Source organism: Sulfurimonas sp. (assembly GCF_028694605.1).
In the GTDB taxonomy this organism is placed as follows: domain Bacteria; phylum Campylobacterota; class Campylobacteria; order Campylobacterales; family Sulfurimonadaceae; genus Sulfurimonas.
Genome location: NZ_JAQVKP010000003.1, coordinates 1 through 115,343, shown reverse-complemented (window position 1 = coordinate 115,343; position 115,343 = coordinate 1). Strand labels below are relative to the sequence as shown.

General features: G+C 41.0%; 101 protein-coding genes and 1 pseudogene (1 of these 102 running past the window's edge). 88 read left to right on the top strand and 14 right to left on the bottom strand.

Going from position 1 to position 115,343, the window contains the following annotated elements; all coding sequences use genetic code 11:
- The 4 genes in view from PHY84_RS03025 to PHY84_RS03010 are tightly spaced (at most 52 nt apart) and all read left to right on the top strand, a layout consistent with a single transcriptional unit that may run on beyond the window.
- A protein-coding gene (locus PHY84_RS03025) for a peptidase U32 family protein (RefSeq protein WP_299857602.1) crosses the window boundary here: on the top strand, positions 1-622 show its 3' portion. 671 nt of this gene lie to the left of the window's left edge; 622 of the gene's 1,293 nt are visible here — the last part of the coding sequence; the start codon falls outside the window, past its left edge; it ends in the stop codon at positions 620-622.
- A 48-nt stretch (positions 623-670) separates the two neighbouring features.
- The gene (gene purE, locus PHY84_RS03020; RefSeq protein WP_299857600.1) at positions 671-1,165 is read left to right on the top strand and encodes a 5-(carboxyamino)imidazole ribonucleotide mutase; all 495 of its coding nucleotides are present in this window, start codon (positions 671-673) and stop codon (positions 1,163-1,165) included.
- A gap of 52 nt (positions 1,166-1,217) precedes the next feature.
- Positions 1,218-1,691, top strand: coding sequence for a DUF3972 domain-containing protein (locus tag PHY84_RS03015; RefSeq protein WP_299857598.1), 474 nt, complete (start codon positions 1,218-1,220; stop codon positions 1,689-1,691).
- Positions 1,692-1,705: 14 nt separating this feature from the next.
- A complete protein-coding gene (locus PHY84_RS03010; protein WP_299857596.1) occupies positions 1,706-2,563 on the top strand; it encodes an ARMT1-like domain-containing protein in 858 nt (285 codons plus the stop codon).
- Here the strand turns inward: PHY84_RS03010 and PHY84_RS03005 are convergent, their stop codons facing one another.
- Both PHY84_RS03005 and PHY84_RS03000 read right to left on the bottom strand, forming a co-directional pair.
- Complete coding sequence (locus tag PHY84_RS03005; protein WP_299857594.1) at positions 2,564-3,010, bottom strand: DsrE family protein; 447 nt, start codon at positions 3,008-3,010, stop codon at positions 2,564-2,566. It abuts the gene before it with no gap.
- Between the two features lies 1 nt (position 3,011).
- On the bottom strand, positions 3,012-3,542 hold the full coding sequence (locus PHY84_RS03000; protein WP_299857592.1) for a carboxymuconolactone decarboxylase family protein: 531 nt from the start codon (positions 3,540-3,542) through the stop codon (positions 3,012-3,014).
- A gap of 107 nt (positions 3,543-3,649) precedes the next feature.
- Here PHY84_RS03000 and glyQ point away from each other — a divergent pair, with 107 nt between their 5' ends.
- The 20 genes from glyQ to PHY84_RS02900 all read left to right on the top strand — a co-directional run bounded on the left by glyQ (position 3,650) and on the right by PHY84_RS02900 (position 36,274).
- On the top strand, positions 3,650-4,531 hold the full coding sequence (gene glyQ / locus PHY84_RS02995; protein WP_299857590.1) for a glycine--tRNA ligase subunit alpha: 882 nt from the start codon (positions 3,650-3,652) through the stop codon (positions 4,529-4,531).
- An 81-nt stretch (positions 4,532-4,612) separates the two neighbouring features.
- Positions 4,613-5,923 carry a DNA (cytosine-5-)-methyltransferase gene (gene dcm / locus PHY84_RS02990; protein WP_299857588.1) on the top strand — a complete coding sequence of 437 codons (1,311 nt, stop codon included), beginning with the start codon at positions 4,613-4,615 and terminating at the stop codon, positions 5,921-5,923.
- 5 nt (positions 5,924-5,928) lie between these two features.
- Positions 5,929-6,588, top strand: coding sequence for a BglII/BstYI family type II restriction endonuclease (locus tag PHY84_RS02985; RefSeq protein WP_299857586.1), 660 nt, complete (start codon positions 5,929-5,931; stop codon positions 6,586-6,588).
- A complete protein-coding gene (locus tag PHY84_RS02980) occupies positions 6,585-8,822 on the top strand; it encodes an AAA family ATPase (protein WP_299857584.1) in 2,238 nt (745 codons plus the stop codon). Before PHY84_RS02985 ends, PHY84_RS02980 begins: the two co-directional genes overlap by 4 nt.
- Before the next feature lie 109 nt (positions 8,823-8,931).
- Complete coding sequence (locus PHY84_RS02975) at positions 8,932-11,079, top strand: TolC family outer membrane protein (RefSeq protein ID WP_299857582.1); 2,148 nt, start codon at positions 8,932-8,934, stop codon at positions 11,077-11,079.
- Entirely contained in the window at positions 11,072-13,216 is a 2,145-nt protein-coding gene (locus tag PHY84_RS02970) for a type I secretion system permease/ATPase (RefSeq protein ID WP_299857579.1), read from the top strand. Before PHY84_RS02975 ends, PHY84_RS02970 begins: the two co-directional genes overlap by 8 nt.
- Complete coding sequence (locus tag PHY84_RS02965) at positions 13,213-14,556, top strand: HlyD family type I secretion periplasmic adaptor subunit (RefSeq protein WP_299857577.1); 1,344 nt, start codon at positions 13,213-13,215, stop codon at positions 14,554-14,556. The genes PHY84_RS02970 and PHY84_RS02965 overlap by 4 nt, the downstream gene beginning before the upstream one ends.
- The gene (locus PHY84_RS02960; RefSeq protein WP_299857574.1) at positions 14,557-15,174 is read left to right on the top strand and encodes a response regulator transcription factor; all 618 of its coding nucleotides are present in this window, start codon (positions 14,557-14,559) and stop codon (positions 15,172-15,174) included. It begins immediately after the preceding gene.
- Positions 15,167-15,937 carry a hypothetical protein gene (locus tag PHY84_RS02955; protein WP_299857572.1) on the top strand — a complete coding sequence of 257 codons (771 nt, stop codon included), beginning with the start codon at positions 15,167-15,169 and terminating at the stop codon, positions 15,935-15,937. Before PHY84_RS02960 ends, PHY84_RS02955 begins: the two co-directional genes overlap by 8 nt.
- A 96-nt stretch (positions 15,938-16,033) precedes the next feature.
- Complete coding sequence (locus PHY84_RS02950) at positions 16,034-28,354, top strand: Ig-like domain-containing protein (RefSeq protein ID WP_299857570.1); 12,321 nt, start codon at positions 16,034-16,036, stop codon at positions 28,352-28,354.
- Positions 28,351-28,908, top strand: coding sequence for a transglutaminase-like cysteine peptidase (locus PHY84_RS02945; RefSeq protein WP_299857568.1), 558 nt, complete (start codon positions 28,351-28,353; stop codon positions 28,906-28,908). The genes PHY84_RS02950 and PHY84_RS02945 overlap by 4 nt, the downstream gene beginning before the upstream one ends.
- Positions 28,909-28,983: 75 nt before the next feature.
- Positions 28,984-29,856: a TIGR01777 family oxidoreductase gene (locus PHY84_RS02940; protein ID WP_299857566.1), complete on the top strand. Its 873-nt coding sequence runs from the start codon at positions 28,984-28,986 to the stop codon at positions 29,854-29,856.
- A 10-nt stretch (positions 29,857-29,866) separates the two neighbouring features.
- Positions 29,867-30,439, top strand: coding sequence for an AmmeMemoRadiSam system protein A (amrA, locus tag PHY84_RS02935; RefSeq protein WP_299857564.1), 573 nt, complete (start codon positions 29,867-29,869; stop codon positions 30,437-30,439).
- A gap of 11 nt (positions 30,440-30,450) precedes the next feature.
- On the top strand, positions 30,451-31,236 hold the full coding sequence (gene amrB, locus PHY84_RS02930; RefSeq protein WP_299857562.1) for an AmmeMemoRadiSam system protein B: 786 nt from the start codon (positions 30,451-30,453) through the stop codon (positions 31,234-31,236).
- Positions 31,233-31,544, top strand: coding sequence for a cupin domain-containing protein (locus PHY84_RS02925; protein ID WP_299857560.1), 312 nt, complete (start codon positions 31,233-31,235; stop codon positions 31,542-31,544). Before amrB ends, PHY84_RS02925 begins: the two co-directional genes overlap by 4 nt.
- 41 nt (positions 31,545-31,585) lie before the next feature.
- Complete coding sequence (locus PHY84_RS02920; RefSeq protein ID WP_299857558.1) at positions 31,586-32,614, top strand: DUF475 domain-containing protein; 1,029 nt, start codon at positions 31,586-31,588, stop codon at positions 32,612-32,614.
- Positions 32,615-32,728: 114 nt separating this feature from the next.
- Complete coding sequence (locus tag PHY84_RS02915; RefSeq protein WP_299857556.1) at positions 32,729-33,805, top strand: CNNM domain-containing protein; 1,077 nt, start codon at positions 32,729-32,731, stop codon at positions 33,803-33,805.
- 10 nt (positions 33,806-33,815) lie between these two features.
- On the top strand, positions 33,816-34,679 hold the full coding sequence (gene aguB, locus PHY84_RS02910; RefSeq protein WP_299857555.1) for an N-carbamoylputrescine amidase: 864 nt from the start codon (positions 33,816-33,818) through the stop codon (positions 34,677-34,679).
- A gap of 268 nt (positions 34,680-34,947) precedes the next feature.
- Positions 34,948-35,403: a DUF2780 domain-containing protein gene (locus PHY84_RS02905; RefSeq protein ID WP_299857554.1), complete on the top strand. Its 456-nt coding sequence runs from the start codon at positions 34,948-34,950 to the stop codon at positions 35,401-35,403.
- A gap of 70 nt (positions 35,404-35,473) precedes the next feature.
- Positions 35,474-36,274 carry a J domain-containing protein gene (locus tag PHY84_RS02900; RefSeq protein ID WP_299857552.1) on the top strand — a complete coding sequence of 267 codons (801 nt, stop codon included), beginning with the start codon at positions 35,474-35,476 and terminating at the stop codon, positions 36,272-36,274.
- 15 nt (positions 36,275-36,289) lie between these two features.
- Here PHY84_RS02900 and PHY84_RS02895 read toward each other — a convergent pair whose 3' ends face one another.
- Positions 36,290-37,219 carry a DUF234 domain-containing protein gene (locus PHY84_RS02895; protein ID WP_299857550.1) on the bottom strand — a complete coding sequence of 310 codons (930 nt, stop codon included), beginning with the start codon at positions 37,217-37,219 and terminating at the stop codon, positions 36,290-36,292.
- A 130-nt stretch (positions 37,220-37,349) separates the two neighbouring features.
- On the opposite strand from PHY84_RS02895, the gene PHY84_RS02890 reads away from it, so the two are divergent.
- The 8 genes from PHY84_RS02890 (at position 37,350) to PHY84_RS02855 (ending at position 45,227) form a co-directional block, all read left to right on the top strand.
- Positions 37,350-37,820, top strand: coding sequence for a hypothetical protein (locus PHY84_RS02890; protein WP_299857548.1), 471 nt, complete (start codon positions 37,350-37,352; stop codon positions 37,818-37,820).
- The gene (nfo, locus tag PHY84_RS02885) at positions 37,813-38,664 is read left to right on the top strand and encodes a deoxyribonuclease IV (protein ID WP_299857546.1); all 852 of its coding nucleotides are present in this window, start codon (positions 37,813-37,815) and stop codon (positions 38,662-38,664) included. The genes PHY84_RS02890 and nfo overlap by 8 nt, the downstream gene beginning before the upstream one ends.
- A 47-nt stretch (positions 38,665-38,711) precedes the next feature.
- Positions 38,712-39,920, top strand: coding sequence for an outer membrane protein transport protein (locus tag PHY84_RS02880; protein WP_299857544.1), 1,209 nt, complete (start codon positions 38,712-38,714; stop codon positions 39,918-39,920).
- An 8-nt stretch (positions 39,921-39,928) separates the two neighbouring features.
- A complete protein-coding gene (locus PHY84_RS02875; RefSeq protein ID WP_299857542.1) occupies positions 39,929-41,665 on the top strand; it encodes an ATP-binding protein in 1,737 nt (578 codons plus the stop codon).
- A gap of 109 nt (positions 41,666-41,774) precedes the next feature.
- Positions 41,775-43,643, top strand: a complete 1,869-nt coding sequence (locus PHY84_RS02870) for a diguanylate cyclase (RefSeq protein ID WP_299857540.1) — start codon at positions 41,775-41,777, stop codon at positions 43,641-43,643.
- Positions 43,585-44,016, top strand: a complete 432-nt coding sequence (locus PHY84_RS02865) for a CbiX/SirB N-terminal domain-containing protein (RefSeq protein ID WP_299857538.1) — start codon at positions 43,585-43,587, stop codon at positions 44,014-44,016. Before PHY84_RS02870 ends, PHY84_RS02865 begins: the two co-directional genes overlap by 59 nt.
- Positions 44,013-44,456: a nucleoside deaminase gene (locus tag PHY84_RS02860; RefSeq protein WP_299857536.1), complete on the top strand. Its 444-nt coding sequence runs from the start codon at positions 44,013-44,015 to the stop codon at positions 44,454-44,456. The genes PHY84_RS02865 and PHY84_RS02860 overlap by 4 nt, the downstream gene beginning before the upstream one ends.
- Positions 44,457-44,567: 111 nt before the next feature.
- Positions 44,568-45,227 carry a response regulator gene (locus tag PHY84_RS02855; protein ID WP_299857534.1) on the top strand — a complete coding sequence of 220 codons (660 nt, stop codon included), beginning with the start codon at positions 44,568-44,570 and terminating at the stop codon, positions 45,225-45,227.
- Here the strand turns inward: PHY84_RS02855 and PHY84_RS02850 are convergent.
- Positions 45,224-46,981, bottom strand: a complete 1,758-nt coding sequence (locus tag PHY84_RS02850; RefSeq protein WP_299857532.1) for a 7TM diverse intracellular signaling domain-containing protein — start codon at positions 46,979-46,981, stop codon at positions 45,224-45,226. The two genes, PHY84_RS02855 and PHY84_RS02850, sit on opposite strands and share 4 nt — an antisense overlap.
- A 111-nt stretch (positions 46,982-47,092) precedes the next feature.
- Between PHY84_RS02850 and PHY84_RS02845 the strand changes: the two genes are divergently transcribed.
- From PHY84_RS02845 to PHY84_RS02710, 28 genes and pseudogenes are all read left to right on the top strand, one after another.
- Complete coding sequence (locus PHY84_RS02845; protein WP_299857530.1) at positions 47,093-49,075, top strand: autotransporter domain-containing protein; 1,983 nt, start codon at positions 47,093-47,095, stop codon at positions 49,073-49,075.
- A 61-nt stretch (positions 49,076-49,136) separates the two neighbouring features.
- Positions 49,137-49,571: a hypothetical protein gene (locus PHY84_RS02840; protein ID WP_299857528.1), complete on the top strand. Its 435-nt coding sequence runs from the start codon at positions 49,137-49,139 to the stop codon at positions 49,569-49,571.
- Entirely contained in the window at positions 49,556-51,166 is a 1,611-nt protein-coding gene (locus PHY84_RS02835) for a hypothetical protein (protein ID WP_299857526.1), read from the top strand. The genes PHY84_RS02840 and PHY84_RS02835 overlap by 16 nt, the downstream gene beginning before the upstream one ends.
- A 38-nt stretch (positions 51,167-51,204) precedes the next feature.
- Entirely contained in the window at positions 51,205-53,394 is a 2,190-nt protein-coding gene (locus tag PHY84_RS02830; protein WP_299857524.1) for a hypothetical protein, read from the top strand.
- Between the two features lie 11 nt (positions 53,395-53,405).
- Positions 53,406-53,963 carry a YqiA/YcfP family alpha/beta fold hydrolase gene (locus PHY84_RS02825; RefSeq protein ID WP_299857522.1) on the top strand — a complete coding sequence of 186 codons (558 nt, stop codon included), beginning with the start codon at positions 53,406-53,408 and terminating at the stop codon, positions 53,961-53,963.
- Between the two features lie 107 nt (positions 53,964-54,070).
- Positions 54,071-54,346, top strand: a complete 276-nt coding sequence (locus tag PHY84_RS02820) for a type II toxin-antitoxin system Phd/YefM family antitoxin (RefSeq protein WP_299857521.1) — start codon at positions 54,071-54,073, stop codon at positions 54,344-54,346.
- Entirely contained in the window at positions 54,347-54,637 is a 291-nt protein-coding gene (locus tag PHY84_RS02815) for a hypothetical protein (protein ID WP_299857519.1), read from the top strand.
- Between the two features lie 379 nt (positions 54,638-55,016).
- Positions 55,017-55,196, top strand: a complete 180-nt coding sequence (locus tag PHY84_RS02810) for a hypothetical protein (protein WP_299857517.1) — start codon at positions 55,017-55,019, stop codon at positions 55,194-55,196.
- 9 nt (positions 55,197-55,205) lie between these two features.
- The gene (locus PHY84_RS02805; RefSeq protein ID WP_299857515.1) at positions 55,206-56,921 is read left to right on the top strand and encodes a lysophospholipid acyltransferase family protein; all 1,716 of its coding nucleotides are present in this window, start codon (positions 55,206-55,208) and stop codon (positions 56,919-56,921) included.
- A gap of 245 nt (positions 56,922-57,166) precedes the next feature.
- The gene (locus tag PHY84_RS02800) at positions 57,167-57,556 is read left to right on the top strand and encodes an NAD(P)H-quinone oxidoreductase subunit 3 (protein ID WP_299857513.1); all 390 of its coding nucleotides are present in this window, start codon (positions 57,167-57,169) and stop codon (positions 57,554-57,556) included.
- Positions 57,538-58,047 (top strand): NADH-quinone oxidoreductase subunit B, encoded by a 510-nt coding sequence (locus PHY84_RS02795; RefSeq protein ID WP_299857511.1) that lies wholly within the window; start codon positions 57,538-57,540, stop codon positions 58,045-58,047. Before PHY84_RS02800 ends, PHY84_RS02795 begins: the two co-directional genes overlap by 19 nt.
- Entirely contained in the window at positions 58,047-58,853 is an 807-nt protein-coding gene (locus tag PHY84_RS02790; RefSeq protein ID WP_299857509.1) for an NADH-quinone oxidoreductase subunit C, read from the top strand. The genes PHY84_RS02795 and PHY84_RS02790 overlap by 1 nt, the downstream gene beginning before the upstream one ends.
- An 8-nt stretch (positions 58,854-58,861) precedes the next feature.
- Positions 58,862-60,100, top strand: coding sequence for an NADH dehydrogenase (quinone) subunit D (gene nuoD / locus PHY84_RS02785; protein ID WP_299857507.1), 1,239 nt, complete (start codon positions 58,862-58,864; stop codon positions 60,098-60,100).
- On the top strand, positions 60,100-60,321 hold the full coding sequence (locus tag PHY84_RS02780; RefSeq protein ID WP_299857505.1) for an NADH-ubiquinone oxidoreductase subunit E family protein: 222 nt from the start codon (positions 60,100-60,102) through the stop codon (positions 60,319-60,321). Before nuoD ends, PHY84_RS02780 begins: the two co-directional genes overlap by 1 nt.
- Positions 60,322-60,334: 13 nt before the next feature.
- The gene (locus tag PHY84_RS02775) at positions 60,335-62,368 is read left to right on the top strand and encodes an FAD-dependent oxidoreductase (RefSeq protein ID WP_299857503.1); all 2,034 of its coding nucleotides are present in this window, start codon (positions 60,335-60,337) and stop codon (positions 62,366-62,368) included.
- Between the two features lie 12 nt (positions 62,369-62,380).
- Entirely contained in the window at positions 62,381-64,624 is a 2,244-nt protein-coding gene (locus PHY84_RS02770; RefSeq protein WP_299857501.1) for an NADH-quinone oxidoreductase subunit G, read from the top strand.
- Positions 64,624-67,110, top strand: a complete 2,487-nt coding sequence (locus PHY84_RS02765) for an NADH-quinone oxidoreductase subunit G (protein ID WP_299857499.1) — start codon at positions 64,624-64,626, stop codon at positions 67,108-67,110. Before PHY84_RS02770 ends, PHY84_RS02765 begins: the two co-directional genes overlap by 1 nt.
- A gap of 3 nt (positions 67,111-67,113) precedes the next feature.
- Entirely contained in the window at positions 67,114-68,100 is a 987-nt protein-coding gene (gene nuoH / locus PHY84_RS02760; RefSeq protein WP_299857497.1) for an NADH-quinone oxidoreductase subunit NuoH, read from the top strand.
- A gap of 9 nt (positions 68,101-68,109) precedes the next feature.
- On the top strand, positions 68,110-68,745 hold the full coding sequence (gene nuoI / locus PHY84_RS02755; RefSeq protein WP_299857495.1) for an NADH-quinone oxidoreductase subunit NuoI: 636 nt from the start codon (positions 68,110-68,112) through the stop codon (positions 68,743-68,745).
- Between the two features lie 11 nt (positions 68,746-68,756).
- Positions 68,757-69,335 carry an NADH-quinone oxidoreductase subunit J gene (locus PHY84_RS02750; RefSeq protein WP_299857493.1) on the top strand — a complete coding sequence of 193 codons (579 nt, stop codon included), beginning with the start codon at positions 68,757-68,759 and terminating at the stop codon, positions 69,333-69,335.
- Positions 69,332-69,640: an NADH-quinone oxidoreductase subunit NuoK gene (gene nuoK, locus PHY84_RS02745; protein WP_299857491.1), complete on the top strand. Its 309-nt coding sequence runs from the start codon at positions 69,332-69,334 to the stop codon at positions 69,638-69,640. The genes PHY84_RS02750 and nuoK overlap by 4 nt, the downstream gene beginning before the upstream one ends.
- Positions 69,641-69,643: 3 nt before the next feature.
- Entirely contained in the window at positions 69,644-71,566 is a 1,923-nt protein-coding gene (nuoL, locus tag PHY84_RS02740; protein WP_299857489.1) for an NADH-quinone oxidoreductase subunit L, read from the top strand.
- 3 nt (positions 71,567-71,569) lie between these two features.
- Positions 71,570-73,123: an NADH-quinone oxidoreductase subunit M gene (locus tag PHY84_RS02735; RefSeq protein ID WP_299857487.1), complete on the top strand. Its 1,554-nt coding sequence runs from the start codon at positions 71,570-71,572 to the stop codon at positions 73,121-73,123.
- Complete coding sequence (nuoN, locus tag PHY84_RS02730; protein ID WP_299857485.1) at positions 73,123-74,631, top strand: NADH-quinone oxidoreductase subunit NuoN; 1,509 nt, start codon at positions 73,123-73,125, stop codon at positions 74,629-74,631. The genes PHY84_RS02735 and nuoN overlap by 1 nt, the downstream gene beginning before the upstream one ends.
- 34 nt (positions 74,632-74,665) lie before the next feature.
- Entirely contained in the window at positions 74,666-77,035 is a 2,370-nt protein-coding gene (locus PHY84_RS02725; protein ID WP_299857483.1) for a flagellar protein, read from the top strand.
- A 113-nt stretch (positions 77,036-77,148) separates the two neighbouring features.
- Entirely contained in the window at positions 77,149-77,457 is a 309-nt protein-coding gene (locus tag PHY84_RS02720; protein WP_299857481.1) for a metalloregulator ArsR/SmtB family transcription factor, read from the top strand.
- Entirely contained in the window at positions 77,454-78,716 is a 1,263-nt protein-coding gene (locus PHY84_RS02715) for an arsenic transporter (protein WP_299857479.1), read from the top strand. Before PHY84_RS02720 ends, PHY84_RS02715 begins: the two co-directional genes overlap by 4 nt.
- A pseudogene (locus tag PHY84_RS02710) lies at positions 78,713-79,105 on the top strand (arsenate reductase ArsC); the annotation flags it as partial. The gene PHY84_RS02715 and the pseudogene PHY84_RS02710, both read left to right, overlap by 4 nt.
- Before the next feature lie 264 nt (positions 79,106-79,369).
- Here PHY84_RS02710 and PHY84_RS02705 read toward each other — a convergent pair.
- The 6 genes from PHY84_RS02705 to PHY84_RS02680 are packed head-to-tail and all read right to left on the bottom strand — an operon-like array spanning position 79,370 to position 86,173.
- Positions 79,370-80,509 (bottom strand): L,D-transpeptidase, encoded by a 1,140-nt coding sequence (locus PHY84_RS02705; protein WP_299857477.1) that lies wholly within the window; start codon positions 80,507-80,509, stop codon positions 79,370-79,372.
- A gap of 6 nt (positions 80,510-80,515) precedes the next feature.
- A complete protein-coding gene (gene miaA, locus PHY84_RS02700; protein WP_299857475.1) occupies positions 80,516-81,409 on the bottom strand; it encodes a tRNA (adenosine(37)-N6)-dimethylallyltransferase MiaA in 894 nt (297 codons plus the stop codon).
- A gap of 12 nt (positions 81,410-81,421) precedes the next feature.
- On the bottom strand, positions 81,422-82,108 hold the full coding sequence (locus PHY84_RS02695) for a phosphatase PAP2 family protein (RefSeq protein ID WP_299857473.1): 687 nt from the start codon (positions 82,106-82,108) through the stop codon (positions 81,422-81,424).
- On the bottom strand, positions 82,098-84,026 hold the full coding sequence (locus PHY84_RS02690; protein WP_299857470.1) for an LTA synthase family protein: 1,929 nt from the start codon (positions 84,024-84,026) through the stop codon (positions 82,098-82,100). Before PHY84_RS02690 ends, PHY84_RS02695 begins: the two co-directional genes overlap by 11 nt.
- A gap of 58 nt (positions 84,027-84,084) precedes the next feature.
- A complete protein-coding gene (locus tag PHY84_RS02685) occupies positions 84,085-85,503 on the bottom strand; it encodes an ATP-binding protein (RefSeq protein ID WP_299857468.1) in 1,419 nt (472 codons plus the stop codon).
- The gene (locus tag PHY84_RS02680) at positions 85,496-86,173 is read right to left on the bottom strand and encodes a response regulator transcription factor (RefSeq protein ID WP_299857466.1); all 678 of its coding nucleotides are present in this window, start codon (positions 86,171-86,173) and stop codon (positions 85,496-85,498) included. Before PHY84_RS02680 ends, PHY84_RS02685 begins: the two co-directional genes overlap by 8 nt.
- A 248-nt stretch (positions 86,174-86,421) precedes the next feature.
- Here PHY84_RS02680 and mqnP point away from each other — a divergent pair, with 248 nt between their 5' ends.
- The 14 genes from mqnP to PHY84_RS02610 all read left to right on the top strand — a co-directional run bounded on the left by mqnP (position 86,422) and on the right by PHY84_RS02610 (position 99,828).
- Positions 86,422-87,282: a menaquinone biosynthesis prenyltransferase MqnP gene (gene mqnP, locus PHY84_RS02675; RefSeq protein ID WP_299857464.1), complete on the top strand. Its 861-nt coding sequence runs from the start codon at positions 86,422-86,424 to the stop codon at positions 87,280-87,282.
- Complete coding sequence (locus tag PHY84_RS02670) at positions 87,279-87,800, top strand: hypothetical protein (RefSeq protein ID WP_299857462.1); 522 nt, start codon at positions 87,279-87,281, stop codon at positions 87,798-87,800. Before mqnP ends, PHY84_RS02670 begins: the two co-directional genes overlap by 4 nt.
- Positions 87,797-88,315, top strand: a complete 519-nt coding sequence (locus PHY84_RS02665) for a hypothetical protein (RefSeq protein ID WP_299857460.1) — start codon at positions 87,797-87,799, stop codon at positions 88,313-88,315. The genes PHY84_RS02670 and PHY84_RS02665 overlap by 4 nt, the downstream gene beginning before the upstream one ends.
- Positions 88,316-88,321: 6 nt before the next feature.
- Positions 88,322-89,485, top strand: coding sequence for an FtsW/RodA/SpoVE family cell cycle protein (locus PHY84_RS02660; RefSeq protein WP_299857458.1), 1,164 nt, complete (start codon positions 88,322-88,324; stop codon positions 89,483-89,485).
- Positions 89,486-89,489: 4 nt separating this feature from the next.
- Complete coding sequence (murG, locus tag PHY84_RS02655; RefSeq protein ID WP_299857456.1) at positions 89,490-90,500, top strand: undecaprenyldiphospho-muramoylpentapeptide beta-N-acetylglucosaminyltransferase; 1,011 nt, start codon at positions 89,490-89,492, stop codon at positions 90,498-90,500.
- On the top strand, positions 90,493-91,098 hold the full coding sequence (locus PHY84_RS02650; protein ID WP_299857453.1) for a DedA family protein: 606 nt from the start codon (positions 90,493-90,495) through the stop codon (positions 91,096-91,098). Before murG ends, PHY84_RS02650 begins: the two co-directional genes overlap by 8 nt.
- Before the next feature lies 1 nt (position 91,099).
- Positions 91,100-91,684, top strand: a complete 585-nt coding sequence (locus PHY84_RS02645) for a cytochrome b/b6 domain-containing protein (protein WP_299857451.1) — start codon at positions 91,100-91,102, stop codon at positions 91,682-91,684.
- Between the two features lie 3 nt (positions 91,685-91,687).
- Positions 91,688-92,158: a thioredoxin-dependent thiol peroxidase gene (gene bcp / locus PHY84_RS02640; protein ID WP_299857449.1), complete on the top strand. Its 471-nt coding sequence runs from the start codon at positions 91,688-91,690 to the stop codon at positions 92,156-92,158.
- A gap of 241 nt (positions 92,159-92,399) precedes the next feature.
- Positions 92,400-92,813 carry a FixH family protein gene (locus tag PHY84_RS02635; RefSeq protein WP_299857447.1) on the top strand — a complete coding sequence of 138 codons (414 nt, stop codon included), beginning with the start codon at positions 92,400-92,402 and terminating at the stop codon, positions 92,811-92,813.
- A gap of 9 nt (positions 92,814-92,822) precedes the next feature.
- A complete protein-coding gene (locus tag PHY84_RS02630; protein ID WP_299857445.1) occupies positions 92,823-94,001 on the top strand; it encodes a TolC family protein in 1,179 nt (392 codons plus the stop codon).
- On the top strand, positions 94,001-94,963 hold the full coding sequence (locus PHY84_RS02625) for an HlyD family efflux transporter periplasmic adaptor subunit (protein WP_299857443.1): 963 nt from the start codon (positions 94,001-94,003) through the stop codon (positions 94,961-94,963). The genes PHY84_RS02630 and PHY84_RS02625 overlap by 1 nt, the downstream gene beginning before the upstream one ends.
- Positions 94,964-94,967: 4 nt before the next feature.
- Positions 94,968-98,015 carry a CusA/CzcA family heavy metal efflux RND transporter gene (locus tag PHY84_RS02620; RefSeq protein ID WP_299857441.1) on the top strand — a complete coding sequence of 1,016 codons (3,048 nt, stop codon included), beginning with the start codon at positions 94,968-94,970 and terminating at the stop codon, positions 98,013-98,015.
- 12 nt (positions 98,016-98,027) lie between these two features.
- A complete protein-coding gene (locus PHY84_RS02615) occupies positions 98,028-98,684 on the top strand; it encodes a response regulator transcription factor (protein ID WP_299857438.1) in 657 nt (218 codons plus the stop codon).
- A gap of 127 nt (positions 98,685-98,811) precedes the next feature.
- On the top strand, positions 98,812-99,828 hold the full coding sequence (locus PHY84_RS02610) for a HAMP domain-containing sensor histidine kinase (protein ID WP_299857436.1): 1,017 nt from the start codon (positions 98,812-98,814) through the stop codon (positions 99,826-99,828).
- 9 nt (positions 99,829-99,837) lie between these two features.
- Here the strand turns inward: PHY84_RS02610 and PHY84_RS02605 are convergent, their stop codons facing one another.
- Positions 99,838-101,358, bottom strand: a complete 1,521-nt coding sequence (locus tag PHY84_RS02605; RefSeq protein WP_299857434.1) for a DUF3373 family protein — start codon at positions 101,356-101,358, stop codon at positions 99,838-99,840.
- A gap of 296 nt (positions 101,359-101,654) precedes the next feature.
- Here PHY84_RS02605 and rpsB point away from each other — a divergent pair, with 296 nt between their 5' ends.
- The 8 genes from rpsB (at position 101,655) to argS (ending at position 108,862) form a co-directional block, all read left to right on the top strand.
- Entirely contained in the window at positions 101,655-102,437 is a 783-nt protein-coding gene (gene rpsB, locus PHY84_RS02600) for a 30S ribosomal protein S2 (RefSeq protein WP_299857432.1), read from the top strand.
- A 2-nt stretch (positions 102,438-102,439) separates the two neighbouring features.
- Positions 102,440-103,495 (top strand): translation elongation factor Ts, encoded by a 1,056-nt coding sequence (tsf, locus tag PHY84_RS02595; RefSeq protein WP_299857430.1) that lies wholly within the window; start codon positions 102,440-102,442, stop codon positions 103,493-103,495.
- 73 nt (positions 103,496-103,568) lie between these two features.
- Positions 103,569-104,213: an ABC transporter ATP-binding protein gene (locus PHY84_RS02590; RefSeq protein WP_299857428.1), complete on the top strand. Its 645-nt coding sequence runs from the start codon at positions 103,569-103,571 to the stop codon at positions 104,211-104,213.
- A gap of 18 nt (positions 104,214-104,231) precedes the next feature.
- Positions 104,232-104,996 (top strand): flagellar biosynthetic protein FliR, encoded by a 765-nt coding sequence (gene fliR / locus PHY84_RS02585; protein WP_299857426.1) that lies wholly within the window; start codon positions 104,232-104,234, stop codon positions 104,994-104,996.
- Positions 104,997-105,042: 46 nt separating this feature from the next.
- Positions 105,043-106,332: a hypothetical protein gene (locus PHY84_RS02580; protein WP_299857424.1), complete on the top strand. Its 1,290-nt coding sequence runs from the start codon at positions 105,043-105,045 to the stop codon at positions 106,330-106,332.
- A complete protein-coding gene (gene gmk / locus PHY84_RS02575; protein ID WP_299857422.1) occupies positions 106,332-106,955 on the top strand; it encodes a guanylate kinase in 624 nt (207 codons plus the stop codon). The genes PHY84_RS02580 and gmk overlap by 1 nt, the downstream gene beginning before the upstream one ends.
- Positions 106,956-107,014: 59 nt before the next feature.
- Entirely contained in the window at positions 107,015-107,263 is a 249-nt protein-coding gene (locus tag PHY84_RS02570) for a twin-arginine translocase TatA/TatE family subunit (RefSeq protein ID WP_299857420.1), read from the top strand.
- Positions 107,264-107,266: 3 nt separating this feature from the next.
- The gene (argS, locus tag PHY84_RS02565) at positions 107,267-108,862 is read left to right on the top strand and encodes an arginine--tRNA ligase (protein ID WP_299857418.1); all 1,596 of its coding nucleotides are present in this window, start codon (positions 107,267-107,269) and stop codon (positions 108,860-108,862) included.
- Here the strand turns inward: argS and PHY84_RS02560 are convergent, their stop codons facing one another.
- A complete protein-coding gene (locus PHY84_RS02560; protein ID WP_299857416.1) occupies positions 108,863-109,498 on the bottom strand; it encodes a L,D-transpeptidase family protein in 636 nt (211 codons plus the stop codon).
- Between the two features lie 122 nt (positions 109,499-109,620).
- Here PHY84_RS02560 and PHY84_RS02555 point away from each other — a divergent pair, with 122 nt between their 5' ends.
- Both PHY84_RS02555 and PHY84_RS02550 read left to right on the top strand, forming a co-directional pair.
- Positions 109,621-110,244: an acyl-CoA acyltransferase gene (locus PHY84_RS02555; protein WP_299857414.1), complete on the top strand. Its 624-nt coding sequence runs from the start codon at positions 109,621-109,623 to the stop codon at positions 110,242-110,244.
- A gap of 34 nt (positions 110,245-110,278) precedes the next feature.
- Positions 110,279-111,619, top strand: a complete 1,341-nt coding sequence (locus tag PHY84_RS02550) for a Na+/H+ antiporter NhaC family protein (protein ID WP_299857411.1) — start codon at positions 110,279-110,281, stop codon at positions 111,617-111,619.
- Between the two features lie 19 nt (positions 111,620-111,638).
- Here PHY84_RS02550 and PHY84_RS02545 read toward each other — a convergent pair whose 3' ends face one another.
- Together PHY84_RS02545 and PHY84_RS02540 are read right to left on the bottom strand one after the other, a co-directional pair.
- Positions 111,639-112,382 (bottom strand): 3'-5' exonuclease, encoded by a 744-nt coding sequence (locus PHY84_RS02545; RefSeq protein WP_299857409.1) that lies wholly within the window; start codon positions 112,380-112,382, stop codon positions 111,639-111,641.
- A gap of 14 nt (positions 112,383-112,396) precedes the next feature.
- Positions 112,397-112,774, bottom strand: coding sequence for a hypothetical protein (locus PHY84_RS02540; protein WP_299857407.1), 378 nt, complete (start codon positions 112,772-112,774; stop codon positions 112,397-112,399).
- Between the two features lie 89 nt (positions 112,775-112,863).
- Here PHY84_RS02540 and PHY84_RS02535 point away from each other — a divergent pair, with 89 nt between their 5' ends.
- The 4 genes from PHY84_RS02535 (at position 112,864) to PHY84_RS02520 (ending at position 115,262) form a co-directional block, all read left to right on the top strand.
- The gene (locus PHY84_RS02535) at positions 112,864-113,526 is read left to right on the top strand and encodes a peptidoglycan recognition family protein (RefSeq protein ID WP_299857405.1); all 663 of its coding nucleotides are present in this window, start codon (positions 112,864-112,866) and stop codon (positions 113,524-113,526) included.
- Positions 113,523-114,656 carry a DUF819 family protein gene (locus tag PHY84_RS02530; RefSeq protein ID WP_299857403.1) on the top strand — a complete coding sequence of 378 codons (1,134 nt, stop codon included), beginning with the start codon at positions 113,523-113,525 and terminating at the stop codon, positions 114,654-114,656. The genes PHY84_RS02535 and PHY84_RS02530 overlap by 4 nt, the downstream gene beginning before the upstream one ends.
- A gap of 80 nt (positions 114,657-114,736) precedes the next feature.
- Entirely contained in the window at positions 114,737-115,024 is a 288-nt protein-coding gene (locus tag PHY84_RS02525; RefSeq protein ID WP_299857401.1) for a type II toxin-antitoxin system Phd/YefM family antitoxin, read from the top strand.
- A complete protein-coding gene (locus PHY84_RS02520) occupies positions 115,014-115,262 on the top strand; it encodes a hypothetical protein (RefSeq protein ID WP_299857399.1) in 249 nt (82 codons plus the stop codon). The genes PHY84_RS02525 and PHY84_RS02520 overlap by 11 nt, the downstream gene beginning before the upstream one ends.
- Positions 115,263-115,343 lie beyond the last annotated feature (81 nt).

Below are 115,343 nucleotides of genomic sequence, written 5' to 3'. Positions count from 1 at the left end.
AACCTACATCATGAACTCAAAGGATCTCAATCTCGCTTCGCATATAAAAGAGATTTTAGAGACGGGTGCCGTTGATTCTATCAAAGTTGAAGGTCGTACGAAAACAGCTTACTACGCCGCAGTTACGGCAAAAGCTTATAGGATGGCGATAGATGACTACTACAACGGCGTAAACGATGTAGAGAAGTATCAGTATGAACTAAATTCTTTGCAAAATCGCGGTTATACGGATGCTTATCTTATCTCAAGACCTTTTGAGAAACATGATACTCAAAGCCTTGACTTTACGATGCAGCTTGGAACGCATCAGGTAAGCGGTCAGGTTGAAGAAAACGGGGAGTATTTTTTATGTAAATATAAAACCCTGCCCAATGATGAACTTGAAATCGTCGCTCCGCTTGGCTCACGCATAGAGATTGTAGATAACGAGATAGGCACAACCTATGAGAGAGACGGTAGAACCTATCTGAAATTAAAGCAGTTGGTAGCACAAAACAAGAAGATTTGGGATGAGGTACATAGCGGCAATTTAAACCCTATAAAACTTCCAACAAAACTCCCGCCGTACACCTTTTTGAGGATTCCTTCGCATCCGGATATGGGAACGTATCCAAAAGCCTAAATTTAACAAGCTATGCTATAATCGCCCATCAAAAAAAAGGAAGAAGAGATGAAATTTGTTTCGATTGTAATAGGAAGCAGAAGTGATTATGAGATTATGAAATCTTGTTCAGATACGCTAGAGGCGTTTGGCGTTCAGTATGAAATGATTATCTCTTCGGCGCATCGTTCACCTGAGAGAACAAAAGAGTATATTGTAAAAGCAGAGAAAAAAGGTGCACAGGTTTTCATCGCGGCTGCCGGTATGGCTGCTCACTTGGCAGGTGTTTTATCTTCTAAAACGGTAAAACCTATTATCGGCGTGCCTATGAGTGCTTCGGCTTTAAGTGGGATAGATGCTCTTTTATCAACCGTTCAAATGCCCGCAGGAATGCCTGTTGCTACGGTAGCCATAGGAAAAGCAGGGGCGATTAACTCGGCGTATTTGGCTATGCAGATACTGGCTCTTGAGAATGAAGAACTGGCTGTGAAGCTTAAAGAAGACCGTATCGCCAAGGCGAAAAAAGTTGAGATGGACTCAATGGAGATAGAGACAATACTATAAACGTTGGTTAAGCAGAAACTAATATTAGATAATCAAACAAAGAGGCTGGCGCATGAAGTGGATGAGTGATGAAGAGTATATGGAACTAACCGGACTGGATATATCTGCTATTGACGATTTGGCAGACAGAGGAAAACTTACTCTAAAAGTAGAAGACGGTGTAAGGTATATTGACCCATCCAAAGGAACCAGAGAAGTCGTTCCTGCCCAACTTAGAGAACTCTCTGCGCATAACACGAAAGAGATGTTGGTGCAGCCCCATTTTGTGGAAAAAACCATAGGCACTATCATTAATCTTCATGAGAAAGTGCTTGATGCAAAGGATGAGACACTTAAAGCGGTACGCGTTGAAAATGAGTTCTTAAGAGAGGCTCTTGCCTCTTTGCAGGAACTTTATGATGAAGATAGAAAAACCATCCACACGCTTCAAGAGCAGCTAAAACTCTCACAACAAGAGGTAGAGTTTATGAGAAGAAAATATAAACTGATGTGGAACAAAGCCATAGATGAACATACTGATAAATAGCAGATATTTATAGTATGACGATTGACGAAGCTTGTGTCAGCTGTATTATAAATCAGAGTGTTAAGGTAGCAAATGCCATTCATGCTTCTGAGTTGCTCTCTTGGGAGTTAACCTCTGCCGTCACGAAGATGAGTGAAACATTTTCTTACAATGATGCTCCGCCTGAAATCGCCTCTTATGTTTATGAAGAGATGGCACGTATCGCACATAAAACAGACCTTTATGACGAAGTAAAAGAGCTTTCTACAAAAAAAGCTCTCTCTTTTGTGCCGCTACTTAAAAAAGAACTCTCAAACTCTGCGGACAAACTCTTGACTGCCACAAAAATTGCGGTTGCGGGAAATGTTATAGATTTGGCAGCAGAGGTGGAGTTTGATCTGCAAGAGGAGCTTGACAAGATATTTTATACCGAGTTTGCCCATGACGATTTTGCTCTGCTAAAGGAGAAACTTTCTGTCGCAAAGAGCGTTTTGGTTATCGGCGACAATGTGGGAGAACATATTTTTGACTATATTTTTTTAGAAACGGCAAGGGAATTTTCTCCCGATGCACAATACTTCTACATGGTAAGAGGCAATCCAATCATAAACGATGTCACGCTCAAAGAGGCAACGGAAGCGGGTTTCGATAAGATTTGCGAAGTAGTTGACAGCGGTGTAAATACTCCCGGTTTTACCTACAATAGAGCAAACGCCTACGCAAAAGAGATTTTTGATAAAGCAGATTTGGTTATAAGCAAAGGGATGGGCAACTATGAGTGCATGAGCCCGTCTCACAGAAGCGGCATCTGTTTTTTACTCAAAGTAAAATGCGGGGTTGTCGCCGCCTCTTTAAAAAAAGAGGTCGGCGATATCGTTTGCAAAATAGTCTAGTTATTCAAACACCATCAGCGCGTAGCCGTTGTTTTGGTAAGAGATAGTCTCTAAAAAGCTGTTTGGAGATATTTTGACGGATGAGAGCACATCTTCTTTTGGAATCGTGTTGGCGTTAAGGCTCATAGCGCAAACAGTAATCTCCACCCCTCTTTTTGCCAGTTTTTGAAGCTGTTTATGAGATAGCTCTGCCGATTTGAGACTGTTTTCATCCACATATATTTCGTCATAATTTTTTGAGACTATCGGAGCGCAACCGCCATGGATGGTCATGGCAAATTTCGCGCTATCACCCTTTTGCTCAATCATATCTATAGTTCTTTCCACAAGCACCATACGGCTTGCGATGTAGGAGATGTCCTTTGCGTTACAGTTAAAAACTGCTTTGTACTCTTGGGCTAGGGTAGAAGTGATGAGTGCCATAAAGAGCAGAAAAAAGCGCTTCATGCTACTGTCCAAGTCCAAAAACGTTTGAGAGTGTGTTAATGTAGTTGAAGTAGCCTGTGATAGCCACTGCTTCTAAAACCTGCACATCGCTGTATCCTAACGCTTTAATGGCATCAATATCTTCTTTTAGTATTTTATAGTTGTCTTTTTGCGCAGCTCTTAAACAGAAGTTTAGCAGTGCTTTCTCTTTGGCATCTACATTCATGGCATCTACGCCTTGTAAGATATTTTCTATTTTTTCATCTGATAGCCCAAGCATTTTAGCTATGCTTTTGTGAACATCTACGCACATTTTGCATCCGTTTTCTTTTGAGACCAAAAGTGCAATAGCCTCTTTTATGTCGTATGAGAGCGTTGTTTCGTCAAGTAAATACTTTTGCACCATTGTATCGGTTGCAAAATAGATTTTTTCATCTACGGCCATAAGTTTAAAAATTTCGCCTAGTGTTCCGGTTTTTTCTAAAATCGGACGTGCCTTTTCTTGAATCGCAGGAGCCATCTCTTCAAATGTCGGTAGTTTTATATGTGCCATATATTTCCTTTAGTTTTTTTGTATTATAGAGTTTGATTCTTATTTTTGCTTGAGAGGATAAAGTTTTGCTTTGATATAATTGTGAAATTTTTTAAAGAGGCAATTTTATGATAACTTTTAGTCAAATGTTACTAAAACTACAAGAATTTTGGATGAATCAGGGGTGTAACATCGTTCAGCCATACGACATCCCTGCGGGGGCGGGAACATTTCATCCTGCTACGTTTCTCCGTTCACTTGATTCAACTCCATGGTCGGTTGCTTATGTGGCACCATCTCGCCGCCCCACAGACGGAAGATACGGAGAGAATCCAAACCGTCTTGGGAGCTACTACCAGTTTCAAGCCCTCATAAAACCGTCTCCTGACAACATTCAAGAACTTTACCTAAAGTCGTTGGAGTACCTTGGGCTTGATGTAAAAAACCATGATATCCGATTTGTAGAAGATAACTGGGAGTCTCCGACGCTCGGAGCTTGGGGACTTGGCTGGGAAGTTTGGTTAAATGGCATGGAAGTAACACAGTTTACATATTTTCAACAAGTAGGCGGCATAGAGTGCAATCCAGTCGCGGTTGAGATAACCTACGGAACGGAGCGACTTGCGATGTATCTGCAAGGTGTGGACACTGTTTTTGACATAGTTTGGGGCGAAAATGAGCACGGCAAAACGCTTTACCGCGATGTTCACAAAGAGGCAGAAATAGAGTTTTCAAAATATAACTTTGAAGTAGCAGATACAGCTATGCTCTTTGCCGAGTTTAACGCAAAAAGCGATGAGTGCCTAAGAACACTAGAAGCAGGTCTTCCTCTTCCTGCTTATGACCTATGTATGATGGCAGCCGGAACTTTCAATGTCCTAGACGCTAGAAAAGCAATCAGCCAAACGGAGAGACAAAACTATATACTAAAAATCCGTGAACTTTCACGTGGGTGTGCAGAACTTTATAAGGCTCAAGAGGAAGAGAGAAACAAGAGGGTTAAGGGGTAAAATATGACAATTTGTCATATTTTTTATAAAATTAAATATTTTTAGTTACTATAAAACCTAATTTCATTTAGGAGAAATAGTATGAAACTGCCAAATTTATTTACATACAACTACAAAGATGAGTTAAATATTAATATGCAAATATCACAATTATTATCCATTAGGACTATTGAACTGTTTGCAGGAGTTGGTGGTTTTAGACTAGGTTTAGAAAAAGCTGGTTTAAAAAACAAATTTTATAGAGTAGTTTGGAGTAACCAGTGGGAGCCTTCTACAAAAACTCAACATGCTTCTGATGTATATTGCGCTAGGTTTGGGTATGAAAATCACTCAAATGAAGATATTTCTACAGTTGATGTAGCGGATATTCCTGAGCATGACCTGCTTGTAGGGGGGTTCCCATGTCAAGATTATTCTGTTGCAAGTACTCTAAAAAATTCACATGGTATCATCGGAAAAAAAGGTGTTCTTTGGTGGGAAATTTACAGAATTTTAGAGCAAAAAAAAGAAAAAGCACCTAAATATTTAATGCTTGAAAATGTAGATAGACTTTTAAAATCCCCTGCTTCTCAGAGAGGCAGAGATTTTGCAATTATATTATCGTCTTTAAATTCTCTGGGTTATGGTGTTGAATGGAGAGTTATAAATGCAAGTGACTATGGTATGCCGCAAAGAAGACGAAGAATTTTTATTATGGCTTATAAAAATGGGACAAATCTACATCTAAATTTAAAACAAAAAATGCCTCAAGAAATTCTCAATAAAGATGGTATCTTTGCTAAAACATTTCCTATTAAAACGGTTTATAAAGAAGATATTGTCTCTTTTGAGTTAACAAATGATTTGGTTGATATTACAAATAATTTCAATAAAAACAGTCCAAAAAAAAATAGTTTTTATGAGACTGGGTATATGATAGATGGAGTGTTTTATACAGCTACATGTAAGGCTGAGCATCAAGGCGATTTTAGTGCTCTTGGTGATTTTTTACAAGATGCAAAAGATGTGCCAAAAGAGTTTTATATAAGCGATGAAGAACTTGAAAAATGGAAATATCACAAAAACGCAAAATCAATCGAGAGAGTAAATAAAACAACAGGGCACAAATATCTTTATAGTGAAGGTGGCATGTCTTTTCCTGATTGCCTTAAAAAGCCATCCAGAACGATTATAACCGGTGAAGGTGGGGCGAGTGCCTCGCGTTTTAAGCATGTCGTTTGTGTTGATGGAAGATATAGAAGACTAACACCTATTGAATTAGAGAGATTAAATATGTTTCCCGATAATCATACGACAGGTGTAAGTGATACAAAAAGAGCTTTTTTGATGGGCAATGCTTTGGTTGTTGGGATTGTTGAGAGACTTGGAAAGCAACTATTAGAAGAGGTATAAGAAAAATGAATATAAAAACTTTCTCATATAGATATTCTCAAGAGGTTTTGGAGCACCCATGCTGCAAAGAAGCCCTGAAAGAAATTACGGATATATGTTCCAAATGTCCATTACCGATTTATAAAAACAAATCTGCATCACAGCCAAAACTTGATGTTGTTCAGCAGATAATAAATACTTATTTTAAGATTGCATTTGAAAACAGCAACTGGGAGTCAGAACCACTTGTCACACCGGATAATAATGATGATTCACTAAGAGGTGATTTTAGAAAATCATTTAAGAAGAAAGTATCAAAAGATAATCGTGAAAATATAACATTACAAGTCGAAGTTGAGATGGGAAATATTGCAAGTTCATATAGAAATTATTTTAAATTTCAATTATCATATAGCTACAAACTTGCTGATATTGCAATACTAATCCTACCATGCGATAATTTAAGCAAGAGAATTGATAGCGGTGTAGCTTCATTTGAAAAAACTGTTAGAGAAATACCATCGGCGGATTTGTCGATAACAGTTCCTATTTTGGTTATTGGTTTAGATGATTCAAATGTTGAAGAAATTGATATTTCAAAGATAACAAATGATATGGAAGTTGTTAAAGGCTCAAAAAATAATTATAAAAAAAGACATGTTGATTTAGTAAAAAGCATTATATGAACGAAACCCTCATAGGTCAAATCGACAAAATCCTCTTTGAAGAAGAGGCTTTTTTTATAGCAGTTCTAAAGAGCGGTGAAAAAATTAGCGGTTCTTACTTTGAGAGCGCGGTCTCACATCTAAAAGATAGTGCTGTTACGCTTAGAGGGTATTGGGAAGAGCATAAAAAGTATGGCAAGACATTTAAGTTTGAGTATATAAAAGTAAATCAAAATGAGCTTTTTTTCTTTCTCAATAAAATCATAAAAGGGTTTACCAAAAAGCTGACAGCCGAGCTTATAGAACATTTCGGTAATGAACAACTTATTGAGATTTTGGATAACGACATAGAAAAACTGCTTGAGTTTAGCGGGATAAAAGAGAAGCGGCTAAAAAAGATACAGGCTTCATGGAAAAAGTTTCGTTCTATGCGTAAAATCGGAGAGTTTTTGAGTCCCTATGATGTAACTCCTGCACTCTTAACTACCATTGCAACGGCGATGCGTGATGTCGAAGAGCCGTGTGAGAAGATAAAAAATAATCCCTACATTTTAACTTCCATAAATCACATAGGTTTTAAGAGAGCCGATGAGCTAGCCCTTAAGATGGGAGTAAAAAAAGACGATGAAAACCGTATAAGTTCGGCTATGGACTATGTACTAATCAACTATTGCGAAGCGCAGGGCAACTCTTGTGTAGCAAAAGAGATACTTTTTTGTGAGCTTGACGAACTGCTCACTTTTAGTGATAAAAATCATCTTTACGAGGCAACTCTAATTGAGAGAGTAAGTGAGGGCAGTATAGTTTTGATGAAAAATAACCGTCTCTCACCATCGCGTCTTTATGATGCGGAGAAGTTTTTGCATGATGATTTTAAGAGGAGAGCTAAGTTAGACAGCGGGGGATTTGTAAAAAATCTCGATGAGTTTTTAAAAGAGAATGAATTTCAACTCGGCGAGCAGCAAAAAGAGGCGGTGCAGAAGATAAATGACGGTGCATCACTGCTCTTTTTGGTCGGATATGCGGGAACCGGAAAAAGCACGACATCAAGAACTATTCTCAACCTTTTAAACACGAAATATGATAAAAAAGAGATTATTACCTGCGCACTCAGCGGTATAGCTTCACAGCGTATCGCCGATACTACGGGCTATGAGAGTGCGACTATCCAATCACTGTTGGTTAAGTTTGAAGATAGAGACGATTTTCCTTACTCCGTTGTTTTGATAGATGAAGCATCTATGATAAATTCTTCTCTTTTTGCAAGACTGGTTTCAAAAATCAGCAAAAATGCCGTCTTGATAATTGTCGGGGATGATGCGCAGCTTCCTCCAATCGGTGCGGGAAATATTCTTAGCGATGTTTTGACGCTTCAGCTCGCACCCATAGTAAAACTTACAAAAATTTACAGGCAGAGCGAAGATAAGGCTATAACTCTCATCGCAAATGATATACGAAAAGGCACGGTGCCGGAGTATAAAAAAGAGTATGAAGATTTTGAGTTTATAGATATTTCCATGCAAAACTATTATGCTATAAAAAACCAACTCTCCCACAAAGAGCTTCAAGAGCTAAGAGAGGAGAATTCGGTACAGATAGTTACCGAGATTGCACACAAGGTCATAGAGTCGATTCAAAAAGCCAGATACAGGCTAAACAACAAGCTTATAAAAGAGTATCTAAACTATTTTCAGGTCATTACCCCCATGAAAGGCGGCACTTTGGGGGCAGCCAACTTAAACATAGTTTTGCAGGAATACTTTAATCCAAACCCTAAAAAGTGTGTAAAAAAGGGCGGTGTTGAGTTTCGGCTGATGGATAAAGTGGTGCATACCAAAAATGAAAATATGACCTCTTGGAGCGGCGATGGGTACAAAAACGGCGAAGATGCGGCACAGAGACGTATATTTAACGGTATGAGCGGGCTTCTTTTTAAGATAGAAGAGGATGATGAACAGGCTTTTGTTTTTTACCCGAACGAGGATGTCGTAGTTGTTTATGAGTATGAGGAGCTGCGTAGCCATCTTATGCTCTCCTACGCGCTAACCATCCATAAAGTCCAAGGGATGGAGTATGATATCGTCGTTATTCCCATGAGCTTTTCACACTTTGTCATGCACAACACAAAGCTTATCTATACAGCAGTTACAAGAGCAAAACATCGCTGTATAGTCATCGGCGAGAGCACGGCTTTTGAGAGTGCATGCAGAAAACTTGAAGTGACCGCAAGAGATACGGTGCTTTTAGAACTATAACCGATTTTAACATAAAAAATTTTAAAAAATATAAGTTAAAATTTATATTAAAGAGGTACAATTAGGCGACATTTTAAGAAAATATTTATTAATGTGGAGTAAAAGGATAGTGAAGCGTAAATACCCAATCATTTTTTTTAGCCTGCTACTCGGCAATTTTTCTTTTTTATATGCCGCTACTCTTGAGTTTTCTCTGCAAGAAGTCCTCAAAACAAATCCTTCCATTATTACGAAACGAAAAGAGCTTAATGTTGCGCAGCATGAACTTGAACTAGCCAAGTCAGGCTATTATCCGACGCTTAATGTTCAGGGGTCTTACGGAGTAGAACAGGCGCAATCCCAACTGACTCAATATGAAAAAAAAGATTGGAGTACATGGAATACCGGCGCAACGTTAACACAAAATCTCTTTAGCGGTTTTGCAACGGATTATGATGTTAAAACAAAAAAGTACAAAGTAAAAGCCAGAGAATTTGCTCTTCAAGAACAAGCAAACGACTTGGCGCTTACAACTATAAAAAGCTATCTTGACCTTATCCGTTCTTATGAGCTGCTTTTGGTAGATATAGAAAATGTAAAACTTCACGAAAAATTTTTTAATGATGTTAGGGCAAGAACCAAGGGCGGCGGCGGGCGGATTTCTGATTTTATGGAAGTATCCGCAAAACTGGCGTTGGCATCTTCAAATCTTCTTGCGCAAGACAATAACTATCAAGATATATTGGCAAATTTTCATAAAGTGTTGGGGCGGTATGAAGAGGGAAAAAATCTTGTATGCCCTAGCGAGGTAAAGGATTTGCCATCCACGCTGGATATTTCGCTAGAGGAAGCGTTGAAGTCAAATCCATCTATTTTGGTAAGCCGTTATGAGATAGAAGCCGCCAAAACGGCGATGCGATTGGAGTATAGTGAATATATGCCAAGCATTGATGCGGCTATGAAAACAAATACATCGGAAAATGCAAGCGGAATGGGCGGGAAAAATGAATCTTATTCAGCACTTTTAACGCTCTCGTGGAATCTTTACAATGGCGGTGCCAGCGATGTAAAAGTAAAAAAGGCAATTTCAGAGATTGAGATTGCTACCGAAAAGCTCCATACGATTCAGCGTGAAGTAATGGAAAATATGGGATTGTCGTACAATGCCTATGTAAGCCTTAAGCGTCAAAAAGAGTTTTTGGCTATCTATGAAGAGGTAAGCTCACAGAAAAAACAGTATTACTTAGAAGAGTTTGATTTGGGGCGACGCACTCTCATTGACATCTTGGATACGGAAGATGAGTATATTACCGCAAAACGCAAATCAATCCAAAACAAGTATGATTTGCTTTATGCCCAGTACCGTATTTTGGATGCCAAAGGAACTCTTTTGTCCCATTTCAATATCGATATCGCAGGCAGTTTAAAGCGAGAGTATAACTATAAGAGCGAAAATGTTGAACAAGACCATGTCACTGCTATCTGTCAAAACAGCAGCGATATAGCATTTGGCGTATATGGTTGTGAGTCAATTCCCAAGTATGCAAGCTATGAGTTTTTAAAACTAAATTTGGCAATAGATTTAAATAAAAGCACAGAGCCAAACAGTACAGACGTACTTCATAGCACTCATGAAGCGTCCGTAACACCGCCGTCTGAACCGACACCTCCTCTAAAGCAGCCGCCTGAGAGTATCTCTGCTTGTGAGAATCATCCAAAATATACTCAAGCTATGGAGTATTTGCAAAATAATGTATCTCACGATAAAGCATTTGAACTCTTGACGCAGGCGGCAGAGGAAGGCAATGTTAAGTCACAGTTTGTGCTGGCTAGAATGTACAATCAAGGCAGCGGCGTAGCTATTGACAAAAATAAAGCGGCGTATTGGTATATAAAATCAGCAGAGGCAGGATATACACCGTCTTACTTGATAGTTTGGAGTTATTATCGGGACGGAAGATGCGGTATCCAAAAAGATGCGCTAAAGGCTGAGCATTGGCGCAAAAAAGCCGTTGAAGCACGCAAAAGCGGTTTGGAGTTTGAATCAGACGCATGCGCCGCTGTTGTACAGTTGCCGGAAATCCCTTCAGCCGTACAAAAAAAGAGAGTTCCTATGGACGCTTCTTTTAAAGTGGAGCCGTTGGAACAGCGCTTGCGTGAGCTTGGAATTTCATTGGAAAGAGAGATATTGACCACTGAGAAATCTAAGATACTTGACATGCCGATTCCGCAAGTGGATGGAACAATCGAATCAGATACAAGGATAAATAATGATTGAAAACAATGACATTGATCCATTGCTGAGGTGTTTGGTACTTTATACCGAACTCTATCATATACCGCACAGTGCCGAGTCGCTAATCGCTGGACTTCCAATCCAAAATGGACAAAAATCGCCTGAACTTTTTTCGCCTGAGAGTTCAAAGGGGCTTTTTTCCCGTGCAGCCAGAAAAGCCGGATTGAGTTCTCGTATAGTTAAAAAAGATTTGCAAGAGATTTCGCCGCTTGTACTGCCTGCTATTTTAGTTCTTAGCGGTAAGAGCGCATGTATTCTTGAAGCATTCAGCAAAGACAAAAAACAGGCAAAGATTATTTTACCCGAAGCCGGCGGCGGGGAGTCATGGGTCTCAATCGAAGAGCTTGAGGGCGAGTATCTCGGATATGCGTTTTACTTAAAAAAAGAGTATAAAGTTGAAGCTCTTGAGAAAAAAAGCGACGAACACACAACAGGACATTGGTTTTGGGGAACAATGTGGATGTCACGATATATCTACCGTGATGTTATTTTGGCTTCGCTTATCATCAATATCGCACTGGTTGCAAGCCCTTTGTTTACGATGAATGTATATGACCGTGTTATCCCCAATGATGCACTGGAAACCATGTGGGTGCTAGCCAGCGGGATAATGCTTGTTTATGTTCTTGATATGATAATGAAGTTTACGAGAAGCTATTATCTTGAGATAGCGGCAAAAAAAAGTGATGTTATCATCTCTTCGATTTTATTTGAAAAAGTTTTGGATATTCGCATGAAAGCAAAACCAAAATCTGTAGGTTCGTTTGCCAATAATCTAAGAGAATTTGATGCCGTGCGTAGTTTTATCTCATCCGGGACATTGGTTGCATTAATAGACCTTCCTTTTTTAATCATATTTTTATTTGTCGTTTGGATGCTTGGGGGATGGATTGTCGCTATACCGACTATCCTCGGCGCTATGATTTTGCTATATACGCTAGCGATTAAAAATCCGCTTCAGCAGTCAATAAAACTGACACAAAAAGCAGCTTCAAATAAAAATAGCGTTTTGGTTGAGAGTTTGATGAATCTTGAAACCATTAAAACAATGGGAGCAAACGGGCAGTCGCAATGGAACTGGGAAGAGGCAAATGGGTATATTGCCGATGTGGGGTTAAAATCCAAACTTTTGAGCGCATCTATTCCTACGGTAACAAATTTTTTAATTCAGATGACAACGGTTCTGATGATTATCGCAGGTGTTTATATGATTCAGGAAAAAACTTTGACGATGGGGGCGCTAATAGCGGCTGTTATGCTCTCTTCCCGTGCGATGTCGCCTCTTGGTCAGGTGGCTTCGATGATTTCAAATTATGAAAATGTTAAAAGTTCTTATGCTTCATTGAGTGAAATCATGCAGTTGCCAAGCGAGCATCCTAATGATAAAGAATTTTTAAAACGAGTAAATTTGAATGGTGATATCGAATTTAAAAACGTAACGTTTAAATATCCTGATGAGGATAAATATACACTGCAAAATGTAAGCTTTAAAATTAGGCAGGGCGAGAGAGTCGGAATTGTAGGCAGAATCGGATCTGGAAAAACAACCGTTGAAAAATTGATGATGGGATTGTACGAGATAGATGAGGGGTCAATAATGGTTGACGGTATTGATATTTACCAAATTGATCCGGTGGATTTGAGAAAAAATATAAGTTATGTTCCTCAGGATATATCGCTTATGAAGGGAACAGTTCGTGAAAATATCATCTTCAGGGAGCCGTCTGCGGATGAGAGGATGATTTTTAAGGCGGCACGCATCAGCGGTGCGGAAGAGTTTATCAATCGCCATCCAAGGGGATTTGATATGAATGTCGGCGAGCGAGGAGAGGGTATCTCAGGCGGGCAGCGTCAAAGTATCGCAATTGCCAGAGCGATTGTCGCCGATGCCCCTATTATGATTTTTGATGAACCTACAAGTATGATGGACAGTATAAGCGAAGAAAAAATCAAGAAAAACCTTACGGAAATCTTTGAGAACAAAACCATAATCGTTGTTACACATAAGACTTCATTGCTTGATTTGGTAGATCGTCTTCTTGTTTTTGAAAACGGTAAAATTATTGCGGACGGTCCTAAAAAAGAGATAATGGAAAAATTATCAAAGGGTCGCTCATGAAACGTAAAAATATTTTTTCAAACAGTGTTGAAGATCTTGACTATATGTCGAGTTTTAATAGAGCCGCTAAGAAAACGACTACAAGAGGATCTCGTATCTTCGTTTGGTCGATTAGCGCCTTAGTGCTTGGAACAATCGTTTGGATGCATTTGGCAGAGATTGACGAAATTACAAAAGGAGAGGGCAAAGTTATCCCGTCCATGCATCTTCAGGTAGTTCAAAATCTTGAAGGCGGAATCGTTAAAGAGCTGATGGTCCGTGAGGGAGACAGCGTCAAAAAAGGAGATATACTGCTTCAGCTGAGCGATATCAAGGCGGTGAGTGATTTTAAGGAGAATCATCTGCAATACAAATCGCTAAAGGCAAAATTATATCGCCTTGAAGCCGAATCCAATGCGCAGGATTTTGTTGTAGATGCATCCAAAAAAGAGGAAGTTTCTGAATTTTTTGCGCATGAACTGTCTATTTTTTTGAGCAACAAAACACAGCTGGTTAACAAAATAAAAATTTTAAATGAGCAGCTCAACCAAAAAATAAATGAGTATGACAGTGCAAAATCAAAAATGGAGTTGTTGGAAGAAAATAAAAATTTGATTTTGAAAGAAGAGCAAATTTCCAAAGAGCTTTTAGGACGGGGAGTTGAGGCAAAGGTTGATTTTTTGAAGCTTCAACGTGAAAGAAATGAGATTGAACGCCAAATTGACGATGTGAAAAATTCCATCCCAAGAACTCGCTTTGCAATCAACGAGCTTAAAGGCAAAATGCAGCAAGAGAAGATTGACTACCAAACAAAAGCAAAGCAGGAGTTTAGCGAGGCGGTTGCGGAGATTGAGCGTTTAAAAGCAGGAGCGCTCCCGCTTCAAGATCAGGTGACCAGGACAAAACTTGAAGCCCCTGTTAACGGTATCGTGAAGCAGCTTTTTGTCAATACTGTCGGAGGGGTTATACGCCCCGGTATGGATATTTTGGAAATTGTTCCAAGCGATGCAAGTTTGCTTGTTGAAACAAAGATCAAACCTTCGGATATCGCATTTATTCATCAAGGGCAAAAGGCGATTGTTAAGTTTAGCGCATACGATTTTTCGATTTATGGCGGCATGACCGGAGAGGTATATCAGATTAGCTCAGATACCATTGTGGACCAGCAAAAACAAGAGAGTTATTACATCGTAAAGGTTAGGATAAATCAACATGACGATATAAACCAGCGACTCTCAAATGTTGATATTATTCCCGGTATGACGGCGGCGGTCGATATCATTACGGGAAGAAAAACCATACTGCAATATTTGCTAAAACCAATCATCAAAGCCAAACAAAATGCATTGACGGAAAAATAGATGATACATATAAATGTTATTAGCAGTTCAAAAACATTTGAGAAACAGCTGACCTCTAAACTATTGCCGCTGGGCTATAAAGTAAGTCAATTTGACGCAAACAAAACAGAGGATGGCAGTAATAATTTTTTTATTATTGATTTGGATTCAGCAGATATGAACTATGGCGAGTTAGCATTTTTTGTTCAGGAGTATCCGCATTCTACCTTTATGGGTATGAGTGCGTTGCCCCGTTTTAATCAAGGGGTTCAGGTTTTAAAAAGCGGCATGAAGGGGTATCTGAATAGTTTTACAAATCAGTTAAATCTTGAACATGCAATCAAAACAGTGCTTGGCGGAGGTGTATGGATAGATCCAGGGGTTGTGCAAGAAATCATTGCAAATATAAGCCTGAAAAAAACAGCCCAAAACTCTCTTGATGAAGAAGATCCTCTAAGTGCCAGAGAAATGCAGGTGGCGCATTATGTTTCATGCGGTTTGTCTAATTTGGAGATAGCTAAGCAGTTAGAAATAACAGAGCGTACGGTAAAAGCACATATTTTGGCATGTTATCAAAAGCTCGGGGTGCATGACCGTGTGGGTCTTGTTTTATGGGTGAAAGGGAGAGAGAATGCATAATACATTCAACGGTAAATTAAACGACCTTATTCAAACCGCACAGAAATATTTGTCCGAAACATATGACATGGAAGTAAAACTACAGAGCAATGTTACGCTTTTGATGATTCGCAGCTTTGATGATATCGTTACTACATGCAAAGAGGAAATCAGCGATGCGGACGAAAAGCATGTCGCTTTTATTTTAAAAACACTATGTTCTATAGACGTAAACAATTTGAACAAAAAAGAGCTGTTTGAACAGGTAGAGCGGTTTTTGTCCAGATATATCAACCCTGTTTCAAAAAATAGGGATGATTTTTTTGCTGTAAATGAAAAAAATATAATTTCAATGATAAATCTTAAACAAAACTGCATAGAAGCGCTAAAGATGATAAATTCCGAATGTAATTATCTTCGTAATAAGAACTTAGGAAGAATGAGATTTGCTGCGGAGATTGACAAATATAATGCTCTGGCAGCTAGGCTTGAAAATATACAAAATTTACTGGAAAAAAGAATTGAGTATGATGCGGACAAGATACTTGATAGTATAGTCGAAAATTTCTATATAATCTATATATTTCTAGTGGCTTTATACCGTTATACCCAATACAACAGCGCAGTTATTGATTATGTGATTATCCTTTCTCTTGTTGACAGGATGCTTTATATAGTAGATCCCTTGTTGCAAAGCAGGGCACTCAAAAGCAAGTATCTTCTTTACTATCATGTGGTTTTTGAGCTAAAAGAGTTACGCCTGCTTCTTCTTAGCCAGCTTTAATATTCCTTCTGGGTCACCTCTATTTTGTCCGATTGGACAATATCTTTTTAGTCTCCTTTTTATTATAATTTTTTACTTTAAGATAAGGGGTCTTTTATGTCAAAGCTAATGGGGACAGTAACAAAAATAACAGGTGAATATCTTGTAAAATCGGCAGATGGAACCATCAAGATACTTGCAGTGGGAAGCAATGTTTTTGAAGACGATATCATTGTCGGAAACAGCGGTATAGAGCTTGAACTCGCACTTGCAAACGGCGATATCCTCGAACTTGCCGGCAATCAAATTGCCAGATTGGGTGAAAGCGTAGGTTCTAAAGATGTTGTTGATGCGATACATACGCAAATTGATGTAGATGATTTTTTTGCGGGATTGGATCAAAATCTTTTTTACCTTGAAAATTATGATGACACACCGACTGCATCTGTCTCCTTGGATAAATACTCTCTTGGTTCAACGGTAGATCGCACTGGGGAAGAGACAGATGTCTGGGCTCAAATCGCGCCTCATGAAGCGAGTATAACGCCTGATGAGTTGTCCGGGGTCACAACAGAAGATATCATGGTAGATACAATTGCAGAGGCAGGAACCGTGACAATCTCCGCAATTGCCGGAGATGATATCATAAGCGCAGCTGAATCAGGAGCACAAACAATCACAATTAGCGGAACGGCGATAGGCGGGGATATATCTGAGGGCGACATTGTAATGGTTGTAGTAAATGGAACCAGCTATACAACCACAGTTCAAGCAGACGGAGCGTTTTTGGTTGAAGTTGCAACATCTGATTTGGTTGCAGACAACTCCGTGTCGGTATCGGTAGCTTCGGCAGACAATGCAGGAAACAGCGTAACTTCTGAAGCTTCAAGGGATATTACGGTCGATTTGAGTGCAGAGGCAGGAGCAGTGGTTGTAGATCCAATTACGGCTGATGACATAATTAACGCCACCGAAGCCGACTCAAGCGTAAATGTAACAGGAACTGCCCTTGGCGGAGATATCAAAGCAGGCGATGTGGTTACAACCTCAATCAACGGCACTGCTTACACTACGACCCTAAAGAATGACGGAACATTCACATTTGCGAATGTGGCAGGAGCCGATCTTGTAGCTGATACGGATTTTACGGTAAGCGTAGTAAGCTTTGACGCAGTCGGCAATACTGTTACTTCAATCGGCGATTCAACTCATGCAGTTGACACAACAACAACCGTAACAGCCAACCTCTCAGACACGTCAGATTCGGCAGGAGCAGGAACAGCCGGAACAACAACCGATAACCTAACAAACGACAACACCCCAACGATTGAGGGAGTAGGAGAAGCAGGCTCTGCCATAACGGTTTTAATAGGCGGACAGACACTGACAACCACAGTAGCAGATAACGGGAGTTGGAGCGTAACCGCATCCGCTCTTGCCGATGGAAACTATACAGCCGCCATCACAGCTGTTGATAAAGCAGGCAACTCCGCAACCACAACCCAAACACTAAGCGTTGACACAACAACAAACGTAACAGTCGATTTGGCAGATGTATCCGATTCGGCAGGAGCAGGAACAGCCGGAACAACAACCGATAACATCACCAAAGACAACACCCCAACCATCACGGGAAGCGGAGAAGCAGGTTCAAGCGTTGTTATCACGGACGCAGGCGGCAACCAAGTAGGCACGGCTATCGTCGGGGCAGACGGAACATACTCCATCACAACCTCAGCTCTCCCAGACGGTACTCAAACTCTCACGATAACAGCTGCCGACATAGCCGGAAATGTCGCAACTGCTACACAAACACTAACTATAGATACTAAGATAGCTACCCCAACAATCACACTTGAAGCTGCTGATGCAAACAGTGACGGAATTTATAATAAAGCTGAGCTTGGAAACGATGGAACCGTAAAAGCTACAATAAGCGTAGTCGGTTCAAGCGTTGGCGATACACTAACTTACACTGTAAACGGAACTTCAACTTCCGTAACACTTACAGCCAGTGACATCGCAAATGGTGTATCTGTAGATGTGGCTCCAAACGCAGGCGTAACTGCAATACTATCTGATGTGGCAGGAAACAGCTCATCAACTGCAAGCGCAACTGCTCTTGATGCAGACATATCTGCTACCGCAGGAACGGTTAGTGTTAACCCGATTACAGCTGATGGTGTTATCAATGCCGCTGAGTCCAATTCAACAATCACTGTAAGCGGAAGCGCAATCGGCGGAGATATTAAAGCAGGAGACAGCGTATCGACAGAAATTAATGGTACGGCATATACAACAACCATAGGAGCTGACGGAACATTTAGCTTTAGTGTAGCCGGAGACGACCTTGCGAATGATACGAACTTTACCGTAAGCGTAGTTTCAACAGATACGGCCGGCAACAGTGTCACTTCAACCGTTGATTCGGTCCATAGCGTGGATTTGGTTGCAAATACGTTTATCCAAGGCGATATATTGACAGTGCAAGACAATGACCATGCAACACCTTATGGCAGAGGAGATAGTAGCGACATTGCTACGGGCAACTTCTTTACCGGCCATATCAGTGTGACTAAAAACGGAGTTACAACCACATATGAAAATGGCTCACATGTTGATGGCAGTGCCGATATTGTAGGCATTAGATGGTCGCAGCAGTTTGAAACTAACTATACCGCCGGAAACTCGGTAGAAGGTGCAAATATTTTTGATGCAAACGGAGAGTACTCACGCATTACAGACCAAGGGACGATTACCGTTAAGCAAAACGGCGACTGGATATTCACTCCCGGAGATTTTGAATATGCTCAGTCTGACTGGCAGTATGGTTTTGACCAATTCCATGTAGATGTAAAAATGGCCGATAGTGCAGGAAATATAACTGACTGGATAAGCCAAAAGATATTTATCAATCATGAGGCAGATACTATAGCCGATACAAATAGTGTAGCAGAAGATGCCATTTCGGTAACCGGTAATGTACTTGCAAATGATTCCGACGCCAACAACTCTACCGGCAAATACGGGCAGCTTGCAAACGACGGACAAGTGTTAAGTGTAGCAAATGCGGGTACTTATGACGGTCAATATGGAACACTTACTCTAAATAGCGATGGAAGCTATACATATACGCCAAACAATGCAAACCCTGCTATCCAAGCGTTAGGTGTCGGCGAGAGCGTAAGCGAAACATTTAGCTACACGGTTTCTGACGGTGAGGGCGGAATTTCTACAAGTACGCTGACGCTATCTGTAAATGGCACAAATGACGCACCGGTAGCTGTAGATGATGCCGGAGCGGGTGTAAATATCGTTGGATTAGAAGACACATCAATAACTATTGCCAAATCAAAACTCCTAGCCAACGATACGGATGTAGATGGAGATACATTAACAATCACAAGCGTGCAAGATGCTACTCACGGTACGGTGTCTCTAGTAGATGGCAATGTAGTATTTGCTCCGGAAGCAAACTATAACGGAGCTGTGACATTTGCTTATACCATAAGTGACGGTCAAGGCGGAACGGATACGGCTACGGTAACTCTTAATATTACGCCTGATGGCTACACTCTGGCACCAACGGCAGACATAACAGCTGCAAGCGACACCGGCTTATCTAACTCTGACAATATCACAAAAGACAACACGCCGACAATCACGGGTACTACGGAAAACGGAGCGACGGTAACCATAAAAGATGCAAACGGAAATATTGTAGGAACCGGCACGGCTGATAGCAGCGGCAACTACTCTATCACAACCTCGGCATTGGCTGAGGGTACGCAAAAACTTACCGTTACGGCTACAGACGCAGCAGGAAATATAGCATTTACGGAACAAACGATAATTGTGGATACACTGACGGCTATTACGGCAGACCTAGACGCCGCAAGCGACTCAGGAAAATCAAACAGCGATAATATCACCAACGATACTACACCTACTATCAATGGAGTTGGCGAAGCCGGTTCTGTGGTAACTATCAAAGACGGCAATACCGTGGTGGGAAGCGGAGTTGTGGCGGCTGATGGTACTTACTCCATTACAACAACGGTACTAGGCAACGGTACCCATAACCTAACGGTAACTGCAACCGATACGGCAGGCAACTCTGCAACAGCTACCCAATCGATAACGGTTGACACGACTGTATCTACAAATGTTGACCTTATAGCAGCAAGCGACAGCGGTATCAGCTCTACCGATAATCTAACAAATGATACAACCCCGACATTTACCGGCATAGCTCCGGCAGATACGGCTCAAGTAGAGATATTTGTTGATGGGGTGTCAAAAGGATTGGCAACCGTAACAAATGGACAATGGAGCTTTACTTCTAGTGTGCTTAGCGATGGAACTCATAATATAGCAGCGACTATTACTGATACAGCCGGAAATACAAACACCCAAAATCTGCTATTTAAAACAGATACAACAACAAATGCACTCAATGATACAAATACAATCGGCGAGGACGGAACTGCCATAACGGGTAGCCTTTTTGCAAATGACGGTACGCAGGGAAGCTTTACAAACGACGTCCATACTTTAAATACGCTAACAACGGGTGTCGGGCAGTATGGAAATCTGGTCGTAAATCAAAACGGTTCATACACATATGCCGTAGATACCGTAAAAACCCAGTTCTTAGCAGCCGGCGAGAGTACAACCGATACATTTACATATACAGCCAAAGATGATGCAGGAAATATAACAAACAGTGCAACGCTAACTATAACCATAACCGGTACAAACGATGCTCCGATAGCCAAAGCAGACACTATAGAGGGCGTACACCTAGAAGACAATGCCGTAGTTATCAATGTTGGCGATTTGCTTGCAAATGATACGGATGTGGACACAAACCATGATTTACTGTCTATACAGAGTGTTCAAAGTGCCACAAACGGAACAGTTGTACTAAACAATGACGGTACTATAACATTTACACCTACTGCAAATTATAGCGGGGCAGCTAGTTTTACATATACCGTTTCGGATGGCAAAGGCGGAACTTCTTCTGCAACAGCTAGTTTCAATATTACTCCGGTTACAGATGCGGTTAGTATTAATGCTACCGATTTAAGGGTATCTACAAATGAAGATGTAACTGTAAATATTACCGATACAATAAAAAATAATGTGACATTTGGGGATTTTGACGGAAGCGAAACACATACCATCACACTTGGAAATCTTGGTAATAGTGTCGTTTTGGTAAATGGTGTGGCTCAAGCGGCTAATGCTAGCGGTTTAGTTTCCATAAATATTCCAAGCTCGGCGGCAGCGGCATCTTACCCTACTATACAGCTAAAACCATACAGCAATTCAGATGTTGATTTAAGTGATATAACAGTAAAAGCATCTTCTCAAGACGGAAGCGGAAATACGGTAGAGTCCGCAAATTTTACAATAGATTTGAATGTAAAAGCAGTAGCGGACGGAACAAATATAAGCGTTAGCGGAATCTCTACGGTTGAAGATACGGCAAAAACACTAAATATAGGTATATCACTAAAAGATGGTGATAGCAGTGAAGTATATGATGCTATCTCCATAAAGTCTATACCGGTTGGCGCTTCTATACAAGATGCAAACGGAGTGACACTTTTCACATCTGAAACAGGCTCTACCACATATACATTGACAAACAGTATGAGTGCCGCTGATTTCCAAAACTTCGTAAAAGGTTTGAAAATACTCCCTGCTTCCAACTCAAGTGCGGACTTTACACTTACGGTAGAAACAACAACAAAAGAACTCTCCGGTGATGTTGCAGCAGGCGGTGAAACAAAAATCGATACCAAAAACATGACTATTACCGTAACGCCGGACGCAACTGACTCTACCATCACAAATGAAAATGTAAGCGGAACCGAGGACAGATACTTTAGCCTAAATCTTGGAACAGTTATGGGCGATGGCAGCGAATCTATAAGTAATTATAAGATTACCTCTTTGCCTGTCGGCAGCCACATAAAATATGCTTCGGTGGACGTGGTCATAACTTCAACCACACAAAGCGTAAGTGTTCCTACCGATTCGATAAGTTCCGTAGAGTTCAAACCGCCTTACAATTTTAGCGGAAGCCTTGCATTTAAACTAAGCGCCACCGTTAATGATAAAGAGGGTTCTGAAAATGCGGTTGCCAAGAACATTAGTAAAGATTTGAGCGTAAGTGTAGAAGCAGATGCGGATACTCCTGTATTGAGCGTAAAAACAGCTTCGGGAGATGAAGATACAAAAATAGAACTTGATATAAAATCTTCCCTTACGGATGTTGACGGCAGCGAGACTTTGAGTATTACTATTGAGGGTATCCCCGATGGAGCAAAACTATTTAACGGCAATACAGAGCTAAACGTGGTCGGCGGCAAGTGTGTGGTCGGCGGCTCCGAGCTAAACAATCTATATATCCAACCGCCTTTAAATAGTGATGCCGATTTTGACCTAAATATAAGTGCAACTTCAACAGAGTCAAGCAACTTAGATACGGCGACTGCTTCACAAACACTAAAAGTAGTCGTAAATGCAACGGCGGATACGGTAGTGGCGAGTGCAAGCGCATCTGGGGATGAGGACAGCTGGATAACCCTTGACTTAAAAGCAAATCTTAACGATGCAGACGGCAGTGAACATCTGTACGGAGTTATAGAAAGCATTCCTACAAGCGCTCAAATCCGTTTGCTGGATAGTGACGGCAATGTTGTGAATGATATGAGCGGTATGAGCCTCTCAAAATTATCAGACTCCGCTACTGACTGGAAACTGGATGAAACGCTTATGCAAAATATAAGCGAGGGTTCATATAAACTGCAAATATTGCCGAGCCAAAATTTTAGCGGCGAGATATCGCTAAACTTTAAAGCAATTTCACTGGAAAACAGCGGCGATACAGAAATTGTAAATATTCCTTTTAATGTAAATGTTGCAGGTATAGTTGAGGATTATGCTACTTCACAAAGCATCACGAGTACGGAAGACACATGGACAAATCTAAATCTTCCTATGGGCGGGGCAGAGACAAGCGAAAGTATTCAAGAGGGAAGTGTCAAGCTAACTATACCAAATGGCATAAGCTACAGTTTTGACGGCGGAGCGACATCATATACAAGCAGCGGAAGCGAAATAACTCTAAGCAATGCACAAGCTAACGCAATAATGATAAAAGCCCCTGAAAATTCAAATGTAGATTTTGGCGGTATAATATTTAAAAGAGTGATTGTCGATAGTGAAACTACAAATTTGGATGGGAATGCAGAAGTTACTACAAAAGAGATTACTACAAGTATCAGTGTAGATATGAAAGGTGTGGCTGACGGTGTAAGCGGGTTTGAGGCTAATGATGTGAGTATAACAAGCGGTTCAGCTAAGTGGTCTAACAATCTTGTAATAAATGGAGATGCTGAATCAGGCGAAAAATACTGGATAACCGATAGTGGGGATTTAGTTATTACGACGAGAAAAACCTATGAAGATGCGGATGGAGATAGAACCGGCAATATATTCTTAGGCAGAGGAACTACGGTAGCTCACCAAGATATTGATATTTCAAATGTAGAGGGCAATGAGTTTAAGCTCAATGCCGATTTTGCAGGATACAACAACGATAACGATACGGGTGAGTTAAAAGTTGTATTTAAAGATGCAAACGGAAATGTTTTAGGTGAATTTTCAACCGGAGCCATGACGGCAGATATAGGCTTTAATGCAATCGATACTCTCAGCGGCACCATTCCAGACGGTGCAACTACTGCGACAATAGTAATGTCACAAGTTTTAACGGGTGGAACTTATGCCAATGGAGAGTTTGACAATATCTCGTTTGTAGTCGGTAGTAGCGGCGGTTATACCGTTACCACAACAACGACCACAACCACAACGACTGAAGTTATCGACAACAGTAATCTCCCATCAGGTGTGTCGTACGATTCGGCAACCGGCAAATATTATCAAACTACTACAACGGCTTTTGTTGAAGCTGATACCAATGGTGCAACGCAGGCAACCGGCTTTACGGCTACCAAAACATTTAACACTCATGATGGTTCAGACTTCACCGGTACCGATAATGCAGATTATGTCAAATACAATCAAACCCAAAAAAGCTCTGCTGATGTAACACTGGGAGCAGGTGATGATAAAATGTACTTTGGTGAACACTCTTCCGGCAACAATACTTTGGGTGCAGGTGACGACCAAGTGTATGCAAGACAACTAACCAAAGGAACGGTAGATTTAGGTGAAGGAAACGACCATATTTATGGTAACGAGCATTTTGATTCAACGGCGAAAATCTACGGCGGCGCAGGCGATGACCATATTCAAACCCGTCAAATGAACAAAGGTATGGTTGACGCCGGCGACGGCAACGATACCTTCATCTCAGGTGAACATTTTAGCGGAACGATTTACATGGGAAGCGGCAATGACTATGCACAAACCGGACAAGCCATAACAGGACATATCTATGGCGGAACAGGCTATGACACAATTAAATTTGGTGATGTCAATGTCAAAAACAACTGGAACAGCCTCAAAGGGTATGTGCATGATTTTGAAAAAGTAATTTTCGCAGATGGTTCAACTTATGATTTGGATGCAAATAGCAACTTAGTTGCAAGCGGTACCAATGACGCACTCAAAACCGGTGAAACCACTACCAGTGAAATGAGTGATACATCTAGTTTGCCAACAACAACGATTCTTGAAACGACTACCGTCTCTGAAACAGTAGTCGTTGATGTTGTTTCTGCACCACTCTCGTCTGTTATCACTCAAGGCACTATGCTTGATAACGATACCAGCGAGTCTCGTTACTATATAATCGAAAATGATTCCACTGTTACAAACAACACATCTTGGGTTGTACAAGGCGGTATAAGCGTAGGTAACGGTATATGGTTGGTGAAAGAGGCTGATTTTGGGGATGCTAAGATAAATATCACTTCATTAAACGGAGACGGCAGCCTAAATCTTCAAGCAAGAGCCGTGACGATAGAAAATGACGGAGACTATAAAGTAGGCGATATAGATACATTTGCCATAAACTATAACCAAAACGGTACTCCTATCGCCGATGGAACGGGCAGCGGCACTTCCACCATAGCGGATGGTTTGGACTTGTCATTGCAGGTGGGTGTAGGAAGTGTATCTGAAGACGGCAACGGATTTGCTCTAAACATATCAGGCGCACAAGAGGGACACTCTTACGCAGTTATTTTTGATGCCTCAAGCGTTACAAACGGAACAATGGTTTCATCAAACGCATACAGACTGCCTGATGGAAAATATGTAACTACCGACATCTCAAGCATAAAAATAGTTCCAAACGATGACTATAGCGGAGACGTAACCGTACAAAATCTAACCATACTGGATACGGACAATTCAAGCGGCGGTGTTGTAAATGTCTCGCCTTCGCCTTGGAGTATAACTATTGATTCCAAGGTTGATGATTCTGTGATAGAGGGTATCTCATCAACGGAGACCGACGAAGGCGAAGTTATAAATCTAAATCTAAACATACACTCCTCAGACACAGACGGAAGCGAGAAAGTGGCGGGCAATATAGATATCACTCCTTCAGAAGGTTGGACGCTTAGATATTCCGATGGAAGCGAGATAAGCCAAAATGAGGGTGTATATAGTGTCGATAGTGCCAAACTCTCATCTCTTCAAGCACTTCCGCCTGCAAATGTTCACGGTGAGTTTGCATTTAAAGCCAGTTATGTGTGGAGTGACGGCAGCGTACAAAAAACAGTCACAAACCAAGAGTTTAAAGTGTCGCTTGCATCACAGGCGGACGATATAAATATTTCACTTACGCCGCAAGATGCTCATATGGCCGAAAACCAAAAAGTTTCTCTGGGACTTAATGTCATGCAAGAAGATAGCGACGGAAGCGAGATAGCATCCGTTGTTATCAGCGGGGTGCCGCTCGGTGCGACACTTGTGGATGCAAACGGAGCGTTATGCGGTGCCATAAGAGAGGTAAATGCAGATGAAACTACAACTTGGGTGCTTACAAAAACGCAGGCGCAAAATGCTCATATACAGCCTGATGAGGGATGGAGCGGAAACATAGAGTTAAGCGTCAAAGCTTATAACTATGACTTGGCAACCGCCCAGATTAGCCAAAGCGAGGCCCACTCATTTAGCGTAGTTGTTGACCCCGTAGCAAGTGAAGCAACCGTTTCAGCTCTTGATGCCACCGTGACAGAGACAGGCACAAGTGACGGTGCGGCAGTCTCTACGCCGATTAATGTAGGGCTTAGCGATACCGACGGCAGCGAATCTATAAGTGTTGTTTTGAAAAATGTTCCTGAAGGCGGAGCGTTTAACATGGGACATGCAGGAGAGCAAGTCGGTACTTGGGTCATAGATACGCCAAGATTGCAGCCGACTGATTTGTTGAGTTTGAAATTTACGGCTCCGGCACATGCGAGCGGTGATTTTGCCATAGGTGTAGAAGTTAAAACCATAGATTCAAACGGCGATACTTCCACGCAAGCATATACAGATACTCTTGATGTCAAGATAATAGCAACAGCCGATGAAGCCGCACTCAACACAAGCCAAAACACAGCAGATAGCACAAGGGGCGATGCCGGTGTTGCTATACCGCTCAAAATATCGGCGGCACTTGTAGATACAGACGGCAGCGAAAATATGAAAATAGTCATAGACACAGGCGGCAAAGGGACGTTAAGTGCGGGAGTTAACAATGGTGATGGCACATGGACGCTGCTAGGCAATCAGCTTGAGGGATTGACGATTACACCGAAGGCTACGGCAGACTTTGATGTTAAAGTAAAAGTTATAACAACAGAATCAAGCAACGCAAGCCAAGCCGTTACGGAAGAGCAAACTATTTCAATATTCTCAGGTGCCAACAATGAAACATTAGACGGAACATCCGGTGGCGATACTATAAACGGGTATTCGGGCAACGATACGATTAACGGCGGTGCGGGTAACGATACAATCAACGGCGGAAGCGGAAATGATACGGCACTCTTTAGCGGCAACAGAAGCGACTATACTATTTCTTACGATAAAGCCACACAAACATTTACGGTAGTGGGTGCTGATGGTACGGATACCGTAAAAAATGTAGAAAATTTCAAATTTATGGACGGTACATACGCAGTTACAGACGATGGTTTGACATCTACACCTACCTACTCCGTGTTTGCAGAGAGTGACAGCGGAGCAGTCGGTGACAACATCACTAATGACACAACCCCAACTATCATAGGCACTGCCGAAGCAGGAGCCAAAGTTGAGATTACAGAGGTTGTTAACACTCAAGCCGTAGTCGTGGGCAGTGGTTTTGCGGATAAAGACGGTAAATATTCGATTACTGTTTCTGAATTAATAGGCAGCGAGGATGGTGTAAATCATACCTTAACCATTGTGGCAACCGATATAGCCGGCAATAAATCTACTACGACACAAACCGTGACTATAGACACCGCAACCGCTACCCCAACTATCGGTGATATAGCAAATATAAACGGTGTATTGACCATCGGCGGAACGGCAGAGGCAAACAGTATCGTGACGGTTTTCAACGATACCCAAGCCGTAGCGACGGTAAGTGCCGATGCAAGCGGCAAATGGTCTTTTGCCGATACAAACGGCGTATTTGCCGTCGCAAGCGATGCGGATGCAAAAACATTTAACATCACGGCTACTGCTACCGATGTTTCCGGCAATGTCTCTCAAGCTTCAAGCGGTGTCAGCGTCATAATTGACGGTAATGATACTACAGCGCAAGTTATAAGAGGAACCGATGCTAACGACACTATATTCGGCGGAAGCGGAAATGATACGATTGATGCAGGAAGCGGTGATGATTATATAGTCGGAGGTGCAGGTAACGATACTATTGACGGCGGAAACGAAGATGATACGGCGGTGTTTAGCGGAGCATCCGGCGAATATACCATCACGAGAAACGACAACGGCAGCTTTACCGTCGCAGATACGGTTGAGGGCAGAGATGCAACCGATACTGTTTTGAATGTGGAAAGTTTTAAATTTGCAAATAATGAAACATACACATCAGACGATTTGCCTATCACGCCGGTTGCTAATCAAACTCAGACAGAAACAGAAGAATCAAGTGAATCTGTTCGTCTTGATGGTTTGGCAGAGATGGTAATCGAAGCACAAAGCAACGAACCGGATGCTCAAAGTTCTGATTTGGAGAATGTGCCGCTTAGTTCCATCTTTACGCTTGATTCAGAAGCGGCAACAACCGTTTTTGCCCAAGAGACGACATTGCTTGCCGATATTGAGGTAGAGGTGACCATGACAGAAATGACAACAGGAGCAGAACAAGAGACACAGGAGTTGTATGTCGATAACAGCGCTCAAGATACAATCGTTCAAATCGAAATCGATCAAAACGCGGGAATGGCATGAGATTTTTAGTCGTATGGATTTTTCTCTTTTTGACGCTTGTATCGGCGCAAGAAGAGAGCATCGCCGAAAAACGCTGGAGCGATTATCGCCGTTTTATGGAAAAAACAGCACTCTTGTCCAAGCAGGTACAGCTTGAGGAAATCAATGGCTATTTTAACCAAATCGTAAATGAACTTGATTCTCTTAACTGGGGTGAAGAAGATTACTGGAGTACTCCTAAAGAGTTTATCATACGAGGAAAAGGGGATTGCGAAGATTTTGTTATCGCAAAATATTTTGCTCTCAAAGAGCTTGGATTTGATGCTTCACAAATGATGATTATTATCGTCAAAGTAGATAACTTGCAAGAGTTGCATGCCGTACTGGGGGTCAAAAATCAATCCGGAGAAATTTTGATACTAGACAACCTTAGCTGGAAAATTCTCCCTATCACAAAAAGACGTGATTTGAAAATTGTAAAATGGGTGAATGAATCCTCTCTTAAGGCACAAGACCAAAGATTGGAAACTATCAAATTTTTGGGTGTTATTCAAAAAATAAAAAATGAGCGTTAGTTTGCAATTCAAACCTAAGTCTTATTTTATGATGCCGGATTTATAATCTTGCTAAACATCTTTGAGGAGTATGATATGGCATCCGGAAACAGACTTAAAATTGCTATTTGCGGGAAGAGCGGTTTGGTAGGTTCAAAACTAGAGAAACTGTTTGCTTCGCAACATAATGAAGTTATCGGTATAAAAATACGTGAAGATACATCTGCTTTTGATGTTGCAAAACAGATTGAAAAGTGCGATATTTTGATAAATCTCAGCGGGACTACGATACTCGCACCGTGGAGTGACAGCTACAAAAAGAAGCTATACGGCAGCCGCATCGATACAACAAAAAAATTAGTAGATGCGGTAATGATTTGCAAAGAGAAACCCAAACTTTTTTTAAGTGCCTCTGCCGTTGGAATTTATGACTCTGTTCATGCACATAGTGAGAGCTCTGAGAATGTTGCAAATGATTTTTTATCCAAGCTTTGCATGGACTGGGAAGCCGAGGCAAGAAAAGCCGAAGAGTTTGGAGTAAGAACGGTTACGATGCGCTTTGGCGTTATCTTGGCAAAAGAGGGCGGTGCGATGGATAAGATACTCCCGCCTTTTAAAATGGGAGTGGGAGGAGAGCTTGGAAGCGGAAAACAGATGGTGTCGTGGATACATATTGAGGATTTGCTAAGAGCCGTTTTGTTTATAATAAAAACGCCTGATATAAGCGGAGCTGTCAATTTTACAGCCCCATATCCGCTTTCAAACAGTGAGCAGACTAAAATCTTAGGTAAAGTTTTACACCGTCCTGCTTTTCTTAGAGTTCCGGCTTTTGCAATTAAGCTTATTTTTGGAGAGGGTGCTACGGTTGTACTTGACTCAAAAGAGGTCTATCCGTCCAAGCTTGCTGAACACGGATTTGTTTTTGAGTATGAAAAATTTGAAGATGCACTAAAAGAGATAGTGCGCTAAAGGAGAGAAGATGCTTGACCCAGTTTTGCTGCAAATCGCAAAAACTGCGATACTTGAGAGGTTTCATACGTTTTATAAGATAGACAAAGAGGCTCTTTATAAAGCTTACCCGTTTTTAGAGAAGCAAGGCGCTGCATTTGTGACGCTAAAGTATGACGACCATTTGCGGGGCTGCATCGGTTCTCTTATGGCGCACAGAACACTGCTGGATGATGTTGTCTCTAACGCACGCTCAGCGGCGTTTCAAGACCCTAGATTTCATCCTCTGCATGAGAGGGAGTTGTCAAATATCTCTGTTGAAGTCTCTGTTTTAAGCGAACCCGAGCTTTTGGAGTATGATGATTTTGATGATTTGCTCCAAAAGGTTGTACCGGACATTGATGGGCTTATCTTAAGTCACAAAGGGCATCAGGGAACATTTTTGCCTCAGGTATGGGAAGAACTGAAATCGCCAAAAGAGTTTTTGGAGCATCTCAGCATGAAAGCGGGTTTAAGTCCTCTCATTTTTGAAGAGCATCCCTCTATCTACAGATACCGTGTAGAGGCGATAGAAGATAGTTTTGATGCTATTGAAGCACTGTAAGGGAGAAACCTATGAGACGAGAGACGAGTGTAAGCGGTTCATTCTATCCATCAAGAGCGGTAGAGTTGGAGCGATATTTTGAACATTTTAGTGCAGTATATGATGAAGCGGCTGTTTTGCCGGATGTCAAAAGCAGGGCGGTGATTGTGCCGCATGCGGGGTATATCTATTCAGGCTATACCGCAAATATCGCCTACAGAGTTTTGCAAAAAAGCGGTATTAAAACTTTTGTTGTCATTGGTCCTTCGCATAGAGTTGCTTATGATGGGATTAGTCTATGTGATTTTAGTTCTTACGACACTCCGTTTGCTCCCATATCCGCAGCAACAAAGCTTGCACAGAGCCTTAAAGAGAAGTTTTCTCTTCTCTGCTATCTTCAAGCGCATGCAGAACACAGCACGGAGGTGCAGTTCCCTTTTATAAAATATTATATGGAAGATGCCTCAATCGTCGAACTTGTTTACTCTCATATAGAGCCGCACGCACTCTCTGAAATTATCGATTTTCTCTTAAGCAAAGAAGATGTCGGCGTTGTCATAAGTACAGATTTAAGCCATTTTTACACACTTCAAGAGGCAAAGAAACTAGATGCCGTCTGTGTCGAAGCAATACAAAATGTGGATGCCGGTTTGCTTCAAAAAGGTTGCGAAGCGTGCGGACACATAGGAGTGGAAGCGATGCTTCTAAGCGCTAAAAAACTTGGCTTGCGTCCTCATATCCTTGATTATAGAACAAGTGCAGACGCAAGTGACGATATAAGCAGAGTTGTGGGCTATGTGAGTGCCTGTTTTGTATGAACAATATCTTCAAAAATATTCCGACACCGCTTCCCGATGAACTTTTTGAGGAAATTGTCGCTGCGCACGGCATGAAGATAGAGCGCATCATCTCGTATGGACACACAACACCCAAAAACGAATGGTACGACCAAAACAGAGATGAGTGGGTGATGGTGCTTAAAGGCGAAGCGCTCCTCTCTTTTTTTGACGGGGATGATGTGAGGATGAAAGAGGGAGACTACATAACCATCCCCGCACATCAAAAACATCGTGTTTCATGGACAAAACCCGATGAAGAGACGATTTGGCTTGCAGTGCATTACTAAATCAAGGTAGAATTGCAAAATTATTTGTCTTAGGAGACTGTTTGAAGCATTTTAGATTCTCTTTTCTTTTTACTTTTGTTGCTCTTCTTATCGCCGCATGGTGGGGTTATAAACTCGGAGGGTTGGCAAATGCGCTTAACCTTGTTATGATTGCCGTGATTTTGGCTCTCATGGAGGTATCGCTCTCTTTTGACAATGCGGTTGTAAACGCCTCCATCCTAAAAACATGGGATGAGTACTGGAAAAAGCTATTTTTGACTGTCGGTATCTTGGTAGCGGTCTTTGGGATGAGACTTTTATTCCCTCTTGTTATCGTCGGACAAACTGCCGATATGTCTCTTTTGGAAGTTTGGAATCTTGCACTTGACAACCCATCCGAATACTCAAACAAACTCATAGCCCACCATGCAGAGATTTCCGCTTTTGGCGGGATGTTTTTACTCCTTGTTTTTCTCAACTTTATGCTTGATGATGAGAAAAGCATCCACTGGTTTGAGGTTATTGAAGAAAAACTGGGACTTTTGGGCAAGATAGAAGCTATCTCTATCTTTATCTCTTTGGTTGTCCTGCTCTCTTTTAGCTCTTTTGTGGATGAAGCGCATAAACTTGCCGTTCTTGTGGCAGGACTTTGGGGAATTGTTATCTATGTCGGTGTCGATATTATCGGGTATATTTTAGAAAAAGAGGAGAATGATGCCCCTGTCGCCGATGTTGTTAAAAAAGGGAGTATCGGCGGCTTCTTGTACCTTGAAGTTTTAGATGCTTCTTTCTCGTTTGACGGTGTTATCGGTGCATTTGCTATAACAAAAGATATCGTTATCATCATGATAGGACTTGGTATCGGAGCGATGTTTGTGAGATCTTTGACTATCTATCTTGTCGAAAAAGAGACGCTGGATTCCTACATCTACCTCGAACACGGCGCACACTACGCTATCGGTATTCTTGCTTTCATTATGCTATTTGGCATGAAGTTTCATATCCCTGAGATATTTACTGGACTTATCGGTATCGCATTTATAGCCCTATCGCTATATTCGTCACTCAAGCATAAAAAGGCTGCCGCTTGAAACCAAGCGGTAATTTAATTATGCTATAATCTTACTCCAAAAAATCCAAAGGAAATTTCTAATGACCAAAAGCGACCCGGAGTCGTGTAGCTCTTTTTTCATAGGCGCAGTTCTATGACACTTCTGTTTACCTACCTAGCTATAGCGCTTGCTATATCATTTTTATGTTCTGTTTTAGAAGCGGTTCTACTCTCCAGTACCAACTCCTATATAGAGAGTTTATCCAAAGACCACAGTGAAGATATTGTAAGTAGGCTCAAAAAATTAAAAGCAGATATCGACATACCTATATCATCGATTTTGACTTTGAACACTTTTGCACATACAATGGGTGCGGCAGGGGTTGGTGCTCAGGCACAAATCCTCTTTGGTGAAGAGTGGCAGAGTGCCATAGCGTTTGTTGTAACGCTTCTGATTTTGTATGTCTCCGAAATCATTCCTAAAACCATAGGTGCACTCTATTGGAAGCAGCTTCTTATTCCTTCTGCACATATCATATCGGTTGTAGTGGTTATAAGTACTCCTTTTAACTGGGTGTCGGCGTTCATTACCAATGTGATATCGAAAAACAAAAAACATCAAAGCAGTTTTTCGCGAGATGAGATTATGGCTGTTGTTGCTATGGGCGAAAAAGAGGGGACTATTCTTACAAAAGAGAGTGATCTTATAGAAAATCTCTTAAAGCTCAAAAATATCAAAGCAAAAGATATTATGACTCCAAGAAGCGTTGTTTTTGCGCTGAGCGCATCGACAACCATCGAAGAGGCGGTAGAAGACGACAGGATGTATATCCACTCTCGCATCCCTATATTTGGAGAGACGCTTGATGATGTTGTGGGTGTTGTTTTTAACCAGCGCATCCTTGAAGAGAGCAACGAGGATAATGATAAAATCACTTTAGAGAGTATTTCTCATGAAGTTCATATGGTTTCTGAAAACCTTCCTGTTCCAAACCTCATAGATATGTTTGTCAAGAAAAAAACGCATCTTTTTATAGTTTTTGACAGTTACGGACAGACTTCGGGCGTTGTAACGCTTGAAGATGCGATAGAGACGCTTTTGGGTGTGGAGATAGTCGATGAGATGGATGAGATAGAAGATATGCAGGTTTTTGCAAAAGACAGAAGCAAGCAGTTTCAAGATCGTATGCGTGTTGAGAGAAAAAAACTTGAAAAGGCAAAATTAGCATAAAGGGGCAAATGTGGTAAAAGTAAGTGCGATTCAGATGCAGATGAGCCAAAACAAGAGCGCAAATGTAGCAAAAGCCGAAGCAATGGTGCGAGAGGCGGCACGTGGCGGTGCGCAGATTATCCTTTTGCCGGAACTGTTTGAGGGGCACTACTTTTGCAAAGATATGGACAAAAAATACTTTGAATGGGCAGCACCGCTAGAGGGAAATCATCTTGTATCGCATTTTAGCGCACTTGCAAAAGAGCTTAAAGCGGTTATTCTTATCAGCTACTTTGAGAAGAGCGATGAGGGATATTTTAACTCTCTTGTTGTTGCGGATGCGGACGGAAGCGTGATGGACAACTACCGCAAAACGCATATTCCCGATGGTCCGGGGTATGAGGAGAAGTTCTACTTCAAGCCGGGCAATACGGGCTTTAAAATTTATGATACTGCTTATGCAAAGATAGGTGTAGGCATCTGTTGGGATCAGTGGTTTTGTGAGACGGCAAGAGCTTTGACGCTTATGGGTGCGGAGATTATTTTTTATCCGACTGCAATCGGAAGCGAGCCTGAAATCCATCTTGACTCAAAAGAGCATTGGCAAAGAGTGCAGATGGGTCATGCCGCAACAAACACCGTTCCCGTTGTCGTTGCAAACCGCATCGGCGAAGAGAGAGGCGAAACTTGTACGCTGAACTTTTACGGTTCATCGTTTATCACAGACTACACGGGTGCAAAAATCGCTGAAGCTTCAAGAGATAAAGAAGAGATACTTTTTGCCGATTTTGATATCGAAGAAAACCAAAAGCAGAGACACTACTGGGGACTTATAAGAGACAGACAGCCGTGGGCGTATGCAGAGGTTTGTAAACAACATTACGGGCACCTCTAAAAAACTCTAGCCGTCTTCAGAGGGAATCAAAAAAGATGAGAGGACGCAAAATCTTTTTTGAGCCTTAGCCAACGCTAAGGCGATAAAAAGTTTTGCGGCATATCGCTTTTTTGAACCCTCCCGTAGGGCGATAGAGCCAAGCCCACACTCTGCGTTGCCTCTTTTTGCCTTAGCCTTAGCTAGGGCTGCAAAGAGCCGCCTTGATTGTGAACTTGGCTCTATCGCTGAAGACGGCTAGAGTTTTTAGAGGTGCCCTTAAAGGATAGTCATGAAAAAGATAGTAGTAACAGGATTTTTAGCACTTAGTTTAGCGGTACAGGTATCGGCTTTGGATGTCGGCAGCGCACTAAATGCGGCAGTACAGGGAGCGACAAAAACTACAACAATGCAAAGCAACGAACTCATAACTTCTCTTGCGTCTTTGGGTGTTACACCGACACAGGCAGCGGGCGGAAGTGCAGTGCTTTTGAGCAATGCAAGACAGAAGATGGAGCTGGCGGATTACAACAAGCTTCTCAAAGACGCTCCGGCGTTGGATCAAGTGCTTGATAAGGGTTACGCAACTTCTACAATCGCATCAAAAACCGCTACCACACAAGAACAGTTTAGGGTGCTTGGGATGGACGCTTCTATGATTGCTCCTTTTAAGGGTGCTATTTTGAACTATGCAAAAACAAAAACATCTCCTGCTCTTGTGGATGCTTTAGCAGCGGCAATGCAGTAGTCATTATTTCTGTTTTTTTGGAACTCTATTTGCTTTAAAAAGCAAAATCATTCCAAAAGGGTCAGAATAGATGAAGATTGTTTTGCGTAATAATCTTATCCTTATCACAACGGATTTTGATACACTCAGTACTCTGTGGATGAGGGAGTTTTTGCATCATCATACACGTGGTATGCTTTTTTTACCAAAAGCGGTGTTGGTTTTTAGAAATGAGACGCTTGCTGATGTAAGAAAAGAGTTTTTAAAGCAGCTTAGTGAGTATCATGCCGCAAAACATGACTTTTCTCATGAATTTTTCCTGCGTTCCATGCTCAAATACGGAAATCAGCCTATCAAGATAGAACTTGACAAACTCCAAGCCCCGGAAACCATCAACGTAAATCTTTATGCTTATGACAAATATACAGTTTTGATGACGCTTGACCGCCCAAACTCATGGGTTGTAAATTACCTTCGCTCACAGCTTGAAGTTTATGTGCAAAAAGGAACGGATGTCTCTTTAGTGCTTGATGTCTCTGACTATAGGGCAAAAGAGAGATTAAACAGAGCACTCAATAAACGCAACATCCTGCACTACCAAATCAACTATACTTATGATAACCGTTTTGTAAGCAAGCTTTATAGCGACCTTGCACACTACAGCTTTGGCAACCTCTGTAAAGATGAAGAAGAGCGAGAGCGCAACTACTTCTATACGGTTTTAGAATGCCCTGTCGGTGCCAGTCAAGATACATTGCGACAGAACTATAAAAAACTTGCAAAAGCGTACCATCCTGACAAGATACTACATGAAGCTCCTTACATGATAGAACACTATACACAAAAATTTCAGCTGCTGCAAGAGGCATACAGCGCACTTAGAGTGAGTTAAACTCAGAAATTTGGCTTAAAATAACGGTTCTATCAGTGAGAGTTTTTTTGGATTTTTGAGAAGCGCTTCAAAATCTTTTGCCCAAAAAAGCGATAGTTTGCTTCCCTCCTCTTTTAAAAGCTCTTTTGAAAACCCTCGTTTGGAAAAGAGGATGATTTTTGCAGGCTCAATACCAAGTTTTTCGCACTTTTCCGCTACCCTATGAAGTTCGCTTTTGTTGATTTTATGGTTTGTCCATTTGCATTCGGCAACATAAATCCTCTCATCTTTTGTAACGGTCAAGATATCTATCTCCACATTTGCGTCCCAGTAGCTCCCTGAGCTAAGGATTTGGGCATCTCTGAGATAGTAGTTGAGAAGGATTTCAGAGAGTTCTTCAAAAACCAAACTTGTGTAACTGTTTTTTTTGACGGCAAAATCTCTGAAAAATTCCGCATATTCGCCAAGCTCGATTTTTTTTGCATGCGGAGCTATAAAGTAGAACCAAAACCTTATAAAAGGGTGTGTAAAGAGGACTTTATGCGAGATTCTGTGGCGTGCAATCTCACGTTTGAGTTTGCCTTTTGGGTTAAGGCTTCGTGCCGGTTCTTCTCTGGAAAACTCAAGCTGAATCAACCCTTTTTGCACAAGATAGTTAAGCGCACTTCCGCCCTTTGCGTTGTTAAGCCCTGCTCTGTTAAAGGCAGAGAAGATTTTTCTATCGCCGACTGCCAGAGCTTTTAGAAGTCTTTGACATTCACTGCTTGCAAATGTTAGCTCTTTTATCTTTTGATGAAGTGTTTTGTAGTTTTGTAAAATATGCTCTTTGATAAGAAGCTCTATCTCTTTGGCAGTATCTATCTCCCAGCCAAGCCCGCCAAATACGGCAAAATATGCGATTTGCTTCTCCATATCCTCGGGAAAGTTGCGTGCGTAAAAAGAGCGAAACTGCTCCAATAATTTCATTTTCTGCATGTGTTGATTTTAACATAATATTTTGAGTTTTGCAGGATTATTCAGAGGGTTTGATTGTACTTAAGCGGTAAAATTTTACCCTATTTTATGATTTGTAATTTTATGTAGGTACAATTCGCTTATGAAATATATAGCACTTATCTTGGCTCTTTTTTTGAGCGCATGCAGTACCAAAACTTATGAGCGTACACAGACGAAAATCATCACCATCAAATCTCCGAAGATAAAGTTTTCTGATGTCGGATATCTTAGGAACAGTGACAAATCAATTGAATTGGAACTTTTTGTGGCGGGTAAATGTGTGGAGCGCATAGCTATAAACCATCTTGTTTGCGTAAGTGACGGATGCAAGAGCAAGAGCGCATTCAATGAAGAGTATCTCAGCAGCGCATACCCGGAAGATACTATGCAAAATCTCCTTCTTTCCCACCCTATTTATGGCGGTAAAAATATGCAAAAAACAGCGGACGGGTTTGAACAAAAGATTCAAGACTCCAAGGTGGACATCAGCTACAAAGTGAGTGCGCATGCGGTTTTATTTAAAGACAGGAAAAACGGCATTATTTTTAGTATAAAGGATTTGGATGAGTAAGTTTGTAGGTGCGCATGTAAGTGCAAGCGGCGGAGTTTTCAATGCGGTGCAAAACGCTCTTGACATCGGGGCAAAAGCATTTGCACTCTTTACAAAAAACCAGAGACAGTGGAGCGTAAAACCGCTTGAAGATGAGACTGTCGAGAAGTTTAAAAATGCGCTTCAAGCAAGCGGGATTTTGCCTCGCCACATCCTTCCTCACGATTCCTATCTGATAAATTTAGGTCATCCCGAAGATGAGGCAAGGCAAAAGTCTATGGATGCATTTTTGGATGAGGCGCAGAGGTGTGAGCTTTTAGGACTTGAGAAGCTAAATTTTCATCCGGGGAGCCATCTGGGAAAGATAAGCGAAGATGAGTGTTTGGCTAAGATAGCGGATGCTATAAATAAAACCATAGCGCAGACAAAGAGCGTAAAATTTGTTATCGAAAATACCGCAGGGCAGGGAAGCAACCTCGGCTGGAGGTTTGAGCATCTCGCACAAATCATCGACAAAGTAGAAGATAAGAGCCGTGTGGGAGTCTGCATAGATACATGCCACATGTTTAGTGCGGGTTATGATATACGCACAAAAGAGGCATACGATAAGAGCTGGGGTGAATTTGACAAAATTGTAGGGTTTAAGTATTTGATGGGGATGCACATAAACGACTCCAAAGCGAAATTCGGTTCTCATGTAGACAGACACCACTCTTTGGGAAAGGGTGAGATAGGGCTTGATGCGTTTAAATTTATCATGAACGATGAGAGGATGGACGATATCCCGCTAATCCTTGAGACGATTGACGAGAGCGTCTGGGCAGAGGAGATAGCATTGCTTTACTCTTTTCAGGGGTACGCTTAAGCAAAATTTATATAAAATCAATGATTGTTTAATGGTGGGGGTTTGGTATGAAAAGTCTTGTTTTATTGTCGTTGGCGGCTTGCGCTCTGTTTGCGGGCGGGTATAAAATCCCCGAATCTTCGTTAAACTCCGTAGCTTTAAGTGCAGCCGGTGTTGCGCACTCGGAGGGTGCTGATGCGGCGTACTACAATCCTGCCAATATGGTCTTTATGAAAAATGAGCATACTTTAGAGGCGAATCTTTTCTACATCGGTTTAAGTGATGTGGAGTACAAAAGTGCCTCAACAACCATAAACGCCAAGAGGGAGGATTTTATCGTTCCATCGCTGCATTATGTCTCGCAAGATATAAAGGGTATGCGTTTTGGGCTGAGCGTGGTCTCTCCTGCTGGGCTTTCCAAAAGATGGAGCGATGCTCCCGCTGTTTATAGCGCCGAGGAGTTTACGCTTAAAACTGTTGAACTAAACCCAAGCGTTGCGTTTAAAATCAACGAAAAAACAGGCGTTGCTTTGGGTGTAAGAGCCATTTATAGCGAGGGAGTGGTAAAAAGCACTTCGCCGATTGCTTCACGTGATATGGATGGAGATTCGCTTGATTTTGGGTATAACCTCGCACTCTCGTATAAGCCGGTTTCTGAACTTGAACTCGCACTTACCTACCGCTCTAATGTGGATTTGAGCGTGAAGGGCGATGCTCTGCTCTCTTACACCGGCACATTAGGCGGAAGCGTTCCTCTTGGCACTTATACTTCAAGCAGCAGCGCTTCTGTCAGTGTTCTCGTGCCTGCACTCTTTAATGCCGCAATCGCCTACACATTTGCCACGAAAACAACACTGGAGTTTGTTTATGAGCGCAACTTTTGGTCGGAGTACAAAGAGCTTGATTTTAACTATGGTTCTAGCGTAAGTCCTGTGACAAATGTTGTTTTTGGAACGCCAATCGCCAAAAACTGGAAAGATACGGATGTTTTTCGCTTTGGCGTAACACAAAGGCTTGATGCGCTTACACTTATGGGCGGTGTGGTTATAGACGAGTCACCCGTGCCGGAGAAAACACTTGGTTTTGAACTGCCTGATAGTGATTCGGTCTCCGTGTCGCTTGGGGCAAGATACCGCATAGATGAGAAGCTAAGTGTCGGTTTGGCTGCACTCTACTCTATAAGAGATGAAAGAAAAGTTACAAACAGCTCGATAAACGGCGAATTTTCAAACGCAAATGTGCTGATAGTGGCATCGGCACTGGAATATAGATTTTAAGGAAAAATTTGGAAACATTAATCAATTTTTTAGAAGCAAAAGATGTAGAAAAAGCAACTGTTTTTGCGCAGCTCAAATGCAGTAAAACAGAGGCGCAGCTTTTGCAGTCTTTGGCAAAAAGGTATGTTACGGGCGAGGATGACGTAGTTGTTTTTGACCTGCTTAAAGAGATCTACGGAGAGAAAAAGTATGAGGGCATCAAACATCTTGAGGAGGTAAGGCTTCTTTTGGAGCTTGGATGGCTGCATCAGCAGAGTTTCGCACCCATCAAAATCTCCGAAGTAACACCGCTAGAACTTTTAAACAGTGCCGTGGGGTTGTCTCCGTCATTTTTGAAACTGTTGCAAGACGGTGCCACCGAGAGTGAACTGCCCGACATCAAGCCATACAGCGACCATTTGGAGTATCTGCAAGACCAGTTTTTGCGCATAGAACTTTATCAAAAGATGAGCGCCATCCGCCACAACGTCCATGAACACTCTCTTGGAATCGACCAAGCACATACAAAACTCAAAATTCTTGAAAAGCGTATAGAGGAGAGAGTGGAGCAGACGACTGGCAAACTTGTGCTTGACAAATTTTTTAAACAAAAAAAGATGAGCGCAAAAGAGCAGGTGATTTTTCTTGCCCTTTTGCGTGAGGAGTACAGTGCGACAGATGCGTCGCTAAGAGAGATGAACGCACTTATAGAGCTTATCTCTTTTGATGAGTATGAGCGCATCAAAAACCGCTCGCTTTTGGAGGATGGCTCTAGCCTCATAAATGATGGGATTATCGACTATGAGGAGATGCTTAACCCTTTTGGCGGGATTTCGCGCTCTTTTTATATCGTCGATGAGGTTTTGCAAAACATTATCCATCCGCAAAAAAACAAAAAAGTACGTCGCATCAAGCTCAACTCGCTTATAGAGGAGCAAGACATCTTTGAGCTTGTTGACCCTGAAACCTCTTTAAATGATGTGGTTTTGGCAAAAGAGACCCAAGATACGCTTCAAAACCTGATGCGTCAGCTTGACAAAGAGGTAGTACATAGACTTGTGGAGTGGGGCATCAAAGACAAAAAGAGCGGTATTGATGCAAGAATCATCTTTTACGGTGCGGCTGGAACGGGTAAAACCATGACGGCATACTCTCTTGCAAAGTCGCTCAAACGCCAAGTTTTGGCATTTGACTGTTCAAAAATCCTCTCCATGTATGTAGGCGAGAGCGAAAAAAATGTACGCAAGATTTTTGATACTTTTTACGATTTATGCGAAAAAACAAAGTCAGAGCCTATTCTTTTGCTCAATGAAGCCGACCAGTTTTTGGGTGCAAGGTCAAGCGGCGGCGTGAGCGGAGCTGATCAGATGCACAACCAGATGCAAAATATCTTCTTAGAGCAGATAGAGAAGTTCAAAGGTGTGCTCATCGCCACGACAAATCTGCTTGAGAACATAGACAAGGCGTTTTCAAGACGTTTTAACTACAAGATAGAGTTTAAAAAACCAAACAAAGAGCAGCGCATCTCACTATGGAACAAGATGCTTCCTAAAAACGCTCCGTATGAAGAGGGTTTTGATGCCTTGGCACTTGCAGAGCACTCACTCACCGGCGGGCAAATCCATCTTATCATCAAAAACACGGCTTATAAAGTAGCGGTAAGGGAAAATCCTCTTTTTAAACTTGAAGATTTTAGAGAAGAGATAAAAAAAGAGAGAGACGCAAGTTTTGATAATGAAAAATCGATGGGATTTTTAAACAAATAGCGATTTTTGTATATCATCTTTCGCGCTATTAGTATAAATTAATCCAATCTTCATTATCATGGTAAATATTTAGCGTCTATTTAGAGTGGGAGAGTATGGGAGTGTCGGTATGTTGAATGGTTTAAGTGTAAAAAACAAAACGATGCTTTTCGTTTCTTCTATAGTACTTTTTTTTGCCGCTATTTTCTCTTTTTTTATCTATCTGCAGCAGCAAGAGAGAATAGCAAGCCTTCAATCTTCCTATCATAGACATTTTCTCGAATCTTATGACAAAATCATCCTCAAACATAAAGAGTTTTACGAAAACAGAGTAATGGCAAATATCTCTTCTGTGGGTGTAAAAGAGGCATTGGAAGCGCAAGATAGAGAGAAACTTTATGCGCTCTCAAAAGGGAGATGGGAGACACTGAAAAAAGAGAATGAGTTTTTGGATGTCATGCACTTTCATCTCTATGACGGAACCTCTTTTTTACGTATGCACAAAGAGGAAAAGTACGGCGATACGATAGCAAACTTTCGACCGATGCTGGCGCATATTCACGAAAAAAAAGAGCCTATAAGCGGCTTTGAAGCCGGTGTTTACAGTTTTTCGTACAGAGTGGCACTTCCGGTTTTTAAAGACGGCAAGTACTTAGGTGCGCTTGAGTTTGGCTCACGACCCGAACATATCCTCTCTGAGATGGAGTTTTTTTATGACCTTAAAGGGGCGATTTTTATCAAGAAAAATCCTATCTCCGCTATAAAAGAGCAAAAACATATTGAAATAAACGATTATGCCTTGGTATATGAAAATCTTGGCAATGAAGCGCTTGTAGAGAGAATAGCAAGAAGCTATCATTTTGAAGATAACAAAAATATAACTATCGGTGAGAGAAGCTACGTTCTTTATAGTATTGATTTGTTTGATTTTCAAAAAAATTCGGTTGGAAAAGTGGTTTTTTTCAATGATACTACCAAGATGCAAGAAGAGTTTTACCAGGTGTTAAAGCGGATTTTTATATTTCTTGCAATGTTGCTGGTAGTGCTTTTGTTTGTTGTTCACTATGGTTTTGAAAAAATTATCACTATTTTGGAGATGGCAAACAAAAAGCTTGAAGCAAGCCATAAAAAGATGCACAACTATCTTGAACTTATCGATAAAAACATCATCACATCCAACACAGACCTAGAAGGCACTATAACCTATGCTTCTGAGGCGCTTTGCCGAATATCGGGCTATGAAAAAGAGGAGCTTTTTGGACAAAAACATAACATCTTGCGCCACAAAGATATGCCGAGCAGTTTTTTTGAAAACCTGTGGGCTTCTCTTGGGCAAAAAAGATTTTTTAGGGGCGATATCAAAAACCGCACAAAAGACGGAGAGAATTACTGGATAGAGAGTACCATCTTTGCACTTTATGATGAGAACGGTGTGCATATAGGTTACACTTCAGTGGCAAGAGATATAACCGACAGAAAAAAAGTTGAGGAGATATCAATCACGGATGCACTGACAAAGCTATATAACAGAGGGTACTTTGACAGGGTGTGTCCAAGAGTGCTTGATGAGGCAAAACGTGCAGACGGATGGATAGCGTTTATGATTATGGATATAGATTTTTTTAAAGATTACAATGATACATACGGGCATCAAGAAGGCGATATGGTGCTAAGAGAGGTTGCGCATAGCATTGCGGAGTCGCTCAAGCGCCCGAGTGATTATGCATTTAGGCTTGGCGGAGAGGAGTTTGGAGTACTTCTAAAACCCGAAGAAGCAACAGGCACGCTTAAGCTGGCACATAAGATTCAAAAAAGCGTGGGTGCGCTTGAGATAAGACATGCAAAAAGCAGTGTTGCGCCATTTGTTACCGTCTCTGTGGGAGTAGTTACAAAAAAGGCAAGAGAGGTAAGCAGTTGCGATACGCTTTATAAGCAAGCCGATGATTTACTCTACCACGCAAAGGCAAACGGGCGTAACGGCGTCTCTTCAAATATATAACTTGGGACAAATAAAGGCAAAGCAGATGAATGGGTATATACTGCTCTCTCACGGAAGCAAAATAAAAGCTTCCAATGAGGCGAGTTTTGAAGTGTTGGAGAAGCTAAGGGGCAAGATAGAACACGTAGAATTGGCGTTTTTAGAGCTTGCCGAACCGAACTTTGAGAGTGCGGTGCGTTTGCTCAAAGAGAGTGGTGTAAGCTCCATAAAAGTGCTTCCTCTTTTTTTAGCCCCCGGTAAACATGTTAGAGAAGATGTTCCCGTTCTGCGTGAAATGTGCGTCAAAAAGTATGGGGTAGAGATAACCGTTTTAGACTACATCGGCTCAAATGATGGGTATGTCGGACTTATAGAGAGTATTTTGTTGTCATGAACTCTTTTATGCGTGGGGCAATACAAGAGGCGTTTTATGGTGTAAAGCAAAACCACGGCGGACCTTTTGGAGCGGTTGTGGTAAAAAGCGGCAAAATCATCGCAAAAGCACATAACCAAGTTCTTAAAAACAACGACCCCACGGCACATGCAGAGGTAAATGCCATACGAAAAGCATGTAAAAAACTGGGTACATTTGACTTAAGCGGATGCGAAATTTACACTACATGTATGCCTTGCCCGATGTGTCTGGGAGCTATAAAGTGGGCAAATATTAAAACTGTTTTCTACGGAGCGACAAGCAAAGATGCAGATGATATAGGCTTTAGAGACAAAGATTTTTATGAAAAAGAGTTTTTGGAGTTTAAGCAGATAGAGAGAGACGAGTGCCTAAAGCCCTTTGAAGCGTGGAGTGCAAAAGATGATAAGGTTTTCTATTAGACTTCTTAACCTTTAATTGTAAAATATACCACCGTTCGCCCTGAGCCTCTCAAAGGGTGTTTTGTTCATGGTTACGCAAGAAGTCTAATAGATTTAAACAAAGGAATTGCAATGCTAAATGTATTGATAATCGAAGACGATCCGGTTATTGCGATGGATATTAAGAGTATCGTAGATGAGATGGACGGTGTTGTCGGATATATTGTCTCGGATATGCCATCGGCATTAAAATTAGCCGATAAATGTAGTATGCATCTTGTTGTATCCGATATTCAGATTAAAGGCTCGGCTGATGGCATCGAAGCGGCAAAAATGCTTCAGAGGCTCTATCTTACTCCTGTTTTATTTCTTACTTCATACCACGATGAGGCTACTCTTGTTCGTGCTGCACAAGTCGATTTTTCAGGGTACTTGCTAAAACCTTTTAATGAAGATGAGCTTATCGCGGGAGTAAAACTGTGTGCTTTAAAAATAAAAACACTCAACTCTTCGATTGAAATCGGTTCAGGATACCGATATGATTCTAAGATACAACAACTCTTTTGTGATGATGAGCCGATAACTCTGACGACAAAAGAGCATCAACTCTTTTTACTGCTGTTAAATTCACGCGGGCAAGTCGTCCCTTTTGCGCACATAGACGATGTCGTCTGGTGCAATCAGTCTATAAACGATACCTCACGCAGACAGTTGTTTCACCGTCTCAGAACAAAAGTTGATAAACTCTCGTTTGAGTCGGTCAAGTATGGCGGTTACATTCTCAAAAATTAGCTCCACACTATCGTAAAGCAGCTTCCGTTATCGGTTTTTACGCTCATCTGCCCTTTTAATTCCTCTTCGACAAGTCTGCGAATCAGGCTCAAACCAAATGAGTGTTCGCACCCCTCATAGTCAAACCCCCTGCCGTTGTCGCATACGGATAAAGTATTTTGAATGCCGTTTGTGCCAAGAGAGAGCGCGATATGTCCGCCTGTTGCATCAAAAGCGTATTTGAGGGCATTTGTAACAAGCTCATTTATAATAATGCCGCAGTAGAGCGCTTGTTCGATTTTGATATGCGCTTCCCCCTCAATCGATATAGCTATGTTTTGGGTCGTAAAACTTTTTTGTATCTCTTGAACCAAATCGCCAAAATATAAAGAAGCATCAAGATGAGAAAGATTTTGTCTGGCATAGAGTATCTCATGAATCTTTCCGATGGAACGAATGTTTTGTTCTGCCTCTTTGAGCAGTATCCGTCCTTCATTGGTCAGATGTTTTTTTAGCTTAAGGCGATAAAGCGAGACGATAAACTGAAGATTGTTTTTTACACGATGGTGAAGCTCTTTGATAAGGATTTTTTGTGTATCGAGTGCCGATGCAAGCGCTTTTGCACGGTTGAGTTTTTTAGCAAGAACGACAGAAAATAAAAGTGCTTCAAATGTGATGGAGATTTCGTAAAAATACCAGTAGTTTCCATCACTTAGATATACGCCCATGTTGTAGAGCAAAAAGAAAAATTGCCCAAGAGCGTTTACGCCCCATCCGACTAGAAAGTAGATACTGTTTTCGTGCTTTTTTATAAAGAGATAGATTGCAGTGCAGAGGATAAATGCCGTAGCGAACAATCCCATATAAATCAGCTGTTCAAGGAGATAAAACGAACCTGACGAGAGTGCCATAAGCACTACGGCAACAGCCATCTGCCCTTTAATCATCCAATCGATTTTTACAAATGCACTGATTGACATAAATTCTCGGACGAACAACAAGGTAAATATAATAGCAAAACCGATGTAGTAAATGCCAAAATACGCATCTATACGATTGATATCCGCAAACTCTTTCAAAGGAAAAAACAGACCAAAAAGATGCAGATTCATCCCCGTATAGGAGAGGTGATTGTAGGTAATGAAAAAAGTAGCTGCTACATAATAGAGGTAGATTTTCTCGTGGGTAAATAAAAACAAAAACAGGTTATAGACAATGAGCGTAGCCAGTAGTGATAAGGCAGCCATTAGTATGAGTTGATGCGTAAGTGATTTTTTCCATAATATATCTTTTGTCTCAAGATTGAGATGAAAGTTCGTGCTGCACGAGTTGGACAGAACCCGCAAATAGTAGGTTTGTTCTATATTTGGCGGCAATGTTAATGGAAAATAGAAATCTAAAATCCCGTCAAATTCGGGACGAAACAGTATGCCTGAGTATAGAGGCAAACTGTCTGGCGCATACAAAATAACCGAATCCGCTATAGAGTTGTCGATATGAAGCACTCTTTCCATAGGCTTTTGGGAGTTGTTCTTGAGAGTAAATCGCACCCACACCGCTTCATCGGTTGTATAGCCGTTGTTGATATACGAATGTGCAAAAGGGGCAAAGAGTTCAGGGCTTGGACAAAGAGAATCGCAGCTCTGTTTTGCGCCCTTATCTATGTAAAGCTCAGAGTGCTCAAGCAGTGAGATATCCGTATCGCTTTGATAAATATCGATGGTTTTTGCATCGGTACTTAAAGTGAGTAAAAAGAACAAAAAAATGAGTTGCAAAATAGATTTCATACCGTAATAGTATCGATATTTTTATAATAAACCTAAAAATACAAAATATAACGCAAAATATAACGTGACAAGACTACAATAAGCAAAAAAGGAAATTTAATGCAAAAAGAGTTAAAAATATCATTGATAGCGTTAGCACTTCTGCTATCGTCTAGCGCATTATACGGTGCGTCCATGGTCGCTCTTGGCGATTTGGCTGGAGGAGATCTTTATGGTATAGCTAGGGCTGTGAATGCCGACGGAAGTGTAGTAGTTGGACTTAGTAGTTCAGCTAATGGATATGAAGCTTTTCGCTGGACGCAAGAGGGCGGTATGGTTGGTCTTGGAGATTTGACAGGCGGAAGTTTTTATAGCGATGCTAATAGTGTCAGTGCTGATGGAGGCGTAGTGGTTGGGATAAGTATCTCTGCTAATGGTTACGAAGCATTTCGTTGGACACAAGGTGGCGGCATGGTCGGTCTTGGCGATTTGGCAGGCGGGTTTTTTTTCAGTACAGCTATGGGCGTCAGTGCCGATGGAAGTGTTGTGGTTGGAGAGAGCAACTCAGCCAATGGATATGAAGCTTTTCGTTGGACACAAGCTGGCGGTATGGTTGGTCTTGGAGATTTGGCAGGAGGAAGTTTTGATAGTATAGCTATTGGCGTCAGTGCCGATGGAAGTGTTGTGGTTGGAAGGAGTAACTCTGCTAACGGTGATGAAGCTTTTCGTTGGACACAAGCTGGCGGCATGGTCGGTCTTGGCGATTTGGCAGGTGGAGTTTTTGATAGTATAGCTATGGGCGTCAATGCTGATGGAAGTGTAGTGGTTGGGATTGGTAATTCAGCCAATGGTGATGAAGCTTTTCGTTGGACACAAGCTGGCGGCATGGTTGGTCTTGGAGATTTGGCAGGCGGAGGTTTTTATAGTAAAGCTTTCGCTGTAAATGCCGACGGAAGCGTGATAGTCGGACAGAGTAACTCTGCTAGCGGTAATGAAGCTTTTCGTTGGACACAAACCAAAGGAATGCAAACTTTGGGCGAATGGCTCTTAGAGAGTGGCTACACGCTTAGCGGATGGAGCGATACAAAAGCAACAGGTGTCAGTGCCGATGGAAATGTTGTTGTTGGACAAGGTGCTTCCACTAACGCTCATGAAGCATTTATCGCCAAAGCAGGACAAGGTATGATAGGGCTTAGCGACTTTGGCGCTTCACTAGAGAGCATCAACGGCATCATTCCTCAAACTGTTACAAGTGTATCTACACTGCTGCACGGTGCCCACGGACATCCCGCAAACAGAAGAGCTTTGGATGACAAACGAGTGATGTGGGTAGCAGGAGACATTTCACATGACAACAGACACAATACAAAAGATGACGGATATGTAGGCGAAATCGGGATAAGCATCAAAGAGAGTGAAAGATTTACTTACAGTATAGCTTTTGGAAAACTCTTTGGAGAGAGCAAACTTGACTACAAAGGAGAGGTGGACAGCGACGGAGAGTATATCGTAGCAGATACAGACATCAAACCGTTTAAAGATATACCGCTTTACGCTACTACGACTTTGGCGTATGGAAAAAACGACTTAAGTATAAAAAGAGGCTATGACAATGCAGGAACACTGACGTACTCAAGCGGGGATACCAAACAGTCGTTCTTGGCGTTTAAACAAAGATTGCAATATCAGCTTGATACTTTTTTCCCATATGTTGAATTTGACCATATCAAAATAACACAAGATGCCTACAGTGAGAGCGGCGGCGGATTTCCGGCAATTTATGATAAGTCAAAAGAAAATATAAGTGATTGGCGTGTGGGGGTAGATGCAAACTTCAAGCTAAATGACTCAAATGTTTTAATAACTACTCTTGAAGGTGTACATAGAATCCAAGAGAGAGGAAATGGGGTAAGCGGTCAAATCGTGGGACTTAGCTCTTTTGATATTGAGGGCAGAAAATACGACCAAAACTGGCTAAGAGCTACTGTAGGACTTGAACACACTTTTGAAAACAGTTCAAAATTCACGCTTACACTCAACAGAACAACAGAGGGCGAAGACCCAACTTTTTGGAGCGGATTTAACTACTCTTTACCTTTTTAGAAAAACAATGGCATAGGAAAATCGTATTTTTATGGTAAATTATAAAAAAGGAGACAGTACAATGGCTGATTGGATAAGCGCAATTGCGGATGTAGGTATGCTTGGTGTTGCTCTTTATGCATCAAAGCAAATCAAAGAGATGAAGGTTCAAAACCAAAATGATGCCATTGATGCGCTCTATACAAGAATGTTTGAATTGCAAAAACTAATGCTTGAGTCTTCTGATGTTAAAGAGTATTTGTTGGGTACAAAACATGGAGCTAAGGCATATATAGTTCTCGAAATGTATGCAGATTTTTTAGAACAAGTTATACTTCAAATTGATTATTTACCGATACATACACAAGAGCCATGGGAACACTATATTTGTGAGACTATTAAAAAATACGGTGCATTAAAAGGCTTTATTGAAGGTCATCTAGCTAGTAAATCAAGCCATTTGTCGAAAAAGATTCAAAAATATATAAATCAGGAGAAACCATGCAACACAAAATAATTATAGTTTTATCGCTCATAATCACTTCGTTATCTGCGAATGTTTCACAAAGTGAAGTTATTAGTGCATCAAGACAATCAGAAAATATTGTCTGGGAAGCAAAAGTCGATTTTGCGGGAGGGTATTACGATACTTTTTATCATAAAGGTCGTTTTGTGGCTATTCCTTCTATGTATAACAAAAATGCCGATTACAGACCAGTGGCTAATCCTAAAAATATTGAGACATGTCATGAGAAATGGAAGGCAGGTGGGTTTGGAGAAAGAATAGAATTTAATCATGTTTTATTAGATACAAATGATGCGGATCAAATAGCAAGCGGTGAAGCTCTTTTATACAAAGCGAAGTTGCCTATATCTAAAATTAATGATGTTGTTATAAATGAAATGTCTGGTTGGCGTGTGCCAAATCAAAGGTATTCTGATAATGAAAATGCCCCTGCTTTAAAATTATGGAAAGAAAATCAATGTTTTAGAGAAGGACGCCTCAAAGATAGATACAGAATAGATTACTTTTACACGCGATGGATTCGTGCTCAAAATATGGGTGATGGCAAATGGTGGTATTATAATCATGGCGACTGGAATGACCCCGTCATCCTTGTGCGAACAGCCTCTGATATTGAAAAAACAGTTTATGAAGATAAGTCGTTAGATACCCGCGGCAAGATTAAACGCTTGGCAGAGCTTTTAACCAAAGCGGAGCTAACCCCAGTCAAAAAAACCATAGCAGTCCCTGTGATGTTAAATTTCCCCCCGGCACCTACTTTTACTAAAGGAGAGTTTGAAACGACTGCTGATTTTGAAAAAAGAAAATCACTCATATTTGCAGAATGGGAAAAAAGTAAGCAAATAACACAGGAAAAAAACAAAGTGTTGATGGAGCAGTACGAAAAGCAACTCCAAGAAGCAGACGCTATTTATCAAACGCAGATAAGTAAGCTAGATAACGAATCCATAAAGCAGCAAATATACGAAAAGTCGATGAAATACGCACTAAGTGTCGTACTGGGTAAACCTTATTTTAAAGATTTAAAATATGATGCTGATACTCAAAAGATGAGAGGAATTGTGTTTGCCGCTAACGACTCAAGTTTTCAAAGCTCTGTTGAGTTTGATGTTGCACTATCAGTTGCAAAAACTTTCAAACAAGATATACAAGATAACAAATATGTACCGTTAATATCTTTTGATGATACGCTCTCTGTATCAAGTGTCAAAGTTGTCTCCAATGAGAGTTTGAAAAAATTTAAACAGCAACAGATAGCGGCACAAAACCAGAAGCAAAAAGAAAAAGATGAAGAGGCTCGTAAACAAGCAGCAAAAGATGCAGAAGCACAAAAGCGTCAAGCGCAAGAAAATAAACTCTACAACCAACCTAAAAATATAGGCGATAAGGTTTGTAATAAAATGCAAACATGCGGACTTTTCGGTTGTGATTCGTATGAAGTATCGGCATTTGTCGAAGGTAAAAGCGGTGATCGTATCCAGATTCGCATTGCGGATCCAAAAGTGATGAGAAGCTATAAAGGTGTCGATATCTACCAAGGCTCACTTCTTTGGGACCAGTATAACAACTGGAAACCGTGCAATTAATGTGTTTTGCCGGAGGAAAAATTGAAAGATATGGCACTATGAAAACGATATATGGTTACTTTTTTCCAAATCCAACGAAAAAACTTCTCAAAAGCTATTTTTTTTGGGTTGATTTTGTACATGGGATAAAATCTACAGAGGATTTTAAAAAGAAGCTTCAAAACATACAAGATGTAAAAGTTTACAAGAACAGCTACGGGAGGTTTTTCCTAAATCTCCAAGAAGCTTCATCTCAAAGCGAACAGGTCGAAGAGATAAGCATAAAAGAGGTTTTGGCCTCAGAAACCTACCCGCTTTTTTTACTTACAAGGCTAGAGAGAATCACTCTTTATGATAAAGATGATTTGAAAAATATCCCAAAATCTTCGCAACTAATATGGACGACTATAAAAGATATAGAGTTTCATATGATACTGGATAATGACAAGCTAATTTATCCAAAAGAGAATCCATTTCGATTTGGTTACCAGATATTTAGAGACAGCCATGGACTTTTAGGTGTTTATGATGTAGAAACGGAGCATTTGGCTTTGCCGTTTGAATACAAGTATATCAAAGCGTTCGGAAACATCCTTATTATCTCTCATAATGAAAAAGAGTATTTCATCTATGATTTAAAAACCAAGAGACTCATATCGCAGGTTAAAGATACACTCGGCTTAAGTGATAGTTTAAAAGCAAAAATCGACCTAAGCAAAATAGAACTTTCAAGTTATCTTGAACTCATACCCACATTAAAAACACAGTCAGATTTGATGAACTACGGACTTTGGGGTGCAAAGGTCTGGGCGATGGAAGTACCAAGCGGTTATGAAGAGATACTTGCAGACGCCAACATGGGAACAATAGAGTGGAACCAATACTGTAGCGCAGATATTTTTGATATGAGCATTGAACTCCCCGTAAACTTCAAAAAGAAAAACGGGGAGTATGTAAGTGTTGGCATTAAGCATGAGTATTTGACACTTGATGGGGAGTGTAGAGAACGATTAAGCAGACTGCAAGATATTTTTACAGAATCTTCAAAAACAGAGAGAATCAAGAGTTTTGAAGATTTATTGGTGCGTGGCAATCTTCCTGATGATGATAGAGTTGTGCCAAACTATCTCAAAATCAAAAATTCCCAATACGATGATGTCGATTTTTCAAATAATACTGTTAATGAGATAGTACTGCTCACTAGCGATGAGTTTAACGAACTGGTTTCTAGCAGTGACAACGGGCTTTTATTTACATACTTGGCGACACTTAGTAAAAAAGAGCTTGAGAGGTTTTATGATTATAATGACAGAGTTGTCAAACTAGCCGATGGTGCCGAGATGTCTTCAAGAGAGCAGTTTGAAAGTGCGATGGCGGGCATAGATATGAGCCAGATGACAGCTGAGCAAAGAGCAAGGGCGACTTTGGAGATGCCGCTGATGATAAACTTTGCGAAACATATCTACCACAAGATAACCGATTTTTTAGAGTACGCAAGAGCGGATTATTTTGACTTTGAAAATGAAACATTTATGATGTACGAGGGGCATCTCTCAAAGATTATATGGGATGAGATGAAGTATATACCGAATCATTTTGAGCAGGTGCTTGAGTATTTTCAAGGGTTTTATGACGAGAATAACGAAGAGCACAGAACCTTTTTTGCCCATCTTTGCCAACGCTTCGGACTTCTTATAGCTACGCTCAACAGACTTGTTGTCATAACGGAGAACAGAGACAGTTCGCTCAACTGGTTTACGGGCAAAATGGTAGAGTACGAGTTGGTGGGCAGTGCAGAAATTTCACTCAGCCAAAGCAAAACACTTACAACCGACAAAAAACTCATCAACTTTCTCACGCTTATGTTTGCGGGGATTTGTGATGAAAATGAGGAAAACTATCTCTCAAATCTCATCTATGTAGTTGAAGCTCTATTTGAGTGGTACCCTGTAAATAGAGTGGCTTGTGAGTATGCAATGGTGGAGATGATGAAGAGCGTAGCACTCAAAAAGGTGAATGTACAAAATGCAAATGCTTTTATAGCGTTTTTTGAGGAACTGCCAAGGTTTTATGAGGTGCTTAGTTTTGAGAAAATTATGGAGCTAAAAGAGCTGGTGAACCACACTTTGGCTACTTATAAACCCCAAGACAACGAGATATTTGAGAACAAAGAGGTAAAAAACAAACTTATACTTTTGAACTATCTTATAGATATGGAAGATTTGTATTATGATGCGGGAAAAAAGTGAAGGAGAAAAAAATGATAATCTACATACACGGTTTTGGCGGAAGCGGAGAGGGTAATAAGGCACGGGCTTTTAGGGAGTATTTTAGAGCTAAAGGCATTGGGTTTATCGCTCCTACGCTCTCTTATAACCCAGAGCTTGCCATAAAGACGCTTGAAGAGCTAATCGACTCATATAGAGAGGATGTTTATCTTATCGGCGCATCGCTTGGCGGATTTTACACGCTCTATCTTTCTCAAAAAGAGTCTGTAAAAAAAGCGGTTCTCATCAACCCGTCCATTACGCCTTGGAGCACTTTGCAAAGAGCGGTAGGGTATGCACCAAATTTTTATGATGAGAGCTGCTACAAGTGGTGTGAGACTCATCTTGAGATACTGAAAAACTATGAGACCAAAGAGCTTGATAGAGAAAAACTCTTTCTCTTTTTGCAAAAAGGCGATGAACTTTTAAACCCAAAAGAGGCGCTGACAAAGCTTGAGGGATGTAAAATGGTCGTAGAAGAGGGCGGCAATCACGGCTTTGATGGCATAGAGAGACATTTTGAAGAGATAGAAAAGTTTTTTGAAGATTGATGCAATGCTTGCAAGCAGAAATCCGCTGTTTTTAGAGGTGCCCTTAAGTAATTTTAAAAAAGTATGTAATATAATACATAAAATTTTATGTATTAAAAGGAGTTCGTATGGTAGCTTATAAAAGAGATGAGATAGTTTCTGCAAGCGATGTTGCAAGAGGCTTTTCTACTATTTTAAACAATATCATAAATCATACAAATGAGAGACTCGCGATATCAAAAAATAACAAGTTAGAGGCAGTAATTCTCGATATACAAGAGTATGAAAAACTCCAAACGGTTTATGATTTGTTTGAAGAAAATGAGATAAAACAGATGCTAGCGCAAAGATCTAAAGATGAGTTGGAAGTATCACACTCAAAAATTATTTCCATCGAAGTGTAAATGAAAAAAGAGTTAAAACTTACTTATTTGAAAAAATCTAAAAAATTTTTAGATAAACACAAAGGAGTGCTTACCGAAAGTGAAGTTGATGCGTTGGTAATCAAATTTATCAAAAGCAGGTTTTATAATATCGAGCAAAATATTGATTATAAGCCCTTGCAAGGCTATGTTGGAGACTTTTATAGAATTAGAAAAAGCAATATCAGAATCATCCTGCAAGTTATCAACGATGAGGTGATTATTGAAGCGATTATCGAAGATATAGGCTTTAGAGGAGATATTTATAAATAGCGACATCTATAGCTGATGCTGATGGCAGGATGGAGCAGCTCTTTTGTCTCTTTTGCACTCTTCTTTTTCGCTATCAAAGAGAAGTTAAGCTCCATCCTGTCACTCTCTAAGTTCTATTCAAACGTTTTGTTGACTTTGAGTTCGTAACCCAATTTTCCATTCGTGTTGAGCTTCAAAGTCCGTTCGTGGTGAGCTTGTCGAACCACGAACCAACACACTTTGAGAGGCTCAGGGCGAACGGTGGTATATTTTACAATTAAAAGTTATGAAGAAGTCTTTTGTATCAAAAATCGTAATATTGCCGTAACCTCTCGGTAATAGATTTGTAACAATCATTGCGCAAAATTTCACATATTTAAAATACAAAGAGGCTCTAAGAATGGATACTTTTTTTACTCATGTTTTTGTACGGTTGACAAAACACTACAATTTAAAAAGAGATGAAGCACAAGAGATACTCAATGACGAGTGGGCATATATAGAGAGTGCTTACGATGATGGCAAGATAAGTCCTGAAACTGTTGCAAGAGAACTTGTTTGCATCTATATGGTGGCTTAAGGACTTAATATGGCAGTAAGTGTCGAGAACTATTTTAACCATAACTACCCCTCTTTTGCAAAGATGCCCTCTTTGTTTCGTTATGGTGTTATATCGCTTTTTAGGAAGCTTTTTCATGAAGATGAGATTAACGAGGTTTTGAAAAAAAACAGACATCTTGATGCGTTTGATTTTATAGAATTTGTGCTTGACTACTTTAGCATCGACATCACCATCAGCAAAAATCAGCTCTTAAGGATTCCTTCTTATGGTAGAGTTGTCATCATAGCAAACCATCCTCTTGGCGCGCTTGATTCGCTCGCACTTTTAAATGTCATCAAAGAGATTCGCAAAGATGTCAAGATAGTGGCTTCAAACTTTTTGAGCGAATTTAAAAATCTTGATTCCATCCTTATCCCTATTGAAAATGTCAAAGGCAAACTCCAAAGAGAGTCTGTTTCGGCTATCTATGACGCACTTAACAAAGAACAGGCCGTCATCATTTTTCCATCCGGAGAGGTAAGCCGCGCACGTCCAAACGGCATAAAAGATACAAAATGGAAAAAAGGGTTTTTAACAGTTGCACAAAATACAGAGTCCCCAATTTTGCCTATCTTCATAGATGCAAAAAACTCAAAAACGTTCTATTTTCTCTCTATGATAAGCAAATCTTTGGCAACCGCAACCATTCCGCATGAGATGTTTAAATACTATAACAAAAATATAGGGTTCAACATAGGCAAAAGCATCCCTTACGAGAGCTACTTTGCCCCAAATATCGACATAAACAACAGAGTAAAGCTTCTACGCAAACACTTCTACAAGATAGCAAAAAAAGAGAAAGGTATCTTTAAAACATACAACGGTATTGCCCTTGCACAAGACAGACAAGAACTTGTAAAAGAGCTTGAAAATGCCAAAGAGATTGGCGAGACGACAGATGGCAAAAAGATTTATCTCTATGCAAATGCAGATGAAAATGTACTTATAAAAGAGATTGGACGCCTGAGAGAGATAAGTTTTCGTCAAGTAAAAGAGGGGAGCGGAAAACAGAGAGACATCGATGATTTTGACTACTGTTACGAGCATATCATTCTTTGGGATGAGAAAGATTTGGAGATAGTAGGCTCTTACAGAATTGTCAAATCAAGCGAAATGGTGGAAGCTTACGGTGTCGATGGGCTTTATACTTCCACGCTTTTTGATTTTAAAGAGGAGTTTGACCCATATCTTGCCTCTTCCATAGAGCTTGGACGCAGCTTTATCCAGCCAAAATACTGGAACTCCAGAGCGCTTGACTACCTTTGGCAGGGTATCGGGGCGTATCTTCGCATAAATCAGGACATTAAGTACATGTTTGGAGCGGTAAGTATTTCAAATACTTATAGTGATGAGGCTGTCGCGCTTTTGATTTACTTCTATAAAAACTACTTTAGCCCAGAGTATAAAAGTGTTGAGCATCGTGAGAGCTACACTCTTGCAGAATCAAAAAGAAAAAAATTTGATGAACTCTTTTTTAAAAATGATTACGCAAAAGATTTGGTTATTCTAAAGCGTGAGCTCTCTCTTATGGGGTATGCCATCCCGACGCTCTATAAGCAGTACAGCGAGCTTTGCGAAGAGGGCGGTGTAGAGTTTATCGATTTTGGCAGAGATAAACATTTTGAAAACTGTATAGACGGGTTTTTGGTGGTTTCTATCGATAAGATAAAAGAACAAAAACAAAAACGCTACCTAGGTAGGTAGTGTTACAAAACATCACCTCAAGACCCTTGGAAACGTTTCTTTTTTACACATCTACTCTTAATGCTTCTGATAATGTGTAGCGTTTCGTAACTGCTATTCTCTCAAATTGCATCATAAACTTTTATTTAATACTCTTTTTGCTACAATCCACGTAACTGTTTTTTCTAAAAATAAGCAAAAATATCTGAGCCGAACGGCTTATGTTTTTGTACGTTTGAAAACAATAACAATTAAAGGTAGGTTATATGGAGCATATGGCGACTTCAAATCCGTATTTTGGGGTATTTGTACTTTTTCTTCTAACGTTTGGTGCGTTTACTATGACAACGATAATTGCCCGTTTGGCAAGTCGTGCATTGGCGGCTAAAAACACTGAAAAAATCAAGCTGTCAGTTTATGAGTGTGGACCTGAGGTCACAAAGCAGCCAAATAGAATTTCCCCGCAATTCTATCTTTTCGCACTGCTTTTTTTACTTTTCGATGTTGAGATAGTCTTTATGTTTCCATGGGCGGTTGATTTCAAGCTACTTGGATGGTTCGGTTTTGCTGAGATGTTAATGTTTATCCTGCTTTTAACTATCGGTTTTGTTTATGCATGGAAAAAAGGAGCGCTAGAATGGCACAACATAAAATAAATTATACACAAAACGGCGGTCTGCCGGTTGCTCTGACGAGTATAGACAAGATTGTAAACTGGGGTCGTTCAAACTCTCTTTGGGCGCTTACTTACGGTCTTGCATGTTGCGGTATCGAGATGATGGCTTCGGGCGCATCTCGCTATGACTTCGATAGATTCGGTACTATTTTTAGAGCCTCTCCTCGTCAAGCCGATGTTATGATAGTTGCAGGAACGCTTACGAAAAAACACGCCGAGTTTATCAAAAGACTTTATGACCAGATGACAGAGCCAAAATGGGTTATCTCCATGGGTTCATGCGCAAATACTGGCGGTATGTTCAACACTTATGCAACCGTTCAAGGCGTGGACAGAATTATCCCCGTTGACTTGTATCTTCCGGGTTGTGCGCCTCGCCCTGAAACACTCCAGTACGGTGTTATGCTTTTACAGAAAAAAATCCGTGCAAATCAAGCTTCAAGAGCGCAACAAGCTAAAAGGTTAATGTAATGAGAGCTTATAAACCAAAAGATAATGTACAGAAAAAAGCCTACTATACGGATAGATTTTATGTTGCACCGCAAGTGCCGAAGTCTCCTGTGGAGAGTGATGAAGTTTTTGCTCACGACCTAGAAGCCATCAAAGCAAAGTGTGAAGTTCTTGATGCCTATATCCAAGTAGGGCAGATGGTGGTTTACATAAAGCCTGAAGATAACTATAAAGCCTTAGAACTTCTTAGAGATGAGTGCGATTATGTGCAGTTGAGCGAGATGAGTGCGATTGACTGGCTTGCAAAAAGAGGCGGGTTTGAGGTGTTTTACCAGATGCTAAGCATGAGCAAACGTAAACGTATCCGCATCAAAATGTTTATCAAAAAAGGTGAAGCGGTAAACTCTGTCGAGAAGCTTTTCCGTTCAGCCGACTGGTCTGAGCGTGAGATGTTTGACATGTTTGGCATCGAGGCGAACGGACATCCGTTTATGAAACGTATCCTTATGCCTTACGATTGGCAGGGACATCCGCTTCTTAAAACTTACCCGCTTCAAGGCGATGAGTTTGCGGCATGGTATGAAGTTGACAAAATTTACGGCAAAGAGGCAAGAGACGTCATCGGACCTGAGCTTCGTGATACCGCAAAAGTTGACCGTTATGACTCTGAGCGTTTTGCCCGCCTTGGACATGAAGTGCCAAAAGGAACCAAGATTACAGGAGATGAGCCACGCCATACAGAGAGCTACCAAGAAGAGGGCGGCGTTTTCATGATTAAGAAATTTGACAAAAAAGATTCTGTCGTTATCGACAATCCTCAAAGATAGGGAGTAACATGCAAGTAACAAATAGATTAAACCCGTTTTTTGAAAATATCACTTTTGACAGAGAAGATAATGAGATGATTCTAAACTTCGGTCCGCAGCACCCTTCTGCTCACGGACAGCTTCGTTTGATGCTCCATTTGCAACAAGAGATGATTGTAAAAGCTCATCCCGACATCGGGTATCTTCACCGTGGTATGGAGAAGATGGCTGAAAATATGATTTACAATGAGTTTATGCCTACAACGGACCGTATGGACTACATCGCATCCTCTTCAAACAACTACGGCTTTGCGCTGGCAGTTGAGAAGCTTATCGGGCTTGAAGTGCCTCGCCGTGCAAAAGTTATCCGTATGATGCTCTTAGAGATTAACCGTCTTATGTCTCACCTTTTCTGGTTGGCAACGACTGCTCTTGATATCGGTGCGATGACTGTTTTCCTTTTTGCGTTCCGTGAGAGAGAGTACCTTATGGACATTATAGAGGGCTACTGCGGTGCCAGACTTACACATGCGGCTATCCGTATCGGCGGTGTTCCTCTTGATATTCAGGACACTTTTATAGCGCAGCTCAAAACATTTTTAGACAAACTTCCTGCAAATATCAAAGATTATGAAGACCTTCTTGACACGAACCGTATATGGCGTATGAGGATGGAAGAGGTAGGAGCTATCTCAAAAGAGATGGCGCTTTCGTGGGGATGTTCCGGTCCTATGCTAAGAGCTAGCGGTGTTGCTTGGGACATTCGTAAAGAAGAGCCTTATGAGCTTTATGATGAGGTAGAGTTTAGAGTTCCTTATTCTGACAAGGGTGATAACTTCGCAAGATACCGTATGTACATGGAAGAGATGAGAGAGTCTGCAAAGATTCTTTACCAAACTATCGATATGTATGAGAAGACGGTAAAAGAGGGGCAGACTGAACTTATGGCACATGCGCCAAAGTATATTTCTGCTTCAAAACTTGACATCATGACACAAAACTACTCTTTGATGCAGCACTTTGTTCTTGTAACGCAAGGTATGAGACCGCCTGTGGGAGAGGTTTATGTGGCAACCGAATCTCCAAAAGGCGAACTTGGTTTTTACATCAACTCTCAAGGCGGACCATACCCGTACAGACTAAAACTTCGTGCTCCGTCATTTTGGCATACGGGGATTTTAACTGACCTGTTACCGGGACACTACATTCCGGACGTTGTCTCTATCATAGGTACAACAAATATCGTATTTGGAGAGGTTGACCGCTAATGAAAAGATATGATTTAAGACATTTAAAAGATGGTTTTGAGCCTCGCATGAGAGAGATTTTGTCAGCGCATAAAGTCGGTGAAGTTGCGATTTTCCTTTTTGAAATCGGCGATTTTTCTCCGATTCAAAGATCGGCGGATTTGGTAAAAGAGTGTGGATATGAGCTTTTGAACTCTTTAAAGTTTAACGAAGTCGATTGGACTATCGTTACAAAAAGATAGGTAGGATACAAATTTGGCAAAAGTATATTTTTCTACTTGGAACGGCGAGTTTGTTAACAACATAAACCTGCCGCAAGAGGAGTGGAAAGAATCGGCTTACAATCTGCCCGCACAGTATGATTCTCACCGTACATCCAAAGCTTTTATAGGCTGGGACGGCGTTGCGCTTTTTGATAAAGATGTGGATGTTATCCGTCTGGCGATGGAGTATGCAGCGCAGTATCAGGAGTATTCGGAAGCATGCGGCAGATGCGCACCGGGGAGATGGGGCGGTCGTATCTTATATGATCAGCTTGACAAAATTGCCCGAGGCGAGGGAAGCAAAGCTGATTTGGACCATTTAAAAGAGATTGGCAAAAGTATGCAAATCACTTCAAAATGTGAGATAGGCAAAACCGTTCCAAATCCTATTCTTGATATTATGGAGCATTTTGAAGAGACATTTTTAGAGTGCATAAATGAGCAAAAACCATCCGTGCATTATGGAGAGTCTATTGCGTATATAGCAAAGATTACTGCACCGTGCAGCGATGCTTGTCCTTCTCATGTAGATATTCCTGCTTACATCGAGGGAGTACGAGACCTTAGAATGGACGACTCTTTGATGGCAACCCGCCAGACAATGCCGCTTGCGCATGTCTGCGGTCGCGTTTGTCCGCATCCTTGCGAAGATGCATGCCGAAGAACAAATCTTGATGAGGCTGTTTCCATTATGTCGCTTAAGCGCTTAGGTGCAGATTGGGAAACAGACCATGGATATGACTTTTTCCATCCGCTTGAAAAAAAACCGAGTAACGGCAAAAGAGTTGCGGTTATCGGTGCAGGTCCGGCAGGACTTACCACTGCTTACTACCTTGCAGCCGATGGTGTAGAGGTAGATGTTTATGAAGAGCTTCCAGTCCTTGGCGGTGAAGTAGCAGTCGGAGTTCCCGAGTACAGGATGCCGATTGGCAAATACAACAAAGACATAGAGTGTGTCAAAGATATGGGCGTTAACTTTATAGTAAACTCTAAAATTAATGCAGACGATATGAGAAGATTTGAGAATGAGTATGATGCGACTATGGTTGCAACGGGAACAAGAATCTCTAAAAAAGTTTACTGCAACAACGAAAGAGCAGATATAAAAGGATACTGGGGTGCAATCGACTTTTTAGACAAAGTAAATCTTTATGAGAAGTACGGATATAAAATTTCTAAAGAAGAGCAAGAGAAGAACCTCTTAACCACCGACTATGTTGATTTGACGGGCAAAACGGTTGTGTGCGTCGGGGGCGGATTTACCTCCATGGACGTTGTACGCTGTGCCATCAGAGCAAATGCTAAAAAAGTCTATATGATTTACCGTAGAGATGAGAAAACCATCATCAAAAACACGACTTATGAAGAGTATCATGAAGCAGTAGAAGAGGGTGTAGAATTTTTGTTTCACTCTGCCGTTGCAGAAATGGTGGATGAAGAAAATATCTTAAAATCTCTTTTGATTGATAAGTATGAACTGGTTCCAGATCCAAACGGCGGTCGTGCAGAGCTTGTAAAAATTGAGGGCGCATCTTATGTTATAGAGGCGGACTACCTTATACCTGCGGTTTCTCAGTCTGCTGATTTGAAACTTTTACCTCCTGAGTGGGAGATTGAGATGACTTCATGGGCGACTATCAAGACAAACGGCAAGGACTATATGACATCTCGCAAAGGTATTTTTGCTTCAGGGGATTGCGAATACGGTCCTATGACTATCGTAAATGCAGTCGGTCAGGCAAAAAGAGCGGCTTCTGTTATGAGCAGATATGTTCAAACGGGTGAAATTACGCTTACCGATGAGGAGATTATGGAAGATCACCTCAAAAAACTCAAAGTTTATGATAAAAAAGAGAAGATTACGGGCTGGCTCAAAGGCGTGCCGAGACAACACTCTACAGTTTTAGAAGTGGAAGATAGAAAATACAACAACAAAGAAGTAAACTTGGGCTTTACGCAAGAAGAGGCTATGAGCGAAGCAGAGAGATGTATGCGTTGCTACTATATAGCTATGGTGCAGGCGTAGAGGATGGGCAGTATGGAAAAATTGATTCATTTTAAGATAGACGGTATCTCTGTAGAAGCACTTAAGGGCGAGACTATCCTAACGGTAGCCCGCAAAAACGGGATTTATATCCCGACTATGTGTTATCTCTCAAAAACTTCACCGTGTGCGTCATGCCGTATGTGTGTCGTTGAAGCAAAAGGGATGGATGGTTTTGTGCTAAGCTGCAACACGCCTCCTGTCGAGGGTGTCGAGATTACTACAAACTCCGATGCGCTAAACCATGAGCGAACCAACATTATGAAACTTTATGATGTAAACCACCCGCTGGAGTGCGGTGTTTGCGATAAATCAGGAGAGTGTGACCTTCAAAACAAGACTTTGGAGTTCAATGTATCACGCCAGCACTTCAGTGCAAAAGACCAGTTGCGACCTCTTAAAGAGTGGGGGCTTATAAACTATGAGCCTTCTCTTTGTATTTTGTGTGAAAAGTGTGTGCATGTCTGCAATGAGGTTATCGGCGATGACGCAATCGAGGTAAAATTCGGCGGATACAGCTCAACCATCATTCCAAAAAACAGCGAGACACTTGACTGTACTTTTTGTGGAGAGTGTATTGCGGTTTGCCCTGTGGGTGCGCTTACAAGCAGCGGTTTTCGCTACAGAGCAAATGCGTGGGAGCTTGAGAAGGTTCCTGCTACATGCGCCCACTGCTCTGCCGGATGTCCGCTTGAGTATGAGACAAGACACGCTTCTATCAACGGTGCAGATGAGATATTTAGAGTGAAAAATAACTTTGAGTTTACTACACTTTGCGGTGCGGGAAGATTCGGTTTTGATTTTGATAACAAAGCCCCAAGAGATGAAGCAGCGTTTGCAAAAGCGCTAGAAGCACTCAAAAGCGCAAAAGCTATAAGATTTTCTTCTATGATTACAAATGAAGAGGCGTATATTTTAGAGCTTTTAAAAGAGAAGCTGGGTATAAAACTCTTTAATGAAGACGCAAGAAAATTTGCAGAGTTTATGAAGTCATACAGCTCTGTAAGCGGCAAACTTCATCATAGCGGCTCACTTGATGCTATCAGACGCTCAGACGCAGTTGTCGTCATAGGCAGCAGAATCGCAACTGACAATCCTAGTGTGCGCTATGCACTCACAACCGCTTCAAAACATAACGGTGCAAAAATCCTCTATGCGCATCCGCTTGAAGATGTCTTGATGCAAAATGTTATCACGCAGATGATGAAACATGAAGTTGGAACAGAAGAGGGTGTTTTAGCGCTTTTGGCAGATGCGATTCTCAAAGATGCAGATTTGCCGCAAGAAGAGAGAGCATTTTTTGATGCGCTTGACTTTGGCTACCTCTATGCTGAAACCAACATCGGCGAAGAGGAGTTTGAGCTTATGATGCGCTCTTTTGCAAGAGCGACGAAACGCACGCTTGTTATCGGAAACGACCTTATGTCGCATCCAAGAGCGTCAAATATCGCAAAGCTTGCGGCGTTGATTGAAAAATACAGTGATTTTTCTTTGGTGGTCGTTCCTCGTGAAGTCAACACTCTGGGTGTTTCGCTTATCAACTCTTTAGATGCGGATGAAGATATTGAGGGTGTTGTCGGCTACAATGCAAGAGGTTCGTTTGTTATCTCTGCAATGGAGGGTGCAAATCTGGCCGTACCTGCACTTAACCAGCAAGAGGGAACTTTTGTAAGCATAGACAACCAACTGCTTCCGACCAATGTTGCACTTGCGTTTGAAGGCTATACTCTCAACGACCTTGCAAATGCTCTTGGGTTAGCGCAGGAGCAAACCATAGACTATACGCCAAAACTTCCTGCAAGCGCAGGATTTAAAGGCGTTGCGTTTGATGATTTGCAAAATTTCCTTTCACCGCTGGGCGAAGACAGACGAGGATATATCTTGGATGAAGTTTCGTGTGAGGCAGACGGTGAGGTTGAAGAGCTTGACGATATGCCGGAGTTCAACGGAACTATCATCTATCACTGTGACCCTGTGCTTCAGTTTAACAACTATACGCAAAAGGCGGCACAGCTTCCAAAAGAGAATTGCCTGAGAGGTTCTGCACAATTTGCGGTTGCTGCAAAGATAAGTGACGGCGACAAGGTAGAGATTAGCTTTGGAACAACCAAAATCCAAAGAGAGTTTAAAGTGGATGGCGACCTAAAAGGGACTATAGCGCTTAATCCAACATTTGATGTAAGTGTAGATGCTAGCAGATATAGATTTGAAAAATCCAAAATAGTGAGAGTGGTTTAATGAGTAAAATTACTATAAACATTGATGGAAAAGATGTAGAGACGCAAGAGGGCGAGTATATACTCAATGCTGCTCGTGCCAACAATATCTTTATCCCGGCGATTTGTTATCTGACGAGGTGCAGTCCGACACTTGCGTGTCGTTTGTGTCTTGTAGAGGCGGATGGCAAGCAGGTTTATGCGTGTAATGCAAAATCAAAAGAGGGTATGAGTGTTGTAACCTCCACTGAAAACATCGCCAAAGAGCGTCGTGCAATCATGGAAGTTTACGATGTAAACCACCCGCTGGAGTGCGGTGTTTGTGACCAGTCAGGCGAGTGCGAACTGCAAAATTATACTTTAGAGATGGGCGTGGATCAGCAGCACTATGCTATCAAAGATGTCAACAGAAAAGATAAAGATTGGGGACACATACACTATAACCCAGGGCTTTGTATAGTTTGTGAGCGTTGTGTAACCACTTGTAAAGATATGATTGGCGATAATGCGCTCAAAACTGTAGCTCGCGGGGCAGATGCGATAGAGGCAGAGTTTAAAGACACTATGCCAAAAGATGCTTATGCTATGTGGAACAAGCTTAACAAATCGCTTATCGGTCTAACAAGCGGCGAAGAGATGCTTGATTGTACAAGTTGTGGCGAGTGTGCGGCGGTTTGTCCTGTCGGTGCGCTTGTTGACACGCACTTTACATATACGTCTAATGCGTGGGAACTCAAGCAGATTCCTGCTACATGCGGACACTGTAGTGCGGGATGCCAAATCTCTTACGATGTAAAACACACAAGTATCGACAATACGAACGAGAAGATTTACCGTGTTATGAACGAGTGGAACTATGTTGCGCTTTGCGGTGCTGGACGCTATGGATTTGACTATCAAAACAAAGCGGCATCAAAAGACGAAACGGCGTTTGCAAAAGCGGTTGAAGCATTTAAAAAAGCAGACACCATCAAGTTTACCTCTACAATCACAAACGAAGAGGCATACCTGCTTCAATCTTTAAAAGAGAAGTTTGGCTACAAACTTGTAAACAATGAAGCAAAAGCGTTCCAGACATTTTTGAGTGATTACAGCGAGATAAGCGGTAAAAAGCTTTACGGTTATGACCTAGAGGCAACGCATAACGCAAACTTTGTTATCTCGGTAGGTGCGGCTCTTAAGAGCGACAACCCAAATGCACGCTATGCGCTTAACAACTCTATGACTGTAAACAAGGGTGCGGGTTTGTATTTTCACCCTTTAAAAGACCCTGTGATTGAGGGGCTTGGCAAAAGCATCATGACGATGTACCACGCTCCGCTTCAAGAAGAGGTTGTGCTCTATCTTATCCTTGACCTTTTTGCCGACAAAACAAAGCTTCCAAACGAGGTTGTAGAGTATCTTGCAACTTTTCATGGGACAAAAACCGTAACGGTTGAAGAGACTATCAAAGAAGAGATTACCGAGATAGTTAAAGTTATGAAGAAAAATGAAGAGACAGGTGAAGAGGAAGAGGTAGAAGAAGAGAAGAAAAAGATGGTTCCTAAGAAAATCACAAAAGAGGTAGAGGTTGATGACAACCGCCTTTTAGCGATTTTGGGAGCAGGCGAGAAGTTTATGGAGGAGTTGGAGAAAAACTTGGCAAAAAAAGACAGTTTTGTTCTTATCGCAGGAGCAGACCTCTATACACATCCAAACTCTAAAAATTTGGCTCGTCTCTTAGCTCTTATAGAAAAATACAGCGCATTTGAGCTTGTTATGATTCCAAATCTTACAAATACTCTTGGTGTCTCACTTATCTGTGAGCTTGATGACGCAACGGGTCTTCATACTGTTGGCTACAATACAAAAGGCGACTTTACGCTCTCCGCACTTGGAGAGGGAGACCTTGATATGCCTGCTATCAACCAGCAAGAGGGAACGCTTACGAGCATCAACAAAAGGGTAAACCCGACCAACGCAGCTATCGGTTATAACGGCTATGAACTTAATGATATCGCAAATGCACTCGGACTAAGAGCGGAGCATGTTGTCGAATATACAAAAATGCTCCCGACACACAAAGGGTTTAAATCGCAAGAGTTTGACAGTCTGCCAAATCATTATGAGAATGACAGAACAGAGTGTCGCGGCTATCTGCTTGATAATGTTGCGGTTGCTGCAAGCGGTGATGAGAGTGTTGAGAAGTTTGGTGATGAAAAACTTGATGGAACGCTTATCTATATGGCAAATCCGGTCAGACAATTTACACCTTTTACTTATAAGTGTACAAACTTAGATGAGGTAAGCGGCGTTTATATGAGTGAAGAGTTTTTAAGCAAATCTGATTTTAATGAAGGAGACATCGTGAGAGTGAAAAGTGCAAGCGGTGAGCTTGTGGCAAATATTGTAAGTGACAACAAAATAAGCGGTGATATCATAGTTCTGCCGACATTTGATGCAAAATTAAACTCAGAGGCTCTGTTTAGCTCTTATCGCTTTGCAACAGCTTCAATTGAAAAGGTGTAATGTATGGAAATAGCATATTTTATAGAGACGATAATTAAAATCGTCGTAATTTTACTTATCTTCTCAGCACTCGCTGGGATTGGAACTTACTTTGAGAGAAAAGTTCTTGCGTTTATGCAGCGTCGTCTTGGACCTGTAAATGTCGGACCTTTTGGATTGTTGCAAGTTGCGGCAGACGGTATCAAGCTCTTTACAAAAGAGGATATCATCCCTACAAGTGTTGTCGGTCGTATATTTAAAATCGCACCGGTAATTACAGCAGCGACTGCTTTTATGGCGGCGGCGGCTATTCCGTTTTTGCCGTCTTTTACCATTTTTGGCTATGAGGTGCATCCAATCGTTGCGGATATCAACATTGGTATTCTCTACATACTTGGAATTATGGGTGTTGGACTTTATGGTCCGCTTCTTGGCGGTATGGCTTCGGCAAACAAGTTCTCGCTTCTCTCTGCGGCAAGGGGTGCGGCTGTGTTTATCTCGTATGAGGTTATCACGGGTCTTTCTATTCTTGCGCCTATTATGATGGTTGGCTCGCTGTCGCTTATTGACTTTAATCAGTACCAATCAGGCGGGATTACAAGCTGGATTGTCTGGTCGCAGCCTGTTGCTTTCATCCTCTTTTGGATAGCGGCATTTGCTGAAACAGGAAGAACGCCGTTTCACCTTATCGCAAACGACCATGAGATTATTGACGGATTTGGAACTGAGTATTCTGGTATGAGATGGGGACTTTTCTTTATCGGTGAGTATGCAAATATGTTCTTTATCTCTTTTGTTATTTCTATCATTTTCTTAGGCGGGTATGGAGACGGAAGCTTCTTGGGTGCACTCGGACTTCTTGGTAAAGTTGCATTTTTCTTCTTCTTTTTCTTGTGGACAAGAGCGGCTTGGCCGGATGTGAGACCTGACCAGTTGATGTGGTTATGTTGGAAAGTTTTAATGCCGATTGCGGTGATAAACATAGTTATCACCGGTATTGTGATGATGTAAGGGGTGAGCATGCATAACGAACATATTGAAGAACATTTTAGCAGCAGAAATGTAGCAGAGATGCCTAGCGACTACTATATGGTTGCTATCGAGGACTATCCAAAAGATGGATGGGGCAAATTTAAAAGAGCAGCAAAAAGAGCTGTTAAAGGCGAGCTTTTTGTAGGTCTGTGGGTAGTAATGAGAGAGATGATTCGCTTTGATATCCATACGGTACAGTATCCGGCGGAGAAAATGCCGATAGGTCCAAGATACAGAGCCGTTCATGAGATGAAGAGACTTTGGGAGTCTGACACCGAGAGATGTATCGGGTGCGGACTTTGTGAGAAGATTTGTATTTCCAACTGCATCAGAATAGACACGAGAATTGATGAGAACTCTCGTAAAGAGGTGTCAGAGTACAGTATCAATTTAGGTCGCTGTATCTTTTGCGGTTACTGTGCCGAAGTTTGTCCTGAACTTGCCATCACACATGGCGGCGAGTATGAAAATGCAAGTGACCAGAGAGAGCATTTCTTGACTTTCCAAGATATGCTAACACCGCTTGATACGATGAAAGCGGGAGCGCAAAGAGAGTTTGAAGGCTTTGGCGCAATTACACCACATGAAGACGAGCGTGTTAAAAAAACACCTCTAGCATATTAAGGAGTTTGATTATGTTTGAAGCAATTGCATTTTACCTGTTCGCTTTTTTAACAATCACAATGTTTTACATAGCCGTAACAACGTCTCAGGCGTTGTACGCTCTAAGCGCATTGGCAGCAGGAATGATTTTTATATCGGCATTCTTCTTTATTTTGGGTGCCGACTTTTTGGGTGCGGTTCAAATCGTCGTTTACTCCGGTGCCGTTATGGCGCTTTATGCTTTTGGTATGATGTTTTTTGACACAACAAGAGAGGTCAAGGAGAAGCAGGGGAACAAGGCTATTATCATCGGACTAAGCACGTTAGCGGCTCTTATGGTGGTTGTCATTGTTGCAGCACCGATTGTTGGCAACAATATCGAAGCGCTCTACCCATCGGTAGATGCTACCAAGAATGTTCAAGAAGTAGGTATGGTTCTCTTTACTAAGTATCTTGTTCCTTTTGAAGTTGCGGCAGTTATGCTTTTAGTAGCGATGATTGCAGGAATCGTTCTTGCAGGAAAGAAGATGGATCTCTCTGTTACTCTTATGAACGAAGCTGAGATAATGATGATGAAAGAAGAAGATAAAAACAAAAAGGCTCACTCATGATGGAAATAGGATTACACCACTATCTTGTACTCTCTACTATCCTTTTTGCTATTGGATTAGTGGGTGTTATGAGAAGAAAAAACCTTCTTATGCTGTTTTTTGCAACAGAGATACTCTTAAATGCGGTCAATATCTCGTTTGCTGCAATTTCACACTACTATGGCGACTTAACTGGGCAGATGTTTGCGTTTTTTGTTATCGCAATCGCTGCATCAGAGGTTGCAGTCGGTCTTGGGCTTTTGATTGTTTGGCATAAAAAACATAACAATATCGACCTTGACAATATGTCAACGATGAGGGGGTAGGGAATGGAACTCTTTTTATATACCGCACTTTTTGCACCGCTTGCAGGCTCTTTGTTTGCAGCACTTTTTGGAGCATCAAAAAAGACTAAGATAGCGGGAATCGTACCGAGCGCTCTTCTTGGTCTCTCTTTGTTGAGCAGTACTGTTTTGCTCATTCTTGTATTTATGACAGGGCGTACTATTCATGTTGAGATGATGACATGGATGGCAGCTGGAGACCTTTACATACCGTTTGGTTTTGTAGTTGATCAGGTGAGTGTTGTGATGATGATGGTTGTAACTCTTGTCTCAACCGTCGTGCATGTCTATGCTATCGGTTATATGGATCACGACAAAGGGTTTAACAGATTTTTCTCTTATCTCTCTGCTTTCGTTTTCTCAATGCTTATTCTTGTTATGAGCGATAACTTTGCAGGTCTTTTTATCGGTTGGGAGGGCGTAGGACTTTGTTCATGGCTTCTAATCGGTTTCTGGTATCACAAAGAGAGCGCATCTTGGGCGGCTAACGAAGCGTTTATTATGAACCGTATCGCCGACCTTGGTATGCTTATCGGCATCTTTTTGGTTTATTGGAATACAGGAACACTACAGTACAAAGAGGCTTTTGCCGCAATGCCTTCACTCGATACGGCAATCTTAACATGGATGGGAATCTTCCTCTTTATAGGTGCAATGGGTAAATCCGCACAGTTCCCGCTTCATACATGGCTTGCCGATGCGATGGAGGGTCCTACTCCGGTTTCGGCTCTTATCCACGCAGCTACGATGGTTACGGCAGGTGTATATCTTGTTGTTCGTGCAAACCCGCTTTATAGTTTGATACCTCATGTTGGACTATTTATCGCCTCTCTTGGCGCATTTGTTGCGCTTTTTGCGGCATCAATGGCACTTGTAAACCGTGATATGAAAAGAGTTATTGCATATTCTACGCTCTCTCAGCTTGGGTATATGTTTGCAGCCGCAGGTCTTGGCGCATACTGGGTTGCTCTTTTCCATCTTATGGCTCACGCATTCTTTAAAGCGCTTCTCTTCTTGGGTGCAGGTAACGTTATGCACGCTATGCATGATGAGCTTGATCCGTTTAAAATGGGAGGTCTTAGCAAGGTTATGAAGGGTACGTTTGTAATGATGACAATCGCTTCAGTTGCACTTGCAGGTATCTTTCCGCTTGCAGGATTCTTCTCAAAAGATTTGATATTAGAGGTTGCTTTTGTCGAACATCACTTTATCATCTATACGGTGCTTCTTTTGACAGCAGGTTTGACGGCGTTTTACTCGTTTAGACTTGTTGCACTCATCTTTCACGGTGAAGATAGATACAAGCACTTTGGTATCCATCCGCACGAAGCGTACAAGTTTATGCTTGTTGCGATGAGCCCATTACTTGTTCTGGCGGTTATCGCAGGTGCGTTTAAGATGGGTTATTTTGGCATGGTAACAGAGTTGCTTCCTGCAACAGAGTATCATGTTCATTCTGCTGCAACATATTGGATTATGACGATTGGAACACAGCTTTTTGTTATGGGAGCGATTGCCTATGCGTATAAAAAATATACAAGCAAAGATATAAAAGTACCGGATGGCACTTCAAAGATGGAAAACAGCTTTGGATATAAACTGCTTATCAACCAGTACTACATTCCATACTTCTATGAGAACTATATCGTTAAAGCTTATAGAGAGCTTTCTGAGGTATTTTGGACTAAGATTGATCAAAAAGTTGTGGATGCAACGGTTGACGGTATAGCAAATATCTTCTATCAAACCGGAGAGAAGACAAGAGTTATGCAAAGCGGCAACCTCTCGACAATGCTTAAATGGATGGTGGCAGGAACTGTTGCTTTATTATCACTGGCTGTGGCATTTGGACTTGCAGCAAGATATTCTGTAGAAATCAAGACATTTCTTTCAGGTTTAGGAGTTTAATAGATGTTGGATCATATCTTATCGATTTTAATTTTCTTCCCGGCACTCGCAGGAGTTCTCGGATTTGTAGTCAATAAAAACAGCATTCGTTCATACGGTGTTGCGGTAGCTACAATTGAGTTTGTGTTGGCATTGTGGTTATGGTTTGTCTTTGACTCAAATGTGTCAGGTATGCAGTTTATGGAGCAAATCGCACTTATTCCGACATTTGGTATCAACTATATTGTCGGAGTGGATGGCATCTCGCTCTTTATCATCATATTAGCGGCGTTTTTTACTATGATAGGTATCGCATCTTTGGGTGAAACAAAAGATATTAAAAATATGATTATCACGCTTCTGTTTTTACAGATGACTATGGTAGGTGTTTTTGCGGCACTTGATGCTATCGTGTTTTATCTATTCTGGGAACTCTCGCTTGTGCCTATGCTTTATATCATCGGTGCATGGGGTGGACCGCTTCGTATCTATGCGTCTGTAAAGTTCTTCCTATACACATTTGCAGGCTCACTTGTTATGCTGGTGGGTATGCTTTTTATGGCGTATTTTTACTATCAGGCAACAGGAGAGTGGAGCTTTGCGATTCTTGACTGGTATCGTCTTATTCTTCCTGAATCTTTCCAGCTTTGGTTGTTTGTAGCATTTTTTATGGGCTTTGCTATCAAAGTTCCGATGTTTCCGTTTCATACATGGTTGCCGTACGCCCACGGGCAAGCACCGACTATCGGTTCAGTTATCCTTGCGGCAATTCTCTTAAAAATGGGAACATACGCTTTTATCCGTTTTTCATTGCCGCTCTTTCCTGATGCGTCTGTTTACTTTATGTATCCGATTGCGGTATTGGCTATTATCATGATTATCTATACGGCGATGGTTGCGTATGCGCAAAAAGATGTTAAGCAGGTTGTTGCTTACTCTTCTGTTTCACATATGGGTGTTATCATCCTTGGTACATTTGCACTCAATGTTGAGGGGATTACTGGTTCTATCTTTCTTATGATTGCACACGGTGTTGTCTCTGGAGCGCTCTTCTTGCTTGTTGGCGTTATTTATGACAGAAGACATACAAAATATATGAGTGAGTTTGGCGGTTTGGCACATGTGATGCCTCGTTATGCAACTATCTTTGGTGTGATGCTTATGGCATCTGTGGGTCTTCCGCTTACTATAAACTTTGTAGGTGAGTTTTTAAGCTTACTCGGTTTTTACAAACAGTCTCATATTTTAACACTACTTGCAGGAACGGCTATTATCGTAGGCGCTATCTATATGCTTGCGGCGTATAAAAAGATGTTTTTTGGTGTAGTGACAAAAGAGGAGAACAAACATCTAAAAGATGTAAACAAAAGAGAGCTTCTTGCCCTTATCCCGCTTACTATCATTACAATTTGGCTTGGAATCTATCCAAAACCGCTCTTAGGACCTATAAACACAAGTGTTGAGGCAGTTGTTTCGCTTATGCATGAAAAATCTTTAAGCGAAGAAGCAAAACAAAGGATTCCGAGTGTTGCTAAGGATATGGCGCTAATTACAAAACCAACAGGGGAGGCACACTAATGGTATCACCGGCAAATATCTCAATGGAGTCATTAAATCTAATAACTCTGGTACCAATGCTTATACCAATCATTGGTGCACTCTTAATTATCATTGTCGATCTCTTTAAAAGTGAACAAGATCGCTCCTTATATGTAATGCTGAGTCTTCTTATCTTGGGGGTTGACTTTGTAGCTTTGATGGATACGGCAGGTGTCTTTTCTAAAAACGGTACGATTATGGGTGTCTTTGATGTAATGCTTATCGACGGTTTGGCGATTTTGTCGCAGTTTATCGTTGTAGGTGCTTCTATGCTCTTTATACCGTTGGCACTAACTCATAAAAGATTCCATGAGTTTACATACCCTGAGTTTTTTGCACTCTTCTTGTTTATGATTGCAGGATTCCAGTTTATGGTGGCAACGGATAATCTTATCCTTATCTTTGTAGGACTTGAGACTGCTTCACTTGCACTTTATACGCTCATAGCGATGCACAACCGTGACAAATCGTTTGAGGCGGCAGTAAAGTACTTCACTATGGGTGCATTGGCGGCAGGATTTTTTAGTTTCGGTTCTATGGTTTTTTATGCTCTTACAGGCTCGGTTGAGATTAACCAGATAGCAGCCGTTCTTGAAGCAAATAACTACGCAGATATCGGATTTGTTCTTGTCGGTGTCGTTTTCCTGCTTGCATCATTTGGCTTCAAGCTCTCTATGGTTCCGTTTCATACATGGACACCGGATGTTTATGAAGGCTCATCGGCTGCACTTGCGGGGTATATGTCCATCGTTCCAAAGATAGCGGCATTTGTTGTTGCGATGAGAATCTTTGAATTTTTGATTCATAGCGGCGTTGTTTGGTTAGAAGTTATCCTCTACGCAAGCGTTGTTATTACTATGACGATGGCAAATGTATGGGCGCTGGTGCAAACAGATGTCAAAAGAATGCTTGCATACAGTTCGATCTCACATGCAGGTTTTGTAATGGCGGCTATTTTGATTGGCACGACACAGTCAAACAGCGCACTTTTCTTCTACTGGGTACTGTTTAGTTTTACAAATCTCGGGTCATTCTCCATGCTTTGGATAAGCCGTCAGAAAAATCTTCCTGCCCATCAGCAGTCAGACCACAGCTATAACAAGTTTGCGGGAATGATTAAAACTGCACCTGTAGCTGCAACAATTATGGCGCTCTTTATGCTCAGTCTTGCAGGTCTTCCGCCTTTTGCGCTCTTTTGGGGCAAGATGTATATGATAAGCTCAGCCGTAACAGGCGGCTATACTGTTTTAGCGCTCATAATGGCGCTTAACTCGGCTATAGCCGGGTACTACTACCTAAAGCTTATCGTTTATATGTTTATGAAAGAGCCGATTGTAGAAAATGGCGGTCATGTTTACAGTGCCAACGCAACGCTTTCACTTAAAACTATTATCGGCATTGCTGCAATAGGAACTATTTTTGCTTTTGTCGCTGTAAACCAGCTACTAGAATTTATTACTGCATTTGTCTATAATAGCGGGTATTGATTACAGATATTATATAAAAAGGGAGAGGGGCATTTTGTTTAAAATAATACTCCTTCTTCTTTTCTCTTTCGCCTCTCTTTTTGCGCTTGAAATCTCCCTTCAGGGTGCAAAAGAGAATCATCAGCCATACTCCACACTCCATATAAGCGATAAAGACAAGTTTTTATGTCAAGAGTTTAAAGATGATTTTGACAATGTCATCAAAATTGTTTGTGCTTTTTCCAAATCCCCTTCAAAAAAAGTACAGAAACTTCAAAACACCTTTTTTGAAATTGATAGTGAGATAAAAAAAGATACATTTTTTCTTATTATCAAGCCATATGAGAAGATGAAGCTTCTGCCGATAGTTTTTAATCTAAGCAAAGAGGAGACGCTTTTTGGAGCTAATGTTGAACTCTCAAACCACTGGATGATTGTGGGCTATAAAGAGAATATCCCTTACATGGAAAAAGAGACTAAAAGCAGATTGGCAATCAATCTGCCTTTTACGTCACATGATGAAAAACTCCCTTATGTCGGAAGCTTGGATATCAAAGGAAACCCAGTCTATATCAAGCGTGTAGGGGATGTGACAGAATATCTAAAAATCAAAAAACTTTATGATGAGAAAAACTACGAGTTTGCTCTTGAGCTGGTAGAGGATGTTTTAAAAGAGTATCCAAACTCGCTCTTTAGAGCAGAACTCCTTTTTTATAAGATTAGAATCTACGCAAAGCTAAAAGAAAATGAGAAGCTTATTGAGACCGCAAAAGAGTATTTGAGAAACTACTCATCTGATGAAAATGTTGCCGAGGTGCTTTCACTTATCGCAAAATCTTATGACAAAATGGGCATAAATAGCGATGCAGACTATTTTTATGATAGGCTATTTAGCGAACATCCTGATTCAGTTTATGCGATGCGGGGATATATCTATATGGCAGAAGGGCTAGAGGATAGCGGGGGTACTTCTAAGGCGCAGGGTATTTATGAAAAGATACTTAAAGAGGCAGATGACATAGATGTTGCTGCGGAAGCGGCATATAAGCTTGGCAGACTTCATCTTTGGAATGCAAAAATCAGTGAAGCGGCAAAACATATAGAAAAAATCTCTTTGGCAAAACCGGATATTTTTATGCAAAAGAAGTCTGAATCTATAGATATGATACATGAATTTGCAGATAATGGTGATTTTGTATCTGCCGCTGCTATAGCAAAAGCACTTGTGGCAAAGATGAATTATGATGATGACGAGTATGAAGGATTGCTGAAAAATATCGGTATTTGGCTTAGCCAGTCCAAGATGAAACAAGAGGCACTTAAAGCTCTGAACAAGTATTCGGAGCTGTTTCCTGACGGAACTTATCTTGAGGAAGTAAAAATTGCCAAAGATTCACTGTTTTTTGATGTAGATGAGGACAATGAGACAAACAAAACCTCAAAGCTAGAGATGTATAATAAGCTTATACAAGAGTACCCAAAAGATAGAATCGGAGACAAAGCACTTTATGAAAAAGCAAAACTTCTAATAGCACAAAAAATGTTTAAGGGGGTGCTTGCTCTTGAAACAGAGCTTCAAGCGCTTGATAAGGTAGAGTACGGTGATGTGCCTGAGCTTATTGTTGATGCCGCTATTGGGGCTATGCAGGAAGCATTAGAGACAAAAGAGTGCAACAAAGTGCTGCAACTTGCTTCTAAGTATCAAATTGATTTGTCTGCGCAGTGGGATGACGGTGTTTATGAGTGTGCGATGAAGGGAGCAGATTTTTTACTTGCCAAGAAAATGGCAGATAGAAATCTTAAATCCAAAGAGCTGGAGCAGAGAAAAAAATGGCTCTATCGCTACATAAAGATAGATTTTGCAACCGGTAACTACACAAATGTTATAGAGGCATCCAAAGAGCTTATAACGCTTATAGCCAAAGAAAAAAACTCTGCGTATCAAGATGTTTATAGGGTGGTTTTTGACACATATCACAGGCTTGAAAACACACAAAAGATGATAGAGTCTATGTCTAAAGTAGTAGAGATTTATGGAGAGAGCTATATTGACAGCGATAGATATGCGGCTATGATGGCAGCCGGGGGCAATATAAAAGATACAAATCTGGTAATTGCGTATGGAGAGAAGATACTAAAGATTCAAAAAACTTCAGGTTCTTTGGCGCAAACACCTTTTGTTGAGTTTGCTCTTTATGAAGCATATACCCAAAAAGAGGATTATGCCAAGGCATTGGATGTTATCAAAATGCTTGATACGGTTGAGTTGAAGAAAAATCAAAGAGCAAGGCAAAAATATCTTTTAGGAAGCGTTTTGGCAAAACTCTGGAGAGATACAGAATCAAATAAAGCATACCAAGAAGCCATAGATGCCGACCCTGCTTCTGCGTGGGCAGGACTGGCAAAGAGTGCAAAAGGGCTATAGCTAAGACGCTCTTTTGCTCGAAAACAGAAATTTTATAATATATATATCAATATATCTTGATATTTTGGTATAATTTTGTAATTGACTTTTCATAAAATTATAGGAGGAGTTACATGGAGTTATTTCTTCAAACCGTTGGTTCTATATACGATGAAACGAGAGTAAAGATACTCAAGTTTATCAACCAAAACGGAGAGGTTTGTGTTTGTGATATAGAAAACTCGTTTGATATGATTCAGTCCCGCATCTCAAGACATCTCAAAATCCTAAAAGAGGGCGGTTTTTTGAGGGTTGAGAGAAGGGGGACTTGGGCGTACTACTCTATCCGCTCGCCTCTTGATGAGTTTAGGCTCTCCGTGCTCAAAGAGCTTGATTCGCTTGATATTGAGATTCCAAAGCTAAGAAAAGGGTGTAGTGTATGATAGTTTCAAGTCTGATTTTTTTAACAACGCTGATTTTTGTTATCTGGCAGCCAAAGGGGCTAAAAATCGGTACAACGGCAATAATCGGCGCAATAGTCTCTTTAGCTTTTGGTACGGTGAGTTTTGGTGATGTGCTTATTGTAAGCAACATTGTCTGGGATGCGACTTTGGCGTTTATCGGGATTATCATTATGTCGATGGTTTTGGACGAGATAGGTTTTTTTGAGTGGTGCGCTATAAAAATGGCAAAGCTCAGCCGCGGAGACGGGCATCTTATGTTTGTGTATGCTCTGCTTTTAGGGGCTTTCGTTTCAGCTCTTTTTGCAAATGACGGTGCAGCGCTAATCCTTACACCGATACTTTTGGCGAAGATGAGGCTGCTTAAGTTAAATGTAAAAACCATCATCGCATTTTTACTTGCAGGGGGTTTCATAAGTGACAGCGCATCGCTGCCTTTCGTCTTTTCAAACCTTACAAATATAGTTACGGCAAACTACTTTAACATAGGATTTGTGGAGTATCTGGGTGTTATGTTTGTGCCCTTTGTTGTGAGCGTAATCATATCTATAGTTGTTTTATGGCTTGTTTTAAAGAACGATATACCAAAAACCATAGATGTAAATCTGCTCAAAAATCCTGACGATGTACTCAAAAGCAAACCGCTTTTTTATGTATCATGGCTCTTTTTGGCACTTTTGCTTGTTGCTTATTTTATAGGCGACGCTTATCATCTGCCAATCTCTTTGTTTGCCCTTGGCGGCGGGCTTCTCTTTTTGGTACTTGCTTCCTACATGAAAGCCGCTCGTGCTATGCTTACCATAAAAACCGCACCTTGGCAGGTTGTCTGGTTTAGTATCGGTTTATACATCGTAGTTTACGGACTCAAAAATGCAGGGCTTACCGATTATCTGGCTTCTGTTTTAAAAGATTTGGCAACAAAGGGCGATATGGCAGCAATTATCGGGACAGGTTTTATAAGTGCGATTTTAAGTGCCGCTATGAACAATATGCCGACCATTATGATAATGGATATAGCTTTGGTTGATATACCAAATCAAGCTTTGGCGTATGCAAATATCATCGGTTGTAATTTGGGACCTAAGATGACGCCGTTTGGTTCGCTGGCAACTTTGCTTTGGCTACATGTACTTTCACAAAAAGGTGTAAAAATAGGCTTTTGGGAATATAGCAAGTTTGGACTGCTTGTTACACCGCCGATTTTACTTGTTGTTTTAATTTCACTCGGAGTAATAATATGAAAAAAGTTTTGGTTTTATGTACGGGAAATAGTTGCAGAAGCATAATCGCAGAGGCTCTCATAAACGCAAAGTTAGATGGTGTTGAGGCAAAGAGCAGCGGTGTGAGAGCCAGCGGAAGAGTAAATCCAAACGCTAAAAAACTGCTAGAGGAGAAAGGGATTTGGAGAGACGAATACCACTCCAAAACGCTTGATACATTGATAGATGAAGAGTTTGACTTAGTTGTAACCGTATGTGACCATGCAAACGAGACCTGCCCGATGTTTCCTCGTCCTGTTCAAAAGATTCATGTCGGCTTTGAAGATCCGGACGGCAAGGGGTATGAGGCGTTTGAAGCAACCTACAAAGAGATAGAAGAGGTTTTGCTTCCAAAGGTAAAAGAGGTTCTTTTTGGAATGAAAAAAGAGGTGACGCAAAAGGGAAGCGGTGTGGCGATAAAGTTCAGCGGCGCCGTGCAAAAAGCAAAAATCGTCAAAATGGTACAAAATTGCAAAACAGGCGCATGCGAGTGTATGAGTGATGATACGAAAAAGAAGATAAAAGATATGCAAGTAAGCGGAGATGACGGCGATGTACTGCTTGAACTCAGCGGAGAGGTTAAAAAAGAGGAGATAGAAGCAGCTCTTTTGAGGTCTAAAGTTTTGTAAGGAGCATCAGTTCAAAATTACTTTTATATTTTTCATGCTTTTTTTATCTGAGTAGTTTTGAAGCAGGGTTGCTAGTTCTGCTACTTCTGCGTTTTTCATTCTGATGCATCCGCCGGATTCGCTTCTACCGATTGTGGATTCGTTTACGGTGCCGTGTATCCTAAATACGTTTTTGCCATCAACTTCATGTGTCAGATTTATCTTTGCTTCTCCCATATAGTTGTGCGGATGTCCGTATGGTACAACCGAAGGCAGATTGATATTTTTTGTTTTTTTAAAATGCTCTATAGTCTCTTGCGTTGGGTACCAGTGAGGATGCAGGGATATGGAGGTTATACCGCCTTCGCCTAATGGTTTTGGCATATCTCTTTTAGCGGTGGAGACTTTGTACTCTTTGAGTTCTACCGCTTTGCCGTCTAAGATGCCTTGGAGCGACATCTTGTGTGTTTTGGAATCGACACTGATAACAATCTTCTCAAATTTGACAAACTGATTTACATCTATGGCTTTTTTTTGATTTGATTCTCTTTTTAGAATCCTCTCAGAGTAGTTTCGTTTGTCTTTGAGGCTATATGGTAGTTTTTTTACAAAAGGTCCCTGTGATTTTGTCACTTCAGCAAGAGTTTTTATAAACTTCTGTGCCTCTTGGTGCGTTTGAAAAGCACCATAGAGTGTTTTGTAAAGCCCGTCATCGTCTTTGATGATATAAACCTCGCTCTTTTGATTTGGTATATACTCTTTGACGCATCCAATGGCATTTTTGTACTCTTTAGAGGAGCAAACGGAGATAGAGTAGTTGAAATTTTCTTTGTGAAATATATATTTTTGAGTATCTTTGGCGTGGGCTAAGTTGTAGTCAAACTCTTTTATAAAAGGTTTATGTTGTTTAAGCCTCTCGGGGAGCTTTGCCATAAACTCCGCCGCCTTCTCTCTTGAGTTAAAAGAGCCGTAAGTCGTAAGGTAGCGTCCATCTTCCAGCTTGACTATAAATATATCTGCCTCAGGCTCATCAAGATATCGGTTTAAAAAGTAGGAAGCACCGTCATGGTCTTTTGTCAAACACATGGAGAGGGTATAAAACTTCCCATCCCCAAAAACCAAAGTGTTAAAAAAAAGTGATGCAAAAAAGAGCTTTAAAAAATACATATCGAATTATAGCAAGTTGTCCATGATTATCGCTTCTAACTCCTCAAGCGGTGCATTGATGACACCATCAAACTGGGTTCGGTTAAAAGTCTGCTGTCTTTTTGCAAGCTGTGCGGTGTGGATTGAGATGTTTTCTAGCATCTCGTCTTTACTTACTTTGCCGTCAAGATACTCCAGAACTTCTACTATGCCTATTGAGTTCATGGAGTGTGGCGCTCTTGTGTAGCGTTGTTCTAGGCGGCATACTTCGTCTATCAGTCCGCTCTCAAACATCTTTAGGGTGCGTTTTTTTATGCGCTCTCGCAAAATGTCTCTATCAACATCAATGTTGTAAATAGGAAGATTTTCTATAACGGGTTTTGGCGGATTTTGCCTAAACCACTCGCTTGGGGCAAGAGAAGAAGCCTCATAGATAAGAAGTGCTTTTTCTATCCTGTATCTGTCGTTTGCAGAGATGTTTTTCATGTACTCGCTATCTTTTGCGTATAAAAAATCATAACTATCTTGCAGGTTGAGCAGCCTATTTTCAACTCTTTTTTTTGCTGCATCATCTATTGCCGGGATATTTGAGAGTCCATCGACAAGCATCTTCAGATAAAAAGAAGTTCCGCCTACAATGATGAGGTTCTTGCTCTCGTCTTGGCATTTTTGCACCGCTTCTTTGTAAAGCCGTATAAAAATTTCAATACTAAAATACTCATTTGGCTGTAAAACATCTATGCCGAAATGCTTAACCTCTTGCAGTTCCTCATTTGAGGGTTTTGCAGAGACGATGTCTATCTCTTTGTAGATAGATAGTGAGTCTATGGAGAGTATGTAGGCGTTGATTTTTTTAGCGACTTTTATGGCTAAATCACTTTTTCCCGATGCTGTGGGTCCTATAATCGCTAGTTGAATCATAAAAGGATTATATCATTTTTGATGCAGTAGTGAGGATATTTTGTAGATGAGAAGTATGATAAACCACGACATTATCATGGTTATGAGAGTGTGGCTCAGATAGTGGTCTCCTATGACCATTTTGTACAACCCCATGCTCCAGCCGATGCCAAGAGCGGCGAATATAGCCCTTTGTCTGTTACGCTGCGTCTTAAAAAGAAAGAAGAGTGATAAGAGTGCGAAACCTCCGCTCGCATGGCCTGCGGGAAAACATTTGAACTTTTTTGTTATGTATGTAGGCATCGTATCAAGTACTTTTATATGAGGGTACTCTCCTCCGTAGCGCGTAAAATGGCATGGACAGGGTGTATTGGTCGCCGCTTTGAGAGCGCCTATGAGCAGAGGGACGGTAAGCAGAGCCGTCCATACCACAAAAAGTCCTCTTCTGTACCCTTTTAAGGCTAGCCCTTTTGGAGTGTTTCTAAAAGAGTAGATGTACAAAACAAGCATAGCCGTCCCAAAGCCAATCAATACAGCTTTAATGCCTGTGTAAAAAAGCATGTCGAGCAAGCTGCCGTTTTTGTGAGAGAGCAGCCATGAGGCTGATGCTTTGTCGAAAAAAAAGTCTTGTATGATAATGTCCGTTGCGCTGTATTCAAAGAAAAAGAAGACAGATATAAGCAAAAAAGCAGTCAGGAGAAGCTGCTTTTTAGTTGTCATAGCGGTCCATTCTCTTCTTGTGCAGCAAGCTTGCCCCCTGATAGTAGGATATGGTGTCCTCCTTTGTATGTTCGTCGGTCGATATATCTTCATACTGCGTCTCAAAAGCATCGGTCTTTAGCACTTTATAGCTCTGCACCTTTTTGCCGGGCGACAAAACGGTAAGTACGCCGTCCTTGTAAAGACCGAGCTTCTGGTATGTGCCTATAAGGGCCCTCTCTTTAAACGAGTCGTCAAGTATGTCATTGCCGTAGAACTTGCTTTTGTACGACCAGTTGAGCATGCTAAAGAGTGTAGGCATTATATCTATCTGGCTCGCGACCTTGTCTATGACTTGAGGTTTTATGATAAAGGGCGCATACATTATCATCGGGATTCGGTATTTGTCAAGCGGCAGTTCTGTTTTGCCCGCACTTGTCGAGCAGTGGTCTGCCACTATGACGAATATGGTGTCTTTGAACCACGGTTTGGTTTTGGCTTTTGCCAGAAAATCGCCTATTGCGTAGTCGGTGTATTTTACTGCACCATCTCTGCCTGTGTGCGAAGGTATGTCTATGCGCCCGTCCGGATAGTCGTAGGGACGGTGGTTGGATGTTGTCATGATGAAGCTCATGAACGGTTTGTGGGTCTTGTATGAGGCATCGGCCTCTTTGAGCGTTTTGTTCAGCAGATCCTCGTCGCAAACTCCCCATGTAGTATGGAATGTATCCTCTTCGTCCGTAAAATCGGTTCTGTCCACTATATCAAAGCCGTTGTTGGAGAAGAACTCGTTCATATTGTCGAAGTATCCGTGGCCGCCGTAGATAAACTTGGTCTCGTAGCCTTTGTTCTTAAATATGAAGCCGCTTGAGAACATTCCGTGGTTGTCGGGTCTTTTTACGATGGAGCGGCCGGGAGTGGGAGGGATGGAGAGAGTTATGGCTTCCATCCCCCTTACGGTTCTTGTCCCCGTTGCATAGAAGTTGCTAAAGAACATGCCCTCTTTTGCCAGTGCGTCGATATTTGGCGTCAAGCCCCCCTCTCCGCCCAAAGACTCAAGGAATTTTCCGCTGAGGCTTTCGACCGTTAGTACCATTACGTTATAGTCCTTCTCCTCGCCTCTGTTCACTATCTGGCGGACGGTATCGTTCTCTTTTGGATGGACGAATATGCTGTTTTTGGTGCTTAAGACGTTCTTGAGATTTGAGAACATCTCTTTTTCGTCTTCTCTTGCATAGAAGTTGTCATAGTCGATGGAGTTGTTCCTAAAAGCCGAGAAAAGCGAGTATAGTCCAGACTTGCCAAGCTCGTTGGCGTATTGATTCTGCGATATTTTTGAGAGTTCCTGCGGCATTCCCATCGAGAATATTACCGGAAACATCAGGTAAAATACGGTCGGCTTGAGGCGTCCTCTGAAATTTCTGTCGTCTTTTGAAATGTCGTTTATATATCCGAGTCTGTGAACGACCCAGAATATCGCCGCAGCTATAACGGCAATGACGCTTAGAAGCATGCCCATAGGATAGGACTCTCTTATATTGCCTATCACCTCGGTAGTATAGACCAGATAGTCCACGGCGATAAAATTGAACCTTACGCTAAACTCGTCCCAGAAGAACCACTCGCTAAACGAGTAGAAAACCAGAGCAAATATCACGGCATAGGTAAATATATGTGAGAGATACTTATGAACGGAGTGCCCAAACAGTTTTTGAGGCACAAAAAGCAGATAGAGCGTAAAAGGTATCACGAGGTAGCTTGCCGCGGCGAAATCAAAAAATGCGCCTATGAGATATATCTGCAGCAGTTCAAAAAGCGACATGTCAAGCATGTTCAGCGACTTTATCAAAAGAACGGTTCGTGTCAGCGCCGATACGCTTAAAAATAATATGTAGATCAGGGTGATGAACCTGAACCTGCCGTATATTGTTTCTTTCATTTAATATCCTTTAGAAGAACGAAGTGTTCAGGAATATTAAAATATGCGGATGAAAGCTCTATGAATCAAATATTAATTTTTGTTCATCGCTCTTGGGTATCTTGATGATGGCTTTGGTTCCGGCTCCAGGTGTGCTTTGCAGCTCTATGCCGTAGCGGTGGATGTCGAGTATCATCTTGACTATGGCAAGCCCGAGCCCGGTTCCCGACTCCGAGGCTTTACGCGAACGGGCTTTATCGGCTCTGTAAAAACGATCGAACACGAATGGGAGGTCCTCTTGCGTTATTCCGCAGCCGTGGTCTTCTATGACGAGGAGGTATTCGTTGTCGGAGTCGATGATGCCTATCTCTACCTCTGCGCCCTGCGCGCTGTAAATTATCGCATTTCTAAGTATGTTCTCGATGGCTATCCTTAAGAGTGTTTCGTTTGCGTAGATAGTGGCCGGGATGATGTTCTTTATGTTTATGCGTACCGACCTTCTTGATGCGAACCTGCTTATTTGCGATACTATGTCCGGGATCAGCTCGTCTAGATACAGCTCCGTGAAGTTCTTCCCGAGTTCGGCCGTGTCTTTTTTGGTGAGCAGGAAAAGCTGGTCTATCGTCTCCTGCACGCGAAGCGCCTCTACAAGCACGTCTTCTAGCACGTTCCTGTATTCCTGCGGCGATCTCTCCTGCCTTAGGCATACTTCCACTTCGCCCCTGATGACCGTAAGCGGCGTCTTTAGCTCATGCGAGGCGTCGCTGCTGAAAGAGGATATCCTCTTGAACGACTCTTCGAGGTTGTCCAAAAGCCTGTTGAAGGTCTCCACCAGCTCCTTTATTTCGGTAGGTATGCTCTTTGCGTCGATACGTTTGCAAAGCTTGTTGGCAGAGATGGAGTTTACAGACCTGATGACATCTTTGACCGGCTGGAGCGTTCTGTTAACGAGCGTGTTGGCAATGAACAAAAAGATGATAAGAATAACGGGGTTGGCTATGAGAAGGCTGATAGCGAGATCCTTGAGATAAGGGGAGTCCACGTCCTTTAGCATACCAAGCTGAAAGAACACCTTTGTGCCGTCATCGTCGAACAAAAGCATAGAGCTGACGCGGTAAAGGTCCTTGTCGAAATAATATATGCTGTGCAGATGCCCCATCTCGTTGAGCGGTATGTCAAAGAGCCCTTCATAAGCGGCGGAGGAGACGCTCTCCTGCTCGACAGTCCCGTTTATCTTGTCATAGTGGATTATCTTTACATGCAGAGGCGCTAAGCCAAACTCTTCGTAGAGCTCATCAGCAACCCCTTTTGCGTCAAGATGTTTGTCCTCTTTAAAATCGGGGATGACATCTATGCTTATTATCTTAAGCATAGTGTCTAGGCTATCAGAGACCCCTTTTTTCGCGGTCATATATATGAATATGCCAAAGCCTGAGAGCACAAGGATGTTCGTTATCAGGAAAAAGAAGAGCAGTTTTATCTTTAGGCTTTTAAACATGTTCGTTGCTTAGCATATATCCCAGACCACGTACGGTATGGATAAGTTTTATGTCGTGGGATTTGTCTATCTTGTTGCGCAGCCTATAGATATACACGCTTATGATATTGCTCATCATATCTTGTTCCATGTCGCTTATGCTGTCCTTTATGACGGTTTCGCTCAGGAGCCTTTTTTTGTTTCTGGCTAACAGCTCCAAAAGAGCGTACTCTTTGCTTGTGAGCGTTATCTTTTTGCCTGCACGTGTGACCTCGCGGCGGTTCATGTCTATTTTCAGGTCGGCTATCTCGATTACCGCGGATGAGCAAGAGTGGGTGCTGCGAAGCTGAACGCGTATGCGCGCAAGCAGCTCTTCGAATGCAAATGGTTTGGTCAGATAGTCGTTGGCACCCCTGTCAAGCCCGTCTATCTTGTCCTCAAGCCTGTTTCTGGCTGTGAGCATGATGATGGGGGTTATAATGTTTTTGCTTCTCAGCTTTTCGCAGATCTCCATTCCGCTTGAGCCCGGAAGCATTATGTCAAGGATTATGATATCGTAACTGTTTGTCTGCGCCAAGTATATAGCTTCATCGCCGTGGTATGATACGTCCACGCTGTAAGACTCCTCTTGCAGACCCTGTCTTATGAATGAGGCTATCTTTACATCATCTTCTACTACAAGTACGCGCATCTGCTATAAAATACCCATCATTATCATCTTTGAAACTCTGTTTTTTTGTTGATTTTTCAATTGCATTCCTATATGTTGTAGAGGCTTTTTAAGTATTATAATAGAATATGAAGATTAAGACAATATGAACGCAAGATGAATTTTTATTCATATAGGAACCTATAAAGATTTTCATTAAAAATCCTAAAGTCATACGCTTTTAAAGCAACTTTAGATAGAATAAAACAAAAACAATTTCGAGGCTGACTTTGCAAAGATATGTCAATAAACTGAAAGATTTTAACGAACTTGTGATGTTTGAACACTCCATATTTTCGCTTCCTTTTATTTTTATAGCTATGATTGTTGCGGCTGATGGGTGGTTTGGATTTGGACTTCTTGTGTTGGGGGTGGGGGCGGCTGTGAGTGCAAGAAATTTTGCCATGGGTCTTAACAGATTTGCAGACAGAGATATCGATGCGCAAAATCCCCGCACCTCTTCTCGCCCAAATGTTGACGGGCGGCTTGATGCTTCAAGTATATTGATTTTTACCCTTGTCAACGCACTTGCTTTTGTGGGGGTTGCCTACATCATCAACCCGCTTGCTTTTACGCTTAGTTTTCCTATCTTGCTCATACTTGGAAGCTACTCTTACTTTAAGCGTTTCTCCTCTTTGGCACACATCGTACTTGGCGTCTCTCTCGGACTTGCTCCCATCGCAGGTGTGGTTGCGGTAAGTGCAGAGATAACCGTTTGGTCGGTTCTGCTTAGTCTTGGCGTGTTATTTTGGGTGGCGGGCTTTGACCTTTTGTACTCTTTGCAGGATATGGAGTTTGACAGAGAAAAAGGACTGCACTCCATCCCCTCAAAGTACGGTGAGCAGACGACGCTTCTGCTCTCCACACTATTTCATCTGCTTACTGTCCTTTTTTGGGCGCTTTTCGTCTGGGTGGCGCAGCTTGGTTTTTTTGCTGTTACGGCAGTAGTTTTGAGTGCCGTGATGCTCTCGTATGAACACTATTTGGTGCGAAAAGATTTTACAAAAATTGACCGTGCTTTTTTTACCGTCAATGGTTATCTTGGCATACTCTTTTTTATTTTAATCGTTATGGATAAGGTTATATTATGAGCATTCGTTTAGTAAAAGCCCCGATTAGTATAGCTTTCAGTCCGCTTGCTTTGGATAGTGAGTTGTACGCAAGAGAGTTTGACAAACTTGGCGAGAGTGATGATGACCCTATAAGCCACTGGCTCAAGCTCGCACGTGCAAAAGGAGATACGGCCGATACCGATCCGGTTTTGCTTAACCTTATCGTTGAGTTGCATCGAAAGATAGATGCGCTTGAGATGTTTTTGAAAAACGAGCAGCCAAAAAGAGTTTCTCTTGTAGATGAAGCAGAGATTGAGTCTATCGGATTTGAACACTTTAAACTCTCCGCAGAACTTTTAGAGAGTGGAGTGGAGTATTATGGAAGAGTTGCTATGCCCGTACATCCAAAACGTGATATAGCACTCTTTTTTAAAGCGCTTGATGGCTCGCTGGCTGAAATCACGAAGATACATGAACGTGATGAAAAAGAGTGGAATGCTTATTTGACAGCCAGAGAAAGAGTGCTTATCCGTGAAGCACGAGAGAGTAGAGCATGAATTTAGAGTCCATAAATATAGAGTATTTGGTAGTAGCCATGGCGGCTATGATTTTGTATCTGCTCTACTACGTTTTTACCAAAGATGCGGAGTATAACAAAAACATCCGCTCGGTTGCCACCGTGGCAGAAGAGCTGAACAAAGAGATTTTTTATCTCAAAAAAAAGCTCTCGGAAACACAGGCAAATATCCAAAAAAACAGCAGCCGAATGAGCGATGAAGAGATTTACCAAGAGGTTGAGAGAACGGTTTATGATATGATAAAGCCTCTCGCAGCAACTATTAAAAGAGTTGAAGAGAGCCTTTTGATGATAGAGGGGCATATAGAATCCAGACTATCGTCACTGGAAAACGGTGTCAAGCAGATATCCATACCCGCCTCTATCCATGGAAATGATGATGAAAAAATAATTTCGCTATACAAACAGGGCGCTTCTTTGGAGATAATCTCAAAAGAGCTGCATATATCTAAAGCAGAAGTTGAGTTTGTGCTTAAGATTAACAAGATAAAGTAACGGCTGATGGCAGATAGAAAATTATTTGCACTTGTGGCAGTTTTGATTGGCATTAGTATAGTTCTGACCTACTCGCTCTCTGCATATATCACGATTCTTTTTGATTTGCATCAGTTCCACTTTGCTGTGCGACAAGCTCTTTTTGGGATTTTAAGTATCTTTGTTATGTGGCTTTTGGCTCAGGGCGATCCAGAAAAACATCTCTCAATGGTTGGTTTCTCTCTTTTTATAGGTTCTACTATTTTGATGATAGCGATGCCATTTTTACCGGAATCTCTCGTCTCGGCAGTCGGAGGTGCAAAGCGGTGGATTAAGTTCTTTGGCTTCTCCATAGCGCCTGTTGAGTTTTTTAAGATAGGGTTTGTCTATTTTCTAGCATGGAGTTTTTCAAGAAAATTGGGACATCACGGCGGTATGGGCGTAAAAGAGGAGTATATCAGATTTGCCCCTTACGGTATAGTTTTTGTCGGGGCGATGTTTGTAATTGCTTTTGTGCAAAACGATTTGGGTCAGGTCGTGGTACTTGGGCTTACGCTTCTTTTTATGTTGATGTTTGCAGGGAGCAGTTTTCATTTCTTCTTGACACTGCTGAGCGGAGCGGTTCTCTTTTTTCTCTTTTTTATCTTTACGGCCGAACATAGGATTTTGCGCATCAAATCTTGGTGGGCTTTAGCGCAAAACACCGTTTTGGAAATTTTTCCCGAAGCCGTTGCTTCACAGCTTCGTGTTCCAACCGAGGTAGAACCTTACCAGATAGGCCACTCGCTAAATGCCATCCACAACGGCGGTCTTTTTGGTGCAGGTCTGTCAAACGGCACATTTAAGCTCGGTTTTTTAAGTGAAGTGCATACGGACTTTGTTTTGGCGGGACTTGCCGAAGAGTTCGGATTTTTTGGTGTTTTTGCAGTTGTTGCTCTTTTTATGATGATGCTTCAGAGAATTTTTAAAATTGCCAACAGAGTCCAAGACACAAAAAACTATCTATTTAGCCTTGGAGTAGGACTGCTTTTGGCTTTCGCATTTTTAGTAAATGCTTACGGTATAAGCGGTATCACGCCTATCAAAGGTATCTCCGTACCATTCTTAAGCTATGGGGGTTCTACTATTTTGGCGGCGTCTATCGGGATTGGGATGGTTCTTATGATATCAAAAAATGCACAAAGAAGTTGAAACGATGAAACTATGTATAACAGGCGGGGGTACGGGCGGACACCTTATGATAGCCCAGTCTCTTGTTGAAGCAGCGGCGAGTGAGGGGCATGAAGCTATTTTTATAGGTTCTACCAGCGGACAGGATAGAAAATATTTTGAGGAACATAGTGCATTTAGCCATGTCTATTTTTTAGAGACGACAGGAGTTGTCAACCAAAGAGGCTTCGGCAAACTCAAAGCGCTCTGGCGTGTTTTTCGTGCTTTTTTGGCTTCACGGGCTATTTTAAAAAAACATCATATTGAGGCAACTTACAGTGTTGGCGGATTTTCTGCCGCTCCTGCATCGTTTGCATCTCTTAGCTGCGGCATACCTCTTTTTATCCATGAACAAAATGCTGTGGAGGGAAGGCTCAACTCCCTCTTAAAGCCATTTGCAAAGCGATTTATCTCAGCGTATGACGCCTCTTCTCCCATCAAAGGCTATCCCGTAAAAGATGTTTTTTTTAAGACTGCAAGAGTGAGAAGCAAGATAAAAACTATTATCTTTTTGGGCGGTTCACAAGGTGCAAAAGCGATTAACGATTTGGCATTAAGTGTCGCAAAAGAGCTTCAAGAGCAAGGCATACATATCATCCATCAAGCAGGCGAGAGAGATTTTGAGAGGGTAAAAAAAGCTTACGGGGAGCTTGAAGTAGAGGTAGAGATTTACTCTTTTACAAAAGAGATTCCTTCTCTTATGGCAAAAGCGGATTTGGCGGTGAGCCGCTCAGGGGCAAGTACACTTTGGGAGCTATGCGCTAACGGCTTACCTGCGCTTTTTGTTCCGTTTCCTCATGCAGCAGCAGACCATCAGTACCACAATGCAAGGTTTATAGTTGCGCATGATTTGGGATGGTGCGAGAGAGAGGGCGGTGACTTGAGAACGATTTTACTCTCTATCTTAGGGCAAGATTTGGAGCAAAAGAGTAAAGCGCTTGTAGCATATTGTGCAAAAGATGCCGCGCATGAGATGATTAAGGACTTAAATGCTTAGGGAGTTAGCCTCTGATTTAGTGGAGCTTATTTTAGATTGGGGCTACATTGGTGTTTTTATTTTAATGACTATTGAGAGTTCGTTTATCCCTTTTCCCAGCGAGATAGTGCTTATTCCGGCGGGCTATTTGGCATCCAAAGGAGAGATGCACATAGGCATGATTATGCTAAGTGCGCTTGGAGGGTCGATGGCGGGAGCATTTGTGAACTACTATCTTGCACTGCTTCTTGGCAGAAAGATACTAAGCAAATATGGAAAATACTTTTTTATCAAAGAAAATGCGCTTCAAAAGATGGATGATTATTTTGAAAAACATGGGCATATCTCCACATTTATAGGGAGACTGCTTCCGGGGATTCGCCAGCTTATCTCCATTCCCGCAGGACTTGCACGTATGAATTTGGCGGTTTTTTCACTCTACACCGCTCTTGGAGCTTCTCTTTGGGCGTTTATACTCGTTATACTTGGCTACACCATAGGCGAAAATCAAGAACTCATAGACGCTTATCTTAAACAGATAACTTTTGTAGTTGTCGTTATATTAGTTTTACTAGCTTTATGGTATATTCGTTACCAAAAATCAAAAAAGGGGTATTAAGATGAAATATACGGCAGCTTTTAGGATTTGGCATTGGCTAAATGCCATAGTTGTTTTAGGACTTGTAGGAACTGTACTGCTTAGAAAAGGATTTTTGAGTTACAGAACCAACTCTGAAATCATTATGACAAAGCTTACCGATATGGGTGTGGACATCTTCAAAGAGGATGCTGTAGCTATCGCAAAAGCTATTCGCGCTCCTATGTGGGAGTGGCATCTTATCTTAGGGTATGCGCTTGCATTTTTGGTGGTTTACAGAATCGCACTTCTGTTTTTTGACAAAAGTCAAAAAGAGCCTTTTAGCACGCTTAACATCCACAAAAAAGGTGTCAAAGCTCTGCACTATATACTTTATGGGGCACTTTTGTTTATGACTATCAGCGGTTTTGCGCTCTATCTCAAAGAGGCTCTTGAACTTACCGAAGCGATGGCAAAGAGCATAAAAGAGACGCATGAACTCGTCTATAACTACTTCTTGTTTTTTATACCGCTTCATATAGCAGGAGTTGTGGTGGCAGATATAAGAGAAGAGCACGGCATGATTTCTAGCATGATAAACGGAAGAGAAACTACAAAAGAGGTATAAAAAATGGTTACATTGGGGAGTGCGGCACCGGAGTTTTGTCTGCCAAATCAAGATGATGTTGAGATATGTTTACGAGATCTTAGAGGCAAGTGGATAGTGCTTTACTTCTACCCAAAAGACAACACCCCCGGATGTACGACCGAAGCGTGTGACTTTAGTGAGGCAGCACCAGACTTTAGCGCTCTTGATGCCGTTATACTGGGTGTGAGTGCCGACAGCACCAAGTCGCATAGAGGTTTTATAGAGAAAAAAGATTTGATGATAACTCTTTTGAGTGATGAAACCACCACAATGATGCAAGAGTACGGTGTATGGGCTTTGAAAAAAAACTACGGCAAAGAGTATATGGGGATTGTCCGCTCAACCATTATCATTGACCAAGAGGGCATCGTCCAAGCGATTTGGAAAAATGTCAAAGTAAAAGAGCACGCTAGAATCGTAAAAGAGAAGCTAGAAGTGCTTCAAGGCAAGTGATGAGTACTACACAACGGTACTTTTTTGCATTTTTTTATTAGACTTCTTTTATAACCTTTAATTGTAAAATATACCACCGTTCGCCCTGAGCCTCTCAAAGGGTGTTGGCTCATGGTTCGACAAGCTCACCACGAACGAAAACTAGATTATGCAAGAAGACTTTTAAATTTTACTAGACTTTTTTTACACACTCACTACACATTGAAAGTTATACAATTCAAAAAAAAACGGAGTATCAAAAATGAAAAAAGTTCTTCTTTCGGCGGTAGTGTTGTCCTCTCTCTCTTTTGCAGCGGGTTTTATGGATATGGGTATGAGCGGTGATATGCATATAATGCTCTCAAGCGATAAAGTTTTAAGCGAGGGACAAAACAAAATTAAAATAGAACTAAACAAAGGCGGTCACGGCGGCGCAGATGTAAAAGCAAAAGATGTTAGAGTGAAGTTTTTTATGCCTGAAATGCCGGGAATGCCTTATATGGAATCAAAAGATATTTGTAAAAAAACAGATACCTATTTTGAGTGTAATGTCAATTTTGGTATGAGCGGAACGTGGCAATATCAGGTTTTTATCAAAGATGAAAATAACAAAGATTACAAATACAAGGGAAGTGTAAATCTAGGTCAAGCATCATCGATGCACTCTCATCATTAAGGTTTTATGATGAAGGTGCTGACTTTTTTTGTTATGTCTGCAACTATCTGTGTCGGTGCAGAGTTTAATGATGTTTTTGAAAAAGCGCTTAACCGTTCACCGAATTTGTTAGCAAAACAAGAAAAGATTTTAGCATCTCGTCAGGCTTTAAAGAGTCAAAGTGCATATAAAAATCCGGTTATTTCCATAGGTGCAAACGATTTGCCTCTAAATGGAAATTTTTTAAAAAGAGATCTTGAGCCTATGCAGACCCAGTTTGTAGGTATAACTCAAGAGTTTGAAACTTTTGGAAAACTTGAGCTTAAAGAGGCGATTGCCAGAGCGGATACTCTCGTTTTGGAGTATGAGTTAGAAGACATGAAAATAGAACTGTATAAAAAAACAGCGCTTTTGGTTGAACAGATTTCAACTTCTACAATGCTTATTGAATTGCTGGAGCAAAAAAAATCAAACTTGGAGATACTTGGAGGTTATTATGAAAATAGCATCAGTATTGAAGATGGACTCAAAACAAGCGTAGAACTTCAAAAAAAGATATTTGCTCTCGAAGATAAAATCTTAGAGCTTCAAGATAAGGTAACATCACTTAAAAATGAGTTTAAATATCTCACGAGTGAAGATTTTACATCCATACAAAAAGCCGCTATATCTGAGGAATTTTTTCAAGAAGATATAAAAAAATCTCCAAAATATAAAATATTTGAGATAAAAACCAAACAGCTGGAACTTCAAACTACACTGGAAGAGAGAAAAAAATATTCAAACGTAAATCTCAACGTAAGCTATAACAATAGAGAGAACTTTGATGATTACCTCTCATTTTCCGCTTCTTTTGCGCTGCCAATTTATGGAACAGAAGAGATAAAAGTAAAAGAAGTAAGCCATTTAAGGGCGGAGAATGTTCAAAAAGAGGATAATTATCTGCGAAATGCAACCATGATTTTTCAGAATAATTATAAAAAAGCAGAGTATTTAAATAAAAGAGTAGAAAATCTTGATGCGATTTTGGAAAAATATAAAGAGTTGACTCTTTATGAGAAATCCAATATAAAAAATAGCATTACACTTGAAAAAAGTATAGAGAACGAAAATCTTTTACTGGATTTGAAGATAGAAAAACTTAAATACAAACTGGATATAAAAACTGCTCATTTAGAGCTTTTTTACATCACGAAAGAGAGTTTATAATGAAAACATTGTTTTTAATACTTTTGAGCCTTTCGTTTGCACAGGCAAAGACGTTTGAACAGGCTTTTAATATCCAAAGCATAAAACCCAGAGTGCAGACACAAAAAATATCTAAAACATATTATGCCACTACCGCATATAATGAGCGTAAAATATACGAAGTAAACATAAGGTTTGACGGGTACATCGAAAAATTGGAAGCTGATGAACTCTATAAAAATATCAAAAAAGGGGATAAACTTTTTGACATATATTCAAAAGAGATATATACACTCAAAAAAGAGCTAAATGCAGCTAAAAATTTTCCGGTTCTGCAATCAACTGTTTTGGAAAAATTAAAACTTTACGATATTGACGAAAAAGCCATTGTTATGGGTGGAGAGACAATACCTATTTACAGCAGATTTGAGGGCAAAATCATCCAAAAAAATCTATTTGCCGGTTCGTATGCAAAAGCAGGCACCGCTCTTTTAAAGATTGCCGATAGTTCTGAAATGTGGATTGTGGCAAAGGTTTATCAAAAAGATCTTGAGTTTATCAAAGAAGGGATGGACGTGAGCGTTGAGATAGAAGGTCTAAGCGTACCCATCAAGGCAAGAGTAGGTAAGATATATCCAAGGATTAACAAAGCAGATCTTACTTTTGACGTAAGGGTTGATGTTGAAAATTCGCATGGCAAAGTATTTCCCGATATGTTTGCGAAGGTGAGTTTTAGCAAAAACCTAAGTGCGGCACTCACTCTTCCAAAAGATGCCGTTATAAAAAAAGGTGACAAGTTTTATGTTTTTAAAAAAATATCACAAAATGAGTATGAGCCTCAAGAGGTTGAAGCAAGCTACGGCGGTGGATATTATCGTATTTCTAGCGGTATTTCGCAAAGTGATGAAGTGGCTCAAAACGCACTCTTTTTGCTTGATAGCGATGCGGTTACAAACGGTTCTTATGTGAGCGAAGAGTGGTAGGGCGATGATTGAGAAAATTATAGGCTTTAGTGCGAAAAATATATTTTTGGTTCTTGTCGTCTCGGCTATGTTGACGGCTATTAGTCTTTTTAGCCTTAAAAATATTTCGCTCGACGCATTGCCCGATCTCTCGCCGCCGCAGGTAATACTTCAAGTATCGTACGCAGGGCAGTCTCCAAAAATCATAGAGGAACAGGTGTCATATCCGCTTATAAGCTCTTTGATGTCGCTTTCAAACATTAAAACTGTTAGGGCAATGAGCAGTTTTGAAAATGGGATGATTTATATTATTTTTAAAGATAATACTGATATTTATGATGCCAGAAGCAGAATTTTAGAGCAGCTATCTTCTATTTTGCCGACTTTGCCCTCAAATGCAAAGGTAAGTATGGGACCGGATGCAACGGGTGTCGGCTGGGCGTATCAATATATTTTAAAATCAAATAAACTTAATCTCGCGGAGTTAAGGGATTATCAAGATTACTACTTAAAATACGGACTTCTCGGGGTTGACGGCGTAAGTGAAGTAGCCGCAGTAGGCGGATTTGTAAAAAATTATCAGCTTCTTGTAGATCAAGATAAGATGGTTAAGTATAACATCGGTATTAACGAAATAACGGAAGCGCTTAAGAGAAACAACCAAGATATCGGCGGTGGCGTACTTTTGCAAAAGGGTTATGAAAATATAGTTCAGGCTCACGGTTATGCTTCAAGTATCGAAGATATTGAAAATATAACACTCAAAGTAAGCGATGTTACGCCTATAAAATTGCGCGATATAGGCGAAGTGACACTTGTGCCGACACAAAGGCGCGGAGTTGCGGAGTTTAACGGAGAGGGCGAGGTTGTGGGCGGTATCGTTTTGGTGCGATACAAAGAGAATACTTACGAGGTGATTCAAAAAATCAAAGCCAAAATAGAGTCGCTTAAAAATGAGGACGTAGAGATAGTTACCGTTTATGACAGAAGCAAACTAATAGATAAGGCTATAGATACGCTAAAGCGTACATTGATAGAAGAATCTGTCATAGTCATCATTATTACGGCTCTCTTTTTGTTCCACTTTAGGAGTGCTTTGGTTGTTCTTGTCACTCTGCCTTTAACTGTTCTTCTTAGTTTTTGGCTTATGACCCTTTTTAATATAGGCTCAAACATTATGAGCTTGGGAGGTATTGCGATAGCTATAGGTGCGATGGTGGATGCTTCGATTGTAATGATAGAAAATGCCCATAAATATCTCAGCAAGAGCGACGGTTCAAAAAGCAGGGTAGAAATCATCATAGACTCTTCCAAACAGGTGGGCCGCCCTATTTTCTTTGCTCTTATGCTTATAGTTGTCTCGTTTTTGCCTATTTTCGCGCTAGAGGGGCAGGAAGCCAGACTTTTTTCGCCTCTGGCATACACTAAAACATTTGCGATGCTTATCGGTGCGATGCTCTCCATTACTCTGGTGCCGGTTTTAATGGTGCTTTTTATCAAGGGCGGAATTAAAAAAGAGGAAGACAACTACATCAACCGGTTTTTTATATTTTTTTATACTCCAGTACTCAAGCTTTTTCTAAAACTAAAGTATTTGGTCATTATTCTTTCGGTTGCCGCCATAGTGTATATCTACCCACTTTACAATACTCAAAAATGGGAGTTTATGCCGCAGTTAAACGAACAGGACTTTATGTATATGCCAGTTACTCCATATGGAATCAGTATAGATTTGGCTAAAGATGTTCTCGCCGAGACAAATAAAATTATCAAAAGTTTTCCGGAGGTTGATACTGTTTTTGGAAAAGCCGGTCGTGCCGACAGTGCGACAGATCCTGCCCCGCTCGCCATGATAGAGACCATCATAACCTTTAAGGATAAATCTATGTGGAGAGAGGGTATGACTTATGAGAGGCTGATGCAGGACATGGAAGCAGCACTTAAAGTAAAAGGGCTTATAAACTCTTGGACTTACCCTATACGAGGAAGGATAGATATGCTTCTAACAGGTATCCGAACCCCTCTTGGCATAAAACTATATGGGGATGACAACAAAATTTTAGAAGAAATCTCTTCAAAGATGGAGCAAAAACTAAAAACTATGCCCCTTACCCTAAGCGTATCTGCCGACAAATCAAACAGCGGATACTTTCTTGATATTGCCATCAAGCAAGATAACCTCTCAAGATACGGAGTCTCAAAGCAGGAAATATTTAACACGATCTCTTTTGGCGTAGGCGGGCTTGGTGCAAGTACTTTTATTGACGGGCTTAAACGTCACCCTATATCAATGAGAATCAATTCGCAGCAAAGAGAGGATATAGATAAGATAAGAGAGTTAAAAGTCAAAACAAAATCCGGTTTTTTGCCTTTGAGTATGTTTGCTGATATAGAATATATAGAAGGTGCGAGCGTTATAAAAAGTGAAAAAGGGATGAAGGTCTCATTTGTTTACATTACGCCAAAAAGCGATGTGAGCGTAGATGATTATAAAAATGAAGCAAAAGCTCTTTTGGAGAGTATCAAACTTCCAAAGGGGTACTATTATGAGTTTGCAGGACAGAGCGAGTACCTTGAATCTGCAAAGGCAAGACTCAGCTTTATTGTTCCTATTGTTATTATAAGTATTTTTGTCCTCATCTATTTTGCACTTAAGGATATGACAAATTCGCTTATCGTTTTTTTAACTCTGCCTTTTGCCGTTCTTGGCGGATTGCTCTATATCGACTATCTCGGGTTTAATCTCTCAGTTGCTGTAGTCGTAGGATTTTTGGCTCTGCTTGGCATCGCCGCAGAGACGGCGATTGTTATGGTTATCTATCTTGAAGAGGCGATAAAAGACAAAACTCTATCGCATGAAGAGGCGATAATGCACGGCTCGGCGGGGCGACTAAGACCAAAACTGATGACTGTTTTTGCGATTCTTGGTTCTCTTGTACCCATTATGTATGTTGGCGGTGTCGGAAGTGAAGTTATGCAGCGAATCGCAGCGCCTATGATGGGCGGTATAGTGACTTCGGCTGTTTTAACACTGCTTATTATCCCTGTTTTGTACTCCCTAAGAAAAAAGTAGTAAAATACCCAAATGAATATTTTACTACTTGAAGATGACGTTATTTTATCAGAGATATTAAGTGAGCATTTAAGCGAAAAAGGTTGTTTTGTTTCATGCGCCCACGACGGAGAAGAGGCTTATGACAAAATAATGAGCAAGAGATATGATTTTGTGCTTTTTGATGTCAACGTACCGCTTTTAAACGGTTTTGAACTCTTAAAACTTCTTAAAGAACAGCATATCAACATCCCGACTATCTTTATCACTTCGCTTGATTCTGCCGTTGATTTAAAAAAAGGGTTTGATTTGGGGTGTGATGATTACCTAAAAAAACCTTTTGACCTCATAGAACTCGACGCAAGGATAAACTACCTTATAAAAACGCACAATCTAAACTCTACGCACACCGTTATAGATGCCGATAGTTACCTTGATAAATCGACTTATACGCTTGTTAAAGAGGGCGAAAAAATAAAACTATCCAAAAAAGATTTTGAAATAATTGAGTATCTTTTATCGCAAAAAGGTAAAATTATCTCACATGCAGAGCTAGCGGCAAATATCTGGATAGAGAGTGAAGTGCCGAGCGATGCAACGCTTAGAACCTATATAAAAAATATAAGAGCGCACCTTGGCAAAGATTTTATAACTACGATTAAAGGGGTCGGCTATAGAGTTAACGCTTAGTGAAAAAAAGTCGCTTTATGGCTTTTTAGGACTTTACCTTAGTTCATCAATCTTTCTAATTCTCTTTATCGCCGTCAGTTTTTACGGTTATGAATCTTCAAATATTATTTCCATAAAAAAAGAGAAGATGCAAAATTTGGCACTAGGACTCTCTTCAAAAATTGTCTCTTCATATATGAATTCGCAGCCCTTAAACATTGAGAAAACAGACGGATACGACATAACGCTCTATGATGAAGACAGAGCCGTTATCTACGGTTTGGCGTCAGAGGCGATAGAATTTAAGCAGGGCTTTTACGAGGATGATAAATTTGACTATTTCGTAGATCTTAGTCCGCAGCTTCATCATGGCGTAAAGTATTTGGTAGTTAAAAACAAAAAAGCAAACGAGCAAATTTCTAAATTGATTCAAAGCATACTTTTTATCGCCCTGTTTTCGGTTGTTCTTATCGTAATAGTGGGCTACTTTTTGGCAAAAATGTTTTTAAAACCGATACAAAACGAGAGAATCAAATTAGACAAATTTATAAAAGATACTACGCATGAACTAAATACTCCCATTACCGCAATTTTGATGAGTATAGAGAGGCTTAAAAAAGAGAATATTGATGAGAAGATTTTAAAAAGAGTGGATATCAGCTCAAAGCGTGTTCAAAAAATATACTCGGATTTAACCTATTTGTTGCTAGAAAATGAAAATAAAGAGGCAAAACGAATCAATCTAAAAGAGATTGTAGAAAATGAGCTTGCTCTTTATGAGGATTTGGCATACAAAAAATCATTAACCATAGATAAAAACCTCTCAGATGCTTTTTTAATGATGGACGAGGTAAGCGCAGAGAGGCTCGTTAGCAACTTGCTCTCAAATGCCATCAAGTACAACAGGCACGGCGGTAAGATAGAGCTAAAGCTCACGGCAAATGAGTTTACCATCAGCAATAGCGGTATGGGTATAAAAAAAGAGCAGCAGGATAAAATTTTTGACAGATTTTACAGAGCTAACGAATACGAAGGCGGCTTTGGCATCGGGCTTGATATCGTAAAAAGGGTATGCGGAAGATATAAGATAAAGATAGACATAGATTCCGTAGAAAACGGCTTGACAACGGTTACATTGGGGTTTATAGCTCTTCAAGGCAAGTAGCCTTGAAGTTTAGTATCTGTAGCGGATATAGAGGCGGATATCTTGTGCTTTGTCAACAACCATGTCTGCGTTTGGCATAGTGTCCGTTATCTCCATTGCGTATCCCGATGTGTTTCCGAAGAAACCGTTGCTTCCGCTGTATTTATAGTCTATATAGGTATAGCGAAGCTGCATTGAGAGAATGTCATCTACAAGGTACTCTGTAAAATACGCCTCACACACATCTCCGCGTGCTGCCACTTTAGAGCCGATGTTTGTATCTTCCCCATAAGTCACACTTCTCCAGTATTTACTTCCGTGGTTGTACTCTAAGCCCCATTTTCCATCATCGGTGATAAGTGAAGGAAATTGTGTCCCTATCCAAAACGATGTCCCTGTTTTGCTCTCTCCAAGCTCTGAGCCAAGCATCCCTTGATTATTTTTAGGGTCTGTCACCGAGACTGCAAAACTTGCAAAAACGGTTGTGTCATCTAAAAATGAGCCTAAGTTTTTACCGATACCTTTTGCAGAAGCATAAAGCACGCCGCTATGCATATTGCCTACCGTGTCAAAACCTGTACCCGCAACATTGTTGTCAATAAGGTTGCTTGCATGATAGTACATGCTTGAGACCTTGTACTGTTTGTCATTATAAGGCGTAAAGATAAAGCCCATAAGGTCTATATCAGAGTTAAACCCATCCGCATCCGCATAAGGCGTGCTGGCAAACTTTGGAGCAGCTTCGCTCATACCGCGCCCAAGGCAGAATTTTACGGAAGTTCCATATTTTTGGTTTAGTGTAAATTGTGAGCTTAATCCGTCAAACTCTACATTTATACCATGTCCGATTGGCGATGATGCCACATCGTCATCTCTAAGGTTGACAAGCGCTCCGTTGGTGGATGGACGACGACCGATGCTAAACGTCCATGGGATATCTTTACCCATAAACTCATGGTCTTGCCACAAGAAGTAGGCGCTGCGCACTCTTATCTGGTCATCAAAAGCGTTTTCATTGGCTATCCAGTCAAATGTCTCATATCCGCTTGTTTGAGGAGTTACACCGCTTCTAGCCCCAAACGCTTTGTTGTAAGCAAGCTGTCCTATAAAACTGAGGTTATTGGTTGCTTTGTAGCCCATATCTATCCAGAGGCGATTAGTCATAAAGGCATCATTTTTCGCACTTGAGCCATCTGCCATCTCATAGTTCATATTTTCGATGGCAAATCTGTAGTCAACTTGGAATTTGAGGTGAGAACCGGATGTGTTTCTGTTGATGTCCGAGACCGCTTCTTCAAGTTCGCTCAGTCTGTTCTCAAGTGAATCTTCATCATCTTCTTTTGATGCAGCTGCAACTTTTTCTTTTTTCTCTTCCTCGGCTTTTGGTGCTTCTGCTGCTTTGGCAGAAGCGGATTTAAGCTCTGCAATCTCAGCTTTGAGTTTTTGCATCTCTTTTTCCATTGCCTCAAATCTTTCACTCAAGGCATCGGCGTTTAGAGTCGTTCCAAGAAGCATTGCAGCGGCTAAAGATAGCATTAACGGCTTATTCATATTTCATCCTTTGTATAATACTTTTTTATAATATCGTTGCAGTACTATACCCAGATAAAATAAAATTTTTTTTAAATTGTGATAAAAAAATAACATTTTTGCTGTTTTGTCTTTACAAAGCAAAGTTTAAATAACTTTTAAGTAGAATTCGCGGATTTTCTTTTGGCTTTGCTCAAAGAAAGATTCAACAGGTATGTATCAAAAGTCAGTGCAACTCCCTTTGATAGGCGATTATTGCCCGATATTACCAACGAAAACTGACAAAATCCGGCTTCAATGCCCTTAAAGGACCTTAAATGGTAACTATGAAAGACCTCTTAGAGTGTGGTGTACACTTCGGACACCAAACACGTCGTTGGAACCCAAAAATGAAAAAATTCATCTTCGGTGTTCGTAAAAATATCTATATTATAGATTTGCAAAAAACTCTTCGCTATTTCCGCAACACATACCAAATCGTTGTTGACGCAGCAGCTGAGGGAAAAACTGTTCTTTTTGTCGGAACAAAAAAACAAGCTCGTCAATCTGTAAGAGATGCAGCAATCGCGTGCGGTATGCCATACGTTGACAACAGATGGTTGGGGGGTATGCTTACAAACTTCCCTACTATCCAAAAGTCTATCCGTAAACTTGATGTTATTACCGAGATGCAAGAAAACGGGCAAATCAACCTTTTAACAAAAAAAGAGGCTCTTATGCTTACTCGCCAAAAAGAGAAGCTTGAAGAGTACTTCGGCGGTATCAAAAACATGAAAAGACTTCCTGACATGCTTTTTGTTATGGATGCTGTAAAAGAGCATATCGCTGTTTTAGAAGCTCGTTGTTTAGGTATTCCGGTTGTTGCTCCGCTTGATACAAACTGCGACCCTGACCTTATCACTTACCCGATTCCGGGAAATGACGATGCTATCCGTTCTATCCAACTTTTCTGCCGTGAAATGACAGAAGCTATCAATGAGGGTAAAGCGCTTAGAAGCGGTGGAAGAGATGAAATCGCAAACGAAACTGTAGAAGAAGAGACAAGTGTTGATGCACTTGATGCTTTTGAACCAGAAGATTTCGATACTGACGAGGAGTAGTCATGGTAGAAATAACAGCAGCAATGGTAAAAGATCTTCGTGCATCAACCGATGCACCGATGATGGATTGTAAAAAAGCTCTTGTTGAGTCTGACGGAGATATGGAAAAAGCAACTGCTTGGCTTAAAGAAAGAGGCATCGCACAATCTGCCAAAAAAGCAGACCGTGTCGCAGCTGAGGGACTTGTAGGTCTTAAAATTGCGGACGATTTCTCTAAAGCAACTGTTGTTGAGATTAACTCTGAGACAGACTTCGTTGCAAAGAATGAAGGCTTCCAAAACCTAGTACTTAGAACAACAGAAGAGATTTACGAGACTTCTCCGGCAGATGTTGAGAGCCTCAAAGCTACTTCATTTGGCTCTTACTTCACAGAGAGCGTTGCAAAAATCGGTGAGAAAATCGAACTTCGCCGTTTTAAAACTATCAAAGCTGAAGATGAGACTGTAGCTATCAACGGATATGTTCACTCAAACAACCGTATTGCAGTTATCGTAGCTGCTAAGTGTGACAGCAAAAAAACTGCCGATGCACTTCGCCCTATGCTTAAAAATGTAGCGATGCATGCATCTGCTATGAAGCCAAAAACTCTTTCTTACAGAGATTTTGATGCGGCATTCGTTGAGTCTGAGACTATCGGCAGAATCGAAGCTATCAAAAAAGAGAATGAAGAGCTTGCAAGACTTAAAAAACCTCTTAAAAATGTACCACAGTATATCTCTATGGCACAGCTCACTGATGCGGTTTTGGCACAAGCCGAAGCTGAAATCAAAGAAGCACTGAAAGCTCAAGGTAAACCTGAAGCTATCTGGGATAAAATTGTTCCGGGTTCTCTAGCTCGTTTTATCGATGACAACACAACGCTTGACAAAGAGCTTGCACTTTTAGATCAGACTTATGTTCTAAATGATAAACTTACGGTTGCCAAAGCTGTTGAAGAAGCTGCCAAAGAAGCAGGCGGTACGGCTGAGATTATCGATTTTGTTCGCCTTGAAGTAGGTGAAGGTATCGAGAAAAAAGCTGATGACTTCGCTGCAGAAGTTGCGGCACAGATGAGTTAAGGAATCTTTCCTTAACCCGCCTGGTTTTCTATTTCTGCAAAAATATCCTTTAACTTTTAGTTATAATACTCTTATGAATTTATTATCCGCAAAAAACTTATCACATACTTTTGATTATGAACTGTTTTCTAATATATCGCTTGACTTGGAATCAGGAGAGTCCATCGCCATTATTGGAGTGAGTGGAAGTGGCAAATCTACACTTCTACATATTCTATCAACTCTTTTAAAGCCAAATAAAGGGAGTGTTTCTCTTTTTGGAGAGGATGTTTCTAAGATGCAAAAAAAGAGACTTGCAGAGATAAAACGCAATGAGATAGGGCTTGTTTTTCAGTCTCACTATCTATTTAAAGGTTTTACCTCTTTTGAAAATCTTGAAGTAGCCGCTATCCTTTCAAACCAAGAGGTGGATAGTGCGCTGCTTAAGAGACTAAATATCGATGGCACAATCCACCAAAAGGTAACAGAGCTCTCAGGCGGACAGCAGCAAAGAGTCTCTATCGCAAGAGTTTTGACAAAAAAACCTCGCCTTCTTTTCGTGGATGAGCCAACTGGCAATCTTGATAAAACTACCGCACATGAGGTCATGGATATCTTTTTTGAGTATCTCAAAGAGTATAATGCAGGAATGGTTTTGGTGACGCATGATGAAGCATTGGCATATAAGTGCAGTAAAGTTTATAAACTATTCAACAAAGAGCTTGTAAAAGTGGACTGAAAAAGAGAGCAGAAGAAGATGACGTGGCCGCAAGTATTTACTGAGAGTTACATTGTCGGTTTTATTCTCCTTTTTTTTCGTTTTGGTGCACTCTTTATGGCGGTACCGATTTTTTCGCACAACAGTATTCCAATGAATATCAAAGCCTCTTTGGCGTTTTTTTTCACTATTGTTTTTTACTCATCCATGCCTCCTTTGGCGATGGATATTACCCTTACAAACCTTGTTTTGGCTATCTTAAGTGAGCTTTTTCTTGGGCTTGCCATCGGAGTTGTGCTACAAATTGCTTTTAATGCCATCACTTTTGCAGGTGGACAGATATCTTTTATGATGGGTTTTTCACTTGCAAGCGCAATCGATCCGCAGTCAGGCGTATCCATGCCTATAATATCTCAATTTTTATCTCTTGTTGCGCTTATGATTCTCTTTGCTATCGATATGCACCATTGGATGCTGCTTTTTATTGACAGTTCGCTGCAACATATTCCCCTTGGCGGTTTTGTGATGAGTGAGAATCTTTTTGGTTATATTATTCAAGCAATGTCAAATATGTTTTTAGTCGGTTTTATGATTGCTTTTCCTATTACTGCTCTTGGATGGCTCACCGATGTGATATTTGGAATGCTTATGAAAACCATGCCGCAGTTTAACCTTTTGGTTATAGGGTTTCCTATAAAAATTATGGTCTCATTTGTCGTTCTCATCGCAACACTCACTGCAACTATGCTCATTTTAAAAAACCAAATGCTTCAAGCATTTAATTTTTTAGAGATGCTTTTTTAGTTTTTTTTGATACAATAATATCAAAACAGCCTCTGAGGGAAATTGAATGAATATCTTGCTTTTAAATAATAATCCGGTAGTCAAAAAACTAGTTACTTTAAGCGTGCAAAAAACTTCAGATGAGTTGCATACGGCCGAGAGTGTTGAGGCTATAGAAGCTGGAGAGTATGACCTTTTGATTATAGATGACGCTCTTTACAGTGATGAGATTATGGATGAAATGGCAAGCAAGATAAGCTATAGAGAATCTCTTTTTATATGCTCAAAAGATGCAAAGGAGCAGGGAGAGTTTACAAAAACACTTAAAAAACCTTTTTTACCGACTGACTTGGTTGAAACTTTGATTTCTTTAGCAAAAATAGTCGATACCGTAAATCTTGAAAAAACATTTGGCATAAACGATGAAGATTTTGATGTAGCAGATGATGCCTTGTTTCATGATTTTGATACAGATGAATCCTTGGATGAGTTAGAGAATATTGATACGCTTGAAGAGGTGGAAGATTTAGATACATTGGAAGCGTCAGATGAAGATGCCTACAATGAGGCAGCACTTGAAGACGTTAAAGATGAATGTGTTTTGGATAAAGATGAGTTGCAAGAGGTGCAGTCACTTTTAGAAGAGACAGAAGAAGATGCAGAAATAGAAGATTTTGATGATTTTGACTTTGATACCATGGAAGAAGGCAAAGAAGAAGAGAGTTTTGATTTTGAGGATGATGCATTAGAGGCAGAAGATATCAAAACTCAAGAAGAGGAACCGAGCGAGACCATTAACGAGGATTTATTCTCTTTTGAAGAAGAAGAGATAAAAGAGCCGGAAATAGAAGATGAGCTTGATTTTGAAGAGCAAGAAGAAACAGAACCGCAAGAAGAGCCTGAAGAAGAAGTAGAGGACATCTTAGAAGAAGAGGATTTTGAAATAGAGCCGGAAGAAGCGCTTGAGGAAGATAGTTTTGAGGAAGAAAATCTTGAAGAAGAGGATTTGGCATCTCAAATACAAGAGGCAGTTGATTCTCTGAGCGATGAAGATTTGCAAACAGAACTTGATGAAGACATACTGCTAAATATCGGCTCTTTAACAAGCAAGGATTTAAAACTTGCTATCGGTGAAGAGGTGCAGGAGGAGCAGCCGGATCTTTGCGACTTGGCAATATCTCAAGAAGACGTAACCGTTGAGAAAGCAGAAACAAAGAGTTCTTTGGAATCTCCAAGTCAAAGCAGCAACGGCGTAGAAGCTCTGAAAAAACTTCTCGAAGTTCTCTCAAAAGAGGATATTGCCGCTTCTCTTCAAGGGATGAAGATAAATATTAACATAACATTGGGTGATGCGTAGTGAATCATAAATCAGGAGCTATTTTAGTACTCTCAGGTCCAAGCGGAGCCGGAAAAAGTTCGCTGCTTAAAGAGGTCATAAAAGATATCGGAGCATGCTATTTTTCTATCTCTACTACTACACGACCCATAAGAGCGGGTGAAGAAGACGGCGTTCATTACCACTTTGTGGATGAGGCAGAGTTTAAACAAGATATAGAACAGGAGCTTTTTTTAGAGTACGCTGTTGTGCACGGAAACTACTACGGCACATCGATTAAACCTGTCAAAAAGGCGCTGAAAGAGGGTAAGCTCGTTATTTTCGATATTGATGTACAGGGAAATGCTACTATTATCAATCGTTTAGGGGATATTACCACTTCGGTATTTATCACGCCTCCCACGCTTTCAGAACTAAAAAAACGGCTTGAAGCACGCAAAACTGACTCGCAAGAAGTAATTGACCGTCGTATAGAGATGGCAAAGCGAGAGATGCAAAGAGTGAGTGAGTATGATTTTCTCATCGTCAATGACAACTTGCAAGAAGCAGCGGAAGTTTTGCGTGTCATAGCAAAAGCGGCAAGAGTGAAAATTCCTGCAAACGAGATAAATGATTTTGTACGTGGGTGGGAAGATATTCACTAATAAAAATTACAGCATATTTGGCTATAATTTTGGACTTAAATTTAAAGAAGGAATAAAATATGGGAATGCCTAGCGGACAAGAATTACTGGTAATACTAGCAATTGTAGTTTTACTTTTTGGAGCAAAAAAGATACCTGAGTTAGCAAAGGGAATCGGTAAGGGAATCAAAAACTTTAAAGCTGAGATGAAGAGTGATGAAGTTGATGGTGATGAGGTAAAAACTGCACAAAGCGATGCTCCTAAAAAAGTAGAGCCGACAGAGACAACAGCGGCAGCTCAAACTCCAAAAACTACAACACAAGCGTAACCATTGAAACAACGAGTATCGGCGCTTTTGCGCGAAAAGTTTGGTCGTGAAGTTGTTTTAGAAAAGCCTCGTGACCGCTCTTTTGGTCACTTTGCTACCCCAATAGCTTTCTCCTTGGCAAAAGAGTTAAAGCAATCCCCTATGAAAATCGCCGATGAACTTGCATCCTCTTTTGAAGATAGCAATGTTTTTGGAAAAGTTGACTCTGTCAAAGGGTATCTCAATTTCCGTTTAAGCGAAGATTTTTTAAGCGAGTACGCTGCATGGGCATTGCAAAATCCTCATGAGTTTGCAAAAGGGGAGAAAAAAGAGAAGATTCTTTTGGAATTTGTCAGTGCAAATCCAACGGGACCGCTTCATATAGGGCACGCCAGAGGTGCAGTTTACGGAGACACTCTTTATAGACTGGCAAAGCACTTGGGCTATGATATAACAGCTGAGTACTATGTAAACGATGCCGGCAATCAGATAGATTTGCTGGGGCTTTCCATACAGCTTTACGGGCGTGAAAATATACTCAAAGAGAGTGTTGAGTACCCGCAGAGCTACTACAGAGGAGAGTATCTTGCACCGCTGGCACTAGAGGCGGTAGAGAAGTTTGGCATAGAGATTTTAAGTGATGAATCTCGCCAAAAAGAGCTTGCCATCTGGGCAAAAGACGGTGTTATGGAGATTATCAAAAGGGATTTGGGTGCTACAAACATCTTTTTCGATACTTTTGTCTATGAGTCTTCTCTCTATGATGATTGGGAGAGAGTTATGGCAAAGATGGGAGAGGGCATCTATAAAAAAGATGACAAAATCTTTATCGCATCTTCTCAAAAGGGTGATGACAGCGATAGAGTTGTTGTACGTGAAGATGGGCGACCGACCTATCTTGCAGGCGATATAGTCTATCATAACCAGAAGTTTGAGCGTGGGTATGACCACTATATCAATATCTGGGGAGCTGACCATCATGGCTATATCGCCAGAGTAAAAGCGGCAGTGGAGTTTTTGGGGTATGACAGCTCTAAACTTGAAGTGCAGCTCTCACAGATGGTGAGTCTTTTAAAAGACGGCGAACCATACAAGATGAGCAAGCGTGCCGGCAATGTTATCCTTATGAACGATATTGTAGAAGAGATTGGAGCGGATGCGCTAAGATTTATCTTTGCTTCCAAAAAAAGCGATACGGCATTGGAGTTTGACTTGGCCGAATTTAAAAAGCAAGACAGCTCTAACCCGATTTTTTATATTCAGTACGCACATGCACGTATCAAAACGCTACTTTTAAAGAGTGATTTGAGTGAAGAAGAGATTATGGCTGCAACGCTTAAAAATCTTGATGAAGCGGCAGATATTTTAATGTTTGATGCGCTTCTTTTACCTGAAATCGTTGAGGATGCTTTTGCTACAAGACAGGTGCAGAAACTCCCGGAGTATCTAAAATCACTTGCTGCATCGCTTCATAAGTTTTACTATGATTGCAGAATTATCGGCACAGAGGATGAGGCGAAACTCCTTAAGCTTCTTATGATTGTAGGATTGTCTCTTAAGACGGGTCTCTCTCTTATGGGAATTGCCGCAAAAGATTATATGAGCAAAGAAGAGGAGTAGTTACTCTTCTATTTTTAGAGGTGCCCTTAACTTTGGGTAGAGTTTTAAAACTTCCTCTTTTTGCGCTTTTGTGATTTGTATGAGAATGGGTTTTTTGCTTATATCAAGCCAAGAAGCGATTTTTTGCAAATCTTCAAGCCGCATTGAAGTGCATCCCGCTGTCGGTGCATTTTCTCCTATTTGCACGTGGATAAAGATACAAGAACCCCTTTTGTAGAACTGCTCTTTATTGTGACCTACCGTGATGCCAAGCTCATACTGTCCGTCATTTCGCCGCATCTCTTCAAAACTTTTTGGCATGTCATAAGGTTTTTTTATAATCTGATTGTAAAATTTTGACTCCGTATCATCAACGCAGATAAGCTCTTTTGTTGCGTGAAGATATGGCATTTTAAGCAAACTGTTTGCTTCGTATCCAAAAAGAAAATCCAGAGTAAAAATGCCAATAGGCGCTTTTTTATCACCCTCTTGTTTAAGAGGAGCACTTTTTTGCATAAGCGCAACATCCCCAATCCCAAAGCCTAGCCCGTTTTGACCTAAATTTACCTCTATATGACCTAAAACCTGTCTATTTTGCTCAAAACAAAATAGCTCCGCCTTTGTCGAATTATACTCATCGGCAATGACCAGAACCACCTGCTCGCTTGCAAAAATAAAGATTTGACAAATTATAATAATTAAGAAACTTTTTACCATAAAGTATGTTACTATTACCAAAATGTGAAACAGATTAATTTTGAGATTACGGAAAAAGGTTTATGGGTATTAACATAAGAAAAGCGACTAGTGCTGACGCATCGTTTTTAGCACAAATGGTTTTACAAAGTACTAGAGCTGACAAGAAGATAGGTGTTTATGACCTTATTTTCAAAACTTCCAGCGATGAAGAGATTTTAAAAAATATAGAAAAATTAACAATTACCACTGCAAAATCTTCTTGCCACTATACTAATTTTTTAATTGCCGAGATTGATGGGAAATGTGTCGGTTCTCTTGCAAGTTATGAGCCTCGGCTTATCACAAAAGAGACTTTTTTGAGTGCTCTGAGCGAGATAGGTGTTAACGGTGAGGAGAGCGAGTACTTTGGACTGATGGAGATTTGCGGTTTTGCGCTCAACAGCAGAACACTTGTTTTTGACTATATGGAAGAGGTTGAAGGGTTTATGGATGTCGGTATCTTAAAAGCCCTTATGCAAAAAAGTCTCTTAAATGCGAGGCTCAAAGGGTACCGCATAGCGCAAACTATCGTAGAAATAGGCTCACTTGAGACACTGCTTTACTATAAAAAACTCGGATTTGGAGTTATAAAAGAGAAGGAGTGTGAGCCTTACAAAGAGATTTTTGGCAGAGTCGGTCTGGTACTGCTCTCTATAGAGTTTTAGCATAGAACTCTCTGCGCTCTCACTTCTTCCCTCTGTGCTTGCCATTGCGCTCTCGCTTTGGACGAGAAATGTTATGCTCTCGCTTTTTGGCGGAATAGCGCTCGGCGCATTTATACTTCATGATTTTTCCCTTTTCGCATCGCTTGAAACTATTGTTAAACTATTTTTCACGCTGCTTTTAGAGCCTTGGATACTTAAAACTTTGGCTTTTGCCGTTTTGGTCGGGAGCATCATGGCATTAATCGAAAGGTCTGGCGGGATAGAGGGCTTTGTTGATTTTATGCAACATAAAGCAGGATTGGTTAAATCGCCTCGCGCCGCTTTGATGCTAAGCTACTTTATAGGTGTTGTTATCTTTGTTGAATCCTCCATTACTTCGCTTATTGCCGGAGCGGTAGGCAAACCGTTTTGCCAAAAATATAAAATCCCAAGTGCCAAACTTGCTTTTGTTTGCGACTCGACATCCGCACCCATTAGCTCGCTTATCATTTTAAACGGTTGGGGTGCGCTTCTTTTGGGGCTTATAGCTACTCAAATATCTCTGGGAGTTATAGATGTCAATGCTATTGATATCTTGATTGATGCTGTTTTTTATAACTTTTACTCTATGGCGGCACTCCTAGTTACATTTTTGTTCATTTGGTTTAATATAGATATCGGTGCTATGAAAAATACAAAATATACGCCTAGAGATATAGAGATAACAAGCAATGGCGCAAGTATGTTTTATATGCTTTTGCCTATAGCTTTGATGGTGCTTTTGGTCTTTGTGTTTTTATATATAACCGGTGGCGGAGATATACTCAAAGGGAGCGGTTCAAGTTCTATCTTTTATACCATGCTTACAGTGCTGTTTTTTACGCTATTTTACTTTGTAGGCACAAAAAATATGTCACTTTCCATTTGGAGTAAAACCGCACTTGATGGAGCATGGAAACTTGTACCTATCGCCATGATACTTCTTTTTGCATTTGCGATAGGCGAAATAACGACAGAGCTTAAAACCGGACACTATCTGGCATCGCTTGCTACTCAAAATCTAAGTGTAACTTTTTTGGCGGCAGTAATTTTTCTTATAGGTTCCGTAATCTCTTTTGCAACAGGTACAAGCTGGGGGACATTTAGCATCATGATTCCCATCGCTCTTCCTATGGCAGTTGCTATGGACGCAAATGTGGCACTTTGCATCGGTGCGGTTATCTCCGGAGGGGTGTTTGGAGACCACTGCTCGCCTATCTCAGACACGACAATAATCTCTTCAATGGCGAGTGACTGTGAACTTATAGAGCATGTAAATACGCAGCTTCCTTATGCTCTTATCAGTGGAGGAGTTGCCTTTGTGTTGTTTGTGTTGTTTGGATTATACCAAACCTAACTAACTTTAGAGGTACCCTTTATACACTTAAAACTCTATTGATAGAGTACTTCAAATCTTCGTCGATTTTCTCCATGGAACTGAGCATCCATCTAAGATAAGCAGCATCGCTTGAAGCTACCTCTTCCAATGTTTTGCCTTTGTACTTTCCAAAATTGAAAGATTTAATCAAGATGGGTGTTGCGGTGAGTTCTACCATCTTGGTAACCGGATTTTTGCCTTGAAACTGTGCTGTTGTAAGCTCTTTTAGACGGCTTAATAAAAGTTTTAAAACAAGCACATCCCCGATAGCATCATGCGCTTTTATCTCTATGCCAAGAAGGTCAGCCTCTTTCTTCTCCTCTTTGTAAAGCTCCATTTTGTACCGAAAATACTGCAATCGGTGCGCCTCTTCGTCCGGGAGCAGATGTTTTGCGACACGCAGGGTGTCGATTACTTGCATTTGTGGCACAAAGCCCTCTTTTTTGAGCATTTCTATATCAAACTTTGCGTTATGGATGATGAGGTAGTTTTCGTTGCTGTTGAGTTCAAGCAGCTTTTTGTAAGCGCTGCTCTCCTTGCAGGCGGGTTTGCCCTCAAGCATCTCTGGGGTTATGCCGTGTGTCTCCATTGCACCAAAACTGATGGGAACATCGCATGCGCAATACTCGTTATAAACCTCCACCTCTTTTGCACCCAGCACCATAAAACCTAACTGTATAACTCTGTCTTGTTCACCCGTTCCTGTTGTTTCCGTATCGAGTATGATATATTTTTTTGCCAAATCTTTTCTCTTCTTTAAAATAGGAAGAAGTCTAACATATACTCTCTTTGAACATGCAGATATTCGGGGTTTATTTCGATAATTATGCTCTCTTTGGTAATTTTGTAGGTGCAAAACTGAACAAATTTGAGTTGCGTCTTCTCGCCTCTAAATTCAAAATTTTTTACGGCAAGAGGTTCGTTGAGCTCTTCAAACAGCTCTTGGATTTTGTTGATAGACTCTTCGCACGGCTCAAGGCGGAGAAGTTTGTAAAAATTGGCGATTTTTATCTCCATAGGAGACTCTTCATCCTGCTGGATATAGGTATTGTAAATACCGTGCGCAAGTCTAAGCGCATCCGAACTCAGCGGTTCGTGGAGAAGATTTTGCTTAATTATGGAAAGTGTGCTCATAAGTAGGATGATATACCCGTACCAATTAAAAAGAGATAAAAGTCGGTATAGTATTTGGTATAATATGAAACTTTTCTTAAGGTTTTTTTATGGGTAAATTTTTACTATTTCTCCTTTTTTTACCGCTTTTTTTAGCAGCTTTAGAGATAAAACAAACCCCCATAGAATTTGGAGAAACAAGGGTGGAGTTGACGAAAAAATATATTAAGTCACACTACGCCTTAGATGTACAATATATAAAGATAGTCCCAAAAATCATTGTGATTCACCATACGGCGATAGATGATTTTAACGATTCGCTTTCTCGGTTTGCCTCTGAGACATTGCCGAGCATCAGAGCCGATATCAACAACGGCGGAGCGGTCAATGTCTCCGCCCATTTTATGGTTGAGAGAGACGGAACCATCCATCAGCTTATGCCCCTTGACGTGATGGCGCGCCATGTTATAGGACTGAACTACAACTCCATCGGTATAGAAAACGTCGGTGGGCAAAACAGTGCGGACAACCTCACAAAAGAGCAGCTGGAGGCAAATATTGCCCTTGTCAAAGAACTTCAAAAACGCTTTGGAAGCATAGAGTATCTTATAGGGCATTATGAGTATAGATGTTTTGAGGGGCATGAACTCTGGCTTGAGAGAGACGAAGGCTACAGAACACACAAAGATGACCCTTCGCAAAGGTTTATGGATGAACTTAGAGCAAATGTAAGCGGTTTTAAATATGCTCCATGCAAACAAGGGCAAAAATGATTGGTTCGCCGCTTCCATATCTCTTCTCTTTGGCATTTTTGGCGGCTTTGATTGCGCTTATTGAACAAAAAAGCAAGCTAAAGCTCTTTAGATTTGTCCCTGCGGTGGTTATGATATATCTCTTTAGTATGGCGCTGGCTTCATTTGGAGTTTTTGCACAAAATGAAGCTATTGACGCTATCTATGAAAATACGAAAAAAAACCTTCTCCCCGCCATGCTCTTTTTGATGCTTTTGCAGGTTGATTTGAGGGATTTTTTTAAGCTTGGAAAACATCTTCTTATCGCCTATGCTCTGGCTGTTTTCTCTATTGCGATGGGGTTTATAGCAGTCTCTTTTATATTTGGTTTTGATGCCAAAATCGCTTCTGCATTTGGGGCGTTGAGCGGAAGCTGGATGGGCGGTGTGGCAAACATGGTGGCGGTCGGCTCCGCTCTTGGCGTGGGTCAAGAGGCTTTTGGATATGCGCTTATCGTCGATAGCGTAAACTATACGATTTGGATTATGTTTTTGCTCTTTTTAACCCCTTTTGCACATGCTTTTAACAACTTTACCGCCTCGCATGAGCAGATGGCAAAACTCTCCATGATAGGGTGTGCCTGCACCATCGGCGCAAAAAGATACTGGTTTATCGTGCTTTTGTCTATTGCCGTTGCATTTTTGGTCAATCTTTTGGCTTCAAGCGGTTTTGAGATTTTAAACTATACGACAACTACCGTGATTTTAGCCACTCTGCTTGGTGTTGCAGGCTCTTTTACAAGGCTAAGAACCATTAACGGCTCAAGCGAGGTTGCAACAACCATGCTCTACATGCTCATAGCCCTTATCGGCTCAAAAGCGTTGTTTGAAAACTTCAGCGGTGTGGGCGTTTATGTCTTTGCAGGATTTTGTATCTTAGTGATTCATGCTCTTATCATGGTGGCAGGTGCGAAACTATTTAAGCTCGATCTCTTTAGCATAGCCGTCGCCTCTTTGGCAAACATAGGCGGAGTGGCATCCGCCTCCATACTTGCAGCTTCATACAACAAAGCGTTAGCGGGAGTCGGCGCATTGATGGCTATCATGGGCTACATCATAGGAACTTTCGGCGGTCTCGCAGTAGGGAGTGTTTTGGTTTGGATGGTGGGGTAAAATATAATCGTCAAATTGCAAAAAGATATATCTAAGTTATAGTAGAGTAAAATCTTACGGAAAATATCAAGGAGTATATTGTGGTATCATACGCGACAAACGAACTTATACCGTCATCTGATTTTGCGAAAAAATTCGGCTCATATCTTGGGCAAATCAGAGAGCATGCGGTAGAAAAACTAGCAATTTTAAAAAACAACAAAGTCGAAGCGGTACTTATTTCTAAAGATGAGTATGAAAAAATGGCAGAAGCTTTGAAGTTAGTAGAAGCCAATGAGATAATAAAATCAATTCAAGCAGGACTTGAGGATGTAAAATCAGGCAGAATTCAACCTATAGAAAAACTTTGGAGCGAGCTTGATAATTGAGTATAGTGACAACTTTTTAAAAGAGGCAAAATCATTATCAAAAAAATTTAAACTTTTAAAATCAGATTTAAGAGGAGCTATTGATGAGATAGAGTCTTCAAAAGATTTTGGGGTTCATCTAGGATTTAACCTTTTTAAAAAAAGAGTCAAAAATTTATCCATCCCGACAGGCAAGAGCGGTGGTTTTAGAATTATTACTCAACTTTCGCACATAAAACCCAGCTCTTTTTTGGTGTAAGCACCGATAACAGCGACAAGATGTTGTAATTCCTTTGAAGTCTTGAGATTTTTATGGATATTGGCTATGTTGGTAAGGATT

Excerpts from the sequence above, each read along its gene's own strand:
- PHY84_RS02735 (WP_299857487.1), top strand. The coding sequence starts at position 71,570 with ATGTTGGATCATATCTTATCGATTTTAATTTTCTTCCCGGCACTCGCA.
- nuoL (WP_299857489.1), top strand. The coding sequence starts at position 69,644 with ATGGAACTCTTTTTATATACCGCACTTTTTGCACCGCTTGCAGGCTCT.
- PHY84_RS02835 (WP_299857526.1), top strand. The coding sequence starts at position 49,556 with ATGCAACACAAAATAATTATAGTTTTATCGCTCATAATCACTTCGTTA.
- PHY84_RS02925 (WP_299857560.1), top strand. The coding sequence starts at position 31,233 with ATGAACAATATCTTCAAAAATATTCCGACACCGCTTCCCGATGAACTT.
- amrA (WP_299857564.1), top strand. The coding sequence starts at position 29,867 with ATGCTTGACCCAGTTTTGCTGCAAATCGCAAAAACTGCGATACTTGAG.
- PHY84_RS02810 (WP_299857517.1), top strand. The coding sequence starts at position 55,017 with ATGGATACTTTTTTTACTCATGTTTTTGTACGGTTGACAAAACACTAC.
- PHY84_RS02580 (WP_299857424.1), top strand. The coding sequence starts at position 105,043 with ATGAATATCTTGCTTTTAAATAATAATCCGGTAGTCAAAAAACTAGTT.
- PHY84_RS03005 (WP_299857594.1), bottom strand. The coding sequence starts at position 3,010 with ATGAAGCGCTTTTTTCTGCTCTTTATGGCACTCATCACTTCTACCCTA.
- PHY84_RS02570 (WP_299857420.1), top strand. The coding sequence starts at position 107,015 with ATGGGAATGCCTAGCGGACAAGAATTACTGGTAATACTAGCAATTGTA.
- PHY84_RS02865 (WP_299857538.1), top strand. The coding sequence starts at position 43,585 with ATGATTTACTCTACCACGCAAAGGCAAACGGGCGTAACGGCGTCTCTT.
- PHY84_RS02815 (WP_299857519.1), top strand. The coding sequence starts at position 54,347 with ATGAAAAAAGAGTTAAAACTTACTTATTTGAAAAAATCTAAAAAATTT.
- PHY84_RS02635 (WP_299857447.1), top strand. The coding sequence starts at position 92,400 with ATGAAAAAAGTTCTTCTTTCGGCGGTAGTGTTGTCCTCTCTCTCTTTT.
- PHY84_RS02820 (WP_299857521.1), top strand. The coding sequence starts at position 54,071 with ATGGTAGCTTATAAAAGAGATGAGATAGTTTCTGCAAGCGATGTTGCA.
- PHY84_RS02945 (WP_299857568.1), top strand. The coding sequence starts at position 28,351 with ATGAGATTTTTAGTCGTATGGATTTTTCTCTTTTTGACGCTTGTATCG.
- nuoK (WP_299857491.1), top strand. The coding sequence starts at position 69,332 with ATGATGGAAATAGGATTACACCACTATCTTGTACTCTCTACTATCCTT.
- nuoN (WP_299857485.1), top strand. The coding sequence starts at position 73,123 with ATGGTATCACCGGCAAATATCTCAATGGAGTCATTAAATCTAATAACT.
- PHY84_RS02890 (WP_299857548.1), top strand. The coding sequence starts at position 37,350 with ATGAAATATATAGCACTTATCTTGGCTCTTTTTTTGAGCGCATGCAGT.
- PHY84_RS02970 (WP_299857579.1), top strand. The coding sequence starts at position 11,072 with ATGATTGAAAACAATGACATTGATCCATTGCTGAGGTGTTTGGTACTT.
- PHY84_RS02825 (WP_299857522.1), top strand. The coding sequence starts at position 53,406 with ATGATAATCTACATACACGGTTTTGGCGGAAGCGGAGAGGGTAATAAG.
- PHY84_RS02535 (WP_299857405.1), top strand. The coding sequence starts at position 112,864 with ATGGGTAAATTTTTACTATTTCTCCTTTTTTTACCGCTTTTTTTAGCA.
- PHY84_RS02680 (WP_299857466.1), bottom strand. The coding sequence starts at position 86,173 with ATGCGCGTACTTGTAGTAGAAGATGATGTAAAGATAGCCTCATTCATA.
- PHY84_RS02670 (WP_299857462.1), top strand. The coding sequence starts at position 87,279 with ATGAGCATTCGTTTAGTAAAAGCCCCGATTAGTATAGCTTTCAGTCCG.
- PHY84_RS02790 (WP_299857509.1), top strand. The coding sequence starts at position 58,047 with ATGAGAGCTTATAAACCAAAAGATAATGTACAGAAAAAAGCCTACTAT.
- PHY84_RS02665 (WP_299857460.1), top strand. The coding sequence starts at position 87,797 with ATGAATTTAGAGTCCATAAATATAGAGTATTTGGTAGTAGCCATGGCG.
- purE (WP_299857600.1), top strand. The coding sequence starts at position 671 with ATGAAATTTGTTTCGATTGTAATAGGAAGCAGAAGTGATTATGAGATT.
- PHY84_RS02900 (WP_299857552.1), top strand. The coding sequence starts at position 35,474 with ATGAAGATTGTTTTGCGTAATAATCTTATCCTTATCACAACGGATTTT.
- PHY84_RS02960 (WP_299857574.1), top strand. The coding sequence starts at position 14,557 with ATGATACATATAAATGTTATTAGCAGTTCAAAAACATTTGAGAAACAG.
- PHY84_RS02845 (WP_299857530.1), top strand. The coding sequence starts at position 47,093 with ATGCAAAAAGAGTTAAAAATATCATTGATAGCGTTAGCACTTCTGCTA.
- PHY84_RS02590 (WP_299857428.1), top strand. The coding sequence starts at position 103,569 with ATGAATTTATTATCCGCAAAAAACTTATCACATACTTTTGATTATGAA.
- PHY84_RS03000 (WP_299857592.1), bottom strand. The coding sequence starts at position 3,542 with ATGGCACATATAAAACTACCGACATTTGAAGAGATGGCTCCTGCGATT.
- PHY84_RS02800 (WP_299857513.1), top strand. The coding sequence starts at position 57,167 with ATGGAGCATATGGCGACTTCAAATCCGTATTTTGGGGTATTTGTACTT.
- PHY84_RS02605 (WP_299857434.1), bottom strand. The coding sequence starts at position 101,358 with ATGAATAAGCCGTTAATGCTATCTTTAGCCGCTGCAATGCTTCTTGGA.
- PHY84_RS02985 (WP_299857586.1), top strand. The coding sequence starts at position 5,929 with ATGAATATAAAAACTTTCTCATATAGATATTCTCAAGAGGTTTTGGAG.
- PHY84_RS02855 (WP_299857534.1), top strand. The coding sequence starts at position 44,568 with ATGCTAAATGTATTGATAATCGAAGACGATCCGGTTATTGCGATGGAT.
- PHY84_RS02705 (WP_299857477.1), bottom strand. The coding sequence starts at position 80,509 with ATGTATTTTTTAAAGCTCTTTTTTGCATCACTTTTTTTTAACACTTTG.
- PHY84_RS02695 (WP_299857473.1), bottom strand. The coding sequence starts at position 82,108 with ATGACAACTAAAAAGCAGCTTCTCCTGACTGCTTTTTTGCTTATATCT.
- PHY84_RS02870 (WP_299857540.1), top strand. The coding sequence starts at position 41,775 with ATGTTGAATGGTTTAAGTGTAAAAAACAAAACGATGCTTTTCGTTTCT.
- amrB (WP_299857562.1), top strand. The coding sequence starts at position 30,451 with ATGAGACGAGAGACGAGTGTAAGCGGTTCATTCTATCCATCAAGAGCG.
- murG (WP_299857456.1), top strand. The coding sequence starts at position 89,490 with ATGAAACTATGTATAACAGGCGGGGGTACGGGCGGACACCTTATGATA.
- nuoH (WP_299857497.1), top strand. The coding sequence starts at position 67,114 with ATGGAAATAGCATATTTTATAGAGACGATAATTAAAATCGTCGTAATT.
- PHY84_RS02690 (WP_299857470.1), bottom strand. The coding sequence starts at position 84,026 with ATGAAAGAAACAATATACGGCAGGTTCAGGTTCATCACCCTGATCTAC.
- PHY84_RS02645 (WP_299857451.1), top strand. The coding sequence starts at position 91,100 with ATGAAATATACGGCAGCTTTTAGGATTTGGCATTGGCTAAATGCCATA.
- PHY84_RS02980 (WP_299857584.1), top strand. The coding sequence starts at position 6,585 with ATGAACGAAACCCTCATAGGTCAAATCGACAAAATCCTCTTTGAAGAA.
- PHY84_RS03010 (WP_299857596.1), top strand. The coding sequence starts at position 1,706 with ATGACGATTGACGAAGCTTGTGTCAGCTGTATTATAAATCAGAGTGTT.
- PHY84_RS02955 (WP_299857572.1), top strand. The coding sequence starts at position 15,167 with ATGCATAATACATTCAACGGTAAATTAAACGACCTTATTCAAACCGCA.
- PHY84_RS02620 (WP_299857441.1), top strand. The coding sequence starts at position 94,968 with ATGATTGAGAAAATTATAGGCTTTAGTGCGAAAAATATATTTTTGGTT.
- PHY84_RS02940 (WP_299857566.1), top strand. The coding sequence starts at position 28,984 with ATGGCATCCGGAAACAGACTTAAAATTGCTATTTGCGGGAAGAGCGGT.
- PHY84_RS02905 (WP_299857554.1), top strand. The coding sequence starts at position 34,948 with ATGAAAAAGATAGTAGTAACAGGATTTTTAGCACTTAGTTTAGCGGTA.
- PHY84_RS02610 (WP_299857436.1), top strand. The coding sequence starts at position 98,812 with ATGCAAAATTTGGCACTAGGACTCTCTTCAAAAATTGTCTCTTCATAT.
- glyQ (WP_299857590.1), top strand. The coding sequence starts at position 3,650 with ATGATAACTTTTAGTCAAATGTTACTAAAACTACAAGAATTTTGGATG.
- PHY84_RS02750 (WP_299857493.1), top strand. The coding sequence starts at position 68,757 with ATGTTTGAAGCAATTGCATTTTACCTGTTCGCTTTTTTAACAATCACA.
- PHY84_RS02615 (WP_299857438.1), top strand. The coding sequence starts at position 98,028 with ATGAATATTTTACTACTTGAAGATGACGTTATTTTATCAGAGATATTA.
- PHY84_RS02685 (WP_299857468.1), bottom strand. The coding sequence starts at position 85,503 with ATGTTTAAAAGCCTAAAGATAAAACTGCTCTTCTTTTTCCTGATAACG.
- PHY84_RS02765 (WP_299857499.1), top strand. The coding sequence starts at position 64,624 with ATGAGTAAAATTACTATAAACATTGATGGAAAAGATGTAGAGACGCAA.
- PHY84_RS02660 (WP_299857458.1), top strand. The coding sequence starts at position 88,322 with ATGGCAGATAGAAAATTATTTGCACTTGTGGCAGTTTTGATTGGCATT.
- PHY84_RS02540 (WP_299857407.1), bottom strand. The coding sequence starts at position 112,774 with ATGAGCACACTTTCCATAATTAAGCAAAATCTTCTCCACGAACCGCTG.
- nuoD (WP_299857507.1), top strand. The coding sequence starts at position 58,862 with ATGCAAGTAACAAATAGATTAAACCCGTTTTTTGAAAATATCACTTTT.
- PHY84_RS02650 (WP_299857453.1), top strand. The coding sequence starts at position 90,493 with ATGCTTAGGGAGTTAGCCTCTGATTTAGTGGAGCTTATTTTAGATTGG.
- PHY84_RS02780 (WP_299857505.1), top strand. The coding sequence starts at position 60,100 with ATGAAAAGATATGATTTAAGACATTTAAAAGATGGTTTTGAGCCTCGC.
- PHY84_RS02805 (WP_299857515.1), top strand. The coding sequence starts at position 55,206 with ATGGCAGTAAGTGTCGAGAACTATTTTAACCATAACTACCCCTCTTTT.
- nuoI (WP_299857495.1), top strand. The coding sequence starts at position 68,110 with ATGCATAACGAACATATTGAAGAACATTTTAGCAGCAGAAATGTAGCA.
- PHY84_RS02840 (WP_299857528.1), top strand. The coding sequence starts at position 49,137 with ATGGCTGATTGGATAAGCGCAATTGCGGATGTAGGTATGCTTGGTGTT.
- PHY84_RS02770 (WP_299857501.1), top strand. The coding sequence starts at position 62,381 with ATGGAAAAATTGATTCATTTTAAGATAGACGGTATCTCTGTAGAAGCA.
- PHY84_RS02915 (WP_299857556.1), top strand. The coding sequence starts at position 32,729 with ATGACACTTCTGTTTACCTACCTAGCTATAGCGCTTGCTATATCATTT.
- tsf (WP_299857430.1), top strand. The coding sequence starts at position 102,440 with ATGGTAGAAATAACAGCAGCAATGGTAAAAGATCTTCGTGCATCAACC.
- fliR (WP_299857426.1), top strand. The coding sequence starts at position 104,232 with ATGACGTGGCCGCAAGTATTTACTGAGAGTTACATTGTCGGTTTTATT.
- PHY84_RS02860 (WP_299857536.1), top strand. The coding sequence starts at position 44,013 with ATGAACTCTTTTATGCGTGGGGCAATACAAGAGGCGTTTTATGGTGTA.
- PHY84_RS02965 (WP_299857577.1), top strand. The coding sequence starts at position 13,213 with ATGAAACGTAAAAATATTTTTTCAAACAGTGTTGAAGATCTTGACTAT.
- PHY84_RS02880 (WP_299857544.1), top strand. The coding sequence starts at position 38,712 with ATGAAAAGTCTTGTTTTATTGTCGTTGGCGGCTTGCGCTCTGTTTGCG.
- dcm (WP_299857588.1), top strand. The coding sequence starts at position 4,613 with ATGAAACTGCCAAATTTATTTACATACAACTACAAAGATGAGTTAAAT.
- PHY84_RS02715 (WP_299857479.1), top strand. The coding sequence starts at position 77,454 with ATGATAGTTTCAAGTCTGATTTTTTTAACAACGCTGATTTTTGTTATC.
- PHY84_RS02795 (WP_299857511.1), top strand. The coding sequence starts at position 57,538 with ATGGCACAACATAAAATAAATTATACACAAAACGGCGGTCTGCCGGTT.
- PHY84_RS02895 (WP_299857550.1), bottom strand. The coding sequence starts at position 37,219 with ATGAAATTATTGGAGCAGTTTCGCTCTTTTTACGCACGCAACTTTCCC.
- PHY84_RS02720 (WP_299857481.1), top strand. The coding sequence starts at position 77,149 with ATGGAGTTATTTCTTCAAACCGTTGGTTCTATATACGATGAAACGAGA.
- PHY84_RS02530 (WP_299857403.1), top strand. The coding sequence starts at position 113,523 with ATGATTGGTTCGCCGCTTCCATATCTCTTCTCTTTGGCATTTTTGGCG.
- miaA (WP_299857475.1), bottom strand. The coding sequence starts at position 81,409 with ATGATTCAACTAGCGATTATAGGACCCACAGCATCGGGAAAAAGTGAT.
- nfo (WP_299857546.1), top strand. The coding sequence starts at position 37,813 with ATGAGTAAGTTTGTAGGTGCGCATGTAAGTGCAAGCGGCGGAGTTTTC.
- PHY84_RS02950 (WP_299857570.1), top strand. The coding sequence starts at position 16,034 with ATGTCAAAGCTAATGGGGACAGTAACAAAAATAACAGGTGAATATCTT.
- bcp (WP_299857449.1), top strand. The coding sequence starts at position 91,688 with ATGGTTACATTGGGGAGTGCGGCACCGGAGTTTTGTCTGCCAAATCAA.
- rpsB (WP_299857432.1), top strand. The coding sequence starts at position 101,655 with ATGGTAACTATGAAAGACCTCTTAGAGTGTGGTGTACACTTCGGACAC.
- PHY84_RS02630 (WP_299857445.1), top strand. The coding sequence starts at position 92,823 with ATGAAGGTGCTGACTTTTTTTGTTATGTCTGCAACTATCTGTGTCGGT.
- PHY84_RS03015 (WP_299857598.1), top strand. The coding sequence starts at position 1,218 with ATGAAGTGGATGAGTGATGAAGAGTATATGGAACTAACCGGACTGGAT.
- PHY84_RS02555 (WP_299857414.1), top strand. The coding sequence starts at position 109,621 with ATGGGTATTAACATAAGAAAAGCGACTAGTGCTGACGCATCGTTTTTA.
- PHY84_RS02830 (WP_299857524.1), top strand. The coding sequence starts at position 51,205 with ATGAAAACGATATATGGTTACTTTTTTCCAAATCCAACGAAAAAACTT.
- PHY84_RS02625 (WP_299857443.1), top strand. The coding sequence starts at position 94,001 with ATGAAAACATTGTTTTTAATACTTTTGAGCCTTTCGTTTGCACAGGCA.